93 protein-coding genes and 2 tRNA genes (1 of these 95 running past the window's edge) are annotated in these 115,343 nt (G+C 60.9%); 55 read left to right on the plus strand and 40 right to left on the minus strand.

The genetic code is table 11. From position 1 onward, the window contains the following. Window positions 1–1,955 (minus strand): Ig-like domain-containing protein (locus tag FJ936_RS27095; protein ID WP_210245829.1); only part of this gene is annotated, 1,955 nt, incomplete at its 3' end. A 323-nt stretch (window positions 1,956–2,278) separates the two neighbouring features. On the opposite strand from FJ936_RS27095, the gene FJ936_RS27100 reads away from it, so the two are divergent. After that, the gene (locus FJ936_RS27100; RefSeq protein WP_140793425.1) at window positions 2,279–3,232 is read left to right on the plus strand and encodes a transglutaminase-like cysteine peptidase; all 954 of its coding nucleotides are present in this window, start codon (window positions 2,279–2,281) and stop codon (window positions 3,230–3,232) included. A 132-nt stretch (window positions 3,233–3,364) separates the two neighbouring features. On the opposite strand, the gene FJ936_RS27105 is transcribed toward FJ936_RS27100, so the two are convergent. The 6 genes from FJ936_RS27105 to FJ936_RS27130 all read right to left on the minus strand — a co-directional run bounded on the left by FJ936_RS27105 (window position 3,365) and on the right by FJ936_RS27130 (window position 10,009). Next, window positions 3,365–4,006 (minus strand): ribbon-helix-helix domain-containing protein, encoded by a 642-nt coding sequence (locus tag FJ936_RS27105; RefSeq protein ID WP_140618714.1) that lies wholly within the window; start codon window positions 4,004–4,006, stop codon window positions 3,365–3,367. After that, window positions 3,996–5,285, minus strand: coding sequence for an HlyD family type I secretion periplasmic adaptor subunit (locus FJ936_RS27110; RefSeq protein ID WP_140718404.1), 1,290 nt, complete (start codon window positions 5,283–5,285; stop codon window positions 3,996–3,998). Before FJ936_RS27110 ends, FJ936_RS27105 begins: the two co-directional genes overlap by 11 nt. Window positions 5,286–5,335: 50 nt before the next feature. Further along, window positions 5,336–7,468 (minus strand): type I secretion system permease/ATPase, encoded by a 2,133-nt coding sequence (locus FJ936_RS27115; RefSeq protein ID WP_140793427.1) that lies wholly within the window; start codon window positions 7,466–7,468, stop codon window positions 5,336–5,338. A gap of 36 nt (window positions 7,469–7,504) precedes the next feature. Next, complete coding sequence (locus tag FJ936_RS27120; RefSeq protein ID WP_015318755.1) at window positions 7,505–8,953, minus strand: TolC family protein; 1,449 nt, start codon at window positions 8,951–8,953, stop codon at window positions 7,505–7,507. Between the two features lie 509 nt (window positions 8,954–9,462). Beyond that, window positions 9,463–9,537, minus strand: a tRNA-Gln gene (locus FJ936_RS27125). 127 nt (window positions 9,538–9,664) lie between these two features. Next, a complete protein-coding gene (locus tag FJ936_RS27130) occupies window positions 9,665–10,009 on the minus strand; it encodes a VOC family protein (protein ID WP_015318754.1) in 345 nt (114 codons plus the stop codon). Between the two features lie 223 nt (window positions 10,010–10,232). Here FJ936_RS27130 and ppdK point away from each other — a divergent pair, with 223 nt between their 5' ends. From ppdK to FJ936_RS27145, 4 genes are all read left to right on the plus strand, one after another. Continuing rightward, window positions 10,233–12,911 (plus strand): pyruvate, phosphate dikinase, encoded by a 2,679-nt coding sequence (gene ppdK, locus FJ936_RS27135; protein WP_140726501.1) that lies wholly within the window; start codon window positions 10,233–10,235, stop codon window positions 12,909–12,911. 70 nt (window positions 12,912–12,981) lie between these two features. Further along, on the plus strand, window positions 12,982–14,133 hold the full coding sequence (locus FJ936_RS27140) for a glycosyltransferase family 9 protein (protein WP_224526061.1): 1,152 nt from the start codon (window positions 12,982–12,984) through the stop codon (window positions 14,131–14,133). Continuing rightward, complete coding sequence (locus tag FJ936_RS30620; RefSeq protein ID WP_015318751.1) at window positions 14,117–14,266, plus strand: hypothetical protein; 150 nt, start codon at window positions 14,117–14,119, stop codon at window positions 14,264–14,266. Before FJ936_RS27140 ends, FJ936_RS30620 begins: the two co-directional genes overlap by 17 nt. A 25-nt stretch (window positions 14,267–14,291) precedes the next feature. Further along, on the plus strand, window positions 14,292–15,032 hold the full coding sequence (locus FJ936_RS27145; protein WP_140793429.1) for a polysaccharide deacetylase family protein: 741 nt from the start codon (window positions 14,292–14,294) through the stop codon (window positions 15,030–15,032). A gap of 53 nt (window positions 15,033–15,085) precedes the next feature. Here the strand turns inward: FJ936_RS27145 and FJ936_RS27150 are convergent, their stop codons facing one another. The 3 genes from FJ936_RS27150 to FJ936_RS27160 form a co-directional block, all read right to left on the minus strand. Continuing rightward, window positions 15,086–15,475 carry a DUF427 domain-containing protein gene (locus tag FJ936_RS27150; protein ID WP_015318749.1) on the minus strand — a complete coding sequence of 130 codons (390 nt, stop codon included), beginning with the start codon at window positions 15,473–15,475 and terminating at the stop codon, window positions 15,086–15,088. A gap of 128 nt (window positions 15,476–15,603) precedes the next feature. Then, complete coding sequence (locus FJ936_RS27155; RefSeq protein WP_015318748.1) at window positions 15,604–15,957, minus strand: hypothetical protein; 354 nt, start codon at window positions 15,955–15,957, stop codon at window positions 15,604–15,606. Window positions 15,958–16,127: 170 nt separating this feature from the next. Then, a complete protein-coding gene (locus FJ936_RS27160) occupies window positions 16,128–16,718 on the minus strand; it encodes a biotin transporter BioY (protein ID WP_140793432.1) in 591 nt (196 codons plus the stop codon). Window positions 16,719–16,833: 115 nt separating this feature from the next. Here FJ936_RS27160 and FJ936_RS27165 point away from each other — a divergent pair, with 115 nt between their 5' ends. Then, window positions 16,834–17,742 (plus strand): MBL fold metallo-hydrolase, encoded by a 909-nt coding sequence (locus FJ936_RS27165; RefSeq protein WP_140793434.1) that lies wholly within the window; start codon window positions 16,834–16,836, stop codon window positions 17,740–17,742. A gap of 62 nt (window positions 17,743–17,804) precedes the next feature. Here FJ936_RS27165 and FJ936_RS27170 read toward each other — a convergent pair whose 3' ends face one another. Beyond that, window positions 17,805–18,590, minus strand: coding sequence for a DUF1499 domain-containing protein (locus tag FJ936_RS27170; RefSeq protein WP_140618702.1), 786 nt, complete (start codon window positions 18,588–18,590; stop codon window positions 17,805–17,807). A 67-nt stretch (window positions 18,591–18,657) separates the two neighbouring features. Next, window positions 18,658–20,286 (minus strand): fatty-acid--CoA ligase, encoded by a 1,629-nt coding sequence (locus FJ936_RS27175; protein WP_140793436.1) that lies wholly within the window; start codon window positions 20,284–20,286, stop codon window positions 18,658–18,660. Window positions 20,287–20,824: 538 nt separating this feature from the next. On the opposite strand from FJ936_RS27175, the gene FJ936_RS27180 reads away from it, so the two are divergent. From FJ936_RS27180 to rfbD, 22 genes are all read left to right on the plus strand, one after another. Further along, window positions 20,825–22,102 carry a sugar transferase gene (locus FJ936_RS27180; protein WP_246680549.1) on the plus strand — a complete coding sequence of 426 codons (1,278 nt, stop codon included), beginning with the start codon at window positions 20,825–20,827 and terminating at the stop codon, window positions 22,100–22,102. Window positions 22,103–22,142: 40 nt separating this feature from the next. Next, window positions 22,143–23,417: a nucleotide sugar dehydrogenase gene (locus FJ936_RS27185; protein ID WP_140793441.1), complete on the plus strand. Its 1,275-nt coding sequence runs from the start codon at window positions 22,143–22,145 to the stop codon at window positions 23,415–23,417. Then, window positions 23,417–24,442: an NAD-dependent epimerase gene (locus FJ936_RS27190; RefSeq protein WP_141907190.1), complete on the plus strand. Its 1,026-nt coding sequence runs from the start codon at window positions 23,417–23,419 to the stop codon at window positions 24,440–24,442. The genes FJ936_RS27185 and FJ936_RS27190 overlap by 1 nt, the downstream gene beginning before the upstream one ends. A gap of 83 nt (window positions 24,443–24,525) precedes the next feature. Further along, window positions 24,526–25,221 (plus strand): methyltransferase domain-containing protein, encoded by a 696-nt coding sequence (locus tag FJ936_RS27195; RefSeq protein WP_181171112.1) that lies wholly within the window; start codon window positions 24,526–24,528, stop codon window positions 25,219–25,221. Between the two features lie 112 nt (window positions 25,222–25,333). Further along, window positions 25,334–26,503 (plus strand): glycosyltransferase, encoded by a 1,170-nt coding sequence (locus tag FJ936_RS27200; RefSeq protein ID WP_140788303.1) that lies wholly within the window; start codon window positions 25,334–25,336, stop codon window positions 26,501–26,503. Continuing rightward, window positions 26,394–27,635 (plus strand): glycosyltransferase, encoded by a 1,242-nt coding sequence (locus FJ936_RS27205; RefSeq protein ID WP_141907191.1) that lies wholly within the window; start codon window positions 26,394–26,396, stop codon window positions 27,633–27,635. The genes FJ936_RS27200 and FJ936_RS27205 overlap by 110 nt, the downstream gene beginning before the upstream one ends. Window positions 27,636–27,709: 74 nt before the next feature. Continuing rightward, window positions 27,710–28,522 (plus strand): class I SAM-dependent methyltransferase, encoded by an 813-nt coding sequence (locus tag FJ936_RS27210; protein ID WP_140663246.1) that lies wholly within the window; start codon window positions 27,710–27,712, stop codon window positions 28,520–28,522. Window positions 28,523–28,651: 129 nt separating this feature from the next. Then, on the plus strand, window positions 28,652–29,896 hold the full coding sequence (locus tag FJ936_RS27215; protein WP_140663245.1) for a hypothetical protein: 1,245 nt from the start codon (window positions 28,652–28,654) through the stop codon (window positions 29,894–29,896). Between the two features lie 4 nt (window positions 29,897–29,900). Continuing rightward, complete coding sequence (locus FJ936_RS27220; RefSeq protein ID WP_281405760.1) at window positions 29,901–31,235, plus strand: lipopolysaccharide biosynthesis protein; 1,335 nt, start codon at window positions 29,901–29,903, stop codon at window positions 31,233–31,235. A 176-nt stretch (window positions 31,236–31,411) separates the two neighbouring features. Next, entirely contained in the window at window positions 31,412–32,362 is a 951-nt protein-coding gene (locus FJ936_RS30625) for a glycosyltransferase family 4 protein (RefSeq protein ID WP_181763175.1), read from the plus strand. A 34-nt stretch (window positions 32,363–32,396) separates the two neighbouring features. After that, window positions 32,397–33,524: a glycosyltransferase family 4 protein gene (locus tag FJ936_RS27230; RefSeq protein ID WP_246680550.1), complete on the plus strand. Its 1,128-nt coding sequence runs from the start codon at window positions 32,397–32,399 to the stop codon at window positions 33,522–33,524. Between the two features lie 437 nt (window positions 33,525–33,961). Next, window positions 33,962–34,450 carry a hypothetical protein gene (locus tag FJ936_RS27235; RefSeq protein WP_015318732.1) on the plus strand — a complete coding sequence of 163 codons (489 nt, stop codon included), beginning with the start codon at window positions 33,962–33,964 and terminating at the stop codon, window positions 34,448–34,450. Window positions 34,451–34,646: 196 nt separating this feature from the next. Beyond that, window positions 34,647–35,081 (plus strand): hypothetical protein, encoded by a 435-nt coding sequence (locus FJ936_RS27240; RefSeq protein WP_210245831.1) that lies wholly within the window; start codon window positions 34,647–34,649, stop codon window positions 35,079–35,081. A gap of 121 nt (window positions 35,082–35,202) precedes the next feature. Then, window positions 35,203–36,015, plus strand: a complete 813-nt coding sequence (locus FJ936_RS27245; RefSeq protein ID WP_141907196.1) for a CpsB/CapC family capsule biosynthesis tyrosine phosphatase — start codon at window positions 35,203–35,205, stop codon at window positions 36,013–36,015. Then, complete coding sequence (locus FJ936_RS27250) at window positions 36,012–36,785, plus strand: polysaccharide biosynthesis/export family protein (protein ID WP_140618675.1); 774 nt, start codon at window positions 36,012–36,014, stop codon at window positions 36,783–36,785. Before FJ936_RS27245 ends, FJ936_RS27250 begins: the two co-directional genes overlap by 4 nt. A 45-nt stretch (window positions 36,786–36,830) precedes the next feature. Beyond that, window positions 36,831–39,209, plus strand: a complete 2,379-nt coding sequence (locus FJ936_RS27255) for a polysaccharide biosynthesis tyrosine autokinase (RefSeq protein ID WP_141907197.1) — start codon at window positions 36,831–36,833, stop codon at window positions 39,207–39,209. After that, window positions 39,097–40,356: a hypothetical protein gene (locus tag FJ936_RS27260; protein WP_246680551.1), complete on the plus strand. Its 1,260-nt coding sequence runs from the start codon at window positions 39,097–39,099 to the stop codon at window positions 40,354–40,356. The genes FJ936_RS27255 and FJ936_RS27260 overlap by 113 nt, the downstream gene beginning before the upstream one ends. Further along, window positions 40,353–41,693: an O-antigen ligase family protein gene (locus FJ936_RS27265; RefSeq protein ID WP_141907198.1), complete on the plus strand. Its 1,341-nt coding sequence runs from the start codon at window positions 40,353–40,355 to the stop codon at window positions 41,691–41,693. The genes FJ936_RS27260 and FJ936_RS27265 overlap by 4 nt, the downstream gene beginning before the upstream one ends. Window positions 41,694–41,845: 152 nt before the next feature. Beyond that, window positions 41,846–42,727, plus strand: a complete 882-nt coding sequence (rfbA, locus tag FJ936_RS27270; RefSeq protein ID WP_141907199.1) for a glucose-1-phosphate thymidylyltransferase RfbA — start codon at window positions 41,846–41,848, stop codon at window positions 42,725–42,727. Beyond that, window positions 42,728–43,282 carry a dTDP-4-dehydrorhamnose 3,5-epimerase gene (gene rfbC, locus FJ936_RS27275; protein ID WP_015318724.1) on the plus strand — a complete coding sequence of 185 codons (555 nt, stop codon included), beginning with the start codon at window positions 42,728–42,730 and terminating at the stop codon, window positions 43,280–43,282. 25 nt (window positions 43,283–43,307) lie between these two features. Then, window positions 43,308–44,378 carry a dTDP-glucose 4,6-dehydratase gene (gene rfbB / locus FJ936_RS27280; protein WP_140663236.1) on the plus strand — a complete coding sequence of 357 codons (1,071 nt, stop codon included), beginning with the start codon at window positions 43,308–43,310 and terminating at the stop codon, window positions 44,376–44,378. Continuing rightward, on the plus strand, window positions 44,375–45,280 hold the full coding sequence (gene rfbD, locus FJ936_RS27285; RefSeq protein WP_141907200.1) for a dTDP-4-dehydrorhamnose reductase: 906 nt from the start codon (window positions 44,375–44,377) through the stop codon (window positions 45,278–45,280). Before rfbB ends, rfbD begins: the two co-directional genes overlap by 4 nt. 54 nt (window positions 45,281–45,334) lie before the next feature. Here the strand turns inward: rfbD and FJ936_RS27290 are convergent, their stop codons facing one another. Next, the gene (locus tag FJ936_RS27290) at window positions 45,335–46,453 is read right to left on the minus strand and encodes a glycosyltransferase (protein WP_141907201.1); all 1,119 of its coding nucleotides are present in this window, start codon (window positions 46,451–46,453) and stop codon (window positions 45,335–45,337) included. Continuing rightward, window positions 46,450–47,601 (minus strand): glycosyltransferase family 1 protein, encoded by a 1,152-nt coding sequence (locus FJ936_RS27295; protein WP_348643175.1) that lies wholly within the window; start codon window positions 47,599–47,601, stop codon window positions 46,450–46,452. The genes FJ936_RS27290 and FJ936_RS27295 overlap by 4 nt, the downstream gene beginning before the upstream one ends. A 145-nt stretch (window positions 47,602–47,746) precedes the next feature. On the opposite strand from FJ936_RS27295, the gene FJ936_RS27300 reads away from it, so the two are divergent. The 4 genes from FJ936_RS27300 to FJ936_RS27315 all read left to right on the plus strand — a co-directional run bounded on the left by FJ936_RS27300 (window position 47,747) and on the right by FJ936_RS27315 (window position 51,264). Further along, on the plus strand, window positions 47,747–48,793 hold the full coding sequence (locus FJ936_RS27300; RefSeq protein ID WP_246680553.1) for a glycosyltransferase family 2 protein: 1,047 nt from the start codon (window positions 47,747–47,749) through the stop codon (window positions 48,791–48,793). A 4-nt stretch (window positions 48,794–48,797) separates the two neighbouring features. Then, window positions 48,798–49,439, plus strand: a complete 642-nt coding sequence (locus tag FJ936_RS27305; protein ID WP_015318718.1) for a class I SAM-dependent methyltransferase — start codon at window positions 48,798–48,800, stop codon at window positions 49,437–49,439. Beyond that, complete coding sequence (locus FJ936_RS27310) at window positions 49,400–50,311, plus strand: hypothetical protein (protein ID WP_224598172.1); 912 nt, start codon at window positions 49,400–49,402, stop codon at window positions 50,309–50,311. The genes FJ936_RS27305 and FJ936_RS27310 overlap by 40 nt, the downstream gene beginning before the upstream one ends. 179 nt (window positions 50,312–50,490) lie before the next feature. Then, the gene (locus FJ936_RS27315) at window positions 50,491–51,264 is read left to right on the plus strand and encodes an FkbM family methyltransferase (RefSeq protein WP_140717778.1); all 774 of its coding nucleotides are present in this window, start codon (window positions 50,491–50,493) and stop codon (window positions 51,262–51,264) included. 148 nt (window positions 51,265–51,412) lie between these two features. Here FJ936_RS27315 and FJ936_RS27320 read toward each other — a convergent pair whose 3' ends face one another. From FJ936_RS27320 to FJ936_RS27360, 9 genes are all read right to left on the minus strand, one after another. Continuing rightward, window positions 51,413–53,146 (minus strand): hypothetical protein, encoded by a 1,734-nt coding sequence (locus tag FJ936_RS27320; protein WP_141907202.1) that lies wholly within the window; start codon window positions 53,144–53,146, stop codon window positions 51,413–51,415. A 250-nt stretch (window positions 53,147–53,396) separates the two neighbouring features. After that, window positions 53,397–56,267, minus strand: coding sequence for a glycosyltransferase family 1 protein (locus tag FJ936_RS27325; RefSeq protein ID WP_141907203.1), 2,871 nt, complete (start codon window positions 56,265–56,267; stop codon window positions 53,397–53,399). Between the two features lie 2 nt (window positions 56,268–56,269). Then, window positions 56,270–57,793: a methyltransferase domain-containing protein gene (locus FJ936_RS27330; protein ID WP_141907204.1), complete on the minus strand. Its 1,524-nt coding sequence runs from the start codon at window positions 57,791–57,793 to the stop codon at window positions 56,270–56,272. After that, window positions 57,790–59,016 carry an ABC transporter ATP-binding protein gene (locus FJ936_RS27335; RefSeq protein ID WP_015318712.1) on the minus strand — a complete coding sequence of 409 codons (1,227 nt, stop codon included), beginning with the start codon at window positions 59,014–59,016 and terminating at the stop codon, window positions 57,790–57,792. Before FJ936_RS27335 ends, FJ936_RS27330 begins: the two co-directional genes overlap by 4 nt. Window positions 59,017–59,018: 2 nt before the next feature. Next, the gene (locus FJ936_RS27340; RefSeq protein ID WP_015318711.1) at window positions 59,019–59,804 is read right to left on the minus strand and encodes an ABC transporter permease; all 786 of its coding nucleotides are present in this window, start codon (window positions 59,802–59,804) and stop codon (window positions 59,019–59,021) included. 32 nt (window positions 59,805–59,836) lie between these two features. After that, on the minus strand, window positions 59,837–60,859 hold the full coding sequence (locus FJ936_RS27345) for a GDP-mannose 4,6-dehydratase (RefSeq protein WP_246680554.1): 1,023 nt from the start codon (window positions 60,857–60,859) through the stop codon (window positions 59,837–59,839). Further along, window positions 60,819–61,805, minus strand: coding sequence for a GDP-mannose 4,6-dehydratase (gene gmd / locus FJ936_RS27350; protein WP_141907205.1), 987 nt, complete (start codon window positions 61,803–61,805; stop codon window positions 60,819–60,821). Before gmd ends, FJ936_RS27345 begins: the two co-directional genes overlap by 41 nt. A 57-nt stretch (window positions 61,806–61,862) precedes the next feature. Further along, a complete protein-coding gene (locus FJ936_RS27355; RefSeq protein WP_140663223.1) occupies window positions 61,863–63,278 on the minus strand; it encodes a mannose-1-phosphate guanylyltransferase/mannose-6-phosphate isomerase in 1,416 nt (471 codons plus the stop codon). After that, window positions 63,278–64,708, minus strand: a complete 1,431-nt coding sequence (locus FJ936_RS27360) for a phosphomannomutase (protein WP_141907206.1) — start codon at window positions 64,706–64,708, stop codon at window positions 63,278–63,280. Before FJ936_RS27360 ends, FJ936_RS27355 begins: the two co-directional genes overlap by 1 nt. A 462-nt stretch (window positions 64,709–65,170) precedes the next feature. Here FJ936_RS27360 and FJ936_RS27365 point away from each other — a divergent pair, with 462 nt between their 5' ends. The 3 genes from FJ936_RS27365 (at window position 65,171) to FJ936_RS27375 (ending at window position 68,127) form a co-directional block, all read left to right on the plus strand. Next, window positions 65,171–67,159, plus strand: a complete 1,989-nt coding sequence (locus tag FJ936_RS27365) for a nucleoside-diphosphate sugar epimerase/dehydratase (RefSeq protein WP_181763176.1) — start codon at window positions 65,171–65,173, stop codon at window positions 67,157–67,159. Window positions 67,160–67,181: 22 nt separating this feature from the next. Next, window positions 67,182–67,469 (plus strand): hypothetical protein, encoded by a 288-nt coding sequence (locus FJ936_RS27370; protein ID WP_023771497.1) that lies wholly within the window; start codon window positions 67,182–67,184, stop codon window positions 67,467–67,469. 118 nt (window positions 67,470–67,587) lie between these two features. Continuing rightward, window positions 67,588–68,127 (plus strand): sugar transferase, encoded by a 540-nt coding sequence (locus FJ936_RS27375; RefSeq protein WP_140663220.1) that lies wholly within the window; start codon window positions 67,588–67,590, stop codon window positions 68,125–68,127. Between the two features lie 42 nt (window positions 68,128–68,169). Here FJ936_RS27375 and FJ936_RS27380 read toward each other — a convergent pair whose 3' ends face one another. Both FJ936_RS27380 and FJ936_RS27385 read right to left on the minus strand, forming a co-directional pair. Further along, complete coding sequence (locus FJ936_RS27380; protein ID WP_141907207.1) at window positions 68,170–69,117, minus strand: NAD-dependent epimerase/dehydratase family protein; 948 nt, start codon at window positions 69,115–69,117, stop codon at window positions 68,170–68,172. A gap of 17 nt (window positions 69,118–69,134) precedes the next feature. Continuing rightward, complete coding sequence (locus tag FJ936_RS27385; protein ID WP_141907208.1) at window positions 69,135–70,502, minus strand: O-antigen ligase; 1,368 nt, start codon at window positions 70,500–70,502, stop codon at window positions 69,135–69,137. Between the two features lie 469 nt (window positions 70,503–70,971). Here FJ936_RS27385 and cysD point away from each other — a divergent pair, with 469 nt between their 5' ends. From cysD to FJ936_RS27405, 4 genes are read left to right on the plus strand one after another with little or no spacing between them, the layout of a single operon-like run. Beyond that, complete coding sequence (gene cysD, locus FJ936_RS27390; protein WP_141907209.1) at window positions 70,972–71,877, plus strand: sulfate adenylyltransferase subunit CysD; 906 nt, start codon at window positions 70,972–70,974, stop codon at window positions 71,875–71,877. Window positions 71,878–71,879: 2 nt separating this feature from the next. Continuing rightward, window positions 71,880–73,817, plus strand: a complete 1,938-nt coding sequence (cysN, locus tag FJ936_RS27395) for a sulfate adenylyltransferase subunit CysN (RefSeq protein WP_181763177.1) — start codon at window positions 71,880–71,882, stop codon at window positions 73,815–73,817. Window positions 73,818–73,827: 10 nt separating this feature from the next. Further along, complete coding sequence (gene cysQ, locus FJ936_RS27400; protein ID WP_181763179.1) at window positions 73,828–74,631, plus strand: 3'(2'),5'-bisphosphate nucleotidase CysQ; 804 nt, start codon at window positions 73,828–73,830, stop codon at window positions 74,629–74,631. A gap of 53 nt (window positions 74,632–74,684) precedes the next feature. After that, window positions 74,685–75,947, plus strand: a complete 1,263-nt coding sequence (locus FJ936_RS27405; RefSeq protein ID WP_141907212.1) for an O-antigen ligase family protein — start codon at window positions 74,685–74,687, stop codon at window positions 75,945–75,947. 75 nt (window positions 75,948–76,022) lie between these two features. Here the strand turns inward: FJ936_RS27405 and FJ936_RS27410 are convergent, their stop codons facing one another. From FJ936_RS27410 to FJ936_RS27425, 4 genes are all read right to left on the minus strand, one after another. Continuing rightward, the gene (locus FJ936_RS27410; RefSeq protein WP_141907213.1) at window positions 76,023–77,165 is read right to left on the minus strand and encodes a DegT/DnrJ/EryC1/StrS aminotransferase family protein; all 1,143 of its coding nucleotides are present in this window, start codon (window positions 77,163–77,165) and stop codon (window positions 76,023–76,025) included. Between the two features lie 230 nt (window positions 77,166–77,395). Continuing rightward, a complete protein-coding gene (locus FJ936_RS27415; protein WP_141907214.1) occupies window positions 77,396–78,319 on the minus strand; it encodes a carbohydrate kinase in 924 nt (307 codons plus the stop codon). Further along, window positions 78,316–78,762, minus strand: a complete 447-nt coding sequence (locus tag FJ936_RS27420) for an RbsD/FucU domain-containing protein (RefSeq protein ID WP_015318696.1) — start codon at window positions 78,760–78,762, stop codon at window positions 78,316–78,318. Before FJ936_RS27420 ends, FJ936_RS27415 begins: the two co-directional genes overlap by 4 nt. A 1-nt stretch (window position 78,763) precedes the next feature. Beyond that, a complete protein-coding gene (locus tag FJ936_RS27425; RefSeq protein WP_140878458.1) occupies window positions 78,764–79,990 on the minus strand; it encodes an ROK family transcriptional regulator in 1,227 nt (408 codons plus the stop codon). A gap of 229 nt (window positions 79,991–80,219) precedes the next feature. Here FJ936_RS27425 and FJ936_RS27430 point away from each other — a divergent pair, with 229 nt between their 5' ends. From FJ936_RS27430 to FJ936_RS27475, 10 genes are all read left to right on the plus strand, one after another. Then, complete coding sequence (locus tag FJ936_RS27430; RefSeq protein WP_023771510.1) at window positions 80,220–81,236, plus strand: sugar ABC transporter substrate-binding protein; 1,017 nt, start codon at window positions 80,220–80,222, stop codon at window positions 81,234–81,236. A 159-nt stretch (window positions 81,237–81,395) separates the two neighbouring features. Beyond that, a complete protein-coding gene (locus FJ936_RS27435; RefSeq protein ID WP_015318693.1) occupies window positions 81,396–82,457 on the plus strand; it encodes an ABC transporter permease in 1,062 nt (353 codons plus the stop codon). Further along, a complete protein-coding gene (locus FJ936_RS27440) occupies window positions 82,454–83,236 on the plus strand; it encodes an ATP-binding cassette domain-containing protein (RefSeq protein WP_015318692.1) in 783 nt (260 codons plus the stop codon). Before FJ936_RS27435 ends, FJ936_RS27440 begins: the two co-directional genes overlap by 4 nt. Window positions 83,237–83,369: 133 nt before the next feature. Beyond that, window positions 83,370–85,832 (plus strand): glycogen/starch/alpha-glucan phosphorylase, encoded by a 2,463-nt coding sequence (locus FJ936_RS27445; protein ID WP_015318691.1) that lies wholly within the window; start codon window positions 83,370–83,372, stop codon window positions 85,830–85,832. 71 nt (window positions 85,833–85,903) lie between these two features. Next, on the plus strand, window positions 85,904–88,117 hold the full coding sequence (gene glgB, locus FJ936_RS27450) for a 1,4-alpha-glucan branching protein GlgB (RefSeq protein ID WP_015318690.1): 2,214 nt from the start codon (window positions 85,904–85,906) through the stop codon (window positions 88,115–88,117). 51 nt (window positions 88,118–88,168) lie between these two features. Continuing rightward, the gene (gene glgC, locus FJ936_RS27455; protein ID WP_015318689.1) at window positions 88,169–89,434 is read left to right on the plus strand and encodes a glucose-1-phosphate adenylyltransferase; all 1,266 of its coding nucleotides are present in this window, start codon (window positions 88,169–88,171) and stop codon (window positions 89,432–89,434) included. 101 nt (window positions 89,435–89,535) lie between these two features. Beyond that, a complete protein-coding gene (glgA, locus tag FJ936_RS27460) occupies window positions 89,536–90,981 on the plus strand; it encodes a glycogen synthase GlgA (protein ID WP_141907215.1) in 1,446 nt (481 codons plus the stop codon). A 3-nt stretch (window positions 90,982–90,984) separates the two neighbouring features. Then, a complete protein-coding gene (locus FJ936_RS27465; RefSeq protein WP_141907216.1) occupies window positions 90,985–92,613 on the plus strand; it encodes an alpha-D-glucose phosphate-specific phosphoglucomutase in 1,629 nt (542 codons plus the stop codon). Between the two features lie 16 nt (window positions 92,614–92,629). Next, entirely contained in the window at window positions 92,630–94,627 is a 1,998-nt protein-coding gene (glgX, locus tag FJ936_RS27470; RefSeq protein ID WP_141907217.1) for a glycogen debranching protein GlgX, read from the plus strand. Then, window positions 94,627–96,261, plus strand: a complete 1,635-nt coding sequence (locus FJ936_RS27475; RefSeq protein WP_141907218.1) for an alpha-glucosidase family protein — start codon at window positions 94,627–94,629, stop codon at window positions 96,259–96,261. The genes glgX and FJ936_RS27475 overlap by 1 nt, the downstream gene beginning before the upstream one ends. Window positions 96,262–96,289: 28 nt before the next feature. On the opposite strand, the gene FJ936_RS27480 is transcribed toward FJ936_RS27475, so the two are convergent. Together FJ936_RS27480 and FJ936_RS27485 are read right to left on the minus strand one after the other, a co-directional pair. Next, complete coding sequence (locus FJ936_RS27480) at window positions 96,290–98,044, minus strand: TadG family pilus assembly protein (protein ID WP_140823819.1); 1,755 nt, start codon at window positions 98,042–98,044, stop codon at window positions 96,290–96,292. Next, on the minus strand, window positions 98,045–98,491 hold the full coding sequence (locus tag FJ936_RS27485) for a TadE/TadG family type IV pilus assembly protein (protein WP_140618623.1): 447 nt from the start codon (window positions 98,489–98,491) through the stop codon (window positions 98,045–98,047). A gap of 282 nt (window positions 98,492–98,773) precedes the next feature. On the opposite strand from FJ936_RS27485, the gene FJ936_RS27490 reads away from it, so the two are divergent. The 4 genes from FJ936_RS27490 to FJ936_RS27505 all read left to right on the plus strand — a co-directional run bounded on the left by FJ936_RS27490 (window position 98,774) and on the right by FJ936_RS27505 (window position 104,207). Continuing rightward, window positions 98,774–100,366 (plus strand): peptide ABC transporter substrate-binding protein, encoded by a 1,593-nt coding sequence (locus tag FJ936_RS27490; RefSeq protein ID WP_015318682.1) that lies wholly within the window; start codon window positions 98,774–98,776, stop codon window positions 100,364–100,366. 166 nt (window positions 100,367–100,532) lie between these two features. Further along, window positions 100,533–101,456 carry an ABC transporter permease subunit gene (locus FJ936_RS27495; RefSeq protein ID WP_141907219.1) on the plus strand — a complete coding sequence of 308 codons (924 nt, stop codon included), beginning with the start codon at window positions 100,533–100,535 and terminating at the stop codon, window positions 101,454–101,456. Further along, on the plus strand, window positions 101,449–102,570 hold the full coding sequence (locus tag FJ936_RS27500; protein WP_140717821.1) for an ABC transporter permease subunit: 1,122 nt from the start codon (window positions 101,449–101,451) through the stop codon (window positions 102,568–102,570). Before FJ936_RS27495 ends, FJ936_RS27500 begins: the two co-directional genes overlap by 8 nt. A gap of 17 nt (window positions 102,571–102,587) precedes the next feature. Beyond that, window positions 102,588–104,207, plus strand: coding sequence for an ABC transporter ATP-binding protein (locus FJ936_RS27505; RefSeq protein WP_140618618.1), 1,620 nt, complete (start codon window positions 102,588–102,590; stop codon window positions 104,205–104,207). Window positions 104,208–104,246: 39 nt separating this feature from the next. On the opposite strand, the gene FJ936_RS27510 is transcribed toward FJ936_RS27505, so the two are convergent. The 5 genes from FJ936_RS27510 to FJ936_RS27530 all read right to left on the minus strand — a co-directional run bounded on the left by FJ936_RS27510 (window position 104,247) and on the right by FJ936_RS27530 (window position 106,996). Beyond that, window positions 104,247–104,471 (minus strand): hypothetical protein, encoded by a 225-nt coding sequence (locus FJ936_RS27510; protein WP_246680555.1) that lies wholly within the window; start codon window positions 104,469–104,471, stop codon window positions 104,247–104,249. A 256-nt stretch (window positions 104,472–104,727) separates the two neighbouring features. Then, window positions 104,728–105,165: a hypothetical protein gene (locus FJ936_RS27515; protein ID WP_140717825.1), complete on the minus strand. Its 438-nt coding sequence runs from the start codon at window positions 105,163–105,165 to the stop codon at window positions 104,728–104,730. Window positions 105,166–105,167: 2 nt separating this feature from the next. Next, window positions 105,168–105,395: a hypothetical protein gene (locus tag FJ936_RS27520; protein ID WP_318011560.1), complete on the minus strand. Its 228-nt coding sequence runs from the start codon at window positions 105,393–105,395 to the stop codon at window positions 105,168–105,170. A 600-nt stretch (window positions 105,396–105,995) separates the two neighbouring features. Further along, window positions 105,996–106,280, minus strand: coding sequence for a hypothetical protein (locus FJ936_RS27525; RefSeq protein ID WP_140618613.1), 285 nt, complete (start codon window positions 106,278–106,280; stop codon window positions 105,996–105,998). 639 nt (window positions 106,281–106,919) lie between these two features. Continuing rightward, window positions 106,920–106,996, minus strand: a tRNA-Pro gene (locus FJ936_RS27530). A 199-nt stretch (window positions 106,997–107,195) separates the two neighbouring features. On the opposite strand from FJ936_RS27530, the gene FJ936_RS27535 reads away from it, so the two are divergent. Together FJ936_RS27535 and FJ936_RS27540 are read left to right on the plus strand one after the other, a co-directional pair. Continuing rightward, window positions 107,196–108,716: a phosphomannomutase/phosphoglucomutase gene (locus FJ936_RS27535; RefSeq protein WP_141907221.1), complete on the plus strand. Its 1,521-nt coding sequence runs from the start codon at window positions 107,196–107,198 to the stop codon at window positions 108,714–108,716. A 10-nt stretch (window positions 108,717–108,726) separates the two neighbouring features. Beyond that, window positions 108,727–110,961 (plus strand): mannose-1-phosphate guanylyltransferase/mannose-6-phosphate isomerase, encoded by a 2,235-nt coding sequence (locus tag FJ936_RS27540; RefSeq protein WP_141907222.1) that lies wholly within the window; start codon window positions 108,727–108,729, stop codon window positions 110,959–110,961. Between the two features lie 6 nt (window positions 110,962–110,967). Here the strand turns inward: FJ936_RS27540 and betB are convergent, their stop codons facing one another. The 4 genes from betB to betC form a co-directional block, all read right to left on the minus strand. After that, window positions 110,968–112,431, minus strand: coding sequence for a betaine-aldehyde dehydrogenase (gene betB, locus FJ936_RS27545; protein WP_140726631.1), 1,464 nt, complete (start codon window positions 112,429–112,431; stop codon window positions 110,968–110,970). Window positions 112,432–112,512: 81 nt separating this feature from the next. Further along, window positions 112,513–114,165 carry a choline dehydrogenase gene (gene betA / locus FJ936_RS27550; protein WP_140618605.1) on the minus strand — a complete coding sequence of 551 codons (1,653 nt, stop codon included), beginning with the start codon at window positions 114,163–114,165 and terminating at the stop codon, window positions 112,513–112,515. Further along, window positions 114,158–115,162, minus strand: a complete 1,005-nt coding sequence (locus tag FJ936_RS27555) for a threonine/serine dehydratase (RefSeq protein WP_181763178.1) — start codon at window positions 115,160–115,162, stop codon at window positions 114,158–114,160. Before FJ936_RS27555 ends, betA begins: the two co-directional genes overlap by 8 nt. After that, window positions 115,159–115,343: the 3' end of a choline-sulfatase gene (gene betC, locus FJ936_RS27560; protein WP_141907224.1), read on the minus strand. It continues 1,345 nt past the right edge of the window; 185 of the gene's 1,530 nt are visible here — the last part of the coding sequence; the start codon falls outside the window, past its right edge; its stop codon occupies window positions 115,159–115,161. Before betC ends, FJ936_RS27555 begins: the two co-directional genes overlap by 4 nt.

Below are 115,343 nucleotides of genomic sequence, written 5' to 3' on the forward strand. Positions count from 1 at the left end.
GGCGGCGTGTTGGCCGCCCCGGCGCCGTCCTCGACGACCGTGTAAGGACCGTCATTGACCGCAGCCGGCACGTCGTCAGTAACATTAACCTGAACCGCCGCGCTCGCCTGGCTACCGTCCGTATCGGTGGCGACCACGTTGATGCCGGTCACGTTGATGACGTTCTGTCCGCCCGCGTCGGGATGCGGGAAGTTGTCGAGCAGCGTCACATTGACTGTCGCCGAGCCGTTACCTCCCGCCAGGATCGGCAGGGACGATGCGACGAGGTCGATCTGGATGGCTTCGATGCCGTTGATGGAACCGATAATCTGAGTCGGGCCGGCCAGCGTCCAGACGATGTCGGCGCCTGCAACTCCGTTGACGTCCGCCGTGATCCCGGCAACCGACGTGAACGTCAGCCCGGTGATGTTGTCGGAACCGGCGTGAAACGTCACGGTCCCGCTGCTGTCCTCGACGTTGGTCGCGGCCGCGCTGCCGGTCGCATTGGCGGTGCCGAGCCCTGCCTCGTCCACCGAAATGATGGCGTTCGAGACCACCGACGGGCCTTCCCCATCGCCTATGGTGATATTGAGCGTCGTCTGCGAGGTGTCGCCGTCGCCGTCCTTCAGCGTGTAGGTGAAGGTGTCGGTCACCGGAGAGGCGTTGTTGATGTTGGAGTTGGCTACATAGCTATAAGTGCCGTCCGGGTTCAGCGTCAGCGTGCCGTACTGGCCGACGACATGGAAGTCGCCGCCTACCACCGTCGTTGCCCCGGCGCCCGTAACTCCGCTCACCGAGGCGCCGTCCGCGCCCTTGGTGTCGCCGCCGGCAGCATTGCCGTCGCTACCAAGCCCGGTGATCACGTTGCCATTCGCTGTGCCGCCTTCCGTGGTAATGTCGGTGTCGGCAACCGCCGTCGGCACGTCGTCGATGATGGCAACGGTGAAGGTCGTGCTCGCCGTATCGCCGTCGACATCCGTGACGGTGATGCTGAAATTGTCCGGAACCGTATCGTTGGCGTCGTATCCGGTCGTGTTAACGGGATGCGTCACCGACTGGGTGACAGTGTAGTCATACTGGATGGCACCGGTGCCAGGATCGAACGACAGGATCGTGATGTAGCCGAACTGCCCTGAAATTTGCTGGCCGACGCCGGTCACGGTGGTGCCGTTGATGACGATCGAGCCGATGCCATCGGGTGCGTCGATGCTGATCGTCCCGACGCCGGAAGTTTCGGAGTTGGTCGGTGCCTCGCTGCCCGGCGATTGTTGCGCGCCGCCATCGAGTCCGGTTTCGCTGGCCGCCTGATCAGGGTTGGTCAGCGACATGGCCACGACGGAGACGCCTCTGTCGACCAAAGAGGGAAACAGCTCATGCCGCTCGAGCTGCCCAAACTGCAAAGCCGTCGGCGGCAGGAGCGCCGATAGTCCGAAGCCGTCGCCGATCCCGCCGGCAGGCTGTTCGAAATTGCCGCCGGCGCTCGAGGTCGTGCTGCCACCGGCCGATATCGAGCCGTCCGCGCCAAAGGCGACATCGACATGGCTCGCTTCCAGCGCTGCGATCAAGGCCACGCGCGGCACTTCGACGTCGCCGATGATGAAGGTCGGCACATGCAGGGCACCGTCCTTGATGACGATGACCGAGCCGTCCGCCTGCTCGAGCACGAGGTTGTGGCCGTCGACCTTGATGTTGTCGATCGAGACATTGGCGGGAAGTTTGACGACGTTGCTTGCGTCCGCGACGTATTCGTGCGGGGCGTTTGCCGCTGGCGGAGCTGCCGCCGGCGCGCCGCCACCGACATCGACCGGCACAGGCTCGGCCGCGGCCGGCGCTGTTTGGACCGGTGCCGCCGCTTGCTCGGCCGGCGCGGCTTGCGCCACCACCTGGGTCGGCGCTGTCAGGTCGTGATGATCGCTGGAGACGGAATGCTCGTCCCACGAGTTCGAAAGATTGTCCAGTTCAATACTGTTCGCCATAGCTTAAACCCCTCCGGTATTTCCCGGATAGAGACAGGCGGCGGCTTGACTTTGCAACGGTCCGTCAATGCATTCTATATATTTGGATATGCCTTCGATGACTTTTTTTACGCTTGGTAAACTGTGAACATATAATCAGTTATATGTTGCCTGGAAGGCATAGCGCTTCGCCACCGGCGGCGCGGAAAACTTGGTAAATATAAGTATAAATACATGTAAAATTTTACTAAAATCAGCAAAGTGAATTCGTGGGAAACTTATCCATCTTCCTTTCCAGTAATTTGAGACAAAATTGGTAGCGTCCACAGTCAAAGGTGGGCGTCATGAAAAAACAAAAGAATGCTCCGGGGAAGTGCAAGCTCAAGCTGCTTCTGCTGGCGGTGGGGATAGCCGGCTCGGCGCAGCCAGCCCTTGCCGGGCCCGTCATCAGGAATTTCATGCCCGAAGCAGCACTGCTTGGAGTGGTCCAGGCGCCGCCTGGCCTCGGCGGCATTTCGCTGCAGAGATACCAGCCCTGGCAGCCGGCCACCCCCTACCGGATCAGCCTTGTCCTGAACGGATATGGTCCCTTTTCCGCTCAAGACGGGTCCAGCGCCTCGATGGCGCGAGAGGGCAGGGGTATCGACCCGATGCCGACGGCGTCGATCATTCCGGGCGTTTTCGGGTCGGTTGCGCTGTCCATGCGCAATTTTCCCGTTTCGGCGCGCTGGGCACCTGTCTACCAGGCCATAACCGATTGCACCGCGGGCAGCCCCTGTGATCACGAGAGCCCGGCCTTCGCGGCCATGGTCTCGGCCGCCCAAGGCAAGGGGTTCGTCGAAAAACTGTCGTTCATCGACAGCGGCATCAACCACCTGATCGCCTATAAGAAGGACAGCGTCGTTTACGGCAAGCTTGACTATTGGGCGAAGCCTTCGGAGATCCTCGCCAATCGTGCCGGCGACTGCGAGGACTTCGCCATTCTCAAGATGACCGCGTTGCTGAGGGCCGGCATTCCGGCACGCAGCATGTCGCTCGTCGTTCTCCAGGACCGCAAGCGGGGCTTCTTCCACGCCGTGCTTTCGGTCAGCACCGCAAGCGGCGCTTATATTCTCGACAGTCTCAACGATACGGTGCTCAAGGACAGCGCCCTTCCGAATTATCAGCCACTGTACTCGTTCAGCACCGACCGGGCGTGGATCCACGGGTCCAAGTCGGGGGACGCCCAGATGGCCGATGTCAAGGGCGGTTTCGCAACCGTCGCCCCTGGCGAAGGCCTCCAGGCGGAAGTCAAGTAAGGGCCCGCGCGCCGGCTTTCTTGTCCTGGTTGAATGGCGGAACAATTCCTGGAAAAGTCTATTGTTGGTTTTCCGGCGGAATCGCGTCAGCAGATAGGGCGGTTCGGCGTTTGCGTGAAACGATGAACGGCGCTAGCCGTTGAAGACGAAAGCCATCAGCAATTCCAGGTCCAGCACCGGCGCCCGCACCACGTTCAATTGGCCCCGGTAACGGCGTTCGCCGGCTCCAATCACAAATCCGCTCGCAACGGCAACATCGCCATTGGTGTCGAGGCGGGCGAATATATCGGCTACGTTGAGATCCAGCGCCAGCTTCAGGTCCTGGCGCGTGTCTTCGTCGAATGCCGCCGGCAATTGTCGTTTGACCAATTGCTGGAACGGCGCATTGAAGGTCACGATCTTCTTCGTCGAGGCCAAGGCGAAGGCCGGCGACGGGCAGGCAAGCAGAATGGCGTTTATCGTCCTGATCGATGCAAGCCTGCGCAAATTCAGGTTCTCGCGCCCCAACTCGCGTATGCAGGCCACCCGGATTGCCGAGGTCAAGTTTCCTTTCTCCGCGTGACCTTCGGCGATCTCGTCGACCAGCATGCCGATCGTGCATTTGCGGCTCTCAGCCATCTGTTTCAGCGAAACCCAGAAAGCCCGTTCCAGCCGAATGCCGCGCCGGATACCGCCGCGCGCCACGACGCGGAACTCAAGTTCGAAGTCTTCTGTCGGGAGTGGCAGAAGCAAGTGGTCGCTCCGGGTCGCGGGAGAGGTGGCGCTAGCGCTCACTCATTGCCTCCTGGCGGGCTTTGTTGATCGGCTTCAGCAGGTAGCTCAGGATCGTCTTGCGACCGGTCTTGATATCCACGGAACAGATCATGCCGGGGATGATCGAATATGCCTTTCCGTCTCGCTCCAGTGTCGATCTATCGGTTGAAACACGCACCTGATAGTAGGGCTCGCCCGTCTTCTGATCGACCAGGCTGTCGGCGGTAATGTTTGAAACCTTGCCTTCGATGCCGCCAAAGATCGAGAAATCATAAGCCGTGACTTTGATCAAGGCATCCTGATCTGGGCGGATAAACGCGACATCGCGGGGCGAAACACGTGCTTCGACCAGCAATGTCTCGGAAGTGGGCACGATGCCGGCCACGACAGTACCCGGCTGGACGAAGGCGCCGACGGTGTTCAGTTCCATCGTGTTGACGATGCCGTCCACCGGCGAGCGGATATCCGTTCGCGCGACCTTGTCGGTCGCGCCGCGAATGGTTTCGTCCACCACTGAAAGATCGGCCAAGGCCTGCGTCAGGTCATCGAGCGCTTCCTGCTTCAACTGCAGCCCGAGTTCCTCGACCTGGAGCTGCGCCTCGGTGATCGCCGACTTGCCCTTCTTTATCGTCTCGCCGGCCAGGTTCAATTGGCCGTTGAGTTCGGTCTGTTCCTGCTCGACCTTGAGCTGCTCGGTCCTTGCCATCAGACCTTTCTTGACCATCGCCTCGACCAGCTTCGCCTGCTGGTCGCTCACAGCCAGGTTTTTTGTCAGGCGGTCGAGATTGGCGTTCGCCTCGTCCAGTTCTTTTTCGCGCTGGTCGAGTCGCGACTTGAGCACCGACAGCTTGTTGTCGAAGTTTTCGCGCCGGGCAACGAGGAGATTTTGTTCGTTGTCACAGATTTCCGGCGCCACGGATTGGATGTCCTGCGGACAGGGAAACGATCCGGTGATGCTGCCGCTCTGTTCGTATTTGAGCCTGGCGATACGTGTTTGCAGGGCCCGCGCCTTGGCTTGCTGTTCGCCGAGGCTGGATGTGTTCAAAGTATTGTCGAGACGGATAATAAGGTCGTTCTTCCTGACGACCTGCCCCACCTTCACGGCGATTTCCTGAACGACGCCCGGCTCGCTGGCTTGAATGACCTGGGTCTTGGAGGCCGGTATGACCTTGCCGTCGCCACGCGCGATCTCGTCGACCTCGGCGAAGGACGACCAAGCGACAAAGGCGACGAAGAGCGCCCCTATGATGAATATGGACGCCGTCGCGAAAAGCGGCGGGCGGTCTTCCCTGGCAAGCATTTCCCACGCCCCGTTATCATATCGGTTTCAGCCCGATATAATTTGTTCATTCAGGAATTCGTTCTCTGCAGCGCCTGAATGACTTGTTCTTTTGGCCCGTCGGCAACTATCTTTCCTTGTTCGATAACAATGAGGCGATCAGCCAATTCGAGCATGCTGAAGCGATGCGTCGAGACGATCAGCGTCGTGTTGTGGTCGAAAGCGGTCTTGAGTTGCTTTATCAGTTGCCGTTCCGACGCCAGATCCATCGAGCCGGACGGTTCATCCAGAAAGACGATCTTCGGCTTGGTCAAAAGCAGCCGGGCGATCGCCACCGTCTGTCTCTGCCCGCCGGAAAGATTGGTGCCCCGTTCACCGACGTTCATGTCGTAGCCACGCGGGTGGCGAGACACGAACTCGTCGACGCCGGCGGCTTTCGCGGCTTCGATGATCTGCTCGTCGGTCGCCTCCGGAGATGCCATCAGCAGGTTCTCCTTGATGGTGCCCGAAAACAGATCGCCGGCTTGCGCGACGATGCCGACGGCGGCGCGCACCTCTGACGGGTGATACTGGCGGATGTCGATGCCATCCAGCAGCAATTCGCCGGAGCTTGGCAGAAAAAGCCTGCCGATCAGGCGTCCCATCGTCGTCTTGCCCGATCCGATGCGGCCGATGATGCCGATGCGCTCTCCCGGCTTCACCGAAAAGTTCAGGCCGGACAGAACCTCGTTTTCCGATCCGGGGTAGACAAAGCCGACATTCTTGAACGTCATCGCGCCATTGCGAATCGGGCGATTGACGAAGCCCACAGTATCCGGCCGGTCCTCCGGCTGTGCCATGATGGAATTCACCATTCTCAAGGAGAGCATGGCCTGGCGAAATCTCGACAAGGTGATCGCGATCTGGCCGAGCGGAGCCACGGCCCGGCTCGCCAGCATCACCGTTCCGATGATGGCTCCTGTCGAAACATGCCCTTCCGAAAAGGCGTAGGCTCCAGCCACGACCAGGGCGACCGTCACAAGCTGCTGGATGGCCTGGGTGATGTTGCCGGCCGCCGCCGAGAGCTGCTTGATCTTCTCGGAAGTGTTGGCCGCATTCTTCGAATGCTCGCCCCACTTCCTCAGCAAATAGGCTTCGGCTCGCAGCGACTTGATCGTTTCCAGCGTGGAGATGGACTCGACCAGCAGAGCCTGGCGCTGGGAGGCTTCATTCATGGAGGCTGCGACCCGTTTGCCGATGCGGCGTTGCGTGACCAGGCCAACGACCACCGACGCCACAAATGCGAGGGCCGGGATGACGACCAGCCAGCCGCCGATCGCATAGATGACGAGCAGGAAGATGAAGACGAAAGCCGTATCGATGAACACGCTGATCGTGTTGGAGGTGAAAAATTCCCTGACGAACTCATATTGGGTGACGCGGTTGGCATATTCGCCTGTCGAGCCCGGGCGCGCGGACAGGGATGAATTCAGCACCTTCTCGAACAGCAGATACGATATCCGCAAGTCCGCCTTGCGCCCGGCATAGTCGATGAGCGAGGCTCGGGCCGTTTTCAAAAGCAGATCGAAGAGAATGACGGCGCCAATGCCGATCGCCAGCACCCAAAGCGTCGATATCGCCTTGTTCGGCAATATGCGGTCATAGACATTCATGGTGAAGATCGGCGAGGCGATGGCCAAAAGATTGATGAAGATCGCCGACAGCACGACCTTGGAATAGGTGCGCCAGAAAGCGCCCATCGTCCCCGTCAGCCAATGGCGCCGCTCGATCTGCTGCGCCGACCCGACCTTCATGCCCTCGGTGGCGTTGGCATAGGTGATCGAGAAGGATACACCGCCACTGATGTAACTTGCGGCCAGCTCGGATTTGCCGATAGTCGTGCGCCCGTCTTCCTGCGGGGCCGTAAGATACCCGTCGCCGTCGATTTCCGCCAGCAGGGCGACCGGCAACTGACTGACACGGAAGAGAATTGCCGGAAGATCGACACGACCGCGCAGGAAGTCGCGATGGTTGAATTCCTGGGTCTCGAGACCGATGCGCTCGGCAAGATGCCGGATCTCGGTGACCTCGATGCGCGTGTCCGAAATCGGCACTCCGGCAAACAGCACGGTCTCGGCGCTCGGCCTGCCGAGATAGGCAGCCACCGCCGAAAAGCAGGCCTTGAACGCCTCCTTGGGCGACAGAATATGTGGCTGCTGATTCACGACCCGCCCGCCAGAACCCTCAACACTCCTTACGGCTCACTTCTTCCTGACAGGGGCGAGGATATCGAAGGGCAGGTCGTTCTTCTGTTCCGACGGGGTCCGTGCATAGGTTTCGGTGTCCGGGATCTCCGGAACCGCGAATTCATCCTTGGCGTAGGCCGCGGCCTGCTTCGGCGGCTGGATGTCCATCGTTTTCAGCAACTGCCCGGTTGCCGCCAGAAGTCGGTATTGGGCAAAGAGGGATGCGTAGGACGCGGTGTCCGCCAGCGTTGCTGTGTTGAACCGCGTATTCTGCGCATCCAGCACATCGAGCAGCGAGCGCTGTCCGACCTTGAACTGCTCGCGATAAGAGGCAACCAGCTTCTCGTTGGAAGCGGCTTGCAGCTTCAGGGTCTTTGCCAGGTCGGCTTGCCGGAAGCGGCGATCCCACGACGTGCGAACGGCTTCTTCGATCTCCCGCAGAACCTGATGCAGCCCAAGCCGCTGTTCGCTGGCGCGGCGGATCTGCTCCTGCTCATTCGCTTTGTCGATGCCGCCCCGATACAGGTTCCACCGCAGCACCACCCGTGCCTGCAGATCGGAGGTGTCTCCATTGTCGCCGTCAATGTCGTATCCGGCCCGGGCAACGCCTTCGGCGACGACCGACGGGCCGTATTTCGCCCGAGCGGCGTCAACCTGCGAGCCCGCGGCGGCGATATCGCTATTGGCCATGTGGACGCGCGGGTTGTTCTCCCGCGCAATGCCCAGCGCGTCGTCCAGGGACCTTGGCAGTGCAGAGGAAACGTCGCCTGGCCGCGATGCATTGGTCAGCGGTTTCCCGACGGTCTTGAAGAAACGTATTCTCGAGGCCTCGAGTTCCTCGGAAGCCTCCTGCATGCGGGCCTTGGCCGCAAACAAGCGCTCCTCGGCCTGTTGCCGGTCGGCTTCGTTCAATCCGCCGCCTGCTATGCCTTCCCTGATGTCGTGGAGAATCGCTTGGTGAAAGCCCAGATTCTTCTTTGCCTCGGCCACGATCGAGGCCTGAAGCATGTATTCCAGGTAATCCTGGACGACAGACAGCCCGATGAACTCAGATCGCTCCAGCACGCGGAATGAGGCGCCATCCACTCGCGAGGCTTGACGGTTGAGTTCGGCTCGCCTTGCGCCACTATCATAAAGCGTTTGCGAAACCGTCAGATCGGTCTCCGCGGGATAAAGCGCATCGTGCTCGATGGAGAGCGCGCGGCGGGAGGAGTTGTCCAGGCGGCGAGCACCAGCGGATGCCTCCAGGTCGACGCTTGGAAGATAGAGCCCTTTTGCTTGCCGCAGTTCGAACTCGATGGCCTCGCGGTTTTCGATGGCCTGGCCGATTTCCGGGTTGGATTCCACCGCGACCGCCATGGCTTCCTTGAGTGTCAGCGCATGCGCGCCCCAGCAGCTCAGCATGGTAGCCGTCATCAAGAGACCAACGCCCATGACCTTGGTCGACAGACCTGTCGTCTTCATTTTCCCACCCACGTTTCCCCGCGCTTTTTAAGAGCGCCCCAGCCGGGCTTGGCGCCTGACCTTGCCACTATCTTGCAAATTAACGTGCGCGTTTCATTATTAAGCTGTGACTAAATCATAGAATTTAGGCAGACGGTCAAAAAATGTAGCAAAAATAGCACACATTTGGGACGCCGGCGGGATCAAATGCCGGCATCGAAACTTGAAGCCCCGAGACAAGATATTGAAGATGGGCAACAGCAAGCCTGTTCTGGCATATGCCGATGAGTACGCATGTCCGCAAACAAAGTTGCTCTCGCGGAGGCAATAAGGCGCCTTCAACAGCTCGGGTGCAGAAGGATTTGGTCCGGCCCACCCAGATTGACGACATGTTCTGGTCGCGCCCGCTGTGGTTTGCGAGATCGCTGACGCACTGCCGAGCGTGACACTTCTTGGTTAAGTCTAGGCTGCAGAGTGTTTGGATCAGGGCTTATTCGGTGCGCGCTTCGGCCTCGAATGGAGTCTGCGCTTGGCTGGGGCGCCAGGATTCGAACCTGGGAATGTCGGTACCAAAAACCGATGCCTTACCACTTGGCGACGCCCCAATAGCCGTCAGAGTCGCTGTGCGGCGCGTTATTAGCAGAGCAGCCGAAAAGCACAATGCTTATGAACGACCGCGAAGACGCTCGGCTGACCAGCGGTGCAATCGGCGCTTGGTGATCCACAAGCGGACTAGTGGGACCACACAGCCAGCTCGTTGCCGGCTGGATCGACGAAGTGGAAGCGTCGGCCGCCGGGGAATGAGAATATCCGCCTGACGATCGTTCCGCCGGCGCTTTCGACGGCGCGAAGGGTTTCCTCCAGATTGTCGCTGTAAAGCACGGGCAACGGCTTGGCCGGTGCTTCCGCGGCATCGGCCTGAAAGCCGCCATCCAGGCCCTCGGCGAAGGCCGAATAGGTCGGCCCATAATCTGTGAAAGACCAAGCGAAGGCGGCGCTGTAGAAGGCCTTCAACCGATCCAGCGTGCCGCCGGTCGCCGGCATTTCCAGATAGTCCAGTTTTCCAGGCTGTTTCATGACGCACCTCTTGTTCCCTTTATGTTCTAGACGTCGAGCCGTGAGGTGGCAAGTCTTTTTGCCACAGGCCCAGGCGGAGTTTTTTCTTAATCGATTGTAGCGGCCGAACGGCTTGCCGACGCCTTGCCTTTCGCACTGCAGCATCATATCGCTCCAAAGTCGGGCACGGATGGAACTTTGCGTTTCGCCAATCTTTCCAATCTCCTGCAACCGGAGAGCAAGCATGACCAAATGGGTTTTCACCTTTGGCGATGGTGCGGCGGAAGGCCGTGCCAGCGACAAGAATCTGCTGGGCGGAAAGGGCGCCAACCTGGCCGAGATGTGCAGCCTGGGGCTGCCAGTGCCGCCGGGCTTTACGATCACCACCGAGGTCTGCAATGCCTATTATGCCAACGGTCGCACCCACCCGGCGGGATTGGAGGCTGATGTCGCAGTCGCCCTCGACCATATCGGCCGGCTGACTGGCCGCCGGTTCGGCGACCCGTCGAAGCTGCTCCTGGTTTCGGTGCGTTCCGGCGCCCGGGCGTCGATGCCCGGCATGATGGACACCGTGCTCAATCTCGGATTGAACGACGAGACAGTCGAGGCGCTGGCCGCCGATTCCGGCGATGCGCGCTTTGCCTATGACAGCTACCGCCGTTTCATCCAGATGTATTCCGATGTCGTCATGGGCCTCGATCACGAGGTGTTCGAGGAAATCCTGGAAGACCAGAAAGCCAGCCTCGGCCACGAGCTCGATACCGAACTGACGGCGATCGAATGGCAAGGCGTCATCGCGCTCTACAAGGCCAAGGTCGAGGAGGAACTCGGCAGGCCGTTCCCGCAGGATCCGCACGAGCAACTCTGGGGCGCGATCGGCGCGGTGTTTTCAAGCTGGATGAACAACCGGGCCATCACCTACCGGCGTCTGCACGATATCCCGGAAAGCTGGGGCACGGCGGTCAATGTCCAGGCCATGGTGTTTGGCAATATGGGCGAGACCTCGGCCACCGGCGTTGCCTTCACCCGCAACCCCTCGACCGGTGAAAAAATGCTTTATGGAGAGTTCCTGGTGAATGCGCAGGGCGAGGATGTCGTCGCCGGCATCCGCACGCCGCAGAACATTACCGAGGCGGCGCGCATCGCGGCCGGTTCCGACAAGCCTTCGCTGCAGAAGCTGATGCCGGATGCCTTCCAGTCCTTCGTCACCATCTCCGACAGCCTGGAAAAGCACTACCGCGACATGCAGGATCTCGAATTCACCATCGAGCGCGGTAAATTGTGGATGCTGCAGACCCGGTCCGGCAAGCGGACCGCCAAGGCGGCGCTCAGGATCGCGGTTGAAATGGCAAGGGACGGCCTGATCACGAAGCAAGAAGCCGTCGCACGCATCGATCCGGCTTCTCTTGACCAATTGCTCCACCCGACCATCGACCCGAAGGCCGCACGAGACATCATCGGCGTCGGGCTGCCGGCGTCTCCGGGGGCTGCCACCGGCGAGATCGTCTTTTCTTCCGGCGATGCCGAGGATCTGAAGACGCAGGGGCGCAAGGCGATCCTGGTGCGTATCGAGACCAGTCCGGAAGATATCCATGGCATGCATGCGGCCGAAGGCATCCTGACCACGCGCGGCGGCATGACCAGCCACGCCGCGGTCGTCGCGCGCGGCATGGGCAAGCCTTGCGTGTCCGGAGCCGGCTCGCTGCGCGTCGACTACAAGGCAGGCACGCTGGTCTCGATGGGGCAGACCTTCCGCAAGGGCGACATCATCACCATCGACGGCGGCAACGGCCAGGTGCTCAAGGGCGCCGTGGCGATGCTGCAGCCGGAATTGTCCGGCGATTTCGCCGCCATCATGGAATGGGCGGACGCGGTACGCCGCATGAAGGTGCGCACCAATGCCGAAACGCCGCTCGATGCCCGCATGGCGCGCTCCTTCGGCGCCGAGGGCATCGGGCTATGCCGCACCGAGCACATGTTCTTCGACGGCGCCCGCATCGTCGCCATGCGCGAGATGATCCTGGCCGACACCGAGAAGGACCGCCGCGCGGCGCTGGCCAAGCTTCTGCCCATGCAGCGCTCGGATTTCCTGGAGCTGTTCGAGATCATGGCCGGCCTGCCGGTGACGATCCGCCTGCTCGATCCGCCGCTGCACGAATTCCTGCCCAAGACCGAAGCGGAAGTCGCCGAAGTCGCGGCCGCCATGAACGTGTCGGCAGACAAGCTCAGGCAGCGCACCGAGGCCCTGCACGAATTCAACCCGATGCTAGGCCATCGCGGCTGCCGGCTCGCCGTCTCCTACCCCGAGATCGCCGAGATGCAGGCGCGCGCCATTTTCGAGGCGGCGGTCGAGGCCGGCAAGAAAGCCGGCGCGCTGGTCGTCCCCGAGATCATGGTGCCGCTGGTCGGTCTGGCGAAGGAACTCGATTTTGTGAAGGCACGCATCGACGCCGTCGCCAAGAGCGTCATGGACGAGAGCGGCGTCAACATCGATTACCTGACAGGGACCATGATTGAGCTTCCCCGCGCGGCGATCCGCGCCCATGTCATTGCCGAGTCGGCCGAGTTCTTCTCCTTCGGCACCAACGACCTCACCCAGACCACCTTCGGCATCTCGCGCGACGATGCCGCCTCCTTCCTGGAGACGTATCGCCAGAAAGGCATCATCGAGCAGGATCCGTTCGTTTCGCTCGACATCGAGGGCGTCGGCGAACTGGTGCGCATGGCAGCGCAGAAGGGCAGGGCGACGCGACCCGACATCAAGCTCGGCATCTGCGGCGAACATGGCGGCGATCCCTCGTCGATCCGCTTCTGCGAGGAGGTCGGGCTCGACTACGTCTCCTGCTCGCCCTACCGCGTGCCGATCGCCAGACTGGCAGCGGCGCAGGCTGCAGTGCAGACAACGACCACGGGGCGTGGATAGACCGGTCCGAGCTTACGGTTTTGTATGAAAACTCACGCGAACGTGCTAGAGGTATCGCGCAATCTCGCCATTGTTTCTGACCAATTTCGTGATGATCGCCAAACGTCTCCGGAAACATATGTTGCAGATTTCACCCGCTCCGTTCCGCTCGATCCTGATCATTCAAACGAAGTTCATAGGCGATATCGTCCTCGCTTCGACCCTCGCCAGGAACCTTCGGCTCGAATTCCCCGGTGCCAGGATCGTGTTCCTCTGCGAAGCGCACTTGGAGAGCTTCGTGATTGCGCATGGCATCGCTTCGGAGGTGGTTCCGTTCAGGCGGGCTCGCGCGCGGGGCACCCCGCTGGAGCGCGGAAAAGAGCTCTACGCAACGGTGAAGGCGCTGCGCGGCTTCTGCTTCGATTTGACGATCGACCTGACCGATTCGAAGACCTCTCGGCTTATCAGCGGCTTGGTCAACGCAAAGACGCGCGTCGGCTACAATCCCCCGGAAAGGCCGCTGAAGCTGCTGGAGCGGCAGCCCGCCAATGTGTTTGCCAAACCATTCGGGTTTGGCGGCCAGCATTTTGTTTATCGCTATCTCTCCCCTCTTGAAGCGCTCGGCATTGATCTGCGGGTGACGGTACCGAGCCTCCAGCCGCCGCCATTCGAGGCCGCGAAAGCCTTGGCGCTTCTGGGCACGCACCACATCCGTCCGAACGCCTTCGTCGCTGTCCACGCAGGCGCGAGTTTCAAGGGCCGGCAGTGGCAGCCGGAACGGTTTGCCGAGGCGATTGATCAGATTGCGGCCGAAACCGGACTGGGCATCGTCCTGGTGGGAGGGCCGGGCGAAGGTGAAACCGCCGCGCGGATCGTTGCCGAGACGGCGACGCCGGTGGTGGACCTGGTCGGAGCGCTGTCGCTCGAGACCCTACTGGCCGTCCTGGAACAGGCTCGGCTGTTTGTGGGCAATGAAAGCGGGCCGATGCATATGGCCGCTGCCGCCGGCACCCCGGTTGTCGGCCTTTTCGGCCTGACGCATCCGTCACGCTGGGGACCTGTCGGCGTGCCCAGCATCGCGCTTCGGCCGTCAATGCCATGTGACTGCGTGGCCAAGGATTTGTGTCGCCGAACCGATCCCAGCAAGGCGTGCTGCGTTTGGCGCCTGGAGGTGAAGCCGGTTGTCGAAGCGGCGCGCGAAATTCTCGCGCGCACCGAGCTGAAAAATGAACGCGCTGTCTGAGGGCGATGGAACGGCAAGACTGTCGCTGAACGGCTCGTCGACCAAGTGGGAGGTCAAATTGCCGCGCCAGGCGTTTTTCTGCTATCCCTCGTCCGATTTCCGCCTTCATGCGGGTCTTGGGATGTCGGCTTGAAACCGCCGGTCGGGAACTTGGTTCGATGCATTTGCCGCAAAAACATCTCTGCATGATCGCCATGTCGGTGGCGCTGATATCCAGCGCCCATGCCACGCCGCTGGTCGAACCCACGCTGCACATCAAGCCGGCTGCAAGCGGAACCGGTCGCGTTGCACTCACGCTCGATGCCTGCGGCGGCAAGACCGACACGCGCATTCTCTCGGCGTTGGTGGACAACAAGATACCGGCTACCATTTTCGTCACCGGCGTCTGGCTGAAGCGCAACGCCGAGGCCGTCGCGATCATGCGGGCGCATCCCGACCTGTTCGAGCTGGAAAATCACGGTGGCCGGCATATCCCGGCGGTCGACACGCCACAGAAGATCTATGGCATACGCAGCGCCGGCAGCCCGGAAGCAGTCCTTGCCGAAGTCGAGTCGGGGGCCGCGGCTCTGGCCACGACCGGCGAACCGGCGCCGAAATGGTTCCGTGGCGCAACAGCCGAATACAGTCCCTCGGCCATTGCGATGATCCGCAAGCTCGGCTTCAAGATTGCCGGCTTCTCGATCAATGGCGACGGTGGCTCGCTGCTCGGCGCCAAGGAAACGGCCAGGCGCATCGCCGCCGCCAAGGACGGTGATGTCATCATCTCCCACATCAATCAGCCGACCCATGCCGCCGGCGAGGGCGTGGTTCAGGGCCTGCTGGCGCTCAAGGACAAGGGCATGACCTTCGTGCGCCTCGACGATGCCGACGGAACGGGTAATCACGGCACCACCGACTAAGGGCCGGCATCACCTGAATATCAATGCCCCTGAGTGTCTTCAAGCCGAAGCGTTCAGTCCGGCTTGGCCTCGATGCTGACCTTGCTGGCGTAGAACGCGCCGTGGTCGCGGATGTCGGTCATCTCGTCGAAGGGCTGCCGATAGGCCCACATCGCGTCCTTGCCCGCTTCGCCCGCCGGCAGCACGCTCCAATAGCTGGCATCACCCTTGTAGGGGCAGTGCGTCGCGTGATCCGTTCGGCTGAGCTTGTCAAAATCGATGTCGGCGAACGGAATGTAGAAGGCGGCGGGGTAGGGGGCCTCCGTCAGCACTTTCGCCTTGGCGGAAGAAGCGATGACCGTACTGCCGGCGCGGATTGTGACGGTGCCGGAATAGGGCTCTATCGTAATGATCTTGTCGGGATTGCGCTGGAAGCCGGGTGCCGGGTTGGCGATCTTGTCCATGCTGGTTCTCCTTGCCCCGACCTTAGGTGTGGTGGGCGACCGGATAGAACAAGGCCCGTGGTCACAAACAAGCAGACACCAAGCGCCCGTGCGTGGCGCAAGACTGGCCTTGGCGTGGCAGCGGAAAATCAGGCAGCGGTTTTGAAGGCGTCCATCAGCCCGGCATAGGCGGCCGCGATGCCCGCCACCGGGTTGCTGCTTCTCGAGATCGTCTCGACCTTCAGCGCCCCTCCGACGGTTGGCAAGGTGAGCAGAAGGAACTGGCGATTGCCGCCATCACCGACGGATGCCGCCGCGACGTGCTGGCCTTCGCCTTCGTTCTGGACGCACATCTTGAACAGCAGTGTGCCGCCGACCGCTTCGAGCGCGCCGCCGACAACTTCGACGAACTCGTCTTCGGAAACGGTCTTTTCGTCCGGCACCAGATCGGCCAGGCTTTCGGCAAGCGTACTCTCGAGAACCTTATCGTCGAGCGCGTCCATGCGAACCTCTTTCAGTCGCCAATCGCACCCCTTTGCCCGTTAACGAAGCTTAACACCGACGATGGCCGGATTATGGCACTTTTTGCTGTTGGTCCGATCACGAGGAGTTTGCGCCGATGGAATCTATTTGAAGCTCCTGCCATTCGATCGGCGGCAGGGACCCCCAAATTTCAGGAGCGCTTCAGCAACGACCAGACGGCCGGCACGAGGCTGGCCGCGAGCGCGACCTTGATGAGATCGCCGACGATGAACGGCACGACGCCGAACTGCCAGGATTTTTCCGGACCGATGAGCAGCGCCAGCCAGGCAAAACCCATCGCCATCATCACCCCTTCGGCAACCAGCATGGCGTTGAAAAGCTTGATCGGATGACGGTCCCAGCCGCGGTCGGCGGCCCAGCCGACAATCGCCGCCATGACCACGAAGCCGGCGAGATAGCCGCCGGTCGAGCCGAGCATGTAGGCAATGCCGATGCCTTTTTCCGGCGTGCCCTGGAAGACCGGGAAGCCCATGGCGCCTTCCGCCATGTAGAGCAGCAGGGTGGCGACGCCGAGCCGCATGCCGAAGGCGGCGGCGATCAGCAGGACGGCAAGCGTCTGCATCGAGAGGTCGACAGGCCCGAGCATCACCTTGGTCTTGGCCGAAAGAGTCAGGAGCAGCGTCCCGGCGATCGCCAGCAAAAACTGCGTTGCAAGTCGCGCGGCACCTTCCTGCGGCAAGGCCAGGAAAACAAGCGGGCGCGTCGTCGTTGCGGTTGTCATGGTCTTCCCCAATTCAATCTTGCCGCGAACCAGAAATCGCGGTCTTGCATTTTCCTATATTGGCTTGCGTGCTATGCGGCAATCTGTTTTGCCGTTCCGGGAACAAAGCGCCGACATGGCTCTCAAATTCGATATCAGCTTCGACCCTGCTTACGGCCGAGGTGTAAGGGTGGCCCCCGACGTGCAACGCGTCACGGCCCCTAATCCCAGTCCCTTCACTTTCCACGGCACCAACAGCTACGTCGTGGGCCACGATACGCTGGCGGTGATCGATCCGGGGCCCGATGACGAAGCGCATCTTCAGACCTTGCTCGACGTGATAGCGGGCCGGCCGGTGAGCCACATTTTCGTCAGCCACACGCATCGCGACCATTCTCCGCTGGCGGCCCGGTTGAAGGAGCGCACCGGCGCCCAAGTGCTGGCGGAGGGACCGCACCGGCCGGCGAGGCCCTTGCACATTGGCGAAACCAATGCGCTCGACGCCAGCGCCGACACCGCTTTCATTCCCGACATCGCCTTGCCGGACGGCGAGCTGGTCAGCGGCGACGGCTGGGCGATCCGGACCGTCCTGACGCCCGGCCATACCGCCAACCATGCGGCATTCGCGCTGGAAGGCACCGGCATCCTGTTTTCAGCCGATCACGTCATGGGCTGGGCAACCTCGATCGTCGCGCCGCCGGACGGGGCAATGGCCGACTACATGGCATCGCTGGACCGCCTGATCGAGCGCGGTGACCGGCTGCTGCTGCCTGGCCATGGGGGACCGGTGACGGCGCCGCGCGCTTTCATGCGCGGGCTGAAGACCCATCGCAAGATGCGCGAACGAGCCATATTGGAACGGATCAGGGCCGGCGACAGGACAATCCCCGACATGGTCAAGGCGATCTACAGGGATACCGATCCCCGGCTGCACGGCGCCGCCGGCCTGTCGGTGCTTGCCCATCTGGAGGACCTGGTGGCGCGCGGCGTGGTGGCGACGGACGCCGCTCCCGCCATAGATGGCATTTTCACGCCTGGCCGATAGCCCTGCCGCCGCCCACCCGTTCACCAATCATCGTCGCGGCGCGCGATTTGCTCGAAAAATGGCTATTGTGCCGGCGCCGCGCCGATCTGGCCGGCGACTTCCTGATCGAGCTCCGTGAGGAATTCAGTGATGCGCGCGGCATTGTCGCCAAGGTCATGGCGGCCGTAACGCGAGGCGGAGCGCATGTCGACGATGACCGTGTCGCCGTCATCCGTGACGCGAATGGCGACGTCGGCGGGAAGGCCAAGAACGAAACTCGAGGCGACGGCGGTGATTGTCACCTCCGTCTGTCCGGCGAGTTCGGGATAAGGCTCCGAAAGGTCCCAGCCGCGCCGGTCGAGCACAGTTTCAACGGCATTGACGACGGTCTCGAACGGCAGGTCGTAGCTGCGTGCGGTGACCAATGGATAGCTGTCCGTCTGCAACGTCTGCTCACCCGGCGTCGACGGGGACACTGCGTTCATGTCCTTGGTCCGGTCGCTGACATCGAGCGCGGGCGGTTCATCGAAATCGGTCGAAATGTCCCGCAGCGGCGGATAGATCGTCGCCCAGTAGGCGGCAACGCCGTACGGGGTGAGCACCAGCAGCGCCAGCAAGGCGCCGACGGTGAGATCACGGCCACCACGGTCACCGAAATTCCACAGCCTCGCAAAGGCCAGGCCGGCAAACAGCAGCGCCAGCGCCGCCAGCAGGGCAGCAATGCCCAGTACCCACAGGAAGACCGGCGTTTGGACGAGGCCGAGCCTATGGCCGACAAAGTTCGTCAGCAAAAGCACCGCCGAAAAGGCGCCCGTGCCCCGCGACCAGCCGGCAGCTTTCGACGTTTGCCGTTCGGGAATGCTAACCATTATTCTCTGCGCTGCCCCAACCCGGATGGAGGTTTAGTGCCTTTTTGCGGAAACACGCAACATCCTCTCAATCGGTCGGCAAGCGATAGTCCCTGAACTGCTGACGCAAGGTGATCTTCTGGATCTTGCCTGTGGCGGTATGCGGTATCTCACCGACGAAAGCGACGTCGTCCGGCATCCACCATTTGGCCACCTTGCCCTCCATGAAATCGAGAATCCCGGCCTTGGTCGGTTCCTTGCCCGGCTTGGCAACGACGACCAGCAGGGGCCGCTCGCCCCATTTCGAATGCTTGACGCCGATGGCCGCGGCTTCCGCCACATCGGGATGGCCAACGGCCAGATTCTCCAGGTCGATGGTCGAAATCCATTCGCCGCCGGACTTGATGACGTCCTTGGCACGGTCGGTGATCTGCATGTAGCCGCCGGCATCGATATGGGCGACGTCTCCAGTGTCGAACCAGCCGTCCACGTCGAACTGCTCCGCGCCCGCGCCGCCATAATAGGCGCGGGCGACGGCCGGGCCGCGCACCTTCAGCCGGCCGAACGTTTTGCCGTCCCAAGGCTGCGGATTGTTCTCGTCGTCGGTCACCTTCATTTCGACGCCGAAGGGCGGGTAACCCTGCTTGCTCTGGACGTCGAGCCGAGCCTCGCCTTCGAGCCCGGCATAGTCCGGCTTCAAGGTGCACAGCGTGCCGAGCGGCGACATTTCGGTCATGCCCCAGGCATGGATGACCTGGACACCGTAATCGTCCTGGAATTTCGTCATGATCGCGCGCGGGCACGACGAGCCGCCGATCACGACCTTGCCCAGATGGGGAAGCGTCTTGCCAGTCTCCTCCAGATATTGCAGCAGCATCATCCACACGGTCGGCACGGCGGCGCTGAACGTCACCTTTTCCTGATCGAGCAATTCATAGATCGAGGCGCCGTCCATCTTGCAGCCTGGCATGACCAGCTTGGCGCCGATCATCGGGCCGCTCTGGCCAAGACCCCAGGCATTGGCGTGGAACATCGGCACCACCGGCAGAATCGTGTCGCGCGACGACAGGCCCATGGCGTCGGGCATGGCCGCGATCATGGCGTGCAGCACGTTCGAGCGATGACTGTAGACGACCCCCTTGGGATCGCCCGTCGTGCCCGACGTGTAGCACATGCCGGCGGCGGTGCCTTCGTCGAAGCTCCTCCAGGCGAAATCGCCATCGACCTCTCCGAGCCACTCCTCATAGGCGACGGTGTTGGGCAGGGTCGTTTGCGGCATGTGCGCCTTGTCGGTGAGCACGATCACTTTCTTCAGCGATTTGACGGCACCCGCGATCTTCTCGAGCAACGGGATGAAGGTGAGGTCGACGAAGACGGCCTTGTCCTCGGCGTGGTTCATGATCCAGACGATCTGTTCGGGAAACAGGCGCGGATTGAGGGTGTGGTAGATAGCACCGATGCCCATGATGCCGTACCAGGCCTCGATGTGGCGGGCGGTGTTCCAGGCCAGGGTGGCGATGCGGTCGCCCAAGGCAAAACCGTCGCGCTCCAGGCGCTGGGCGACCTTGAGGGAACGACGATGAAGGTCGGCATAGGTGGTGCGCACGATCGGCCCCTCGATCGAACGCGACACGATCTCCCGCGCACCATGCTGCCGCTCGGCGTTGTCGATCAGCTTGTGGCACAGCAGCGGCCATTCCTGCATCAGTCCCAGCATACCGGGTTCCTCCATCACGCTTTTCACGGTGCGCTTTTGATCGCATTGTGAAGCGAACCGGGGAATTGTCCAGCGTCCACAAGCGCAGCGGGCGAAAGTCGGAGTTCGAACCTGTATCGGCAAACGGTTGAATCCGGATGGCTTTTTGATTTCGCTTGGCTGCATCGGGCCCGGACCGGCCATCGATGGCGATCTGGCCAGGCGGTTGGCCGATTTGGCATGGGCGCTTGGTCGGCACCAAAGACATCACCTCTATATATCGGCTGAGGGTTCGGCAGGTTTCTCAAGGATTGGAGAATAAGCCGGGACATTAGCCGCGGCTTTTAAATTGCAATGCAGCAATGCTGCCGATCAGAACTTCTGCCAACTATTCCCGCTAAATAGATGCTTGCTGGTGAGGTCGCACTGGCGTAGCTCTTGATCTTCGACTGAGTCGAATCGCCAATGGTGAGGGGTCCGGTTCGCTTTGCGAAGGAACGGCCTGCCAAGTGTAGTGGCGATTGCCGACACGGGCACCTTTCGGGGGAAGGGGAAGAAGTTGAATGTCGCAACATCAACGATTGTCGGAAGCCGGCACTTCCTGTTCAGAATTCGTTTTCAACTCATCGGCGGACTGACATTCGCGATCATCGCGCCAGCACTGATCCGGATAGCATCCTATCCGGACGCGATCTATTCGGCCAATCTGCAGATAACGGTCGCGGCTGCCATCATTGCGCATGTTACCGGCTTTCTTGCCTATCGCCGCATTGGCAATTTTCCGGGCGTGGCCGCGGCCAGCTACATCCTGCCGACATTCGTCCTGTCCTACGGTCTTGTTTTCTTGACGATTTTCTTTGTCCGCTTCGAGTATAGCCGGTTTCAGGCCGCCGCCAGCTTCACGCAGTCCACGCTCTGGTATTTCGGCCTGAGCCTCATGACCCGGCGTCTTGAGCCGTACCGGCTGGCCGTCATTCCCGGCGGCAATGTCGAGCGCCTCAGGGCCCTGCCGGGCGTGCACTGGTTCTGGCTCAAGTCGCCCGGCACCGTTATCGAAAGAGTTAACGGCGTGGTTGTCGATTTGCGTGCGGACCTCGGCGCCGAATGGGAGCGCTACATCGCCGACCGGGCGCTGTCGGGCACGCCCGTCTATCACGTCAAGCAGGTCAGCGAATCGTTGACCGGTCGTGTCGAGATCGAACATCTGTCGGAGAACACGCTCGGCTCGCTCAATCCGAACCAGGCTTATCTCAAGATCAAGCAGGCCATCGACTGGACCTCCGCGCTTGTCCTTGTCGTGGTTCTTTGTCCCGTTCTGCTGCTGGTCGCCCTATCGATCCGGCTGGACTCAGAAGGCCCCGTGCTGTTTCGCCAACCCCGCATGGGCTACCGGGGCAGGATCTGCACCGTCTACAAATTTCGTTCGATGAGGCAGCAGACCGGCTCCGGCAGCGACAAGGACAAGGCGATCACCAAACGGGATGACGATCGCATCACGCGGGTCGGGAGCTTCCTGCGCAAGTTCAGGATCGACGAGCTGCCGCAGGCCATCAACATCCTGCGCGGTGAGATGAGCTGGATCGGGCCACGGCCGGAAGCTGTCGTGCTGTCGCAATGGTATGAGGCGGAATTGCCGTTCTACCGGTACCGGCACATCGTCAGGCCGGGCGTGAGCGGGTGGGCACAAGTAAATCAGGGCCATGTCGCGGCGGTCGGCGATGTCATGGAAAAATTGCACTATGATTTTTACTACATAAAGAACTTCTCACCTTGGTTGGACGTACTGATCGTTCTCAGGACCATAAAAACGATGTTCACCGGTTTTGGTGCGCGATAGCCAAATCAGGGCCTGAATCCGATCGCACGTGCAGGGAGCAATGGATCTCGCCTCAAGGAAAATAGCTGTCATCGGACTTGGCTATGTCGGTCTGCCGCTGGCTGTGGCCTTCGGGGCGACCAGGGATGTGATCGGCTTCGACATCAACCCGTCGCGCGTGGAGGCACTGAAGCGCGGCGAGGACCATACGTTAGAAGCCAGCGAGGAGGAAATCGCCGCCGCCAGAGGGCTGAAGTTCACCAGCGAGAAAGCCGATCTGCACGACTGCGGAATTTTCATCGTTACCGTGCCCACGCCGATCGACCGGGCCAACAGGCCGGACCTGAAGCCTCTCGTCATGGCGTCGACGACGGTCGGCGAGGTCATATCCCCGGGCGCGGTGGTGATCTTTGAATCCACCGTCTATCCCGGCTGCACGCAGGAAGTCTGCGCACCGCTGATCGAGAAACATTCCGGGCTGCGTTACAACAGCGATTTCTTCCTCGGCTACAGTCCAGAGCGCATCAACCCCGGCGATCGCGAGCACCGGCTGCAGACGATCGTCAAGGTCACCAGCGGTTCCACGCCAGAGGCGGCGGAGGCCATCGACGCGCTCTATGCCTCGATCGTGCCGGCGGGTACGCATCGTGCCTCCAGCATTGCCGTGGCCGAGGCCGCCAAGATCATCGAGAACACGCAGCGCGACTTGAACATCGCCCTGATGAACGAGCTGTCGCTGATCTTCGGCAAGCTGGGCATCGACACGTCGGAGGTGCTGGAGGCGGCCGGCACCAAATGGAATTTCCTGCGCTTCACGCCGGGCCTCGTCGGCGGGCACTGCATCGGCGTCGATCCTTATTATCTCACCCACAAGGCCCAGGAACTCGGCTATCATCCCGAGGTGATTCTCGCTGGCCGCCGCATCAATGACGGCATGGGTCAGCATGCGGCGGACCAGACGGCCCGCCTGATGATGCGCAAGGGCATACCTGTCGTTGGCAGCCGGATTCTGGTCATGGGTGCGGCCTTCAAGGAAAACTGTCCGGACTTGAGGAATTCCAAGGTCGTCGACGTCGTCGCGCAACTGAGGCAGTACAATGCCGGCATCGATATCTGGGACCCTTGGGTCGACGCGCAGGAATGCGCACGCGCTTTCGGCACGGCGAGCGTGAAGGAGATGCCCGCCGCGCGCTATGACGGCGTCATCGTCGCTGTCGGACACGCGCAGTTCCGCAGCTTGGGCGTTGCGGGGCTGAAGTCGCTTTGCAAGGACCCCAGTGTAATCTACGACATCAAGGGGCTGTTCCCTAGGGACGTTACGGACGGGCGCTTCTGATGAAGGTATTGGTCACCGGCGCTGCCGGCTTCATAGGCTATCATGTCGCCAGGCGGCTCCTGGAGCGCGGTGACGAGGTTGTCGGCATCGACAGCATCAACGATTACTACGACCCGCAAATCAAGCAGGCGCGGCTGCGGCTGCTGGACGAGGCGAGCCGCAAGACCAATGCCGGCTATCATTTCATCCACGGCGATCTCGCCGACAGGGGCGTGGTCGACGGCTGCTTTGCCGACCATGCCTTCGACCGGGTGATCCATCTCGCCGCCCAGGCCGGCGTGCGCTACAGCCTGGAAAACCCGCGCGCCTATGTCGAGAGCAACATTATCGCCTACACCAACATGCTCGAGGCCTGCCGCGGCAGCCGTGTCGGGCACCTGACCTATGCCAGCACCTCGAGCGTCTACGGCGCCAACACCGACATGCCGTTTTCCGAGCATCGGCCGGCCGACCATCCGCTGCAGTTCTACGCCGCCACCAAGCGTGCCAACGAACTGATGGCGCACAGCTACAGCCACCTGTTTGGCCTGCCGACCACGGGGCTGCGCTTCTTCACCGTGTACGGTCCCTGGGGCCGCCCTGACATGGCGCTGTTCCTGTTCACCAGGAACATCCTGGCCGGTGAGCCGATCAAGCTGTTCAACAACGGCAACCACACGCGCGACTTCACCTATGTCGAGGACATCGCCGAGGGCGTGATCCGTACCAGCGACAGCCCCGCCGCGGCCAACCCGGCCTGGGATTCCGGCCGTCCGGATCCGGCGACCAGCAGCGCGCCCTGGCGCATCTTCAACATCGGCAACAACAACCCGGTGAAGCTGACCGCCTATGTCGAGGCGCTGGAAAACGCGCTCGGCCGCAAGGCGGTGATCGAGCTGCTGCCGCTGCAGGCCGGCGACGTGCCCGACACCTTCGCCGACACTTCGGCGCTGCAGGCGGCGGTCGGCTATCGCCCCCGCACCTCCGTCACCGAGGGGGTGGGGCGGTTCGTCGAGTGGTACCAGGATTATTTTGGGCGGGGATAGCGCGAACCGATAAGGAGGCAGTGTCGTTGCTGAGGGGGTTTGTACGCGCGAACGTGGCGGTCTCTGAATATCTTGACAGGGCCTTGCCGCCACGCCTTCGCGCGGACGGCAATAGCACGTTTGCGACCGAAATCGCGCCGGCGCTGCTGTCTCCGGACACATTGGTCTACGATCTGGGTGGAGGCGCAAGACCGCTCGTCAGCCTGCCGCAGAAGCGGTGCCTCGGGCTCGTCGTGGTCGGGCTTGATCTCGCCGCCGAGGAACTGTCCAAGGCCCCCGATGGACTCTATGACGAGCAGATCGAGGCGGACCTTACCGTGTTCAAGGGAAGGCAGGACGCTGATCTGGTCATATGCCAGGCGACCCTGGAACATGTTCGCGATGGAGAGGGCGCGCTTCGCGGCATCGCCAGTTGCGTCAAGCCGGGCGGTTTGGTTGCCATTTTCTCGCCGTCACGCAATGCCGTTTTCGCCAGGTTGAACCTGATTTTGCCAGAGAGGATCAAGCGGCGGCTGCTGTTTGCCATCTATCCCGACAAAGGCAGGGGTCATGACGGATTTCCGGCTTTCTATGACAAATGCCTGCCAAGCGAGGTGGAAAGGATCGCGGAGCAAAATGGGTTGGAGCTTGTCCAGCGGCGCCTGTTCTGGAGAAGTTCATACTTCTATTCCTTCGTGCCGGCTTTCCTCGCCTGGCGCCTCTGGCTTGGCATCACCGCTCTCTTGCTCGGCAAGGATGCGGCGGAGACCTATGCCTATGTCTTTCGGCGAAAACAGTGATCCGTCGAAGATATTCTCCGCCGGTCCTGGCCCGTTTCCGGTTGCGCCTGCTTTCCGACGGGAGAGCTAGAGCCGAACGAGGCGGTATGGCGGCGACCGGGCTTCGAACCGGATGAAGCGAACGAGGAAAGATAGAAAGTCGCCGGGCGGTCCGGATGCCCGGATCGCCGTCTTCATCCCCTCGCTGCGGGCAGGTGGCACCGAGCGCGCGATGCTTACCCTGGCCCGGGAATTCGATCGGCGCGGGCTGGTGACGGATCTGGTACTTGGATGTGCGATAGGTGAATATCTTCCCTTGGTTCCCGACACGATAAGGATAGTGGATCTGCAGGCGTCTCGCATGCTGTTTTCCCTGTCCGGCCTTATTCGCTACGTCAAGGCGGAGCAGCCGCGGGTGATGCTGGCGGCGCTGCCTCACGCGAACATCCTGGCAATAGTGTCGTCCTTCCTGTCACGGCAAGGGGTGCGTACGGTCATATCCGAGAGAAGCAACCTGTCCAGGACCCTTGCGGATACGAAACTGATCCGTGAGAGATTTCTGCCGTTCCTCATGCGAATGACATACGGTTATGCCGACAGGATAATAGCCGTCTCACATGGCGTTGCGGACGATCTGATCAGGCGCATCGGGCTCGACCCGAATTCTGTCGAAGTGATCCACAACCCGTTGGATATAGAACACATTCAGGCACAGGCCAGCGCGCCCATCGATCATCCGTTCGCGGACGAGGACGGCAGGTCCCTGCTGGTCGCCGTCGGTCGCCTCGATTTCGCAAAGGACCATGCCACTCTGATTAGCAGCTTTTCACAGGTCGTAAGGAAACGACCCGTCAAACTGGCGATTGTGGGGGAAGGGCCGCTGCGCGCGTCGCTGCAGACGATGATCGATGAACTGGAGTTGCGTTCCTCGGTCGCCCTGGTCGGCTTTTCGAAAAATCCGTATCCGTGGATGCACCGCGCCGCGCTGTTTCTCCATTCGTCGCGAAGGGAGGGCTTTCCCAATACGATTATCGAAGCCATGGCCTGCGGAGCCAGGGTGGTGAGCACGAATTGCGAAAGCGGCCCAGCGGAAATCCTGGAGGACGGCAAGTGGGGGCGGCTTGTCGCGGTGGGCGACGTGCAAGCCTTCGCGGCCGCGATATTGGCCGGCCTCGATGACATCAGCCCACCCGATGTCAGACGTCGAGCCCAAGATTTCAGTGTCGAAAAAGTGGCTGACGCGTATCTGCTCGCGATGGGTATGGGCTTGGCGAGCGCCACCCGAAAGGAGCTCCCGGATTAAAGTCCTGCATGTCATCACCGGGCTGCACAATGGCGGTGCTGAGGCGGCTTTGTTCCGTCTCTGCATGGCCGAGCACACTCATTCGCACGCAGTGGTCTCGCTTTCCGACGAAGGAAAATATGGCCCGCTGCTTCGGGAGGCGGGGGTGCCCCTGACCTGTCTGTCGATGCCGAAGGGAAGGCTAAGCCTCGGCGGGCTCGCGGCATTTCGGCGTGTCTTGTCAGCCCATCCGCCTGATATCGTCCAGTGCTGGATGTACCACGCAAATCTGGTTGGAGGCGTCCTGTCTCGGCTTGCGGGTATCCGGCTGGTGGTTTGGGGAATGCACAATTCCGGTCTGGATCCGCTTGTCGCCCCCTTGGCCACGCGGATGGCGGACCGGGCCTGCGCGCTCATATCCCGGGTGGTCCCGACCCAGATCGTGAGCTGTTCGCAACAGGCGTCACGGCGCCATATCAGTGCGGGTTACTCGGCTTCTAACTGGACGATAATTCCGAACGGTTATGATCTGGCTGTCTTCGAGCCGGATGAGAGGGCGCGCAGTCGGCTGCGCCGGGCCTGGTCGATAGATGAAGGCCAATTCGTCATCGGAAGCGTCGCCCGCTGGCATCCCGACAAGGATCACAGGAATCTCGCCGCTGCCTTGGCCAAGCTGTCGGCGCGTGCCGAGTTTCCTTTCAAGTGTATTCTCGCCGGCCCCGGAATCTCTCCTGAAAATACCGACCTTGCCGGACTGCTGGACCGTTACGGCGTTCGCGACAAGGTGATGCTGCTTGGTCCGAGCGACAGTGTCGCTGCTCTCATGAGTGCGTTTGACATCCATGTCCTTGCCTCGAGGCGCGAGGCATTCCCTAACGTCGTCGCCGAAGCCATGGCGTGCGGTACGCCTTGCGTAGCGACGGATGTCGGCGATATCGGCATGATTGTCGGCAACACCGGATGTGTTGTTCCGAGCCAGGATCCCGACGCGCTTTCTCGCGCCATTACAAACATGGCGCTGGAAAACCGTGACTCGCCATCCTGGGAGACAAGACAGCAGGCATGCCGCAACCGCGTCGCGTCCGATTTTTCAGTTGAGCGGATGGCAAGGGCATACAGCGCGCTATGGGAGAGATTGTCTGCCAAGGGCTAGCGCACGGAAAACGACCAGGAACAGACAACTATATGTTAAGCTCGCGAGTCATCAGGCAGACGGTGGGGATTGTCATGTTGGAAACCGACAAGCTGTTCGCGGGCTCAATTCCGGAAAACTACGACCGCTACATGGTGCCTTTGATCTTTGAGCCGTTCGCTGCGGATATCGCGCGGCGAGCAGCGGCCCTATCGCCCGGCGCGGTCCTGGAAATCGCCGCGGGCACCGGGGTCGTCACCCGCGCATTGGCGCCAAGACTGTCGCCCGACGCAAGCTATGTCGTGACCGACCTAAACCAGCCGATGCTCGACTACGCTGCTTCGCGACAAACTCCTGATAGCCGCATCGAGTGGCGCCAAGCGGATGCGATGGCGCTGCCATTTGAAGATGCGGCCTTCGATCTTGTCTGTTGTCAGTTCGGTGCGATGTTCTTTCCGAACCGCACGTCTGCTTATCGCGAAGCCAGGCGGGTCCTGAAGCCCGGCGGACGGTTTTTGTTCAATGTATGGGATCGCATCGAGGAGAATGTGTTCGCCGATGACGTGACCAACGCTCTGGCACGGATCTTTCCCGACGATCCCCCGCGCTTCTTGGCACGCACGCCGCACGGCTATCACGACAAGGTGCTGATCCGTCGCGACCTGGAGGATGCAGGCTTCTCTCGAGTGGTGATCGAGACGAGAGCCGAACAGAGCCGCGCATCCTCGCCACGCCTTCCGGCCGTTGCCTACTGTCAAGGCACTGTTCTTCGCACCGAAATCGAGGCCAGGGAAGCTGGAAAACTGGACGCTGCAACCGATTACGCGGCATCCGCCATCGCAGACCGACACGGCAGCGGTGAAGTCGCCGCCAAAATTCAGGCCCATGTAATCATGGCCGAGGTCTAGGTGTCGGCAGGCCCGTTCCGCACGACATGTCGCCCGCCGTACCGCACTCGGATGGCATTCGGAGGGCCGCAGACACCAGCCGGATTTGTGAGCCGCCGGGCGTGAGGATATTGGGAGCTAGGCAATAGGGTGAAGGCGCGGGACGTCAGAAGAGATTACCTGGTTTCACCCTTTGCGCTTACGCCGCAAATGCTTTTGCTTATATCGAGCCTACTTTATTTTGTTCCATTTCTTGCCGGCGGCTTTCAGTACGTTGACGTTGGCGGAAGGAAGTATGATTTTACATATGATTTGGGCACGGGGTATGCCATCGCCGTTTCCATGGTTTGCATCGCCGCGGCGATGGTTGGCTTCGTTCCGAGACGCCAGAGTTTCGAAATTGAGGGAGATAGCCAAGGAGAGTCGTTGATAATAATCGCGATGATCATTATTTTCGGCGGAATTTCGATTGCGAACCCGGCACTTTTCTCCGCGTCTAAGGCGGATGTTTTATCGTCAACTGGTCGGTTTCAGTATATATTTTACAATGCCTGTATCATCGGCGTGGTCTTTGGGGCTCTGGCCGGGTGGAGGAAATCCAAGCTTGTTATGGCCCTGAGCTGCCTAGGATTAATTTTAACGCTCTATATTGGGCATAGATCCTCGGTTGCGATAACTATCCTATCTTTACTGTATTTAAGATACAGGAATGTTCCGTTGATGATGATAAGAAAACGGTATGTTATCGGCGGATTTTCAGCATTCTTTTTTTTGGCGGTGTACAAGTCTGTCTACTCCGCGGTGAAGGCGGGGAATTTCGAGCTTGTCGGCCAAAAAATAAAATTCGACCAGTTGTCAGATTCCACCCTTGTCGGGTTGGAGCAGTTCGTGACATTGGCTCATTTGGACCTTATCGTAAAATATAACTACACCTTGCCTTGTTCCAATCTCTGGTTGGTGCCACTTTCTTTCATTCCATTTTCGGATGCGGTCTTCGGCAAGGATGGCTGTACTTACAACGAGCAGGTCCAGCCGCTGCTTTTTCCGGGCTACAGTGGCGGTGTGGCGGCAAATATCTGGGCGGAGTTCTATGCAAATTTCGGATACGCCGGATTTCCGCTGCTCGTCATTATTCTTTCCCTGGTCTGTGTCGCCATCGAAGCAATAATCCGCAACGTGCGCAGCGCGACGCTCAAGTCTGGTCTGATCGTGGCGATCATCCACCTCACATTCTACATCCAGCGCAAGGAACTGCTCGGCGCGTTCATCTCCGCCAAGCGGGTCATCCTTGTGTCGCTTTTCATATTCGGGCTGGTGTATGTCCATCGAAAGTGCTTCCCGCAAGCGCCTGCGATGGAAGCGGGAGTGCGGGGCCTGCGCCGGGACCATGGCTGAGGACATGACGGCGATAGCCAAACCTTCTGGATGGATACGCGCGCGCAGGGTCGCTCGGGACGTCACCATGACCACATCCTCAAGTGGAGTGGCGGCTTTGTGTTCCGTCATCGCGTTGGCGCTCAATGCACGCTCGCTCGGCCCCGGAGATTTTGGCACCCTCGCCGTAATCCAGGCCTATGTCACGTTCATCTCCGGCCTCGCTACGTTTGAGAGTTGGCAGCCTGTCATCAGGCTGTCCGCCAGGTCCCGCTCGCGCCTTGGCCGGGCAGCTTCATGCGGGATCGCGCTCGACGTTTCAGCGGCCGTTGTCGCCACTGCGGTGGCGGTTGGTGGGGTCCTGCTGTTTGGGGAGTCGATCGGCGTATCCCACCAGGATCGGCTTCTGGCGCTGATCTATAGTCTCACCTTGCTGGCCAGCCTCGCGGGCACTCCCAAAGGCGTGCTTCGCCTGAATGGGCGGTACGACGTCATTGCCGGCAATCAACTCGCCCAGGGGGCTGCCGTGGTTGTTGCCTCGCTCGTCCTTTGGGCCATCGAAGCGCCTCTGATCGCCTATGTGGCTGTGTTGGCGGCGATCGGTGCGCTCTACAATCTGGCGCTGTTCGTCCGGCTGCTTGTCTATGCTCGGCGCGAGAACATCAAACTATTCAATCCGCTTCGTTCCCATTCCAGGCGGCGTTTCTTTTGGACATTCCTTGTCATGGCCACTGGGACCAGTGTGCTGTCGACCCTGGTGAGTGCTAGACGACATGTAGCCTTGTTCCTTGTTGCCGGTCTTTTAGGAGATGTTGCCGCCGGCGCCTATTCCGTGGCGTCGCGTCTGGCGACGATGATGTCCCGGCTGACTGGGCCCTTGAACCAGGTGATCTTTCCTGAACTCGCGAGACTGTCCAACGAAGAATCTCCGTCCCGCCTAAACAGGCTGAACGCCCGCATCACGATGGTCTCGGCATGTGTCGCCGCGGGCATGGCGGCGGGCGGTGTCGTGCTGCAAGAATTCATCGTGGTTCTGGCCGCCGGTTCGGCCTATGCCGATGCCTCGCTGCTTTTCGCTATCTTGTTCGCGGCCGAGTGTCTCGGCCTGGCCGGAATGCATTTCAATCCTTTGATCCAGGTTCTGGCCGGAACAAAACCGCTTCTCAAGATCATGGCGTCGGCATTCATCGTCTACCTGCCGCTTTCGTTCGTCCTGTCGGGGTGGATCGGAATTCCGGGCATCGCCTGGGCCGGTCTGATCGCATCGGCGCTGGTCTACACGGCAATGATGGTGGTTTCGCAATTATTGCTGAAAAAGCAGATCCGAATCACGGAAAATATCCCAGGTCTGACAGTTTGAGATACTTGTTTTGCCTACCAAGATACCACACCAATGTTGTGCCTTGGGTGCGCATACTGACCTCGGCCGGGCATCATGTTGCAATCGACGTCGTCGAAACAGGGGCAACGGAGAATTACACACTTGTTTCTCCCAATGTAGTGGCACCATCGGCGCTGTCACGAAGAGTTATGCACATGGGTCCGAGCGATATCCCAAACTCGCCCTTTTCCTTTCCCGGTCTTGTTTCCTACTGGAGACATCTTCGGGTCGAGAATCCCGATGTGGTGATCGTGCGCGGCGTGACGCGATGGTTCTGCAGGGTCGCCGCGTTGTGTGCGATTTTGCAAGGCCGCAAGCTGGTTATCTACGATCAGGAGAATGTCAGGCCTCAGGCATGGAGCGGCACATGGATCCGCAGAGCTGTCTTTCGGCAACTCGGGATTGCGCACTTCACGTCACGGCTCCCGTCGAATCCTGGCTCCGTCGGTGCGGGAGGCGCCATGGCCCTGCCATTCGGAAATCCCTTCGAGCCGATCCGGATCGGAGCGCTGCGAGGCAGGCCGTTGCATTCGCCGCCCCGAATCCTAATGGTGGCAAAATACCGGGAGCGAAAGGGGCACAGTTTGCTTCTGAGGGCACTGGCGGTGATCTCGGCGTCCACACCATTCTCCATAACGTTGTGCGGCGAGGAGGCGACGCATTCCGACGCGGCTTTTTGTGAGGCCTTGCGGCAAGAGGCCCAAGCGCTTGGACTGGCGGACAGACTTCGGTTTCAAAACAACATAGCTCATGACAGGATGATCTCGATCTATGCCAGCCATGATCTCTTGATATTGCCCTCGCGTACGGAACCTTCCGCGGTATCTCCCGTCGAGGCCGCCTGGGCGGGATGTGCCGTATTGATGTCGCGCGACAGCGGCACGAGGCATTACCTCCCTCCGGGGTCCGGGTTCGACTTTGACCCAGACGACCCGCAAGACATCGCTCGCGCGGTTGCCGGGCTTATTGCCCGGCCCGAGGACCTGCGGCTTGCAAGGGATGCATGTTTCATGCGCATTTCTTCAGTTGCCGATGATGACGTGATCTTGCGGTTGTTCGAGACTTTTGGGACTGGAACCGTGCGGACGCGCGCGTCGATGAGCTGAAGGACATCCGGAGGGGCGGGGAGTGGGGTCCGAGGTGGGAAGGAAGATTGTCATCTCGATCAACACGTCCTGGAATGTGGTCAATTTCCGCAAGGGCCTGATCGAGGCGTTGCGGCGGCGCGGCTATGATGTCGTCGTCGTCGCGCCGAGGGACGAGTATTCATCCTTGATCCCAGGGATGGGTTGCCGCCACGTCGACATCGAAATCGACAATTCCGGCACCTCGCCTGTTCGCGACCTTGCGCTTCTGTGGCGCTACTGGCTTATCCTGCGCCGCGAGAAGCCGCTGGCGTTCGTAGGCTTCACCATCAAGCCCAACGTGTTCGGCTCGATGGCTGCAAACCTGAATGGCATTCCGGTCATAAACAATGTTTCGGGGCTCGGCACTGTCTTCGTCCGGGGCGGCCTTCTCCAGGGAATCGCCAAAGCCCTTTATCGCCTGGCGCTGGCCCGTTCGAAGGTGGTCTTCTTTCAGAACGACGACGACCGGATGCTGTTCGTCGGCGCGCGCATCGTGCGCAAGGAACGGACCGCGCTGCTGCCCGGCTCAGGCGTTGATCTCGCGCGCTTCTCGCCGTCGACGCGCCAGCGCGCGCCGTCCGGCGCCATCGTGTTTCTGCTGGTGGCCAGGCTGCTATGGGACAAGGGTGTCGGTGAGTTCATCGAAGCTGCCCGCCTCGTCCGTCGCCAAGCGCCTGCGGTGCGCTTCCAACTCCTTGGTTTTCTCGATGTCGAGAACCGAACCGCGGTCAGCCGCGCTGAAATCGAGCAATGGGTCGATGAGGGTTTGGTCGAGTATCTCGGTGCCACCGACGACGTTCGCCCTTTCCTGGGCGCTGCCGATTGCGTCGTCCTGCCTTCCTACAGGGAGGGTACGCCACGCTCACTGCTCGAGGCGGCCGCGATGGGCAAACCTCTGATCGCCACGGACGTGCCCGGTTGCAAGGAGGTGGTGGACCATGCCGTCAACGGTTTCCTTTGCAAGGTCAGGGATGCCAGCGACCTGTCGGCACGGATGATCGATTTCGTGACGATGGACGGCCACTCCAGGGACGCGATGGGGAACGAGAGCCGGAAAAAGGTTGAACGGCAGTTTTCGGAAACGATCGTCGTCGAGAGCTACATGCATCAGATAGAGAAGCTTACGGCTGCCGCCACGTGATGAGCGGCCATCGCCTTCCGCTTCTCGGCCGTGAGCCGGCTGACACCGGATCTATTTCCGTCTTAGCGGCCGATCGCCGGGGCTTCATGAGCCGCTGCCAGTCCACGATTGTCCGACCAGGCGCAAGCTGCCGTGGCTGCATCGGTGATGGTGAACCACCTTCCCGTTCGCCAAGTCTGATCAGGAGCGCTCGCGCGCAGTCACGGGGCAAAGGATATCTCAATTGTTTTTCGGGTAATCTGAAATTCGCCGGCGATAATCAGAACTTTTCATGCGCTATTGCTAAAATGGTGAGCTCCCAAAGGCACGAGGCAAGTCAAAATTCTAGCGCCGGCGCGAAACAGGTTGGAATTGTGGCAAAAAACTGTTACGCGCTGATGTCATGAACTTTTGATTTGCAAGTTCCAAGGAGCGGCTTCGAGAGAAGGGCAAAACGAATGAATCTCATCGTCAGAACCGTGGTGGTTGGATTTGTTGTTTCCGTCGGTTTCGGTTCCGCTTCCGCATTTGCTCAGAAAGCATCTTGCAGTTGCGCGACTGCCTATCATGGTGCGTCAAATCCGGTTGGATCCATTGTTTCCGTCAATGGCGATGTGATGGTGTCGCAGGCCGCCGGCTACGGCCCGGCCAAGGCAGGAAATATGCTTGATTCCGGCAGTCGTGTGGTGGTCGGGGCCAAGGGGTCGGCGTCCGTGGCCGTTGGCGGCTGCAACCTGGATGTGCCGGCGAGTTCGAGCCTGGATGTCTCGCGCGTCGAGGGCAACATCTGCCTCAAGCTGGTTGGCTCCGAGCAGACCGCCGCCATCCAGCAGTCTGGCGGAGCGGTCGGCGGTTTCGGTCCGCCCGAGGGAATTTTTTCTGGTGCGCTTCTTGCGACCGGCGTGCTTGCGGCTACGCAGGACGACGACAGCGCTGTCAGCCGTTGAAGGCTGTGGCCCATTGCCGTGATTGGCCGCGGCGCGCCGATAGTGTCTTTAGATGGGTTCGTTAACTATATTGCATTAGTAGTTGTTGAAATAGTGTGGGCGATCCTGGCGGGGAATAGCTGGTTTCGATGGGGCGGAAATGACGGGTCGAGTTGGAGTTGTTATTGCTTTTGTAGCGCTCGCAGCGGGAAATGTTTTGTTTGCCGGGTCCGCGGCTTTCGCACAGGCAGCGCAGTGTTCCTGCCTTGCGGCCATACCGGTTTCGGGAAGTGTGGTCGGCCAGTTGACCAACGTCCACGGTGACGTGCGGATGTCACAGGCTGGCGGTTATACCGGTGTGAATGGCGAGGCGCCGGTCTATTCGGGCGCACGCATCATGACGGGGGCGCAGGCTTCGGCTTCCCTGGTTGTGGGCACCAATTGCGCGTTCGACGTTCCGGCGAATGTGACCGTCCAGATCGACCCTGCCGAGGGCGGTATGTGCGTGTCGTTCGATGCACCGCAAGCCGCTGTCGTGCCGGCCGGTTCCGAGCCCGGCGTTTTGCCGGTTCTCCTCGGTGCCGGTGCGATTGGCGGTGGCGCGGCCCTTCTTCTCGGCCTGCAGGATGACGATGACGCCGTCAGCCGCTAGTCGGTCCCCAGCCTGTTCTGCGTAAGCTTGTGAAATGCGTCATTCGCCGCCATGCGGGTGATGCGTTTGTATTTTGTCGAGGCAGCGGCGTCGCTTTGCCTCCATGCAGACAGAAACGCCAATGATTGACCTGCATTCCCATATTCTGCCTGGTCTCGACGATGGCTCTTCCAGTCTGGCTGAATCGCTCGAAATGGCGCGGCTGGCAGCGGCTGATGGGACAACGCATATGGTCTGCACCCCGCACGTCATGCCCGGCGTCTATGAGAACGGCACGACAAATATTGCCCGGGCAGTCGAGGCGCTGGTCAGGGAACTTGCTCGCGCCGGCATCCCGCTTGTCCTCTACGTCGGCGCCGACGTTCATGTTTCGCCTGATCTTCCCGACCGGCTGAAGCTCGGCAAAGTGCCGACGTTGAACGGGTCGCGCTATTTCCTCTTCGAGCCACCGCATCACATCTTGCCACCGCGGCTCGAGGATCTCGCTTCCCGCCTCGTTGGCGCCGGCTATATTCCGATCCTGACCCATCCTGAACGGTTGACCTGGATCAAATCGAACTATGGCGTAGTCGAGCGATTGAACGCATTGGGCTGCCTTATCCAGCTCACGGCGGATTCGGTCGTAGGAGCCTTTGGCCGGACCGCTCTCTACTACTCGGAAAAGCTGCTCGACGAAGGCAGGGTGGACATCATCGCATCCGATGCGCACGGCCTGTCGAGGCGTCGGCCGGGGCTTTCCCAGGCGGTGGTCGCCATCGCAAATCGGTGCGGCGAAGATGAAGCCTACAATATGGCGGTGAAACGCCCGGGCGCGATATTGCAGAATCAGCTGCTCGCGCCCATTGGAAAAGTGAGCACCAAGAAATTGTATGCCGGCAGCGCGAGCCGTTTCGGCGGATTGGGTCGGCTGTTCAAGAGCGGGTCTCTGGGATGAACATTTTCGATCTTGCCAGAAACAATGCAGGTATGCCGACGCTGGCCGCGTTGCTTGCACTCTCTGCTTGCGCGAGCTCTTCTTCGACATCATCGACGGCCTCCGTCGAAGCGTTGCAACCGACATCGTCTTCGACGGCCCTTGCCGGCGGTGGTGCGCTGCAGGTGGTGAAAGACCTGCCAGCGCCGCAAAACACGCAAAATGGCAGCGAGCAGCCGCTGTCAGCCAACGACGTGCTCGAAGTCAGCGTCTTCCAGGTCGATAATTTGAACAGGACCGTTCAGGTCGATGCCAGCGGCCAGATTTCCCTTCCGCTCATTGGCGCGATGACCGCGGCCGGCAAGACCGTTCGTCAGCTCGAGAAGGAAATCGAGACCGCGTACGGCGCAAAATATCTGCAATCGCCCGACGTGACGATTTTCGTGAAGGAATCGGTAGGCCAGCGCATTACGGTCGACGGCGAAGTCAACAGGGCAGGCATCTATCCGGTGTCCAGCAGCGCTTCCCTGCTGGATGCGATCGCGCTCGCCGGAGGATTCAATGCTGTCGGCGACGCCGGCAAGGTCTTCGTCTATCGCAATTTTGGCCAGAGCAGGCTGGTCGCCAACTACAATGTCGAGGAAATTCGCGCAGGCAAGAATCGCAACCCGCGCATCTACGGCGGCGACGTGATCGTCGTTTTCGCTTCGAAGTCGAAAATCGCGATGAACAATCTCAAGGACGCGTTGGGTCTCGCCTCGAGCGCGGCCCGCATTGCGGTCATTCCATAAGACAGGCACGGCCGGCCCACGGACAAACCAGGATGACTTTGCGCCATGCTCGATCGCAACAGGCAGCCCCAAATTGCCGGTCCCGGACATGGCCAAGCCCTGTCCGCGGATCTTTATTACGATGGGGCGCAGAATTATAGCCCGTATGGCCGTGACTATGCCGCCCAGGACGAGGGCTTCAATCCGCTCCGTTTGCTGTTCTATGTCATCCAGTATCGCTGGCTGATCGTCATGATGGCCGTGGCGGGCCTCGTCGCCGGTGTCATTGTGACGATGATGCAGACACCCAAATATCAAGCGACGACGCAGCTGGAGGTTCTGGTCCCTTCGGCAAAGGTCTTCCAGGACATTGAGGTGGTTTCCGAAAACAGTGACGTCCGGGCGTTTCTGACCGCCCGGGAGAAATTGAAGAGCAGGGCCTTGGCGCAGCGCGTGGTCTTTCAACTGGGCCTAGCCGAAAAGCCGGACTTCCTGTTTCCGACTCCGAGTTTTTCAATCGGCAACATCTTCTACCGCGCCTTCGGAATTTCCAAATCGCCCTCGATCCAGGAAAAGACGCCCGAAGAGCGGGAAGGCATGGCGATCAAGCGCGTCCTCGATGACCTCACGGTCAATCTGGTGACGAACACCAGCCTGCTGTCGATCACCTTCGTCGACCAGAAGCCGAAATATGCGAGCGATGTCGCCAATCAGGTCGCCCAGAGCTTCATCGATCAACGTCTCGACCAGACCAGCGAGACGTCGGATCTGGCAAGGCAGTTCATTCAGGAGCAGGTCCTGCAGGTCAAACAGAAGCTGCAGAAGTCCGAGGAGGAACTGGTCGCCTATGCCAAGGATGCCGGCATTACCATCACCGGCGGCGACAAATCGCTGATCGGGTCAAACATCGAGGCCCTCAACACGGCACTCGCGACCGCAATCCAGGAGCGTCTCGATGCCGGGCGGATGGTGGATCAGGTGGACAAGGGGCGTGGCGCCAGTCTCGGTCCGGTTCTGGAGAGCGAAGGACTGCAGAAGCTCAGTGAAAAGCTCGCGGACCTCACAAGCCAATACCAGCAGAAATTAGGCATCCTGAAACCTGGCTTTCCAGAAATGCAGCAGTTGCAGTCGCAGATCAAGGAACTGCAGCGGCTCTACAACAATGGCGTGCTGGCGATAACCGACTCGCTACGGTTGAAATTTCAGGAAGCGCAGAACAAGGAAGCCGACCTCAAGGCCAAGCTCACGGAGCTGGAAAAGCAGCAGATCGTCTTCAACGACAAGAACATCAAATACACCATCCTCAAGCGCGAGGTCGATTCCAACCGGTCGCAGTATGACGGCCTGATCGCCAAGCTGAACGAAGTCGGCGTGAGTTCTGAGCTCAAGACGCAAAGCGCTGCCGTTGTCGATTTCGCGACCCGGCCCTTGAGCCCTGATTCTCCTCGCCTCAGCATCAATCTTGCAATAGCCCTGGCGCTGTTCATGGCCTTGAGTGCGTCGATCATCTACATCGTCGAATTGCTCAACAACACCTTCACAAATCCGGAGCAGATCGAAAAAGAACTCGGATTGGCCATGCTCGGCATCTTGCCGCTCGTCGATGACCGGGAACTCATAGCCAGCATAGCCGATCAGAAGTCGGGGCTTTCGGAGGCCTATCGTTCGTTGCGGACGTCGCTGCAATTCTCAGGAGCGGAAGGGGCGCCGCGTTCGCTGCTGGTGACCAGCTCCGAACCGTCGGAGGGTAAATCGACCACATCGTTCAAGCTTGGCCAGGATTTTGCCGCTCTCGGCGCAAAGGTTCTGCTTGTCGACGGTGATTTGCGCAAACCCAATCTGCATCGGCTGTTCGGCCTCGACAACGCGATCGGCTTGAGCAATCTCCTGACAAACACCGTTCGCAAGGAAGATCTGGCCGGTATCTTCAGAGCGACGAAATATCCCAATGTGACTGTTCTGACATCGGGGACGATACCGCCGAACCCGGCGGACCTGCTCTCTTCGCCCAAAATGGCGCTGATCATCACCAATCTCGGCAAGCGCTTCGATCTGGTCATCATCGATGCGCCGCCCGTCGTTGGCCTTTCGGATGCGCCGATCCTCGGCCGGCTTGCCGAAGGCACGCTGATGGTGATTTCCACCAACCAGGTAACCCGCAAATCCGCCAAAACGGCTCTGAAGCGTCTACGAGCAGCCGGAGCGAATGTCATCGGGGCAGCGATGTCGAAATTCCAGGTGAACAAGTTCGACTACAACTACGCCTACAAATACATGAATTCCCAGTATTACGAATACGGCACGAATACTCCGAAAATCGAGGGCAAAGTCGATGGTGGAGCAGGCCAGCCCGCGCATGCAAAGTCTCCTGCGTTCAGGCGTTTGGTTCGTCGCCTCCGTTCTGGTGTTGATGGCTTCGTCGACCGGGCTAAGTCGTCTTCTTGAGACGGGAACGCCAAGCGTCTCTCTCGCGCTGGATCCGTTGAACGTAGATGCTTTGATAGGCGAGATCGCCGGCGAACTGAACCAGACGAACGACGGTGCCGATCTCGACGGGTTGGCCGCAAAGGCCCGGAATGCGCTTCGCTTCAACGTCGCGGATGCACGCCTCTATAGCCTGATCGGTGAGATCAAGTATCGCCAGGGCGAGAAGGACCAGGCGTTCGAACTCTTTGATCGGGCTCGAATGCTGTCCAAGACCGAAATACACGCATTGCAGAGATCCATCGATCGCTCCGTCGAGACGGGCAACCTGGTAAGGGCTGTAGCCGAGATCGATATCTTGCTGCGTCGGTGGCCTGATCAATTTTCAACCGTGGCCGCCGGTTGGCCGGCCATTCTCGCCAATCCCGAAGGGTACGGGGCCGTGCTCGCCGCCATCCGGGCGGAGGCGCCATGGCGGGGCAAGCTTTTTTCGACCCTTGGCCAGAACCCCCAGGGTTTGGCAGCCGCAAACCAACTGTTGCTCGATCTCGCGGGGTCCCCGACGTCTCCAACGTCCAACGAATTGTCGGCCGTGATCGATGGCTACATCAAGCAAAGGCAATATGACCCGGCCTATCGGCTGTTTCTCTTCAGCCTGTCCGACGAGGAACGGAAACTGGGCGGCTACATTTTCAACGGCGGCTTCGAACCGGTCCACAGCGGCAAACCATTCGACTGGGTGATACACGACCGGTCGGGTATGGAGATCACCTTCGCCGGATCGCGGGATGCAGGTGAAAGCGACCGCGGAGCGACGATTCGATTTCTGAACACGCCCGTCAAGAACGCGGCGCTTCAGCAATTTATCGAACTTCCTCCTGGCTCCTACAGGATTTCCCTGAACGCTTCGGCCACGAATCTCAAACTGCCGAAGGATTTGTTCTGGTCTCTCAGATGCGTCGCTCCCTCACATGAGATCGCGCGCTTCAACATACCGGAAGGCACCTTCAACAGGCGAAGCCTGAGCCTGGACTTCACGGTTGGGCCGGCGGCGTGCCCGATGCAGTTGCTGAGACTGGAAACGGCCGCGATCGCACAGAGTTGGCGGTTTCGGTATGTCGGGACGTTGGTCATGCACAAATTGAGCATCGAAAGAGTATCGTCGTGAGAGAACGGTCGCGACAGCCCACGCAGTGGGATAAATATCTGCTTGGCTCGGTGCTCTTTCTATCGATGCTGATTGGTGGCGGCACCGCGAGCGGTCTGTACACCGAGACGCTGATCGAGATTGCGGCGGTCATCTGCGCCGCGGCGATCCTCTCGAGGCCGTCGGAACAGGCAATTCCCCGCGCCGTGTTGTGGTTGCTTGCTCTTGTGGTTGCGGTGTTCTGTTTTCAGGTCGTGCCGCTGCCCGCGACCCTGCTCGAGGGGGTACGGCCCGCGGTGCTGCTTGCGGATCCATGGCTGGATGGCGAAAGCCGGTTGCGCTTCGTCAGCGTCGGAGTGGGGCGCACCATCGAGTGCATGCTCTATTTTGTCGCGGCCGCGGCGTTCTTCCTCGCCGTCCTGCGCCTGCGCGCCGAGCAGGTCCACGGTCTTCTGCCGTTCTTTTTCATGGGGGTGATCTGCAATGGCCTGGCGGCGGCGATCCAGTATTCGCTCTCCGATACCGTCGCCATCGAGGGACTGCTGCCGTTTACCATCAATGCGGGTCTCTTTGCCAACCAGAACCACTTCTCGGCCTTGCTCTTCGTCTCGATCCCCTTCGTGGTTTATTATGGCTTGTTCCGCGGCCACCTTCTGTCAGGAGCGCTCGGCCTGGTAACCCTCCTGCTGCTGCTTCTGGCCGCCGGTTCGCGGGCCGGCATTTTGATCGGGCTGGCGATCACCGCCATCTCCGTTGTCTTCCTGTCCGCGCGCTCGAGGGTTGGTGGTTATGGCATCCTCGCGGTTTTCATCGGTCTTTCGATCTACACGATTGGCGCGTGGGCAAAGATCGATGCCAAAGTGGTCGACCCGGCCTTCGGACGAGCCGAATTCGCACGGACCACGATTGAGGGAATTGAACAGAATTGGACCACCGGTGTCGGATTTGGCGCTTTTCAGAAGGTTTACCAGATCCATGAAAAAGGCAGCATGATCTTCAAGTCTTATGTCAATCATGCGCACAACGATTATCTGGAATTGGCGCTAGAGGGCGGTTTGCCGGCTATCCTGCTGATGGTTGCCTATGCGGTGCTGCTGTCCGCATCGTCAGCTAGAATTCGCGGAGAACCGTTGCAGAAGGCGGCCTTTCTGTCGCTGGCTTTTCTGCTCGTTCATTCCCTCGTCGATTATCCCTTGCGAACCGCCGCCCTTGCGATGACGTTTGCCTGTTTGAACGGTATTGTCTTTCACCGCGGTTTTGCCGATCGGCTCGACCAGAGGGATGAACCGGGCAAGGCCAGCCGCCGTGACGAGGACAATCTGCTTGTCCCGGCCAAGGCATCGGCCTTGCCAAGGTAGAACCAGGTGGGTTCGGCCGAAGCGGGAGGCGCCGGTAGACCGGTATCGAACCCAGCCGATGCGTTTGTTGCTTGCCGCGATTGACAAGCCAATGCATGAAACCTAAGCACAGGCCCTGAGGGGAGGGACTTAGGCATGGCAAGGAGAGCTTCTTGAAAGGGATCATCCTTGCTGGAGGCAGCGGAACGCGTCTTTATCCGTTGACCTTGGCAGTCTCTAAGCAAATACTCCCAATATACGACAAGCCCATGATCTATTATCCGCTGAGCGTTTTGATGCTCGCCGGAATCCGCGAGATTTTGGTCATTTCCACGCCACGGGATCTGCCGGTTTTCCGCGATCTGCTAGGCAACGGATCGGAATTTGGGCTTGAGCTGACCTATGCCGAGCAGCCGCATCCCAATGGTCTGGCGGAAGCCTTCATCATCGGCCGTGATTTCATTGGTGCGGATAGCGTATCGATGATCCTGGGCGACAACATTTATTTTGGCGATGGGTTGTCGAAGCTTTGCCGCACGGCGGCATCGCGTGAAAGCGGCGCTTCGGTGTTCGCCTATCATGTCGAGGATCCCGAGCGCTATGGCGTGGTGTCTTTCGACAAGGCGACCGGAACCGCGCTGACGATCGAGGAAAAGCCACAAAAGCCGAAGTCCAACTGGGCCGTCACGGGTCTCTATTTCTACGACAACGATGTTGTTGAAATCGCCTCGACGATCCGGCCCTCGGCGAGAGGCGAGCTCGAAATCACGGCGGTCAACAATGCCTATCTCGAGCGTGGCCAGTTGCAGGTGCATCGGCTGGGACGCGGTTATGCCTGGCTCGACACAGGCACCCATGACAGCCTGGATGACGCTTCTTCGTTCGTGCGCACAATCGAACGCCGCCAAGGCATCAAGGTTGCCTGTCCGGAGGAAATCGCCTTCGAACAAGGGTGGCTGAGCGCTGACGAGGTGTTGCAGCGTGCAACTCGCCTGGGAAGGAACGAATACGCCGCCTATCTACGCCGACGTGTCGTCGAGCTGTCGGAGGGCTAAATGCTCGAGGTGAGATCCCTTGGCATCGAAGGTCTGCTGGAAATCATTCCCAAACGCCATGGGGACGCGCGCGGTTTCTTCATGGAAACCTACAATGCCGAGCGTTTTTCGCAGGCCGGCATCGACCTGGTTTTCGTGCAGGACAACCACTCCTATTCCGCCGCCGCGGGCGTGCTGCGCGGGCTCCATTACCAGCTAGCGCCGCGTGCCCAGGACAAGCTGCTGCGGGTGATCCGCGGCAGCATTCTCGATGTCGCCGTCGACATCCGCCGGGCCTCGAAGACCTTCGGAAAATGGGTCCCCCTCGAAGTGTCGGCGCAAAAAGGCAACCAGATCCTGGTGCCCAGGGGCTTCGCGCACGGCTTCGTCACGCTCGTGCCCGACACCGAGGTGCTGTACAAGGTGACCGACACCTATTCGCCCGAGCACGACCGGTCGATCCGTTTCGACGATCCTGCCATCGATATCGAGTGGCCGTCGCTGGCCGGCGGCTTCCAGCTTTCGGACAAGGACCTCAAGGCGCCGCTGCTCGCCGTCGCCGAGGTATTCGCCTGATGGGTGTTTGCGGGAGGACTGCGGTATGAATTTTCTGGTGACGGGCGGTGCCGGCTTCATCGGCTCGGCGGTGTGCCGGCATTTGTGCGCCAACCCGGCCTACCGGGTGACCAATCTCGACAAGCTGACCTATGCGGGCAACCTGGCCTCGCTGCGGCCGATCGAGAACGCCCATAATTACAGCTTCGCCCAGGCCGACATCTGTGACGAGAGGGCGGTGCTCGACCTTCTGCGCCGGCACGACATCGACATCGTCATGAACCTGGCCGCCGAGAGCCATGTCGACCGCTCGATCGACGGACCGGGCGCCTTCATCGAGACCAACATCGTCGGCACCTACAAGATCCTCAACGCCGCGCTGGAATACTGGCGTGGCCTGTCCGACGACAGGAAAAGCCGCTTCCGCTTCCATCACGTCTCCACCGACGAGGTGTTCGGCGACCTGCCTTTCGACAGCGGCATGTTCGTCGAGGAGACGCCCTACGCGCCGTCCTCGCCCTATTCCGCCTCGAAGGCGGCCTCGGACCATCTGGTGCGCGCCTGGCACGAGACCTACGGCCTGCCGGCCGTGCTTTCCAACTGTTCGAACAATTACGGCCCCTATCATTTTCCCGAGAAGCTGATCCCGCTCGTCATCCTCAACGCGCTCGACGAAAAGCCGCTGCCGGTCTATGGCGCCGGCGCCAATGTGCGCGACTGGCTGTTCGTCGAGGATCACGCGCGCGCCCTGGAACTCGTCGCCACGAAAGGGCAGCCGGGCGAGAGCTACAATGTCGGCGGCAATTCGGAACGCACCAACCTTGCCGTCGTCGAGACGATCTGCGACCTGCTCGACACCAGGCGTCCGCGCGCCGGCGGCAGGCGCTATCGCGAGCTGATCTCCTTCGTCACCGACCGTCCCGGCCACGACCGCCGCTACGCCATCGACGCCACCAAGATAAGCCGCGAGCTCGGCTGGACGCCCAGGGAGAATTTCGACAGCGGCCTTGCCAGGACCGTGGACTGGTTCCTCGACAACGAATGGTGGTGGGGGCCGATCCGCGAACAGCGCTATGCCGGCGAAAGACTGGGCGAAGCCCGCAAGGTGGGCGCGTGAGGCTGCTTGTCACCGGACGCGACGGCCAGGTCGCGGCAAGCCTGCTCGCGGCCGGCCAGGCGCGCGCGGGCGTGGAGGTCGTCGCCATCGGTCGCCCGGAGCTTGACCTGGCACGGCCCGACACCATCATCGACGCCATCGCGGGTGCCAAGCCTGATATCGTCGTATCCGCTGCCGCCTACACCGCCGTCGACCAGGCCGAGGACGAGCCCGATCTGGCCTTTGCGGTCAACGCGACCGGTGCCGGCAAGGTGGCGGAGGCCGCGGCGAGGCTGGGCGTGCCGGTCATCCATCTTTCGACCGACTATGTCTTCGATGGAACCAAGGCCGATGCCTATATCGAAACCGACCCGACGGCGCCGCTCGGTGTCTACGGCGCCTCCAAGCTAGCCGGCGAGCAGGCGATGGCATCAGCCAATCCGCGCCACCTGATCCTGCGCACCGCCTGGGTCTACAGTCCGTTTGGCAAGAATTTCGTGAAAACCATGCTGCGGCTCGCCGCCGACCGCGATGAGATTTCGGTGGTATCAGATCAATGGGGAAATCCCACATCCGCGCTTGATGTCGCCGACGCGATCCTGCATGCGGCCACCATGCTGCATGGCGACAAGAGCTTCGCCGCGTTCGGCACCTGTCATCTGGCCGGCAGTGGCGAGACCAACTGGAGCGGCTTCGCCCGTCATATCCTCGACACAAGCCTGAAGTTTGGTGGTCCCTGGGCGCGGGTAGGGGATATCACGACGATGGACTACCCAACCAAGGCGCGCCGCCCCGCCAACTCTCGGCTATCGAGCGCGAAATTCGGCGCGTCATTCGGATGGACGGCGCCGGACTGGCAGAAGTCGGCCCGAGAAGTGGTCCATCGTCTCGTAAGCGGGGGCTCCAATGGTCCCTATGCATGACCAAGCAGCGGCCGGTGGAGGCATTCACTGGTTGCCGCGGCGCAAAGCCGCCTTTCAGCGGCGGCGATCATCGAGCTGGCGGTAGAGATCGGCATAGGCCTTTCCCATCCTGTCGGCTGTAAAGAGCCTGGTATAGCGATCACGGGCAGCTCGCCCCCAATTCGCTGCTTCGGCGGGCGAATCGACGATCTGGTTGATGGCTTCGGCAAGGCGTGCCGGATCTGAAGGCGGAACGACTAGCCCCGTCTCGCCGGCTTTGTTCACATAACTTGTTCCCGTTCCAATTTCGCACGAAATCATCGGTTTGCCGCACATGGCAGCCTCCACCAGTGAAAGCCCGTAGGCTTCCGACCTCTGGTTAGACGGAAAAACGAAGCCGAGGCAGTTGCGCAGCAGAGCCATCTTATGCTGCTCCGTGACCTCGCCGAGAAACATCACATTGTTGCGGCGCAACGTCTTGGCCTGAAGCTTGAGGCTCTCCTCGATAGGCCCTGACCCGGCAATAACGATCTTGCACCTGACCTTGTCGGCTGCCTCAATCAGCACGTCCAGGCCCTTGTAATAGCGCAAGACGCCGACGAATAGCGCGAAAGGCTCCGCCACAGCCGCTTGGCACCAGCTGTTGTCGGCTTCGGTCGGCGTGGGATAAGCCGTTTCATCTATGCCGATGGGAATGATCGTCGATTTGCCCTCCAAGGCTCTGAGAACGGGGCTCGATTTCAAATAGTCCGGAGACGTCGCAACGATAGCGTCGACGTCCTTCAGGAAGCGCAGCATCAGCGGTCGATAAAGAGGCAGGATGAGTTTCTGTTTGACGATATCGGAATGATAGGTGACGACCGTCGGTTTGCCGTGACGGGCGTGAAAATGCACGATGTCCATGAACGGCCATGGAAAATGGTAATGTATCAGGTCGGCATTTTTGGCGAGCGCTCTGAATTCCCGAAAGACCTCGCGTGAAAAACCGGTCGATGCCAGCTCGAAATCCAGTTTCGCCTTGCGGGCCATATGCCCATCGAAAGCCCGTGTGTTCTCGCCAGGGATTCGGCTCAACGAAAGCACTTCGGTTTCGATGCCGTGGCGCGCCGTGCTTTGCGCGATGGCATGGATCGTCCGCTCCACGCCGCCAAACGTATCCGGCCAGTATGTCTTGAAGAAGTGCAGGACTTTCAAACGCGGGTCTTCCGTCTTTGCTCGATGGCCTGCTGAAAAATTTGCAGCATGCCCTTGGCGTGGTTCTCCCAGGTGAAGCGCCCGGCATTTTTCTTCGCATCCGCAGCGATCCCGTTCCGGAATTCCACATAGGTACAGAGGCGGTGGAATGCAGCGGCGATTGCCGCAGGATCTTCCGGGTCGACGAGCACGGCATTGCTTCCCGCCACTTCAGGCATTGACGAGGTGTTCGACGTCAGCACCGGTTTGCCGAAAGACTGTGCCTCGACGATCGGAAAGCCAAACCCCTCGTAAAGCGATGGCATCGCCAGAAAGAGGCAATTCGCATAGAGCGTGGCGAGCGTCGCGTCATCGACGAAGCCGGTAAACTTGATATTCGTCTCAAGTGCGCTGTCGCGCACGTCGCCGGCCAGGCTCGTCTGCTTCCAGCCCGTGCCGCCGACGATAACCAGGTCGCAGCGCGACCGGGCGCTCTGCGGCAGGAGGCCATAGGCCTTAACCAGGTTGCCGAGGTTCTTTCGCGGCTCAAGCGTGCCGACGAAAAGCGCGTAGGGCTTGGTGATGCCGAGGGGCGCCAAACTCGAAAAATCGCTCGGAGCCGGCAACGCGGTCGTGCCGGGTGCGACCGTCTTGATTGGCGATTTCAGCCAGGGAAACTCGGCGGTCAAGGCGGCGGCCGTTGCTGTCGAATCCGCGACCACGACATCAGCGGTTTTCAGCGCGGGCTTCATCATCAAGCGGTCGCCCAGCCAGGTCCGGGTCCGCATGGTCTGTGCGGCGTACAGCCAGACGAGGTCATGAATCGTGACCACCCTTCCGATGCGCCTGTCCAGGATGAAGGGCAGGCGATGGGACGGCCCCCACAAGACATCCACCCGATCGCGCAAGGCCCAGGAGGGCAGGACTGCCTGTCCCCAGAACACCCTCGCGTAGGGACCATTGAAGTTGGCGACCTGGACGGAAACGCCAGGCGGAATATCATAACTCGCATTGATCTTGCTCGGCGCATAGACAAACACATCGGCGCCGAGCGCCACCAGCGCTTTGACCGAATTGTGCACGAACCTGCCAATTCCATCGGTGGCTGATCCGAGATTCCTGCCGTCGATCCCTATTTTCAATCGTCTCTCCGGAAGCGAATTAGGCAAAGAATGCCGGACATTTTTGCGGCGATAGCAGGACAACGCTGCGAGGGATGATCATGCGGCAGATCATTATGAAGCAACGCTAATATACATTTCGCAGGTTCCGTGGTTCGAAATGGGAAATACGGTTTTCCCGAGGAAAAATCATTTGCGCCTCCGCCCGATGGTGGTAGACGCACGGAGTGTCAGGATCCAATTCGAGAGTACGCCGCTGCCAAAGCTGATTATCCAGATTCCTTGCTATAACGAAGCCGAGACGCTTGCGACAGCGCTGAGTGATCTGCCGCGGACCGTCACCGGGTTTGACAGCGTCGAATGGCTGGTCATCGATGACGGCAGCAGCGACGAGACGGTGAGGGTCGCCGAGGAAAACGGCGTAAACCACATTGTGCGTCATACCAGCAACCGCGGTCTCGCCTATGCCTTCATGACCGGCATCGAAGCTTGCCTCGCGCGCGGCGCCGACGTGATTGTCAACACCGATGCGGACAACCAGTATCGCGCCGCCGACATTCCGGCGATCACCAGGCCGGTGCTGGAGGGGCGTGCGGATATGGTCGTGGGCGCGCGGCCGATATCGGAGATAGAGCACTTCTCCCCGGTGAAGAAGCTTCTGCAGAAGTTGGGCAGCTGGGTCGTGCGGGTGACCAGCGGCACTGATGTGCGGGATGCCCCGAGCGGCTTTCGCGCGATCTCGAAAAACGCGGCCCAGCGCCTGATCGTGTTCAACAGCTATACCTATACGCTGGAAACCATCATCCAGGCCGGGCGCAAGAACATGCGCGTGGTCTCGGTTCCGATCCGAGTCAATGGTGATTTGCGGCCGTCAAGGTTGGTGAAGAGCATTCCTTCCTATCTGAAGCGCTCCATCTTCACGATCATACGTATCTTCGTCATTTACCAGCCGGCTCGGTTTTTCGGCTGGATCGCGGCTATCCTCTTCAGCCTTGGTTTTTTGCTCGGCCTGCGCTTCCTTTATTTCTATTTGACCGAAGGGGTTAGCGGCCATATTCAGTCGGTGGTCCTGGCGGGCGTGCTGATGACGATGGGTTTCCAGTCCCTTCTCGTCGCCTTTCTGGCCGACGTGATCGCCGCCAACCGCAAGCTTCTCGAAGACATTCGTTATACGCAGCGTTCCACGCAGGGAGAGAATGGCAACTACGCCGAAGCCCGCTTCAGCAGGAAAGCAGGATAGGAAGATGAAGGTAGCTGGCGGGCAGGCGGAAGACGGTATCGTCATAGGCAACACCTATGACAAATATGGCACGCGCAACCCGATCGCCCGCCGGATGGTGCAAGGTTTCGAAGCGGCATTGTCCAGCTTGGTGACTAAGGTGAGGCCCGCTACTATTCACGAAGTCGGATGCGGAGAAGGCTATTGGGTCATGCGCTGGCTGGAGCAGGGTATCGACGCGCGAGGCACCGATTTCTCTGCCCAAGTCATCGGAATGGCAAAGGAGAACGCGCGCGGAAAGGATATTGACCACCGGCGTTTCGCTGTCCGCAGTATTTATGAGGTGGCCCCTGAACCAGACAGCGCCGATCTCATCGTATGTTGCGAAGTAATGGAGCATCTCGAGGAGCCGCGGAAGGCATTGCAAGCGCTGGAGCGTATCGTCAGGTCGGACCTGATCCTCAGCGTACCCCGGGAGCCGATCTGGCGTGTCCTGAACTTGGCGCGCGGGAAATACATCTCGGCCTTGGGCAACACGCCCGGCCATCTGCAGCACTGGTCGCAGCGCGGCATCGTCGCGCTGGCTTCAGAGTTTTTCGATGTGGTCGAGGTTCTGTCTCCGCTGCCATGGACCATGATGCACTGCAAGCCGAAGAAAAGGCATTGATCGTGGCGCTTGGCCCTCGTGCCAAGACCTGGCTCAATCGCATTGGAGCCTTCCTGGGGTTGGCCGGTGTTGTTTTCGTAGGGATCAGACTTCAGGGGTACACCGGCGAGATCGATTTTCGCCGCATGGGAGCAGCCAGCTACACCGCCATTATAGCCTTGGCCGGCGTCTATGGAGTGTCGAACCTGCTGCTTGCTCTCGGCTGGCGACATCTTCTGCACCATCTTGGTGCTCCCGTCTCGCGGCCTTGGGCGATTCGCACCTATGCCATTTCGCAACTCGCCAAATATGTTCCCGGCAATATCTTTCAATTTGCAGGACGGCAGGCGATCGGCGTGGCGGCCGGCATCGGCAACGGACCGCTCGTCAAGTCGACCGCTTATGAAGTGGCGGCCCTCATTGTCGGCGGACTTCTCTTTTCGCCGCTTGTGTTGCCGCTGATGGCGGTCGGAGCTTCCGACTGGTTCGGTTGGATTTCCTTTGCCGCGCTAGTGGCTGTCGCGCTGTGTTCAACCGCTTTCCTTGGTACAGATTTGGGTGTGGCTGCTCTTCTCTACCTCGCATTTCTGGCGTTTTCCGGTCTGGTTTTTGCGGGGGCCTATCAGCTTGCTGGCGGCTCGGGCGAATTCGCCCTCTATCCGGCAATAGCCGGCGCCTATGTGCTGGCTTGGCTCGCTGGACTTGTGACCCCCGGCGCGCCGGCCGGTATCGGCGTCAGGGAAGCCGTTCTGCTCTTCCTGCTCGGCGGGCTAAGCGCTGGCCCCGTCATCCTTCTGGCGGTGGTGATCGGGCGGACGATCACGGTTCTGGGGGATCTTCTTCTTTTCGTTGGCGGGCAGATTGCTGATTGGTTTTTATCGGATAACCAATGACTGACGATGGAGGCATCTGGAATCACCGATCGATAGGCTCGAATGGTTGTCGGTAGAGGGGATCGTCGGGTACAGGTGGCGCCGGCATAGGAGGAGCGGCGTCGACGGTTCAAGCCTGTAAAAAGGGAACGCCTATATTTTCTCTACTGGAGTCGGCGCAAAGCAATCGGAGAGAGTTAATGCATAGTAGGAAAGTCGAGTTTGGTGGGAAAAACATCATCCTCTGTGGGCGAGAAGGTGACAGCTACTTTGACCATGCAGAACCTGACGAACCGTTCGCATTTGCAATGCGTGCTCTTCCCAATAATGCCATCGTTCTAGACATCGGGTCAAATATCGGGATGACAGCGGTTATCGCCGCGAGATCTGGTGCTGCAAAGGTCTATGCTTTTGAGCCAGACCCGAATGTTTTTCCACTCCTGCTAGATACGATCAAGGTCAATGCAGCTTTAGTAGATGCTCATAATATTGCGTTAGGAGCAAGAGAAGGATCACTATTCTTCTTCTCCAACCCTGATTCGGCATCTGCCAGCCATCTCGTCACGGAAGACACACTTGGACATTCGTCGACAGGAACTGTTCAGATGTCGACACTTGATGCGTTCGTGGGGATCCATTGTATCGAGAAGGTCGACTTCATCAAGATCGACGTGGAAGGCTTCGAGATAGACGTTCTGCGGGGCGGAAGAGAAACGATAGAGCGCCTGAAGCCCTCGTTGCTCGTCGAGTTTAATGCCTTCACGATGGTCGGCTTCCGTGACATTAATCCCCGCGACCTGCTGCGGCTATTGCGAGAGACGTTCCCATATGTTTATCGTTTTAAAGATGGGCAGCCGCTATTGATCGACAGCGACCACGCTGCGCTTACTTTCATTCACGATAATCTGGTGTCCGCGGGATGCGTAGACGACCTCTACTGCTCTTTTACGCTGAATACCGATGGCGCGATCTAGATTAAGCTATGGTCCTTATGCTATCATGCCACATCCGATCGCCAGGCGGTAAGTTTTTTCGAAAGCGAGAGATTGAAACGGTACAAGCGCCCGGCAAAGCGCGGTTTCGTGAGGGAGTTTGCGTTCTTGGTTTTAGGCAATCAGACGACTAGCGAAGCCGGATGATCACATAATCTTCAGTGCGCGCCACGAGCAGGGCTGGGTTTGTCTCCAGCGCTTCGGCAAGTTCCAGTGCTGCTGCTTTGTTGTCCTGCGGAACCGGCCAGTTGTTGACGGGTGCGGTATTGTCGATGAACGACAGAGCGACCGCATCCACGTCACCAGAGGTCAGCATCGTCGTAATCGGAATAACATAGTCCACGCTTAGCGGCTTCCGCATTGGTATCGCACGGATGCTGTCGGGCCAATTAGCCACTGCGGCTCCGAGGTTTTTGTCACCGCCTATGTTGAAAGACTGGATACCAATTGTTGGCGCGAGATAGGTCACGAAGAAATCGTTGCCCCACGGCAGAAACAGCGTCTTTTCATTTGGACGGAATGATGGACGAACCTTCTCAGCGAACTCTGCCAGTAGAAGGTGCATGTCTCGCTGGTTTGAATGTCCACCGATCCGGCTCGAATATGGCATATGTAGAGCGATCACCGCGACGCCGAGGGGAAGCGCACACCCTGTCAGGCTGCGCCTTCCGGCCATTGATGCAACAAATGCCGCCCACATCCCGAGCATGCCCAGAACAACCCAACGATAGCTTGCCCGCATGGCCATAAAGCCCGGCACGTAAGTTGACAGAAACCCCGTTCCGGTCGGGATCGGCGCGAAGTCTTCCGACATAACCGGTCCAGCGACGCCGGAAGGCCGCATCGCATAGAATTTGAATGAGGGGCCGAGCGACAGATAAAGGCCGACGAGCCCGATTAGAAAGAACGCCCAGACTGCACGGCGGTCGCCCTTCCTCGACGCAACAGCGATGACACTAAGTATGATGACCAGAAGGGCAAATGGTGTGGTGAATACAGAAGGATCGCCGAAGTAATCATCCCACGCTCGTGATTCGGAAAGCCCCAGCGTGTCCGGTATCCACAGTAGGCCGCTGGGCGGCACCAGCAAGAACTCAATATTAGCGCCCCAGCCACGAAAGAAGTCTAGATCGAAGCCCTCAGTGCCGGAGGAGCCAGTGAACTGGTTGTACAGCAGATAGGCAGCACCGTAGCCAACCGCCAACATCGTCAGTCGGCGAGCAAGGACCTCTTTTGGCTCGCCTGTTACAGCGCCCGCAAACCAAAGGCAACCCGCCACCATTGCGGAGATCACGAAGGTATAGCCATCCATGAACGCGGCAATCGTTGTCGCTGCCGTGAATGCACCGAAATCATAGAGCGTCGGAGGCCCACGCCAAGCGATGGGCCAGGCGAAGGAGACGTAGAACGGTACCAAGGACATTCCCAGGCCCAACATCGAATATCCTTGGTGCATCCATATGACCGGGATTGTCATCCAGACAATTGCGCTCGTGATTGCGAACAGATGCCCAACTCCGATCTGACGGCTAAGACGAAAGGTGCCCCAATACGCCGCCACTAGCCAGATCGCGAAGGAAGTCGAATATGCGTCGCCATCGCTCAGGCCGATTGCCAAAAATGGCACCATAGTGAGGACTGCTGGGAGTCCAAAAGCGATAGCCGCCGGGGCCGGGCCACCGATGCCGTGCGCAAAAATGCTAAGGTCGTTTGTGATTGCTTTCGCGAAACCGATAGCCCAAATCGATTGCCCGTAACTTGGAACCATCGCGCCGGGGATCGCCCCGTGCAGCAATAGAACGAGCGCCAAACCAGGCAAGGCAGCAATTGCTACGATAATGCGAAATAATCGGCTCTTCGACATGCGCTCCACTCTCAAGTTAGGAGCCGCTATAGCCGATGTCAGAGAATGCACCCAATGGTTTTTCTGCTCTCCGCACTGGCTTTCCCCGCCGGCTATTCGAAGAGCAATTCAAACTGTCTGTCCAGTTTGCAACCGAATGGCGCAACCACAACGGAAACCCGTAGGAACTCCGCCTAATTGAAGCTCAATCGAGACGAACAGACGTTAGCTATGGATCGCTGGCATTTAGTCTGGAACGAGCGTTCAAGTACTATAGAGGCACGCGTAGTGGGCTACCGAACCAACTGATGCCCTCCTGAACCAATTCGATGTCGATGAACGCGCCGCCCCCGCGCTCTTTCAATGAGGCCGGTATGTTGAGGGCCATATAGTGCGTATCACCCGGCACCAAGACAAACGGGATATAAGCGCGCGCGTTGTCATACTGGAAGCGCTCGCCCGCAATGCCGACCGCAAAATAGCCCAGCGCAATTCCCAGGCGTCTGTCGGTCGGGCCGAAGCTCGACCACACTGTCCCGGATAGATTGGTCACACTGACGACGATCTTCAATGCGGCGCCGTCATCGGTCCTGTAAGGGCCTTCCACAAGTTCGAGGCGATGGGCGCGTTGCTCATCCCCGAGGGCGTCCGTCATCCGTGTGTCGCCAAGGTCTATCGGCGGTGCGAAAGGCCTGGGGGACTGTGGCTCATAGATCTTGTACCATTTCTGTCCTACGACGACGTCTTCCAATTGTACGGCGCTTTCGGCCCAGGTCGGCCATGGCGTCTCTCGGGGCTTGGCAGGTGTGCCCTTCAGGAAGCCCTTGACCTCCATGGCTAGCGCGGCAGGTGAGCCGACCTCGAAGAAATGCGCTGCGGCCGCGCCCTTGCCCACCTCACGGAACACCGGAATGTCACTGGCAAGCACCGGCTTGCCGAAATGGCCCGCCTCGACGACGGGCAAGCCGAAACCTTCGGCAAAGGAGGCCGCGATCAGGGCGTCGCACCCCCTGTAAAGAGCGCCAAGGTCGTTGTCGCTGACCTTTTCGCGCAAATGCAGACGCTTGCCAAATTCCGCATGATGCCGAATGCGCTCGGCAAGATGCGAGATGCCCCAGCCGATCTTTCCGACGATGACGAGCTCTGCGTCGACGCCTTCGGCCCACAATGCCTCGAACGCTTCGAGCGCGACTCGGTGGCCCTTGCGCGGCTCCAGCGTTCCGACCATCAGGAAGCAAGGACGGCCCACGTCGCTTCGCTGAATTGGCTTCGGTGGAGACTCCATTGTCGCGAAATCTGCACCAAGCTGCCAGTAGCCGACCTTCATTCGGCGCGGAAACCGGATGCCTGCGAGCAAATCCAGCAATTCGTCGGCGACTGCGCGCGAGATGCAGATAATGCCGGTGGAATAAATGAGCGCGGTTTGAAACCACGCGCTGAAAATAGGTGGCATGCCTTCATGGCAAAAGGCTGCCGAACGCAAGGGAACCATATCGTAGAGGCAGGATATGACGTCGCCGCCTTTGAGCAAGACCGGGCGGAGAAACGCCGGATGGAGGGTATGGAAAGGCCAGGAACTGTCGAGCATCAACACGGTATCGCCGGCCTGTGGCCGGAGCCGGTTTGACTGCTGTTTCGAAGGCGGGCGCCCGGCCCATTCTCTTGCAAAGTACCAGCCGGTATTATCGTCGCAGAACGAGATGTACTTGCCCTCGTCTTTTGACCCGCTCGGGAACATACTTTCGCAGATCCGCCGAACGACCCGTTGAATGCCGGTCCTGTGGTCGTCTATCAGTGTTGCACTGGCGTCGACCAGCAGCCGCGGCCTTGTGGGCTCGGGCTCGGCGAGAGCCATCAAGGTCGAGACGTCTTCCTCTTCATTTCTCTTGATAGTGCCGAGCGCTTCGACAAGTTCGATCTGCGGCGCAGCCATGCGGCGGTCGAGTCCGTGCAGACCCTTAACGACATGATCTGCGACGTTTCTCCAGCTGAACGTATCGATTCTATTCTGCGCGAGTTCCTTGAGCTTTTTTGAGTCGAGTTTGCCCGCTGCTACTGTTTCAATTTTCTGAGCAAGGTCTAGAGGTGACGTCGGGTCAAAGAGCAAGGCGTCATCTCCGACAACCTCGGGAACCGCGCCCGCTCTGGCCGCGATTGCAGGCGTTCCGCAGGCGATTGCCTCAAGCGCCGTTAGGCCGAAGCCCTCCATGAACGAGGGCTGAACCAGTGCAACCGCCCCTTTATAGAGGCGGACCAGCGTTCTGTCATCGACCGCGCCTGTGAATACGATCTGATCAGCCGACAAACCATGAGATTGCCAGATGTTGGAGTATTCACCTTCTTCGTCGGAGTTAATCTCTCCGGCTAGAATAAATTTCAAAGAATTTTGCAGCGGTTTAGGAATGCTTTGAAAAGCTTTTGGTATTATCTCAAGATTCTTTCGCCAATCCAAGCCGCCAACATATAGAACGTATTTACAGTCGTAAAAATTTTCATCTGTTCCGCCGTTTACAAGCTCAACAAAGCTTTCAGCTATGCCGGTGCCAATGCATAGCTCTTTTTCCGACCCAGAGAAATGTCGAAATTCCCGGGAGGAGAAATCTGAAATGGTGAACACTAGGTCAAAATTCTTATAGCTGGAAAGACGCCGATCGTAATACTCCCGTTGACGAGGGTCGCGAATGTATTTGTCAGGAAACCTGAACGGGATAGCGTCATAAAACATGGCTGCCGTCCTGACCGTCGCCAATGAGCCACCGAGATACGGAACCGCGGGGTCGACGGCGCCTTCGAAGGGACTCGCGGACAGGGCAATGTCTGGACTGAGTTGGTTGACGTGATGGACGAGAGCCATTTCGCTACGGCTGCGCCATGTCGTGTGTCCGTAGTCGGCTTCGCCCCCTTCGACTTTCCCGTGCCAGACGTGAATGCGGTGCGATGGCACGATACCCGAAAGCAGCGATCGAGCGGCAATTGTCGCTTCAGGCATCGCAGCATTAAGCGAGACGAGCAGCTCTATGCCGCTCTCGTGGGTCGAAAGGGCGCGGAGCAAGTCCAATACGTATCGTCCAATTCCACGTTTTCGGCTATGCGTCTGCAGACACTGGCCGTCGACCCAGAGTCTCAATGGCTGCGATGTCATGTCTATTTTCCAGCCCTGAGGCGTCTACGCCACGCATCAAGCACGGCGGGGTCCGGATCAAGCTTCCAGCCTGTGTCGATTGGGACCAAACCGCTGCTTGACCGTGCGAAACCCAGAAGCCGGCGTTCGAGGAGCGGAGCGAACCGTATCAAGCGTTGAACAAATACCGAAGCTCGAGGTCTTCGGCGCAACCATAGCAGGCCATGCTGCATCAGGAGCTTGGCATTTACCTTTGGAATCCGCGCTACAGCGCTTGCCCCCCCGATAAGTCCGCGCATTGGCGCTGTAATTCTCCAAGACGTCGAATTCTGAAAGGCGTCGACCAGAACAGCCAACGGTTGAACCTGTTCGGCCAGTTTCGTAACGCTTTCATTCAGTCGGGCAATTTCGGCATCCCGCTCGGCCACCTGCCTCGAGGTTGCAGCCTCCATGTTCGCCATGAGTTTTTGGAGGCGTGCAATTTCAGCATCTCGCTCTTCGATGGCAGCTTGTCTGCCTGTCAATTGCTCCGTGCTTACAGCGTCCGTCTCCGCCATCTGTTGCTGGAGACGGGCGATTTCGGCATCGCGGGCGGCCACAGCCCTGTCCTTAATGACGTCCCGCAGTTGCTTGCCGATAGAAGCTACCGTGTCCGTGAGTGCTTTGTTTCCAGCCTGCATCAACTCCGACTGGGCGGCGAGGTTCTCGGTCAATTGTTGAAACTGAAGCGCGTTGGACGACGTGGCTCCTCCGTCCGAGCTGTTGACGATCTCTTCGTCAGCGGAATGAAGCCATCCTTTTATTTTTGCCATATCCGTGGGCACTTGCTGCGACGCGGCCTGCACAAACGCTGCAAGTGATCCGGTTTTCCCCTCGGATTGCATGCCCTGCTTTCTTGCCAGGCAGGCATAGTCGCGCCCTACCTCGAACATCAGATGAATGCTGCGCTCGATCGGCCCTGCCTTGATCATGGGACTGCCGTTCAGCCTCAGGATCGCGATTTCGGGGAAGCCGACCTGCTCCACCAGGAACTCGAGCAGGCTCGGGGGCAGGGGACTTTTATGGGTCGGATCAAGATAGAAGGTGTGCGTGCCGACGGAAATATTCTCCGGATTCGGGGTTTCCAGGATAAGCAGGCCATCTTCGGCCAGCACTCTGCGGCACTCGTTCAAGAGTTCGATCAGATAATCGGTAGGCACGTGCTCGACCATGTGGAAGGCTGAAATGACGGCCGCAGTCTCATCCGGTTGCTCTCGCAGATATTCGATCGCATCCCGAAGCTCGATTCTCAGTCCACGTTCGATGGCTTCCTGCGCCATGCCTCCGTTCAGATCCACGCCGACGGCTTCCAGCCCGGCCTCGGTGAGTATCTCAAGCCATTCGCCACGTCCACAGCCAAGATCGATCGCAAGAGTCGGCCCTTCAGGTTGCCTCGGCACCTGCGCCAACAGGGGTTGATAGATCTCAAGTCGGCCCTTGACGAGTTCCCTTGACCCACGAAAGCGGTCCTCGAAGGCCTTGTACAGATCGTCAAAATTTTTTTTCATCGGACGATTTCGAAAGCGTGCTCAAGGCGGCTCGTCCCGACAAAGAAGGGGCTGTCTGAACTGATGACGTCAAAAACCTCGACGTTCTCTATCCAGTCGAAATTGTTGTCGATGTGGACGTCTCCCGTATGCAGCGCGACCGATAGACCATATGAGCCCTGGCCAAGGGAGCAGGCAAGGCGCAGTCGGCATTCGAGCTTGTCTCCAGCCGCAATGTTCGAAAGCACCTGACCAGTGTGCCAGGTGTTGGTTCCCCACACTATATGACCGGCGCGATCCCTCAGCATGAAGCCGATGACAAGCTCCGGAATATCCTCTTTCGCAACAATCCGCGTTCGAACCGTCATGCTCTGTCCTGAAACGGCGATCTTTACCTGGGCACCGGTTTCGCCGTCCAACAACGCCACGGATTCTACCGCGGCTGCCTTGGTCCCGCTTCTGCTGTAGAGCCAATCATCCTTTTCCCGCCGCTGCTCCACCGTCAGCTTCGCATTCTCCTTGGTTGCTATCAGGGCATTATAGTAATCGATCACCTCGTCGGGCGCCCCGTCCTTCAGCACATGTCCCTTGTCCAGCAGGATCACCCTGTCACACAATGCCCTCACGTCGGCCAGGGCGTGAGTGACGAGAATGATCGATGTGCCCGCCGCCTTGAAGCTGCGTATCCGATCAAAGCTCTTGTGTTGGAAATAACTGTCGCCAACCGAGAGCACCTCGTCGACGATCAGCACCTCCGGCCGCTCGGCGGTGGCAAGCGCGAACGCCAGCCGTGCCTGCATCCCGCTCGAATAGGTTCGGACCGGCTGGTCGAAGAACTCGCCTATCTCGGCGAAGTCCTCGATATGCGGCATGAGTTCGGCCAGACGCCCGTGCGAGAGACCCATCAGCCCGCCGGCATGGAAGGCATTCTGGCGCCCGGTGAATTCGGGATTGAAGCCGAGCCCGAGTTCCAGGATGGCGCTTATGCGGCCTGAGACACTCGCCGCACCCTCGGTTGGCCGCACGGTGCCGGTGATTAGCTTCAAAAGCGTGCTCTTGCCGGCGCCGTTCTGCCCGATCAGCCCAAGGGCTTCTCCCGGGGACAGGGAAAAGGAGATGTCCCTGACCGGCCAGAATTCCTCCGTCGGGGTAACTGGCGCTCCGAACCAGCCGGCAAACCTCTCGAGGTTGCTGGCATAGTTCGCATAGCGTTTCGACAAATGACTTACGGAGAGCACGGTCATGGTTACAGCACGTCGATGAGTTCAGGGCTTGCACGGCGAAAGAAAATCATCGCGAAGACCATGCTGAGCAGCCCCAGAATGGCCGGCATGATGAGGCTTTCGGGGCTGGGCCAGCGGTTGAACAGCAACGCATCCTGGTACAATGCAACCAAGGGAGCCATCGGGTTGAGGCTGAGCACGAAGCTGTATTGTTCCGGCAGGACGTTGGCTGGATAGACAATCGGCGTCAGCCAGTACCAGAGCTGTAGCACGATCGTCATGACCTGCGCGATATCGCGAATGAAAACGTTCATCACCCCGAGGATGACACCGAGACCGAATCCGATTGCGGAAATCAGGATGATCCCGACCGGCAGCAGGATCAATGCGCGGCCTGGCATGTGGCCGAGGAAGATGAAGATCACGAAGATGGCGACAAGCAGCAGCAGGTGGTTGATTAGCGCCGTGCCGCCGACGATCACAGGCAGGCACAGGCGCGGAAACGCGATCTTCTTCATGACCGGTGCTTGCTCGATGAAGACGGTCATGCTGCGCGTAAGGATCTCGCTGAACAGCGTCCACGCGGCCATGCCGGACAGAAGGTAGATCGGGTAGGCCGCGGGGCTGTCCGTGTCCGGAAGCCGTGCCTTGAGCACTTCCGAAAGCACGATGGAGAAGATGATCGCCTGCGCAAGCGGGTGAAGGATGAACCACAGGCCGCCCAGGCGCGACCGCACGAAACGCCCCTTCAAGTCGCCTCTGATGGAGGAAATGATGAAATGGCGGTAGTGCCATAAGCTTCGCAGCATGTGATGGACCCTTTGCGCGCTGCGTCTTGCCGTCAGCGGGCGTTACATAGCCGGTGCCAATATCCGAAAACGTCGGCAATTGTCTGTTCGAACAGCACCAAAGGCGTCCAATTCAGCTTATTGTGTGCTTTTGCCGCATCACCGCACATGACGGGAATGTCATTGGGGCGGAATTTGGCCGGGTCGGTACGCACCTCGATGTTGATGCCCGACTGCGCTATGAGCATGTCCAGTATATGCTGGATCCTCCGCGGTCGTCCTGATGCGATGTTATAGACATGGTCGGGCCCGGCATCCAGCTCCAGAAGCGCCGCACTCGCATAAGCGCGCACCACGTCGCGAACATCGAGGAAGTCGCGCTCGGCTTCGAGATTTCCGACGTGAATGACGGGCTCGCTTTTTCCCGACACGATCTCGGCAATCTGCCGCGCGAAGGCGGAAACCACATAGGCGTCCGACTGACCAGGGCCGGTATGGTTGAACGGGCGAAAGCGCACCGCGCGCAGGCCGTCATAGGCCATTTGCCCGATCATCAAGTCCGCAGCCGCCTTGGTGGCGCCGTAGACCGTCATCGGTTGAAGCGGCACGGTTTCCGTCACTGGGCCGGCCACGCTCGCAAACGAAGCCCCATAGGCTTCCGAACTGCCAATGTAGACGAACCGGGCCTTCGGCGCGTGGCGCATCACCGATTCGGCAAGGTTCATCGTTCCCGTGAAGTTGACGTTCCAGGCATGGCGCGGCGCGTTGCGGGCATCGGAAGGTGCTGCAACCGCGGCCAAATGAATGAGCGAGGTGGGCTGGACCTCCCGCACGGCGGTGTCGACCGCATCCCGGTCCAGCAGGTCGATGGCATTTCGCTGGCCTTCGCCATGGCCAAACGCGAACACCTCGCAGGAACTGTGTTCCCGTTCCAGGAGGCGCAACAGCGCAGAGCCGACAAATCCGCTTGCCCCGGTAATCAGGATACGATGCTTCAAATTACCGACCATGAGGCAAAAACGGTTCCCATCCAGCTTAACGTCTGGCTGGGTTCGCGTGGCGTTCGAGATCCGCATCCACCATTTCGCGGATCATCTCTTCCAGCGAGATCGTCGCCTCCCAGCCCAGCTTCGCCTTTGCCTTGGCTGGATTGCCGAGCAGGATTTCGACTTCCGCCGGCCTGAACAAGTCGGGGTCGATGACAAGGTGATCGTCAACATTGAGCCCGACGTGCTCGAATGCAATCCGGCACATGTCGCGCACAGTCGTCGTCCTGCCTGTCGCGATCACGTAATCATCCGGCTGGGCCTGCTGCACCATCAGCCACATCGCGCGGACATAGTCCTTGGAATGACCCCAATCACGCTTGGCGTCGATGTTCCCGAGCCGCAATTCCTTTGCCATGCCCTTCTTGATGCGCGCGACCGCGTCAGTGACTTTGCGGGTGACGAACTCAATGCCGCGAAGCGGGGATTCATGATTAAACAGGATGCCGCTCGAGGCATGCAAACCGAAACTTTCACGATAATTGATCGTAATCCAATGGCCATAAAGTTTCGCCACCGCATATGGAGAGCGTGGGTGGAAAGGTGTCGTCTCGGATTGCATCGGTTCCTGGATAAGGCCGTACATCTCCGAGGACGATGCCTGATAGAAACGGGCTTCAGGCGATTCGAGGCGGATGGCCTCAAGCACATTGGTCACGCCTATGCCGGTCACGTTGCCGGTCAGGATCGGCTGCTGCCACGACGATTTGACGAAGGATTGAGCGGCAAGATTATAGACCTCATCCGGCTTCACGTCGCGCATCGTTCTAGCCAGACCAGACAAATCCGTCAGGTTTCCGTCCACGATCCGAACATCTTTTTCAATGCCAAGCCACTTCAGGCGCGTGGTGTTCACATCGGCGGTGCTTGAACGCCGCGCAAGTCCGTGAACCTCATATCCTTTGGCAAGCAGGAGTTCCGCCAGATAGGCGCCGTCCTGCCCGGTAATGCCGGTAATCAAGGCTTTCTTTGTCATCAATGTTCTCGGTTCTATCTAGTGGTTGCTCGCCAAGCACAGCGAGCCAACCGGTTGTCAGGCGCGGCCGTATACGTCGTCGAAGCGCACGATGTCATCCTCGCCGAGATAATCGCCGCTTTGTACTTCAATGATCACCAGGTCGATTCTTCCCGGGTTTTCCAGCCGATGTTTGTGGCCGCAGGGGATGTAAGTCGATTCGTTGGTCGCCAGAAACAGCTCCTGGTCGCCATTGACTATTTTCGCGGAGCCGCTGACCACGACCCAGTGCTCGGAACGATGGTAGTGCATTTGCAGGCTCAAACGTCTACCGGGCTTCACCTCGATGCGTTTGATCTTGAAGCGCTCGCCTTCCTCCAGAACCGTATAGGTACCCCACGGGCGGTGCACCGTGCTGTGAAGCAGGTGCGCTTCATGTCCAGAAGCCTTGAGGTCGTCAAACAGCTTCTTGACGTCCTGAACACGGTCGCGGGATGCGACAAGCAACGCATCCGGGGAATCCACGATCACCAGGTCGCTGACGCCGACCGTGCCGATAACGCGCTTATCGGAGCTCACATAGCTACCGGTTGTGTCGATCATGTGAACATCGCCGCGTATCCTGTTCCCGCTTGCATCGGGAGCGATCAGGTCGGCCATTGCGTTCCACGACCCGATGTCGTTCCAATCCATGTCGCAGGGAACCACGGCAAGATTGTTTGTCTTCTCCATGACCGCGTGGTCAAGCGAGACTCGCGGGGCGGAGCCAAAGTGCTCGGGCGCGAGTTCGATCTTGGCAAAGCCTTCGCCTTGACTGAAGTGGCCGTTCTCATAGCTGTCGGAGACAGCCTGGATCACCGCGGGACAATGCAAAGCCATTTCGTCGAGCATGGTTTGTGCGCTGAAGCAGAAGATGCCGCCGTTCCAGAAGAAGCGCTTGGATGCGACATAGGCCTTGGCCGTCTCGAGATCAGGTTTTTCAACGAAACGGACGACTTTCTCACCATCCGCTTCGATATAACCGAATGCAGTGTCCGGTCTGGTCGGGCTGATGCCCAATGTGGCGATCCGCCCCAGCTGGGCGTGTTCGATGGCCCGGCCCATCACGGCCAAAAAAGCAGGCAGGTTGCCAATCATGTGATCCGCCGGGAAGACACACAGAATCGCTTCAGGACCCTGCGTTGCCTTGGCATGGATAGCGGCCGCCGCCACCGCGGCGGCCGTATCGCGGCCTTCCGGTTCGAGCAGAAATGTGCGCGGCAACATCACGGAATCCAGTTCGTCGAAATCGTCTTTCGTCAGGAACAGGTGTTCTCCGGACGTTACCACGACGAGTTCCACGACATGCTTTATCGAAGCTGCGCGCAACACTGTGTGTTGGATAAGAGAATGTCCGTCAGCCACTTTGAGGAAAGGTTTGGGGTGCGATTGCCTGGAGGCGGGCCACAGTCGCGATCCGGCTCCACCGCTGATGATGACGGGAACCACTTTCATTAAACGACCTCTGTTTCGTTTGTGGATGTGATTGCCCGCGCTCTTTTGAGCGTCAGCGCCACGATCGCTGTCGCTCTGCTTGGGTCCATAGCCTCTGAATAACAGCGAAGCTCCGGCGCGTTGCCGGACGGCCGCAGATGGATGATCTCGCCGGTTTCCATTTTTGTCCTTAGCCCGTCAGTCTCGTCGACGTCGGCAACGGTCCCGAACGGCGCCAGAAATCGCTGCAGTGCATCCCGGTCCGCAAGCCGGCGCATCAAGCTGCGGGAACTCTCCACCGGAAAATTTTCGAGACGTTCGCTTGCGCAGGCGGGAAGATTCCACAGTTCGCGCAAACGCGACAGGGATTTTCCTGTCGACGCGACCATACCGAGAACGGCGAGGATGGGGAGCAGGGAATCTCGTGTCGGCAATGCCGTCAACGTTTTTCCGTGAATTGAACAGTCCGACCCCAGGAGAACGCCACCATTGGCCTCAAAGCCAATGACGATTTTTTCGGGATGATAGGAGGCTTCCATGGCTTCGACGACAAATGGAGATCCCACCTTTGTTCTCAGAACCGTAAAACCGAAGGCTTCCGAAATGCCTGAATTGGAGGTCACCGGCGACACTACGATATCAGCCCGCAAGAACAAGGCCGTGGCGAGGCCGATCAGGTCGCCACGAAACAGATCGCCATTCTCGTCGGCGATAAGTGGTCGATCGGCATCGGCGTCGGCCGACACGATGGCGTCGAGCTTGAAGTCTCGAGCCCAACCCTTGAACTTTGCAATTGTGGTCGGGTCAACGGCTTCGGTGTCGACAGGTACGAAGGTATCGGATTTCCCGACAGGTATCACATGGGCGCCAAAAGATTGGAGAACCTTCACGAGAAGGTCCGCCGCGACCGAACTGTGCTGATAGACGCCGAGCCTCATGCCTGAAAGGGATCCAGGCTCCAGGATGTCGTCAGCGCGCGCGCGATAGGCGGTAATCGCCTGGTCATGATGTCCTGGCAAAGCCGTTCCTATTGCCGGCGGGGCGTTATAAGCGTCTGACCTTTCCGCGGCATAGCGTGCTATAGCGGCTTCATCGGCCTTGCTGATCTCACCCTGCGGGTTATAGAATTTGATGCCATTGCGGTCAGCGGGTATATGCGAACCGGTCACCATAAGCGCCGCTGCGCCATGCTGCCGAGCATACAACGCCAAAGCTGGTGTTGGAATGGCACCGCAATCGATCGGTTGAAATCCACCAACCACCAAGGCAGCCATGCAGTTGGCTGCAATGGTCGGGCTACTATCGCGCAAGTCGCGACCTATGAACACCTTGGCCTTCGGCTGGAGCCCGCCTGCTGCTAGGCGCCAAGCGAAGGCTTCAGTATAAAGTCCACTCGGTTTGCCGACCAGTTCCGAAGCCAAGCCTCGAAGGCCACTCGATCCAAATTTCATTACTTCACTTTGGCTAGTGTGGGGGAAGGCCGTCATATTGCAGTGCGCCCATCTGTCAACCGGAAATCGTTTGGCCAGCCGTCCAGTGTTCCTCGGGCTCTCCAAATAGTGCGTCGGTAATGGCTTGGGCGAGACTTCGTGAGTAGTTGACCAGAAAGGCGGCGTCAAATCCGCCGAAATTTCCAATCTTTCGGCCGGTCTTGTAATCCACCTGAGTCGCGCGACAGTGTTTATAAGCGGAAGCTACTTTTCCAGTCGCTGTTACATGATATCTTCATCAACGCGCTCGTTCATGAGACGCCGGTGAAAAAATCCCTGGCGATGGCTTCAAGTCCACGCTATGCGATAAAGGCGGCGGGGGCCGAGAAATTTGCGCTAACATAGGTGGCCGGTGGCGAATGGTATTCGACCTGGCGCGGCATTGGTGTTGAAGTTCTCACGTCCGGAGTTCAGTACTGCCCAATGGTATCCTATATAGAAGCTGTGTTCGGGCTCAGGCCTCAGATGCGGCGCGCCTTCATCATGGTCCAGGACGTGGTCATGGTCCTGGTCGCCGTGGCGCTCAGCCTCGTCCTGTCGCGGTCGGATCTTTCCTTTGGGGCGCTCTCCACGGAGGGCCTTGTCACCTGGGCCGGCATCGTGGTCATCAGCCATCTGCTGTTCAGATATTGCGGCCTCTACACCACGGTCTGGCGCTTCGCTTCGACGCCTGATTTCTTCAACATCCTGAAGAGCTGCGCGATACTGACATTCGTCCTCTACGCCGTTTCGCTGTTCGTGCGTTCCTTTCAGCCTGTCGCGGGGCTCAACGAGCGCCAGTTCATCGTCTTCCTGCTCGTCTCCTTCACCGTCATCTCGGCGCCCCGGCTGTTCTACCGCTTCCTGCGTGACGGCGCGAGCTGGGGTGTTCTCAGCGGCAAGGCCGACACGGCGCGCACCAAGCAGGCCCTGTTCGTCGGCCGGCTCGGCGAGGCCGACCTGATCATTCGTTTCACGCGCACGGCGCAACCCCCCGAGCATACTATAGCCGGCATCATGGCCACCGAGCATGGCGCACCGCTCGGCACGCGCATTCAAGGGGTCCCGGTGGTGGCGACCCGGCCGCGCCTGATCGATGTCCTGGAGGACTATGCGAGCGGCACCAAAAGCCTCGATCTGCTGATCTTCGGCAGCGGCGCCGAGCATGAGATCGAGGAATATTCGGAGCTGGTCCGCGTCGCGCGTCACGGCGACATTGCGGTCGTGCAGTTCGCTGGCCTTTCGCAGCTGGGCCAGGAGGGAAAGCTCGTTCTCGATGCCGTCGAGATGGAAACGATCCTGCGCCGCCCGACTGTGCCATCCGACATCGAGCGCATCGGCGCCTTCGTCGGCGGCAAGCGCGTCCTGGTCACGGGAGGCGCCGGCTCCATCGGGCGAATGCTGGTCAAGCGGTCGCTGGAGCTTGGAGCCGAGGCCGTGCTGGTCGCCGACAATTCCGAATTCGGCATCTTCCAGTTGAGCCAGTATATCGACGAGAAGCATCATGATCGCCTCAAGGTCCGCATCGTCGATGTCGCGGACCGGCGCCAGATGACGCGCGTGGTCACGGAATTCAAACCTGACATCATCTTCCATGCAGCGGCGTTGAAGCATGTTCCGCTGCTGGAGGAGAATTGGGAATCGGCCATCCAGACCAACGTCTTCGGCACGCTTGTCTGCGCCGAGGTCGCCGCCAAATGCGGAGTGGCGCAATTCGTAATGGTCTCGAGCGACAAGGCCGTCGATCCGACCTCCGTGCTCGGCATGACCAAGCGGGCCGCCGAACAGATCGTCAGCGCCCTGCACGGCACGCCGGCCGGCGAACCGGGCGGGCGTCGCGCCTCCACCAAGTTCATCGCCGTGCGCTTCGGCAACGTCTTCGGCAGCAATGGCTCGGTGGCGACCATATTCCAGGCGCAGATCGAGGCCGGCGGGCCGGTCACCATAACCGACCGGCGCATGACGCGCTATTTCATGACTGTCGCCGAAGCCGTCGATCTCGTCATCATGTCGGCGGCCGATGCCGCCTCGCGGCCGGCCGGCCAGGATTACGCCGTCTACATGCTCGACATGGGCAAGCCCGTGCCGATCGTCGAAGTGGCCGAGACGATGATCCGCATGGCGGGAAAAAGCCCCTATACGGACATTCCAATCCGCTTCACAGGCATCCGCCCGGGCGAAAAGCTCCACGAGACCCTGCACGGCGAGGACGAGGAACTGGTGGAACTCAGCATTGCCAAGATCTTCGGCCTGAGCACCGATGTCGCGCAGTGGTCGGATGTCCAGACAGCACTTGCGGCGCTTCAGCAGGAGATGAAGAGCCAGGACAAGGCAGCCGCGCTTGCCGCGCTTGCCGGTCTTGACCGCGCCAAGAAGGCGAGGGGGGTCACGCCTCAAGAGGTGATCCCGAAAACGGCTGGGCAGGCGACTTAGGCTGTGCAGAAAACAATCTTGAGTGCTTGATCTGGTCGGCGCCAATGCATCTTGGCAGGCGCGGATCTCGCGGCTGGGTCGCCTGTTCAAGGGCCAGTTCGCGGACTGGACCGATCTCAATCTTGCCGGCCTTGCCGTCAATCGCGATCTCCTTACGAAGGATGCGGTGGCGTGCCTCGACCTGTTCGCGAACGGTCGGCGAGGTTCCCTTTTCCAACGCCTGGGCGCCCTGCGCAAAAGCGGCGTCTATCGACAGACTTTTGCCGGCACCCTTGGGCTCTATCTCGCCTTTGTCCTAGGCCGTATCTGAGATCGCGGATCGCGTGGCGCGCTTGGTTGGGAAGGCGACCTCGTGCTACGCCGGCCGGGTTGACGGGCATCGCTCGCGGTTATCGCGTAGAGCCCTGGCAGGGAGCCCTATCGGCCACATGAAGACAGCCAAGAAAATCTTCGATCTCGCCGGTGCGGCTGTGCTGCTGGTGGCAACCTCTCCCATTCTATTGCTGGCCATTGTTGCCGTCCGAGTATCCTCGCCCGGTCCGGTGATTTTTTCACAAACGCGGATTGGCCGCGAAGGTGTGCTTTTTCGCTGCCACAAGTTGCGGACGATGTACCAGGGAACGCCATCGTTGCCCTCGCATGAAACCCCGGTGAGCGCCGTGACATCGGTTGGAAGGGGCTTGCGGAAATTCAAGCTCGACGAGTTGCCGCAGCTGTGGAATGTCCTGCGCGGCGAAATGAGCCTGGTCGGGCCGCGTCCTTGCCTGCCGACCCAGACGGAACTGATCGAATGCCGCAGGCGGCTGGGCGTTCTGCAGGCTTTGCCCGGGATGACAGGCTTGGCCCAGATCAGGGGCATCGACATGTCGAACCCGCAACTTCTGGCCGAAACCGATGCCACCTATCTCAGGACCGCGTCGTTCTGGCTCGACCTTCGGATCCTGTTTGGAACACTTTATCGCGGCTGAGCAGCCCCGCTCCAGAAGCGGAAACCTGTCTTTGGGCCGGCATCAAACAGGACGTCGGGGGTTTCGGAGCCGCGCTATTTCGGTCAGCCGCTCCAGCGTGCTGGCTTCCGGCGCCCAGCCTTCCGAGGCAAGCAGCGACGGGTCGCATATCTGCGTCGCCGTCAGGCTGTCCCAGAACATCCGCTTGCCAAGCAGTGTGGCGGCTGTCCGCATTGGTCCAGCCGGCACGGTCATCAGGCGCGTCGGCCTCCCCAAGCCGCGGCGAAAGGCACCGATGACGGCAGCGACGGACACCGGCGGCTCGTCGCTGGCGAGATAGGTCGGATGAAGTGGCTCGGAATGGCAAAGCAGATGCCACACCGCCCGTGCCGCGGATTGCGATGACAGCAGCGAACGGTTCGCCGTCAATGCGCCTGTCGGCATCGGCAGAGCCGTATCGGCGAGCCGCATTAGCGTCGCCAGGTTTCCTTTCATGCCGATCCCGTAGACTGAAGGCAGCCGCAATATGGCCGCGTCGGCACGGCCATGCGAGGCATAGGCGCCCAACACGGCAATTTCTGCTTCGCGTTTCGAGCGCCCGTAGGCGTCTTGCGGGTCCGGGATCGTGTTTTCGTCGATCGTTGCGCTGGCACGCGCGCCGATCACGGCCCGGATCGAGGAAAGATGGATGAACCGTCCGCTTGCCTGCGTGGCGGCGGCATGCGCCAGACGTGCGCTCAATTGCGCATTGGCTGCCCGAAAATCAGCTTCGGCGGCATTGCCCTGATCATTGTTCAGACCCGCGCAATGGACGACATCCGTAACATCCCTGGTCAGCGCCAGGAAAGCCTCGGCAGGTGCATCGTACCCCGGCATCTGCATCGTGTCGGGTCCAGCATCAAGTCTCTCCGGCTGGCGGGAGGCAAGGCGAAGTTCGACACCGGCCTCACGAAGCCGATGGACCACCTGGCGGCCGATGAAACCCGTCGCGCCCGTAACCAGGACTTTCATTGTCTTGCCCGGACCGGCTATCGGGCGGCTGGCGGAGGTGCCAGGTCTGATGGAATGGCTTCCGTCACCAGTGGAACGGTTTGGCTTTTCGGTGGTGACGTCGCCTGGGCTCCCACCACTGGTGGAAGGGCTTGCCTTTCCACCAACGCGGCCTGGCGGCCACAGGCAAGATATGTTCCCGACACCAGGAAGACCATAAAGACCGAGTCAAGAATGTCATGGCCGATCAGGATGCCCGTCATGCCGGCAGTCAGGTAGGTGATCACGACGGCGACGATCATGGTGGCGCCGAACCGTTCGATCGGATCGGTGCTGTCACGGAGGACCAGGGCTGCATTTCTGACGGCAGCCACAAAGATCGCCGCCAGCGTCACCGCACCCAAGATTCCCGCTTGTACCAAGGCGGTCAGGAAGCCGTTGTGGAAATGACTGAAACCTGCATCCATCCCGAACTGATCCTGAAAGCCCTGCTTGATCAAGAGCCGGGTGGCACCCACCCCATGTCCAAACAATGGCATCTCATGAAATGCCTTCAGGCCGATATCCCAAAGCGCGACGCGTAGTCCCAAAGCAGTCGTGTGGTCACCATGGGCCGCCAGCGCATCCCAGTCGGAGTGCAGAAATGCGACGCGCCCCGCTATCGTCTGGAACCCGAAAAACGCGATAGCGACCGCAATCGCGGCCAGCAGCAAAAGCACGCGAACGGCATCTCTCCCTCTTAGCTTCTGCTGGTTGATCAACAGAACGGCGACACCGACAATCAGCAGTGCCAGCCAGACGATGCGCGTACCGGAGTAGATGATGGCGATCGTTCCGCCGAGTGCGGCGCAGGCGAGGGCGATCCTGTATTTCTCTATACCGGATAGGGCAGCGGCCACGCAGATCACCACCGCAAGGCAGAGGACCTCAGCAAAAACGATCGCATTCCCCGCCCCACCCTCGGCGCGCATACCAAGTCGATATTGCTGATAAACCGCCAGCAGCAGCGCTCCGAAACAAGCCGCCATGCTGGCCAACACAATGATGCGGACGAGCGTTGTTTTTTGCGTAGTGCTCCAGGTCGAATAGGAAATGGGAAAAAACAGAAAGGTGATCAGCGGGACAAGATGCCGTGCGTCCTTGACGATCGCGTGGTTGACGATGGACGCCAGGACATTGCTTGCGCAATAGGCGTAGATCGCGATCGTTAGCGCCATCATCGCCCGGTCGACATTGAAGTGCCTTCTCTTCAAGACGATTAACAGGACGGACCATAGTCCGCCGCCATTGAACACGAAGCTGACCGCCGATCCCAGGACCGGGGGAGAAAAGAAGCAGAGAATGGAGAAGTAGACATTGATCCGCGAAGGCGTGATTTGCTGTCTTATGAATGAAAGCCGGTTCAATTTTCGGACCCGCTATTCTCGAGAAAATTTATGCGGCACATCGTGTTCGGTGAAACCCAACATGCTCACCTCGAAATTGCCCATTGATAGTGCATCTTGCCCTTTCTAAGCGTATAGCGGCTGGGCCGCTGTTTCGATAGTACGCCGTGATCGATTGCCGCTGAAACTCCCGGTCGGCACCGGTTGACCCTGCAGCATCCCCGGCCTTCTCACAGGCAATATTTTTCCAGCCTTTTCACGGCTGGAAGCTCTCCAAGCAGAAATTTCCGGGTTTTGTCGCAACCGTGGAAAATTCATTCCCGAACGAATGGCTGTCGGGCTCGTCTTGCATTGTTCTGGGCCGCGACGATCTGCTAGAACGCCCGCACGAAACACTTGTCCAGAAGCGAAGCTTTGAACCGGGCGCAAAAGGCTCGATGATTTGACGCAGGATCTTTTGTTGCAAGGCATGAGAGAACGCTCACGGTCCATGATACCAGCGCTTACGCATCTGCAGCGGCTTGAAGCCGAGTCCATTCACATATTCCGCGAGGTCGCGGCAGCCTTCACCAAGCCGGTCATGCTCTATTCCGTCGGCAAGGATTCGTCGGTGCTGATGCATCTGGCGATGAAGGCGTTCTATCCGGCCAAGCCGCCATTCCCGTTTCTTCACGTCGACACCACCTGGAAATTTCGCGAGATGATCGCATTTCGCGATCAGATGGCGAAGAAGCTGGGTTTCGATCTTCTGGTTCATGTCAACGAAGATGGCGCGCGCGACAACATCAATCCGTTCGATCACGGCTCGAACACCCACACTCATGTGATGAAAACCGTGGCGCTGCGCCAGGCGCTCGACAAATACGGCTTCGACGCTGCCTTTGGCGGCGCCCGCCGCGACGAGGAAAAGTCGCGCGCCAAGGAGCGCATCTTCTCTTTCCGCAATGCCCAGCATGTGTGGGATCCGAAGAACCAGCGGCCCGAAATGTGGAAGATATTCAACACACGTATCGCGCAGGGTGAATCGATCCGCGTCTTCCCGCTGTCGAACTGGACCGAGCTCGACATCTGGCAGTACATTCTGCAGGAAAACATCCCGATCGTGCCGCTCTATTTCGCCAAGCGGCGGCCGGTTGTCGAACGTGATGGCATGCTGATCCTCAAGGATGATGATCGCATGAAGCTACTGCCCGGCGAGGTCGTGGAGGACAGGTTGGTGCGATTCCGTACGCTTGGCTGTTATCCGCTGACCGGCGCCATCGAATCCGACGCCGACACACTTGAAGCCATCGTTGGCGAGATGCTGACGGCACGCACCTCCGAACGGCAGGGTCGGTTGATCGACCGCGATGAAGCCGGTTCGATGGAAAAGAAGAAGCGCGAGGGGTATTTCTGACCATGCGCCACATCATGGCAAAGAGCCTCGCTCCAACGGACGGCGTCCGCGATTATCTGGCCGCGCAGGAGAAGAAGTCGCTGCTGCGCTTCCTGACCTGCGGTTCGGTGGATGATGGCAAGTCGACGTTGATCGGACGCCTGCTCTCCGACACCAAGCAGATTTTCGAGGACCAGCTCGCCGCGCTTGAACGCGATTCGCGCAAGCATGGCACGACGGGCGACGACGTCGACTTCGCGCTGTTGGTCGACGGCCTCGAGGCGGAGCGCGAGCAAGGCATTACCATCGACGTCGCCTACCGCTTCTTTGCCACGCCGAAGCGCAAGTTCATCGTCGCCGACACGCCCGGCCACGAGCAATATACCCGCAACATGGCGACAGGCGCTTCGACCGCCGACTTGGCGATCGTGCTGATCGATGCCCGGCAGGGGGTGCTGCGCCAGACGCGGCGCCATTCGATCATCGCCTCGCTGCTCGGCATCCGCCACATCGTGCTGGCGGTCAACAAGATCGATCTCGTCGGCTTTGATCAGGTGGTCTTCAACAGGATCGTCGAGGACTACCGGCAGTTCTCACGCGATCTCGGCTTCCAGGCCATCGCGCCGATCCCGATGTCGGCCCGCTACGGCGACAATGTCAGCGGCCGCTCCGAAAACACGCATTGGTATTCCGGCCCGACATTGATCGAGCATCTCGAAACCGTCTCCGTCGACGAAGCCACGGCCGAGCTGCCGTTCCGCTTTCCGGTTCAGTACGTCAATCGCCCCAATCTCGATTTTCGCGGTTTTGCCGGCACCATCGCGTCCGGTATGATTGCGCAAGGCGACGAGGTCGTGGTCGCCAAGTCGGGCAAGTCCTCGCATGTCAAACGCATCGTCGCCTATGGCGGCGATCTCAAACAGGCGGTGGCCGGCCAGGCCATCACGCTCGTTCTCGACGACGAGGTCGAGGTTTCCAGGGGCAACATGCTGGTTTCGCCGTCCGCACGGCCGCAGGTCGCCGACCAGTTCGCCGCCAACATCGTCTGGTTCGACGAGAACGCGCTGCTGCCGGGCCGTTCCTATATCCTGCGCACCGAGACCGACCAGACCAGCGCCACCGTCACCGACTTGAAGTACCGCATCAATGTCAACGACTTTGCGCATGAGGCGGCCAAGTCGCTTGAAATGAATGAAGTCGGTATCTGCAACATTTCGACCCGGGCGCCGATCGCCTTCGATCCGTTTGGCGAGAACCGTACCACTGGCGCCTTTATCCTGATCGATCGCATCAGCAACGCCACGGTTGGCGCAGGCATGATCGTACACTCGCTGCGCCGCGCCGAAAACATCCATTGGCAATCGCTCGATGTCGGCAAGCGCGTGCGTGCCGACATGAAGAACCAGCGGCCCGCCGTGTTCTGGTTCACGGGGCTTTCGGGCTCCGGCAAGTCGACCATCGCCAACCTGTTCGAGAAGAAGCTTTTCGCCACTGGGCGTCATACCTACATTCTCGATGGCGACAATGTCCGCCACGGTCTCAACCGCGACCTTGGATTCACCGATGCCGATCGCGTCGAGAACATTCGCCGCGTCGCCGAAGTTGCCAAGCTGATGGCCGACGCCGGGCTGATCGTCATTGTCTCCTTCATTTCCCCGTTCAGCGCCGAGCGGCGGATGGCCAGGGAATTGATGGCCGATGGCGAGTTCATCGAGGTGTTTGTCGATACGCCTTTCGAGGAATGCGCCAGGCGTGATCCGAAGGGCCTCTATGCCCGCGCGCTGAATGGCGAGATCAAGAATTTCACCGGTGTCGATTCGCCTTACGAAGCACCGGAGAAACCGGAGATCCATCTAGAGACGCTCGGCAGATCGGCTGAAGAGATGGTAGATGCCCTGGAACACTGGCTGAACGAGCGTGACATTGCCGAAGACCAATATGACAATGGCGGCGGTATCTGACGACACGTCGATGCTTGAAATCTTCGAGCGGCTGGCGCTAGCGGCCGGGCGCGAGGTGATGCGCGTATTCCACGCCGGGTGCGCGGTCGACCGCAAGTCGGACGCCTCGCCGGTCACCGAGGCGGACCGCGAGAGCGAGAAGATCATTCTTGCAGGCCTGCGCGCCGCATTCCCCGATATTCCCTGCGTGGCCGAGGAGGAAGCGGCGGCCGGCGTCATGCCGGGCGAACTCGGCGAGACCTTCTTCCTCATTGATCCGCTTGATGGCACCAAGGAATTCGTCAACCGGCGCACCGACTTCACCGTCAACATCGCGCTTGTCCGCCATGGTGTGCCGGAAGTCGGCGTTGTCTTCGCACCCTGCAGCGGCCGGTTTTTTTCCGGGCGACCGGGCAGGGCGGAAGCCCTCGAAGTCGATGGCGACTACCAGATCGTTTCCCGCCGGCCGATTTCGGTGAGAACGGCCGCGACGCCGCTGGCCGTGGTTGCCAGCCGCTCGCACAACACGCCGGAAACCGAAGCCTATATTCGCGACCTTGGTGCCGCCGAGATCGTCTCGGTCGGTTCGTCACTGAAATTCTGCCTCCTCGCCAATGCCGAGGCGGATGTTTATCCGCGGTTCGGTCGCACCATGGAATGGGACACCGCTGCGGGTGACGCGGTGCTGCGTGCCGCCGGCGGCACGACGCGGACGCTGGACGGCAAGCCCTTGACCTATGGCAAGCGCAACCAGGCCGATGACGCGGACTTCGCCAATCCGCATTTCATCGCCAGCGGCGAGGCTGCAATCCAGGGACGTATCGAACCTAGGTGAAAAGCCCTCGTCGATGGCCTATCCTTTGTCGACGTCCCTGAGTCGGTAAGTGAATGTCCTTGTTTCAGAAATGCCATGCCGTCATTTTGGGCGGCTTTCCCGCATGGACCAGCAATAGTGATGAAATAGTCTTCAGGATGTTGCTGGGCCTCTACGCCCTCTCTCCCGCCCTTTTCGCCTTCGTCGAAATGTCCCCAACGGTCTTAACGCTTGTCGGGGCACTCATGGGCGCTCTCGCCCTTTTGACGAAGCGTGCGCGTTTTGGCAGAGGCACGACAGGCCTCGCAATTGTTCTCGCTCTCTTGTCAGGCTTTATCCTTTCGAGCGCCCTGTGGTCGGTCGATGCGAGCCGCTCTCTCACGGCGGCGAGGGACGTGTTTGGCTACTCGATCGCCGCTATCCTGCTGTTTCAGGGCATCCTCGCGCTTGCGAGCGCTCAACGCGAGCGGCTCGCGTGGGTGTCATTGGCCGGCCTGTTGATCGGCGTCGTATCGGTGATGGGCTGGGAACTGTATTTTGCGTTTCTGACCGAAGATCCACGCTTTGTGGAGAACGTTTTCACCCTCCACAAGATCACGGTTTACGGAGCTTTTTTTGCCGTCATATTTCTTGCCCAGCCGAGGCTGGTCTGGAAAGGGCTTGCGGCTCTCTTTGCCGTTCTGACATTGCTCTACGGCCAATCGACCGGCGTCAATCTGGCGATTGTCCTCGTGGCGGTGATGTTTGTCATGCCCGCGAAATACCGCCAGCAAGTTTTGGTTGGATTTTTCGCCATCTATTTGTCTCTTGCCCTGATTGCCCCCTTCGTCGTCGCGCCGCTGTTCGCCTACCTCAAAACAACGGGATGGCTGGTTTTCTATCCAGGAACCTTCGCAGCGCGGCTTGATCTATGGCAGATGATTTCGCCCCGCATCGCGGACCAGCCGATCCTCGGCCATGGCGCCAATACGATGAGAAACGCGGCCGGGGTGGTCGTGAGTCCGACATATTATGCGCAGGCGGATCTCCCAAGCGCACATAATATCGTATTCGATTTGTGGTACGAACTGGGAGCGCTGGGCATCATGGTGTATGGGATGCTCCTGGCGGCGATCATAAGAATGATCGGCGGTTTGAGCGGCCCCTGCCATTTCATAGCCAGTTGCTACCTGATGATAGCTGTCGTCGAACTCTCGGTCGACCATCGGATCTGGTTGTCATGGGTGCTGGGCACTTTGGTCTTCGCCGCGGGGATCTGCATAGTGCAGTGCCGTTCCATGACCCGATCGGGGATGGAAGACGGGATCACAAGACACGTGGCGGCCTTCTCAAAATAACGGGCGAAGCGCACGGCCTGCGCCGTCGTCGCCCTATGCCAAGGAGGTGTCGGTCGGATATCCCGTGCCCGACGCCTATTCGGCCGCGGCCTGCGCCGAGTTCGAGCCGATATAATTGCGGATCGTTTCGATGATCTGGTCCTGGTCTGCCTCGCTGAGATAGGGGTGCATCGGCAGGCACAGGATGCGTTTCGGCAGGTCCTCCGAAACGGCAAGACCGGTCGGCGTGCGCGGGTAGTCGCGATAGGCGATCTGCTCATGCAGCGGCTTGACGTAGTAGATGACGGACGGAATGCCCTTTTCGCTCAAATGCGCCTTAAGCCCGTCGCGTTTCGGCGTTTCGATCGCGTATTGCGCCCAGGCCGAGCGGCTGCCACCCAGGTTGCGGGATGCGGTGACGGCGTCACCGAGGCCTTCAGCGTAGCGTTGGGCCACCACCTGCCGCGCCACCATCTCTTCCTCGAGGATGGCGAGCTTCTCGAGCAGGATCGCCGCCTGCAGCGTGTCGAGCCGTGAATTGATGCCGACGCGGATGTTGTCGTACTGCGTCTCGCCCTTGCCGTGGAAGGCGAAGGATCTGAGCGCGTCGGCCAGCGCGTCATCATTGGTGAACATCGCACCGCCGTCGCCATAGCAGCCGAGCGGCTTGGCCGGATAGAAGCTGGTCGAGCCGACATGGCCGAACGCGCCGCACATCCTGCCTTCGAGCGAGCCCCCCATGGACTGGGCTGCGTCCTCGATCACCAATAAGCCTTCGCGATTGGCAATAGTCATGAGCGCCTCATAGTCGGCGGCAAGACCGAACAGGTCGACAGGGATGATCGCCTTCGGCTTCAGTCGACCTTCCTTCTTGACGGCCGCGATCGCCGCCTCGAGGCTGGCGATGTCGATGTTGTAGGTTGTCGGATCGACATCGACGAAAACCGGCTCGGCCTTGGCCAGCGCCACCACTTCCGCCGTGGCGGCGAAGGTGAAGCTCGGCACGAACACCGCGTCACCCGGGCCGATGCCGGTGGCGAACAGCGGCAAAAGCAGTGCATCGGTGCCGTTGGCGCAGGCAATCACATGCTTGACGCCGACATAGGCGGCGAGCTTCTTCTCGAATTCGGCGACCTGCGGGCCAAGGATGTAGCGGCCATCCTCGACCACGTGGTCGATCGCGGCTTTCAGCCGGTCGCGGATTCGTTCGCGCTGCGCGCCAAGATCGATGAATTGCATGTCGGCCTCAATACCCTGCCAATAACCGGCCCGCTGGTACCAGACTTGGCGCGGCTGAAAAAGCCGGCTGCGGATCGGGGACTTGGTGCAAGTGTCGCAGCCCGTTACCACGTTTTGCCGGCATATTGTCCCACAAAGCCGGGAATCCGGGCTTGGCGGTGCAATTCAGCCCATTCTTATCGAGGTTTTCCGGCGCCTGGAAACATAAAGTGATCGCGCTGGAGAGCCGATCAGCCGATCTCGTGCCGCCAGGGGGGATTGGCGCCGGCTCGTGACACTGTCACTGCCGCCGCCTTGGCGCCGAGCGCCAATGCTTTGCGGATGGCGTCTTCGGACAGGCTGGAAATCGCCGCCTTCGTCAACAGGCCTTGCTCATGCAGGGAGGCAAGGATGCCGGCGTTGAACGTGTCTCCGGCGCCGACGGTGTCCACCACCTTCACTGTCTCCGGCATGACGGTGACACGATGCTGTTTGCTGTAGCCAACGGCACCCTCGCTGCCATGCGTGACGACGATCAGCTTCGGGCCGCGGTCGAGCCAATTGCGCACGACATCCTCGTGCGAGCCGGCTTCGCCGAACCACTGGAGGTCTTCGTCCGACAGTTTGACGATGTCGGCTATCGCCATCATCTCCCGGATGCGCCTGAGGTGCTTGGCCTTGTCGGGAATGAAGTTCGGCCGGATGTTGGGATCGAGCATCATCACGCGGGTCTCATGCTCGCGCTGCATGAATTCCTCATAGGCCGACCCAGCCGGCTCCGAGATCAGGCTGATGGCGCCGAACAGCATCGCCTCGATCTCGCTGCCGAGTTGCGGCAGGTCTTCGATGGTCAGCATGCGCCCGGCCGTGTTCTCGTCATAGAAGGTGTAGGTCGCCTGGCCATTGTTCAGCCGCACGAAGGCTAGGGTCGTCGGTCGGGGCGAGGTGTGCGCGTAGGTGGAACTGACCTTGCTCGCCCCCAACGCGTCCCTGAACTGACCGCCGAACAGGTCCGACGACAGGCCCGAGAAAAAGCCGGCCGGCGCGCCCAAGCGGCCGAGCGCGATCGCTGTGTTGAAGACAGCGCCGCCGACATAGGGGGCAAAAGCCGGCTCATTCTCCGTAGTGGTGCGCGGCAGCATGTCGATCAGGGCTTCGCCGCAGCAGAGGATCATGGCTTCTCGGTCTCCGGCGGATAGATCACGCCCTTGCGGATGATGATATTGGCGTAAAGCCGCGGCTCGCTTGTCGCGACGATGGCATGCGCCGATTTGACCCGTGCATAGAAGTCGGCGCCGGCCAGTGCAACCACCTTGCGGCCAGGCGCGCGTTTGGCGCAGATCGCCTCCATTTCACGATGGACGGGGTCGGCAAGCGACGGATCGCCTTTCACCGAGGCGCGAAACAGCGCCTCCGGCACGACATCGTCGACCGGAAGCAGCGTCAGTATCGCGTCGAGTACGGGCATGAGGGCGTGGCCATCGGTCCTGATGAGGCGCCTTGCCTGCTCCTGTGCCGGATAGTTCCCGTCGACCACGGCAATCTCGTCACCATGGCCCATGGCGCGCAACGTCGCCAGAAGCTCTGGACCAAGCAGCGCCGGAATCCCGATCAGCATTTCACGCGCCCCTGGAGATCGTCGTCGAACCGATCAGGAAGCGTTCGGAAAGCGGCAGGCTGGCGCCGCCGAGCGCCCGGGCATGGATACCCACGCTTCCCTCGCGGACGGCCGGAAGTTTCAGCCCTTCGCCGTCGATCGCGCCGATTGCCGTCACGACCGCCTCGACCAGCCTCTGGCGCACGGCCTTCGGCATCCAGCCGTCGATCACCGCGGCTTCGAAATCGATGACCGAGGATGCTGCCACGATGGCATAAGCGAGCGCCTGCGAGGCGCTGGCGATCCACTCGTCGAGCGCGGCGCCGATCTCCCCCCAATCCTCGGGTGAGGTCCACAGATACGAGGCCTCGACGCCACGCGCGTTGAGTGTTTTTTCGAGCATGGCGATCGAGGCCACGTCGATCAGCTGGGTCGGTTTTCCATCCAGCCCCGGCACAGGCATGGAGCCGAGCGCGCCGGCATTGCCGGTCGGCCCGCCAAACAGCCGGCCGTTGAGCACGATGCCGCCGCCGGCAAAGGCGCCGATATAGAAATAGACGAAATCCCGCGCCGCGCCTGTCTGGCCGAAGACCAGTTCGGCGCCGCAGGCGGAGGTGGCATCGTTCTGCAGATAAACCGGAAAATCGCATTGCGCCTGGATGTCGGTCCTGATGTCACGATGGCGCCATTCGTCCATCACGTCGCGCGGCGCGCCGGCGGTGTCGGCCCAGTTCCAGAGCTCGAACGGCATGGCGATGCCAAGTCCGGCGATGCGCTTGTCCTGTGCCGGCGTCAGCTCGCCGCGCATCGTCTTCATGCCTGACGTGACGAACTCGACCGTCTCGCGGGGGGCAGGGTAGCGGTAGGAATGCTGCAGCATCGCGCGCACCTGTCCGAGGAAATCGATCAGCACGAGTTCGGCGCTGCGGCGGCCGATCTTGAGGCCGATGAAGAAGGCGCCTTCGGGGTTGAGTGCCATGGGGATCGAGGGCTGGCCGATCTTGCCGCGCAACGGCGCCTGGCGCACGAGCAGGCTTTCTTCCTCCAGTTCGCGCATGATGACCGAAACCGTCTGCGCCGAAAGTCCGGTCATGCGGGCAATGTCGGACTTCGCCAGACTGCCGTGCTGGCGCACCAGCGAAAGCACCAGGCGCTCGTTGTGGTCGCGCATGCCACTCTGGTTGGTGCCGCGGTGAATGAGGCTCTCGTTCGCTTCGGGCGAACCATGCCTCGCAGTGGCCGTCTCCACCCTGTTCCTCCCGTCGTTTCCCCACAATGCTTTTGGGTCAGAATGAGTGAACGACGCAAGGGTGTCAATAATAAATAAGAGTGATTTAATTATTGACAGATGCGCTGGCGTGGTGTTCCTTGAGGGAGCATCCGCGCTGGGAGAAGTCGCCTGGATGCCGTGCGGGTGCCGGTTGGCCGGCATTCGAAAAATGTTCCACTGGGAGGAAATCGTGACCAATACAAAATTGTTGAAGTCCACCGTTTTCGCGGCGGCCGCGCTGGGTCTGATGGCGTTCGCTTCGTCTGCGTCCGCGGCCGGCGTCGGCGCCTGCCTGATCACCAAGACCGACACCAATCCGTTTTTCGTCAAGATGAAGGAGGGCGCGACCGCCAAGGCCAAGGAACTTGGCGTCGATCTCAAGACCTATGCGGGCAAGATCGACGGTGACAGCGAGAGCCAGGTGGCGGCGATCGAAAGCTGCATCGCCGACGGCGCCAAGGGCATTTTGATCACCGCGTCCGACACCAAGGGCATCGTGCCGACGGTGAAGAAGGCGCGCGATGCGGGCCTGCTGGTGATTGCGCTGGACACGCCGCTCGATCCGATCGACGCCGCCGACGCGACCTTCGCCACCGACAATCTGGAGGCCGGCAAGCTGATCGGCGCCTGGGCCGCCGCCACGCTCGGTGACAAGGCCAAGGACGCCAAGATCGGCTTCCTCGACCTGACGCCCTCGCAGCCGACCGTGGACGTTCTGCGCGACCAGGGCTTCATGATGGGCTACGGCATCGACGTGAAGGACCCCAACAAGATCGGCGATGAGACCGATCCGCGCATCGTTGGCCATGATGTGACGAACGGTAACGAGGAAGGCGGCCGCAAGGCGATGGAAAACCTTCTGCAGAAGGACAACACCATCACCGTCATCCACACCATCAATGAGCCGGCCGCGGTCGGTGCCTACCAGGCGCTCAAGGCTGTCGGCCTCGAAAGCCAGGTGCTGATCGTCTCGGTCGACGGCGGTTGCCCCGGCGTGAAGTCGGTCGCCGAAGGCGTCATCGGCGCCACCTCGCAGCAATATCCGCTGCAGATGGCCGCACTTGGCATCGAGGCGATCGCCGCTTTCGCCAAGGACGGCACCAAGCCGAAGCCGACCGAGGGCAAGAACTTCTTCGACACCGGCGTCAACCTCGTCACCGACAAGCCGGCGACGGGCGTCAAGTCCATCGACACCAAGGAAGGCCTCGCCAAGTGCTGGGGCTGATACTGGCCTGACCGGCAACGGAACCGATGCGACCGGGGGGACTTGATCCCCGGTCGCATCGGGTGGACGATGCATCACTGTAAACGCGAATAATCCCGGCGACAGACCGGAAGGCGTGGACGGCGTCAGCGTGTGGCTGAAGCCCTACGGGGAGGAAACATGGCTCAAGCTCAGGAATTCGAGAAGGTTCTCTCGGCCAGCGATACAAGTGTAGCCGCTTTTGACGAGCACAAATCAGCCGTCAAGCGCATCCAGCATTTTCTGCATTCGACGCCGGCGGCGGTGCCGCTGATCGTGCTGCTTCTGTCGATCGTCATCTTCGGCATCACGATCGGCGGGCGGTTCTTCTCGTCCTACACGCTGACACTGATCCTGCAGCAGATCGCCATCGTCGGCATTCTCGGCGCCGCGCAGACACTGGTCATCCTGACCGCCGGCATCGACCTGTCGATCGGGGTGATCATGGTGATTTCGGCCGTGATCATGGGCAATTGCGCGGTCAGCTACGGCATGCCGAGCGTGCTCGCCGTGGCGATCGGGCTTGCCGCCGGTGCGGCTTGCGGGCTGCTGAACGGGCTGCTGGTCGCCTATATGAAGCTGCCGCCCTTCATCGTGACGCTTGGCACCTGGAACATCGTCATGGCCACGAACTTCATCTATTCGGCCAATGAGACGATCCGCGACACCGACGTCGACAACCAGGCACCGCTGCTGCACCTGTTTGCCCTGAGCTTTAAGGTCGGCACGGCGGTGCTGACGCTCGGCGTCATCGCCACGGTCGTGCTCGTGCTGGTTCTTTGGTACGTGCTCAACCACACCGCATGGGGCCGTCATGTCTACGCCGTCGGCGACGACCAGGAGGCGGCGAAGCTGTCGGGTATCCAGACCAAGAAGGTGCTGATGACGGTTTACACCCTTGCCGGGCTGATCGCCGCTTTCGCGGCCTGGGTCTCCATCGGCCGCAACGGCTCGATCTCGCCGTCCGCCGCTGTTACCGACTACAATCTGCAGGCGATCACCGCGACTGTGATCGGCGGTATTTCTCTCTTCGGCGGCCGCGGCTCCATCCTCGGCACGCTGTTCGGCGCAATGATCGTCGGCGTCGTCTCGATGGGCCTCAACATGCTCGGCGCCGATCCGCAATGGAAAGTGCTGCTCACCGGCGTGCTGATCATCGGCGCCGTCGCCATCGACCAATGGATCAGAAAGGTTTCGGCATGACCCAGGAACCCATCCTCACCGCGCGCGGTCTGGTCAAGCGCTATGGCCGCGTCACCGCTCTCGACAATGCCGATTTCGACCTTTACCCCGGCGAAATCCTTGCCGTCATCGGCGACAACGGCGCCGGCAAGTCGTCACTCATCAAGGCGATTTCCGGCGCGGCCGTGCCGGACGAAGGCGAAATCCGGCTTGAAGGCAAACCCGTCTCCTTCAAGTCGCCGATGGAAGCCCGTGAAGCCGGCATCGAAACCGTCTACCAGAACCTGGCCTTGTCGCCGGCGCTTTCGATCGCCGACAACATGTTCCTCGGCCGCGAGATCCGCAAACCCGGCTTCGTCGGTCAGTGGCTTCGCATGCTGGACCGTCCGGCAATGGAAAAGCGTGCCCGCGACAAGCTCACCGAACTCGGCTTGATGACCATCCAGAACATCAGCCAGGCGGTGGAGACCCTGTCGGGCGGCCAACGCCAGGGCGTGGCGGTGGCCCGGGCCGCCGCCTTCGGGTCGAAGATGGTCATCATGGACGAGCCGACGGCGGCGCTCGGCGTCAAGGAGAGCCGCCGCGTGCTTGAACTGATCCTCGACGTGAAGAAGCGCGGCCTGCCGATCGTGCTCATCTCGCACAACATGCCGCACGTCTTCGAGGTGGCGGACCGTATCCACATCCACCGTCTGGGCCGTCGACTGTGCGTCATCGACCCCAAGCAATATACGATGTCCGACGCCGTTGCCTTCATGACCGGGGCAAAAACACCCCCGGAGGCGGCATTGGCGGCCTGACTGCCAACTTGCCGCAGGGTAAGTAGATGACGGCGTTCTCTAAATCGATTGAAAAGATGTTGCAATGCACTAGGGTGGGCTGGGAGAAACGGTGAAAGCCGGTATGATCAGGCCAAACCGAACGAGAGGCGATATGACATCCGCCATGACGATCGAAGCACCCGCTCTCGACAATCCCGATCCCAAGACGCTTGCTGAAGAAGTCTTGATGTCCCTGAAGTACCGGGTCGGCAAGGACACCACCGTCGCGACCCAGTACGACTGGCTGACCGCCACGATCAAGGTCGTGCGCGACCGCGTCGTCGACCATTGGATGCAGGCGACCAAGGAAGCCTACGACCAACAGGAAAAGCGCGTTTATTACCTGTCGCTCGAATTCCTGATTGGGCGTCTGATGCGCGACGCCTTTTCCAACCTCGGCCTGATGGAGAACATGCGTGAGGCGCTGTCGTCGCTCGGCGTCGATCTCGACCTGATCGCCGCGCTGGAACCGGACGCGGCCCTCGGCAATGGCGGCCTTGGCCGGCTCGCCGCCTGCTTCATGGAAAGCATGGCCACCGTCGACATCCCCGCGCATGGCTACGGCATCCGCTATGCCAACGGCATGTTCCGCCAGGAAATCCACGATGGCTGGCAGGTCGAGTTGCCCGAGACCTGGCTTGACCACGGCAACCCCTGGGAATTCGAGCGGCGCGAGCGCTCCTTCGAAGTCGGTTTCGGTGGTTCGGTCGAATCGATCACCTCGAAGGACGGCCGCCTCGAACGCCACGTCTGGAAGCCGAGGGAGCATGTGCTTGCGGTCGCCTATGACACGCCCGTGGCTGGCTGGCGGGCCAAGCGCGTCAACACGCTGCGCCTTTGGTCCGGCATGCCGATCGACCCGATCCGGCTCGACAAGTTCAACGCCGGCGACCACATCGGGGCGCTGGCCGAAAGCAACAAGGCCGATGCACTGTCGCGGGTGCTCTATCCAGCCGATTCCCACATGGCCGGCCAGGAACTCAGGCTTCGCCAGGAATACTTCTTCTCCACCGCTTCGCTGCAGGACATCCTGCAGCGCCATCTCAGCCAATATGGCGATCTCAAGTCTCTGCCCGACAAGGCGGCGATCCACCTCAACGACACCCATCCGGCGATCGCCGTGCCCGAGCTGATGCGGCTCTTGATGGATGTCCATGGCATGGATTTCGATCTCGCCTGGGATGTCACCAAGCGCACCTTCGGCTACACCAACCACACGCTGTTGCCAGAGGCACTGGAAAGCTGGCCCGTGCCGCTGTTCGAGAGGCTTTTGCCCCGCCACATGCAGATCGTCTACGCCATCAACGCGCAGGTACTGCTCGAAGCCCGCGCCACCGATCAGTTCTCGGACGAGCAGATCAGCCGTATCTCGCTTATCCAGGAAAATGGCGACCGCCGGGTGCGCATGGGCAATTTGGCCTTTGTCGGCTCGCATTCGATCAACGGCGTGTCGGCGCTGCACACCGAGTTGATGAAGGAGACGGTCTTCGCCGACCTCCACAAACTTTATCCCGATCGCATCAACAACAAGACCAACGGCATCACGCCGCGGCGCTGGCTCATCCAGTGCAATCCAGGCCTCACCGCGCTTGCCCGCGAGGCGATCGGCGACCGCTTCATGGATGACATCGAAGCGATCAAAGGGCTCGATCCCTTAGCCGACGACACCGCCTTTCGCGAAAAATTCGCCGCGGTGAAACGCCAGAACAAGGTGAGGCTTGCCAATCTGGTCGCCGATCGCCTTGGCATCAAGCTCGACCCTTCGGCGCTCTTCGACATTCAGGTCAAGCGTATCCACGAATACAAGCGCCAGCTGCTCAACATCCTCGAAGCGATCGCGCTCTATGACCAGATCCGTTCGCATCCCGAACGCGACTGGATGCCACGCGTGAAATTCTTCGGCGGCAAGGCCGCGCCCAGCTACCATAACGCCAAGCTGATCATCAAACTGGCCAACGACGTCGCCAGGGTGATCAACAGCGACCCTTCGGTGCGCGGCCTGCTGAAGGTCGTGTTCGTGCCGAACTACAATGTCAGCCTGGCCGAGGTGCTGATGCCAGCCGCCGATCTTTCCGAGCAGATCTCGACCGCCGGCATGGAAGCCTCCGGCACGGGCAACATGAAGTTCGCGCTGAACGGCGCGCTGACCATCGGCACGCTCGACGGCGCCAATGTCGAGATCAAAGAGCATGTCGGCGACGACAACATCTTCATCTTCGGCCTCACCACCGAAGAAGTCGCCGAGCGGCGCAACAATGGCTACAATCCGCGCGGCGTGATCGAGGCATCCCCTGAACTGGCGCAGGCGGTTGCGGCCGTTTCATCGGGCGTCTTCTCGCCCGATGATCCCAATCGCTACCGCGACCTCATCAATGGCCTCTATGACAGCGACTGGTTCATGGTCGCGGCGGATTTCGACGCCTATGCCGCCTGCCAGCGCGAGGTGGACGCTGTCTGGCGCAACAGCCCGGACTGGTACGCGCGCGCCATCCGCAACGTCGCGCGCGTCGGCTGGTTCTCCTCCGATCGCACGATCCGTCAATATGCGAAAGAAATCTGGAACGTACCCGTCTGATATGATTGCATAAGGCCACGAACGATGGCCGCAAAAACAAACACTTGGTGCCCGGGGAGGGCGACCGCCTGATGAGGAAGCCGCGCGCGACCGCTGCGACAAGCGGGCCGGACGGACTGGCGCCAGCCAGCGATGTCGAGGCGATTGTCGCCGGTACGCACGGCAATCCCTTTGCGGTTCTCGGTGTCCAGGAGGCCGGCAAGAGCCTGTTCGCACGCTGCTTCGTTCCGCACGCGCAGTCGGTTACGGCCTACACCCTGACCGGCGTCGAGGTCGGCGAATTGACCAGGCGCGACGAGGCCGGTTTCTTCGAAGGCAAGCTGTCGATCAAGAAGCGCCAGCCGCTGCGCTACCACGCCCGCAATGCCGGCGGCGACTGGTGGCTGACCGACCCCTATTCGTTCGGTCCGGTACTCGGGCCGATGGACGATTACTACATCGCCGAGGGTTCGCATCTCAGGCTGTTCGACAAGCTTGGCGCGCATGTCATCGAGCACGAAGGCGCGTCCGGCGTGCATTTCGCCGTATGGGCCCCAAATGCCAGGCGCGTTTCGGTGGTCGGTGACTTCAACGACTGGGACGGCCGCCAGCATACGATGCGCGACCGTCGCGACACCGGCATCTGGGAGCTGTTCATTCCCGATATCGGTGCCGGCCGGCCCTATAAATATGAAATCATCGGTCCCGATGGCGTGAGGTTGCCGCTGAAAGCCGATCCGTTCGCCTTCAAATCAGAACTGCGCCCGGCCACCGCCTCGGTGACCGCGATGCCGCCGGCGCATGCATGGGGTGACGAGGCGCATCGCAATTTCTGGCGCAACGCCGACCCTCGCCGCGAGGCCATCTCGATCTACGAGGTCCACGCCGGGTCCTGGCAGCTTGGCGATGACGGCTCCTTCCTGTCATGGGATGAACTGGCCGACCGGCTGATCCCCTATGTGATCGAGACCGGTTTCACCCATATTGAATTCCTGCCGATCTCCGAGCATCCCTATGACCCCTCCTGGGGTTACCAGACAACCGGCCTCTACGCGCCATCGGCCCGCTTCGGCGATCCGGACGGCTTTGCCCGCTTTGTCGACGGCGCCCACCGTGCCGGCGTCGGCGTCATCCTCGACTGGGTGCCGGCGCATTTTCCTGTCGACGAGCACGGTCTGGTCCATTTCGACGGCACCGCGCTCTACGAGCATGCCGACCCACGCAAGGGCTTCCATCCGGACTGGAACACCGCGATCTACAATTTCGGCCGCCGCGAGGTGGTGTCGTTCCTGGTCAACAACGCGCTGTTCTGGGCCGAAAAATACCATGTCGACGGTCTTCGCGTCGACGCGGTCGCCTCGATGCTCTACCTCGACTATTCGCGCAAGGCCGGCGAGTGGATCCCCAATGAGAAGGGTGGGCGCGAAAACCTCGAGGCGGTCAGCTTCCTGCAGAAGATGAACAAGGAGGTGTACGGCCACCATCCAGGCGTCATGACCATCGCCGAGGAATCGACCTCATGGCCAAAGGTCTCGGCGCCTGTCCATGAAGGCGGGCTGGGCTTCGGCTTCAAATGGAACATGGGCTTCATGCACGACACGCTGGAGTATTTTTCCAAGGAGCCGATTTTCCGCAAGCATCACCACAACGAGCTGACCTTCGGCCTGACCTACGCCTTCTCGGAGAATTTCGTGCTGCCGCTCTCGCATGACGAGGTCGTGCACGGCAAAGGCACGCTGCTGGGCAAGATGGCCGGCGACGACTGGCAGAAATTCGCGACCTTGCGTGCCTATTACGGCTTCATGTGGGGTTATCCCGGCAAGAAGCTGCTGTTCATGGGCCAGGAATTCGCGCAGCGCCGCGAATGGAGCGAAGCGCGCGCGCTTGATTGGGACCTGCTCGATTTCCGCCCGCATCGCGGGGTCTGGCAGACGGTGCGCGACCTCAACTATCTCTATCGTTCACGCCCGGCCCTGCATGGCCGCGACTGCGAGCCGGAAGGGTTTTCCTGGCTGATCGTCGACGACAGCCAGAATTCGGTTTTCGCCTGGGTGCGCAGCGCTCCCGGCGGCGATCCGGTCGCCGTCATCTCCAATTTCACACCGGTGCCGCGCGACAATTATCGTGTGCCGCTGCCGAAGGCCGGCAAGTGGCGCGAGATCATCAACACCGACGCTTCCGAATATGGCGGTTCCGGCATGGGCAATGGCGGCATGGTCGAGGCAAGGGCGGAGGGCAAGGGCATCTCGGCAACGATGCTCCTGCCTCCGCTGTCGACGATCATGCTTGAACTCGCTGCCGACTGAACTCGTTAAGGCTGGTTAGCGCATCGATACGAGTAACTTGGGAGGGTATAAATGGCAGACTTGAAGAGAACCCAGCCGCTGGCCCGCGACGCCATGGCCTACGTGTTGGCCGGCGGGCGCGGCAGCCGCCTCAAGGAACTGACCGACCGGCGCGCCAAGCCCGCGGTCTATTTCGGCGGCAAGACGCGCATCATCGATTTCGCGCTCTCCAATGCGCTCAACTCCGGCATCCGCCGCCTCGGCGTCGCCACCCAATACAAGGCGCATTCGCTGATCCGCCACCTGCAGCGCGGCTGGAACTTCCTGCGGCCCGAACGAAACGAGAGTTTTGACATCCTGCCGGCCAGCCAGCGTGTGTCGGAAACGCAGTGGTATGAGGGCACGGCGGACGCCGTCTACCAGAACATCGATATCATCGAGGCCTATGGCCCGGAATACATGGTAATCCTGGCCGGCGATCACATCTACAAGATGGATTACGAGATGATGCTGCGCCAGCATGTCGATGCCGGCGCCGATGTCACAGTCGGCTGCCTCGAAGTGCCGCGCATGGAGGCGACCGGCTTCGGCGTCATGCATGTCGATGCCAAGGACAACATCATCGCCTTCGTCGAAAAGCCGGCCGACCCGCCCGGCATTCCGGGTAACCCGGAATTCGCCTTGGCCTCGATGGGCATCTACGTCTTCAAGACCAAGTTCCTGATGGAGCAACTGCGCCGCGACGCCGCCGAGCCGGGCTCCAGCCGCGACTTCGGCAAGGACATCATCCCCTATATCGTCACGCACGGTAAGGCGATCGCGCACCGCTTCACCAAGTCCTGCGTGCGTTCGACCGCCGAGAACGAGGCCTACTGGCGCGATGTCGGCACGGTCGACGCTTATTGGGAGGCCAACATCGACCTGACCGACGTGACGCCGGAACTCGACCTCTACGACCGCGATTGGCCGATCTGGACCTATGCCGAACTGAAGCCGCCGGCAAAGTTCGTGCATGACGAGGACGGCAGGCGCGGTTCCGCCATTTCGTCGCTGGTCTCGGGCGACTGCATCGTCTCGGGCGCTTCGCTGAAGAAAAGCCTGATCTTCACCGGCGCGCGCATCAATTCCTATTCGACGCTGGAAGAGGTTGTCATGCTGCCCGACGTTCATGTCGGCCGGAACGCAAAGTTGAAGCGCGTCGTCATCGACCACGGCGTAAGGATACCCGAAGGGCTGGTGGTCGGCGAGGATCCCGTCCTCGACGCCAAGCGCTTCCGGGTTTCGGAAAAGGGTATCTGCCTGATCACACAGGACATGATCAACAAGTTGTCAACCTGAACAGGTGATCAACAAGCTGTCACTTAGGGTGTTTTGTGCATGTCGTGGTCCAAACCGCACACGGTTTGGGCGGCATGGATGGGAAGCGGATCGTTAAGCGCATGCAGGTTCTGTCGGTCACGCCCGAAATCTTCCCGCTGATCAAGACAGGCGGGCTTGCCGACGTGACCGGGGCGCTGCCCATCGCGCTCGCGGCCAAGGGCGTGGCCATGCGTACGCTCGTTCCGGGCTTTCCCGTGGTGATGGGCGCCTTCAAGAAAAAGAAGGCCGTCTATCAGTATCCCCTACTGCAAGGCGGCAAGGCGTCGGTCCATGCCGTCCAGGTCGCCGGGCTCGATTTGTTCGTGCTCGATGCGCCGCATCTGTTCGACCGCCCCGGCGGCCCCTATGGCAACGCCTCGGGCGCGGACTGGCCGGACAATTGGCGGCGCTTCGCGGCGCTGAGCCAGGCCGGCGCCGATATCGCCGGGGGCGCCATCTCGGGCTACCTCCCCGACATCGTCCATGCCCATGACTGGCAGTCGGCGATGACGCTGGCCTATATGCGCTATGGCACGGCGGTCGGCACGCCATCGATGATGACCGTCCACAATCTCGCCTTCCAGGGCCAGTTCGGGGCCGGCATCTTCGGCGAGCTCGGCCTGCCGGCCGCGGCGATGGCGCTTGACGGCGTCGAATATTATGGCGGCGTCGGCTTCCTCAAGGCTGGCCTGCAGGCCGCCTGGGCGATCACCACGGTGAGCCCGACCTATGCGCAGGAGATACGTTCGCCGGAATTCGGCATGGGCCTCGACGGCCTTATCAACATGCGTTCCAGCGATCTCCATGGCATCGTCAACGGCATCGACACCGCCATCTGGGATCCGGCAACCGACAAGCATCTGGTATCTACCTATACGGCCGAAACGTTGAAGGCCCGCGCGCCGAACAGGGCCGCGGTCGAGGACCGTTTCGGCCTCGACCGCGACGGCAGTCCGATTGTCTGCGTCGTCAGCCGCCTGACCTGGCAGAAGGGCATGGACATATTGGCGACGGTGGTCGACGGCATCGTCGCGACAGGCGCAAGGCTGGCCATCCTCGGCTCGGGCGACGCCGGCCTCGAAGGCGCGCTGCTGGCCGCGGCCGCACGCCATCGTGGCCGCATCGGCGTGGTCGTCGGCTATGACGAGGGGCTGTCGCACACCATGCAGGGCGGCTGCGACGCCATCGTCATCCCGTCGCGCTTCGAGCCTTGCGGGCTGACGCAGCTTTACGGCCTGCGCTATGGCTGCGTGCCGGTCGTCGCCCGCACCGGCGGCCTGGCGGACACCATCATCGATGCCAATGAAGCAGCGTTTGCCGCCGGCGTGGCGACCGGCTTCCAGTTTGCCCCCAACAATGGCGGCGCGCTGCTGCACGCGATCCGACGCCTGGCCGACGCCCACGCCAGTCCCGCAATCTTCGAAACCATCCAGCGCCAGGGCATGAAGACCGATGTGTCGTGGGATCGAAGCGCCGAAAAATACGTCGAACTCTATCGCCTGCTGCTTTCGAAAAGGGTTGCCTGAAGCATGATACGCACCGTTTCCACCAAGCCCTATTCCGACCAGAAGCCCGGCACGTCGGGCCTGCGCAAGAAGGTGCCAGTGTTCCAGCAGGAGCACTATGCCGAGAACTTCATCCAGTCGATTTTCGATGCACTCGACGGGTTCAAGGGCAAGACCCTGGTGATCGGCGGCGACGGCCGTTTCTATAACCGGGAGGTCATCCAGAAGGCCATTGCCATGGCGGCCGCCAATGGCTTCGGCAAGGTGATGGTCGGGCAGGGCGGCATCCTGTCGACGCCCGCGGCCTCGCATGTCATCCGCAAATACAAGACCTTCGGCGGCATCATCCTCTCGGCCAGCCACAATCCCGGCGGCCCGCACGAGGACTTCGGCATCAAGTACAATGCCGGCAATGGTGGCCCGGCGCCGGAAAAGCTGACTGACGCCATCTTTGCCAAGACCAAGACGATTTCGAGCTTCAAGATCGCCGACATCGACCCGATTGACATCGATACGGTCGCGACAGTCAAGGCTGCCGGCATGACCGTCGAGATCATCGATCCGGTTACCGACTATGCCGAGTTGATGGAGAGCCTGTTCGATTTCGATGCGCTGCGCAAACTGTTCAAGTCGGGCTTCCGCATGCGCTTCGACGCCATGCATGCGGTGACCGGGCCCTACGCCAAGGAAATCCTCGAACACCGCCTCGGCGCACCGAACGGCACCTGCCGCAATTTCAAGCCGCTGCCCGATTTCGGCGGTCATCACCCGGACCCCAACCTGGTCCATGCCAAGCACCTTTATGATGAGATGATGGGACCGGACGCGCCCGATTTCGGCGCCGCCTCCGATGGCGATGGAGACCGCAACCTGATCATCGGCAAGGGCATTTTCGTCACCCCTTCGGATTCGGTCGCCATGCTCGCCGCCAATGCCCGCCTGGCGCCGGGCTACAAGGACGGGCTGAAAGGCATCGCCCGTTCGATGCCGACCAGCGGCGCGGCCGACCGCGTCGCTCACAAGCTAGGTGTCGGGATTTACGAGACGCCGACCGGCTGGAAGTTCTTCGGCAATCTGCTCGACGCCGGCATGGCGACGATCTGCGGTGAGGAAAGTGCCGGCACCGGCTCAAACCATGTCCGCGAAAAGGACGGTCTGTGGGCGGTCCTCTTGTGGCTCAACATCCTCGCCGCCCGTGGCGAAAGCTGCAAGCAGATCGTCACCGAGCATTGGGAGACCTATGGCCGCAACTACTACTCGCGCCATGATTACGAGGAGGTTGAGAGCGACCGCGCCAATGCGCTGGTCGACGAACTCAGGGCCAAGCTCGGCTCGCTACCGGGCACCAGCGTGCGCGGCCTGAAGATCGCCAATGCCGATGATTTCGCCTACCACGACCCGGTCGACGGCTCGACCAGCGAGCACCAGGGCATAAGGGTGCTGTTCGAAGGCGGCTCGCGCGTGGTCTTTCGGCTTTCGGGCACCGGTACGTCTGGCGCGACCTTGCGCGTCTATATCGAGCGCTACGAGCCGGACAAGTCGAGGCACGACCTCGACACGCAGGAGGCGCTCGCCGACCTGATTTCGGCGGCCGACGACATTGCCGGGATCAAGAGCCACACCGGGCGCAACAAGCCGAGCGTCATTACTTGAGGGCGGTGGAGCGCTCTTGACCCAGCTCGGCCCCACCATCACCAGCGAAGGCATCCGCTTCGCCGCATGGTCCTCGTCGGCAAGACGGCTCTGGGTTTCGATCTTTGACGAGCAGGGAAACCGCGAACTCGATCGTCTCGAGCTGGCGTCGGAAGGCAACGGCGTCCATTCACTCTTTGTCTCCGGCCTGGCCGCGGGCGCGCGCTATGGCCTGCGCGCCGATGGCGACTATGCGCCCGAGCGGGGGCTGTGGTTCGACCCCGACAAGTTGCTCACCGATCCCTACGCCGTCGAAATCGACCGGGCCTACGCCTATCACTGGCGGCTCGCCGCGCGGCGCAATGAGGGCGCCGACACCGCGTCGCTGATGCCCAAGGCCGTGACCAAGGCCTCGCCCACGGCTCCACCGATCCTGCCGCCCCTGTTTCGCCCGGGCGGCCTGATCTACGAACTGAACGTCCGCGCTTTCACCAAGCTGCATCCGGATGTACCGCAAGAAAAGCGCGGCACGATCGCCGCTCTTGCCCATCCGGCCATCATCGAGCATCTGCAAAGGCTCGGCGTCTCCGCCGTGGAACTGATGCCGATCACGGCCTCCATCGACGAGCGGCATCTGCCGCCGCTCGGCCTGAGCAACGCCTGGGGCTACAATCCCGTCACCTTCATGGCGCTCGACCCGCGCCTCGCGCCCGGCGGCCTGACGGAATTGCAGGACACGGTCGCCGCGTTGCGCCGGGCCGGCATCGGCACCATTCTCGACCTGGTCTTCAACCACACCGGCGAAAGCGACAGGCTGGGGCCGACGCTCTCGCTGCGCGGCCTCGACAATAAGGCCTACTATCGGCACCGGCCGGATGGCGGGCTGGTCAATGACACGGGCACCGGCAACACGATCGCTTGCGACCATCCGGTGATGCGGGAAATGGTGCTCGACACACTTCGTCACTTCGTTCGCCAGGCCGGTGTCGACGGCTTCCGTTTCGATCTGGCCCCGGTGCTGGGCCGGGTCGATGGTGCCTTCGATCCGGAAGCGCCGCTGCTCCAGGCCATCACCCATGATCCGGTGCTTTACGACCGCGTGCTGATCGCCGAGCCTTGGGACATCGGGGCAAACGGCTATCAACTCGGCAATTTCCGGCCGCCTTTCCTTGAGTGGAACGACCGCTATCGCGACGATGTCAGACGCTTCTGGCGCGGCGATGCCGGCATGGTCGGTGCTCTCGCAACGCGCCTTGCTGGTTCGTCCGACGTGTTTAACAGGGCAGGGGAGCCGGCAAGCCACGGCGTGAATTTTATCGCCGCCCATGACGGCATGACGCTGGCTGACATCGTCGCCTATGAGCGCAAGCACAACGCGGCCAATGGCGAGCAGGACCGCGACGGCCATAACGAGAACCTGTCCTGGAACAATGGCGTCGAAGGCGAGACGGACGACACGGCGATCGTCAAGGCACGTTTCGACGACCAGCGCGCTCTGCTCGCCACGCTGTTCGCCTCGCACGGCACCATCATGCTGACCGCGGGCGATGAATTCGGTCGCACCCAGAAGGGCAACAACAACGCCTACGCACAAGACAACCCCACCACCTGGCTTGACTGGGCAGGCCGCGATCAGAAGCTGGAGCGTTACGCATTCGTACTCGCGGCACTTCGCCAGGCGGTGCCCGCATTGTCGGACACGCGTTTCCTGACCGGAGAACCGATTGCGGCATCAGGCGTTCCCGACGTCGCTTGGCTGACCGAGACCGGTGAGCTGCTCGACGCGACCGACTGGAACGATACCAGCCGGCATCGCCTCGTCATGCTGCTTGGCGGCGAGGAAGGCAGGCTTGCCGTTCTGATCAATGGCGACCGCCGCCAATGCGTCTTCACCTTGCCGGCGCGGGAAGGTTTTCGATGGCATCCGGCGATCGAAACGCACGTGACTGACCTTGCGCGCCCGCTGCCGGGGCGCAGCGTCAATTTCATGATCGAGAGCCGAACCAGAAACGGCGGCGTCAGGAAGGGTTCGTGATGACCGGTGAGAGTTTGGGGCAGGGAGCCGAATGGTGGCGCGGCTGCGTCATCTACCAGGTCTATCCGCGCTCTTTTCAGGACACGACCGGTGATGGCAGCGGCGATCTCGGCGGCATTACGTCAAGGCTCGCTTATATCGCCTCGCTCGGCGTCGACGCTGTCTGGCTGTCGCCCTTCTTCAAGTCGCCGATGGCCGACATGGGCTATGATGTATCGGATTATCGCGACGTCGACCCGATGTTCGGCACATTGGCCGATTTTGATGCGCTGGTCGCCGAAGCCCACCGGCTCGGCCTGAAGATCATCATCGACCAGGTGCTGTCGCATTCATCCGACAAGCATGAATGGTTCATCGAAAGCCGGGCCAGCCGCGATAATGCCAAGGCCGACTGGTACGTCTGGGCCGATGCGAAGCCCGACGGCGGCGCGCCCAACAACTGGCTGTCGGTCTTCGGGGGGCCGTCCTGGGAATGGGACGCGACCCGCCGCCAATATTACATGCATAATTTCCTTGCCTCGCAGCCAGACCTCAATTTCCACAACCCGGAAGTCCAGGATGCGTTGCTTGACACGGTGCGGTTCTGGCTCGATCGCGGTGTCGACGGCTTCCGGCTCGACACGGTCAATTACTATGTCCACGACCGCTGGCTGCGCGGCAATCCGCCCTTGGCCTCGAGCGTCGCCGGCACCAACACGGAGACCAACACCTACCTCTATCAGGAGCATCTGTTCGACAAGACCCAGCCCGAAAACCTGGCATTCCTGCGGCGCTTCCGCGCGTTGCTCGACGAATATGGTGACCGCGCCGCCGTCGGCGAAATCGGCGACGAGGGCCGCTCGCTGCAGACGCTCGCCGCCTACACCTCCGGCGGCGACAAGCTTCAGATGAGCTACACTTTCGACCTGCTGGGTTCGCAGTTTTCGGCGGCGCATGTGCGTGGCTGCGTCGAGGCCTTCGAAAGCGCGGTGGCCGACGGCTGGGTTTGCTGGGCGTTTTCCAACCATGACGTGGTGCGCCATGTCAGCCGCTGGATGCGGCCTGGTGGCGATCCCGATCTTGTGGCCAAATTCTCAATCATGCTGCTCGCCTGCTTGCGCGGCTCGATCTGCCTCTATCAGGGCGAGGAACTCGGCCTTGAAGAGGCGGAGCTTGCCTACGAGGATCTGCGCGATCCGGTCGGCATCCGCTTCTGGCCCGGCGTGAAGGGCAGGGATGGTTGCCGCACGCCGATGGTCTGGGAGGCCGACGCCGACAATGCGGGCTTCTCCACTGCAAAACCCTGGCTGCCTGTGCCGGCAAGCCATCGCGCCCGCGCGGTCGATATGCAGATCGGCGACGAGCAATCGGTGCTGTCGGCCTACCGCTCGGCGCTTGCCTTGCGCAAACAGCATCCGGCGCTGGTCGGCGGCTCGATCCGCTTTCTCGATACCGAGGGCGACGTGCTCGCCTTCATCCGCGAAGGTGGCGGGGAGAGGTTGATCTGTGTCTTCAATTTCGCTGAGGAGCCGGCGACCTTGCCGTTGGTGGGTAATATCGGACCCGTCACGGCTATCTTCGGCGGGACCGCTTCTGTCGAGGAAAACACCCTCTCGCTGCCAACTCTCGGCTGCTTTCTCGGTCGGCTCGACTGATTGGCACTTCGGTTGTGGCTAGGCGGTCCTACTGAACGAGCACCGCCCGGCCGCAGGTCGCGCCGGTGACGCGCACGTCGGCCTGGCCGACACGCACACCAAGGGCTCCGAGCAAATTGTAAACCAACTCGTCGACCGGCGCCGCCACGCCGTTCAAGAGCGCAACCACTGCCGGCCGCACGGTGGAAAGCAAGGTATTCAGATTCAGCAGCGGCAAGCCCAGCAAATTGGTCGTCAGCGACAGATCAGTGATCAGGGAGGTCGTCAAAGACTGTGTCAGGTTTTGCGTGGAGACTGTCTTTATCGTTTTGGCGTCGATGTCGGCCTTGTTGAAGGTCAATGCGGTCGGCGCGTTGTTGGCCATTTCAAATGCCGCTGAGCCCGTCACTGAAAGTAGATTGATCAGAAGACTGACCTTTGCGATTTCAGTGTCGGAGAACGATTCCGGTTTGGTGAAATCGGCAAAGCCGGAGCTACTGCTGTCGGCCAAATGCGCTTCCACAACACCGGGGCGGGCAGAAACGGTGACCTTGATGCTGTCGGGACCCGTAGGACAGCTTATGTCGGTGAGTTTGGCTTCGGCGTAGGCGACTTCCACATGCAGTGGCAGGTTGACCGACACCAGAGTAATGCCCCCACCGACATTGCCGCCTGCGCCGCCGACTGTCGCGGCTACTTTGATGCGCGTCTGGGCGGTCCGCACGACAGTGCCGATACCATCGATCGCCAGCCAGGGCGAGGACTGCATCGGCTCGCCGATGGCGATGCTGAGTTTGGTGGAGAGCAGCCCCGGGATGGTGGCGCCGAGATCGATCGCGGCCTGGTTGGTACCGTTGGCGAGCACGGCGGCTGCCGTCAGCATGCCCATGGCGCTTGCGTCTACCCCAAGCCCGGACGGCTGTTGGCCGAGGCCCAGGCTGCCGACCGAACCAAGGTCGACAAGGCTGCTGAGCGGGATCTTGACGGTGCTGGTCGATTTGGAGGCGATGGTCTGCAGGGCGACCTTGGCCGTATTGCCGAGGCCGGGAACATTGGCCATGGCGGTAGCGATCTGGCCGACCGTCGCCTTCGATGCCAGAACGTCGGAATAGGTACCGGCCGTGATGTTCAGTTGCGTGGCGAGCGCACTGATGAAGGAAAGCACGCTCACATCCGCCGAGATCAGCCCGTTGTAGTCCATGACGCTGAGCGAGATGTTGCCGCCGAGAAGTCCGCTCAAAAGTGCGTTGAGGATGCCGCCATTGACGCTGAGCAACCGCGATCCGACCGAGAACGTCGCCAGCGGCGTCATGCTGGCCGTGGCCTGGGTGCCGATGACGGGAGTGGGGATCAGCGAACTTGCGAAATAGCGGTTCGGAATCTTTGCCAAAGTGACGCGGACGGCATTGTAAGGCGTCACACCCGCCTGGAAGCGCTGGCTGACATTGGCGGTCGATGAGGCATATCGGCCCTGCGTGACCGTCACCACCGTTTTGCCGGTGGCCGGGGCAATGGTCTGGCCCGAAGCTTGAACGACGACGCCCGGCATGCCGTTGTCGGTCAGTGTGGTGACGACCGCGGTGTTGACGTTGTTGATGTTCGAGGCGGCGGTAATCGCCGCCAGGTCGACCATCGCCTGCGCTTCCCGGCGCTCGGTATAGATGGAGGCTTCGTCAATGGCCACCGCTGCCAGCGCCAATGCAACCGGCGCGCTCAATGCGGTCATGACGGCGAAGTTCGCCTTCCTGTCTCCCATCATCGACCGTGCAAGCCGACCCATACCCTTGCCCGCCCGCCGCAGCATTCAGATACCCCCGACCCTGATCGTTGACTGACGCTTGATGGTCGTCCCTGGCATGGCTATGCCGGGGAACAGGTTCCAGATCGGCAGGTTGCGGGCATCGTAGGAGATGGACACCACGAACTGGCTTCCGTCGGCGATGCTGTCGTTGGCCTGGTAGGTCAGTTTGCTGGCGTCCACGAAGGGGTAGCCGCCGGCATTGTTGGTGAGATAGCTGGCCACGAGCGTCTGCCGCTCGGTCTGGTTCACCCCAGCGATGGCTGTTCGGGCAGCGTCGGCTGCAATTTGTTGGATCGAATTGGCGGCGCCAAAATAGATGCCGTATGCAACCATTCCGAGTAGAAGAAGAATGAAAAGCGGTGACAGCAAAGCGAACTCGACGGCTGAAGTTCCCGAGTTGTCTGATCGGAAACGGCGACTTCGGGCCTCGAAAATGGGGTGGTGAACCATGGCACCAGCATGCCCAAATTCGCATGCAGAAAGCGAAAACTCTGGGTGCAACCAAAGGGTGCGGTCGATTGAAAACGAATCTCTAATTTAGCCGTTGCTTTCTCGACAATGGGGATTGACTTAGGGTCAATCAGTACTCGGTTGAAAAGAGCTTACCTCCTGTCTAGTCTCCTGCCACCAGCCGCCGGAGGGAACCGGGGGCGCGCTCAAAGGAGCCAGTCATCGGCTTCGGGGCGTCAACACTTAAGGCGCGCCGATGGCAGCGCCGACAGGGAGAACTTCATGCTGAAAAACATGCTGAAGGCGACGGTATTCGCCACCACCATGGCCGTAACCGCCGGCGCATTCTACACGCCGGCTTTCGCGGAGAGTGTCTATAACAGGGGCACCGCCGCTGAATCGGAGTCGGTCGATCCGCACAAGACCTCGACGGTCTATGAAGCCAATGTGCTGCGTGACCTGTTCCAGGGATTGGTCATGCAGGACCAGAAGGCGAACCTCATTCCGGGCGCGGCCGAAAGCTGGACGGTATCGGATGACGGCACCGTCTACACCTTCAAGCTGCGCAAGGACGGCATGTGGTCTGACGGCAGCCCGGTGACGGCGGAGGACTTCGTCTATGCCTTCCACAGGCTGGAAGATCCGGCGACCGGCGCCGAATACGCCTCGATGCTGTATCCGGTTAAGGGCGCGGAGGATGTCAACACCAAGAAGGGCAAGCCCGAGGACATGGGTGTCAAGGCGATCGACGCCGGCACCCTTGAGGTGACGCTGAAGGCGCCGACGCCGTACTTCCTGGAGATGCTGACCCATCAGGCGACCTATCCGGTCAGCAAGGCCTCGATTGAAAAGCTTGGCGCCGACTGGATCAAGCCCGGCAATCTGGTTTCGAACGGCGCCTATACGCTGGCCGAATGGGTTCCCAACGATCACATGAAACTGGTCAAGAATCCCAAATTCTGGGACGCCGCGACCGTCAAGTTCGACGTGGTCAACTACATTCCGACCGAGGATCGTTCGTCGGCGATGAAGCGCTTCGAGGCCGGCGAACTCGACAGCTATGACGATCTGCCGACCGAACAGCTCGCCGACCTCAAGACCAAGTTCGGCGACCAGATCCATGTCGGGCCGTATCTCGGCACCTACTATTATGCCATCAAGACCGACAAGGCGCCGTGGAACAACCCCGAACTGCGTAACGCCATCTCGATGGCGATCGACCGTGATTTCATCGCCGAGAAGGTCTGGCAGAATTCGATGCTGCCCGGCTATTCGATGGTGCCCCCCGGCATCGAGGGCTATACGCCCGCAATGGCCAAATACGCCGACATGCCGCAGATCGACCGCGAGGACGCGGCCAAGAAGATCCTCGAGAAGCTTGGCTACACCCCCGAACATCCGCTGAAGATGGAAATCCGCTACAACACCTCGGAAAACCACAAGAACACGGCAGTGGCGATCCAGGAACAATTGAAGCCGCTTGGCGTCGACGTCACGCTGCTCAACACCGACACCAAGACCCACTACTCCTTCCTCGAGCAGAAGGGCGACTATGACGTGGCGCGTGCCGCCTGGATTGCCGACTATAAGGATCCAGAGACCTTCCTCGGTATCACGCGCAAGGCCAGCGGCAACAACTATTCCAACTACAACAGCCCGCAATACGAAGCGGCAATGGACAAGGCGGCGGCCGCGGGCGGCAAGCCCGAAGAGCGCATGAAGGACCTCTCCGCGGCCGAGCGCATCCTCATCGACGACGTCGGCCAGATCCCGCTTCTCTACTACAGCTACCACGACATCGTTTCCTCGAAGCTGCATGGCTTCGTCGACAATGTGATGGACGTGCATCCGTCGCGCTTCGTCAGCAAGGACTGATCCCTGGCCAAGCCGCCGCGCTCTAAAGAGCGCGGCGGTGCTGGTTTGCCGTCGCATCGGCCCGGGAAGCGGGAAATCGATTTTCGGAACATCCGGTGCGAAGATTTGAAGGCTGGAGCGCAATCGTCCGAGTGGAAGGGCGTGCTCTGGATCAAGTGGGGCACCGATGCTGCGATACGTATTCCGGCGGCTTTTGACCGCCATCCCGACGCTGTTCGTCATCGTGACGATGGCGTTCTTCCTGATGCGCGTCGCGCCAGGCGGTCCATTCAACCAGGAGCGGGGGCTGAGCCCAGAGATCAAGGCCAACTTGGAAGCCCAGTTCGGCCTCAACGATCCGCTCTGGCTGCAATATGTCCATTATCTCGGCAATCTGCTGCGCGGCAATTTCGGCCCGAGCTACAACATGCCGGATTTCACCGTCACCGAACTGTTTGCCAAGGGCCTGCCCATTTCCGTGCAGCTCGGAGCCTCGGCGCTGATCCTGGCGCTGCTGCTCGGCAGCGTGCTCGGCACCATCGCCGCGCTCAACCAGAACAAGCTTGGCGACTATACGGTGATTGCCCTGGCGACCGCCGGCAGCACCATCCCGACCTTCGTCATCGCGCCGGTGATCCAGCTTGTCTTCGGGCTGACCTGGAGGCTGCTGCCGATCGGCGGCTGGGGTGACGGCGCCTTCATCAACAAGGTCGGCCCGGTGCTGACACTTGCCTTGCCGCAAATCGCCATCGTTGCCCGCCTGATGCGCGGCTCGATGATCGAATCGCTGCGATCCCATCATATCCGAACGGCGCGCGCGCTCGGCCTTTCCGACTGGTCGGTGGTGGTCAAGCACGCGTTGCGCAGCGCCATCCTGCCGATCGTCTCCTTCACCGGCCCGGCGGCGGCGGCACTGCTGACCGGCTCGGTCATCGTCGAGACGATCTTCTCCATTCCCGGCGTCGGCCGCTATTTCGTCGATGCCGCGCTCAACCGCGATTATACGCTGGTGATGGGAACGGTGGTGGTGATCGCCATTTTTACCATCGTCTTCAACCTGATCGTCGACGTCATGTACGCGGTCGTCGACCCGAGGGTGCGCTATGACTGACATCGCAGCCACGGCCCCCGCAATCGTTGGTCGCTCGCTTTGGGGCGATGCCTGGGCGCGCCTCAAGGCCAATCGCGCCGCCATGTTCAGCCTCTACTACCTCGTTCTGATTGGGATCATCAGCGTCTTTGGCCCGTGGTTCGTGCCGCATCAATACACGACCATCTACGCCGACTATGTGCGCATGCCGCCAAGCCTCTCAGCCTATCCGAAACCCGACATGATCGAGACGGCACTTACCGAAGCGATCAAGCGCATGCGAGTCGACATCAAGGAGTGGCATCAGGAGGGGAGCCAGGTCTTCGTGACGGTCAAGTCGACCAAGCCGATCGACGACCGCAACATCCGCTACCTCGACCGGTCCGATGCCTTCGACGACACCAAGATCGAAAACAAGTCGCCCGACGGCCTCGAAGTGACGATGAGCGCATCGGTCAAGCAGCAGTATTTCCTGTTCGGCACCGACAATACCGGCCGCGATCTTCTCTCCCGCACGCTGATGGCCGGGCGCATATCGCTGGCCATCGGTCTGCTGGCCGGTGTCGTGGCGGTGGTGATCGGCGTGATCTATGGCGCCGCCGCCGGCTTTTCCGGCGGCAAGGTCGATGAAGTGATGATGCGCATAGTCGACGTGCTCTATTCCTTGCCGTTCATCTTCTTCGTCATCATGCTGGTGGTGTTCTTCGGCCGCAACTTCGTGCTGATGTTCCTGGCGGTCGGTGCCGTGCTGTGGCTCGACATGGCGCGCATCGTGCGCGGCCAGGCGCTGTCGATTCGCCGGCAGGAATATGTCCAGGCGGCGGAAGCCATGGGCATTGGCCAGCGTGGCATCCTGATCCGCCATGTGATCCCGAACTTGCTTGGCCCGGTGGTGATCTACATGACGCTGCTGGTGCCGCAGGTCATCATCCTGGAGAGCTTCCTGTCGTTCCTCGGGCTTGGCATCCAGGAGCCGATGACCAGCTGGGGCGTGCTGATCTCGGTCGGCGCCAAGAACATCGGCACCGCCAACTGGCTGCTCCTGTTTCCCGCCTTTTTTCTGGTCTCGACGCTGTTCGCCTTGAATTTCGTCGGCGACGGCCTGCGCGACGCGCTCGACCCACGGGATCGATAAAGATGGGGACCGCTGAAATGGCTGCTTCCGAAACGATCCTCAGCGTCAAGGACCTTCGCGTCCGCTTCCGCACGCTCGACGGTGCGGTCGAAGCGGTCAAGGGCATCAACATCCACGTCAACGCGGGCGAAACGGTTGCCGTGGTCGGCGAGTCCGGCTCCGGCAAGAGCCAGACGATGATGGCGGCGATGAGCCTGCTGGCCTCCAATGGCGAAGCGTCGGGCCATGTCGACTATCGCGGCCGCAACCTGCTGACCCTGAGCAAGTCCGAGCTGAACAAGGTCCGCGGCCGCAAGATCAGCATGATCTTCCAGGAGCCGATGACTTCGCTCGATCCGCTCTATTCGATCGGCAACCAGCTGATCGAGCCGATCCGCCGCCATCGGGGCCTGAGCGCTGCCGCAGCGCATGAAGAGGCGCTCAAGCTGCTGCGGCTCGTGCATATTCCCGATCCGGAGCGACGGATGAAATCCTATCCGCACGAAATGTCCGGCGGCCAACGCCAGCGCGTGATGATCGCGATGGCGCTCGCCAATGACCCCGACATCCTGATCGCCGACGAGCCGACGACGGCGCTTGACGTCACCATCCAGGCGCAGATCCTGATGCTTTTGGCCGAACTGCAGCGCAAACTCGGCATGGCGATCGTCTTCATCACCCATGACCTCGGTATCGTCCGGCGCTTTGCCGACCGTGTCTATGTCATGCGCCAGGGCGAGGTGGTCGAGGAAGGCGAGGCGGAAGCCATTTTTGCCAATCCGCGGCACGCCTACACCAAAATGCTGCTGGCGGCCGAGCCGACGGGAACCAAGGCGCCGCCGCCAGCCGATGCGCCGGTGGTGCTCGAAGGTAGGAATGTCGAAGTCACATTCAGGATCGGCGGTGGGTTTCTGGCCGGCGAACCGCTGATGCTGCGGGCCGTCGATCACATCTCGATCCGGCTGCAGCGCAACCAGACCATCGGCATTGTCGGCGAATCCGGCTCGGGCAAGTCGACGCTCGGCCGCGCCTTGCTGCGGTTGCTGCCGAGCGATGGGCTCATTCGGTTCGGCGATCGCGATATCTCCACTGCCGACCGGCAGCAGATGCGGCCACTGCGGCGCCAGATGCAACTTGTCTTCCAGGATCCGTTCGGCTCGCTGTCGCCGCGCATGACCGTCGGTCAGGTCGTCACCGAGGGGCTGCTGGTGCATGAGCCCAACCTTTCAGGAAAGCAGCGCGACCAGCGCGCGGTTGAGGCCCTGCGCGAGGTCGGCCTCGACCCCAATGCCCGCAACCGCTACCCGCACGAATTTTCCGGCGGACAACGGCAGCGCATCGCCATTGCCCGCGCCATGATTCTGAAGCCGAAGATGGTCGTGCTGGACGAGCCGACATCGGCGCTTGACCGCTCGGTGCAGAAACAGATCGTCGAACTGCTGCGCAAGCTGCAGGCCGACCACGAACTGTCCTACCTCTTCATCAGCCACGATCTGTCGGTCGTGCGCGCCATGGCCGACTACATCATCGTCATGAAGCAAGGCAAGATCGTCGAAGAGGGGCCGACGGAAGAGATCTTCAGCAATCCACGGGCGCCTTATACGCAGACGCTGATGAACGCCGCGATCGACGTCACACGGTTTCGACTGAGCGCGTAAGGCGCCGGCAGGGGCAATTGTCGTGGCGTCGTCTGTCGCTCAGCTCGCGCACTTGCGTGCGCGCACAGCGACAATGGCATCCTGCTGTCGCTTCAGCCGGTCGATCCTGGCCGTTTCACGGTTGGCGACCGCGGTCTTGACGCGCGATCCGCCCAGCAGCCAGCGCGGCACGCTGGTGTTGGCGACCTTGCCGCGGGTGATCGCCGTCTGCGAGATGTCGCGCGCGCTGCTTCCCAGCGCACTGTTGAGGTCGCTACAGCTCATTCTCTCGTATTTGGCCGGATCGGCCGTCCTGCCGATCGATGAGCATCCGGCAGCCATGAAGGCCGCAGCCAGAAGAGCGGGTGCCGACCTTGTCCTTGAAATCAAACTCATGCGCGCGTCCGGCCCGGCCGTTTATGCCGCCTCCCTGATCTTCATCGATCAACCTAACGCTGATAGCCAATTCGTCAAAGTTTCACCGGCCGGCCAGTGCTCGCGTTCTGCACTGGCTATCGGCCAATTATCGCTGTCGGAATTTTTACGCTGCTTGGGCGGCCAATTCGGTCATGGAGTCACAACCGCCGAGCATCATCTGGGCAATGTCGGTCGCATTGTCGTCGACATGCGCCGTCACCAGCACAATCCCCCCGCCAATACTTGGCCGCTCGGGTCTTCTGGCGGCCGCGACAATGGCTTCGAGCAATCCGCCAAGGCCGCCGCAGAACACGCTGGCCAAGGCTATAGCCGATAGGCCGGTCGGGAAAAGGTTGATGTCGTAAACAGCAACGGCGCCGAGGCACGCCAACAGCCCGGCGGCAGCGCCCAGCATGACACCCGGAGACCTCAGGACATCGATTTCGTCACGGTAGGGCCCGATAATGGCGACCTGTACGCGCGGAACCCCGGCCGCCAACAGGTCGCCGGCAATCCGCGCCGCTTCGGCATGGGATTCGAAAAGCTTACTGATTGTTGGCATGGTTACTCGGACATCGCGTCCGTCAGCGTGTCGGTAACGAAGGATGCGGCGATCAGATCGTCGCCGTCGATGCGGCCTCGCCCGCCTTCAATCACGGCCGCTACCTTTTGGAAGGTCTTCATTTCACCCTCGGTGATCTGAGCGTGTTGCATTCTGGTTTTGAGGCTATCTATGCGCATCCCCAACACATGGGATGTTACAGTCTCATGGTTCGACATGGTGGTGCTCATCCGTTCCCGCTTCGCTTGGTTTTCCCGCGCCCGATCTCGAACTTGGGCCGAGCGGAAACGTTCCCAGGGCAGGGCTTCGGTCGGGCGGAGGTCGGACCTAAGTCTGGGCCTGGAACGCATTGGTCTTGCCAAGCGGGCCGGCCGGAACAGTCGCTCTTCGTCACCGTTGTCTGCTGCAAATACCGGAGGAATTTGATGGAGAAGAGTGTTGGTCAGGCGCGCTGGTTGCTCGCACCGATTTTCGCGGTTGCCATCACCTTCATGGTGGCTGGAATAGTCCTCAGCTAGTCTCTTGGCACATTGGCGCAGCCCAGTTCTTTCCTAGGCCGATAGGCTTCGTCCGTCGCATGCAAGTGTGAGCGAGCATGGATCTGGCGAACCCTGAAGTCTTGGCCAGGCCAGCTCAATGACCTGGTCAACCAGCAGAATTCCCACGCTTCCGAGCGGTATGGAAGATTCGAAGTTGAAACGATCGCTTCGCATGGTTGCATTTCAGCCGCGGGCGAGAACTCGAAGCTATTCGCATGAAACGCGCGCGCAGCGTGCTGGGCAAAGTCACCTGGTGGCCGGGCTCGCGAGAGCCCGGCCCCTAGTCGGGCATCAGTAACCGCCGTTTTCCATTACCACCGGATGATGGTGACGGTGGTGGGTGGAAACGGAGCCGGTGACGACGACTGCATTCCGATCGTGATGCCGGCGGCCATGGTCATAGAATGCCACCGTCCCGTGGTGTCGGTGATGCAGGCGCTGGCCTTCCTCATTGATGATCCTGACGTTGTGGTGGTGCCGATGGTGGGTCCTGATGACGACGTCGGCCTCGGCTGCCGAAGCCAAAGCGGGCAATCCCATTGAAAGCGCCAAAGCGCACATGATCATTGTTTTCATTGCAAGTTCTCCAACTGCTTTGATTAGCCCTTCGTTGGTTACAACTGCTGCTGATCCCTTTGGTTCCGGTTCCCGGGGGACAGCCGCACGCAAGCGAAGGGCTGGCTATCGCGTCGCCACGATTGGCAAAGAGGAGGCTTGCTTCCGGCCATCTGCGCAGGCGGCGGCAAACGTCACCCGCGTTCTGTCACTGCCAGGGAGGAACGCTCTGCCGCAATTGTTAAGACAGTTCGCCCACCTGTCGCCAGATCCCCGTCAGGCGACGGAACATTAGGCCGGCCTAACAGTTCTTCCCGCAGCGGACATCACGGTTTGGTGTTCGCTGAAGATCAGCAGGCAAAGGCTGATCGGCCCGCGTCCTCCGCAGAGGCGCGGGCTTCACCAGGCAACAGGAGTGAGATTATGAACAACATCATTTGGCTTGTGGGAGCGGTGGTCGTCGTCATAGCGGTATTGAGCTTTTTCGGCCTCCGTTAAACGCCTGCATATGGGGGTAGGGACTTCGTGGCCCATGCCCCCAAAGAGGAACGAATCACGTGTCCGTTCCCTAGGAACAGGCATCATCTTGGACAAGGCTCTATCTCTGGTGAATCTCGGGTGGAGCGCTAAAGTCGGGATGCGCTAACACATTGTTTTTTCTGGTCGGAGTGGCAGGATTTGAACCTGCGACCCCCTCGTCCCGAACGAGGTGCGCTACCAGGCTGCGCTACACTCCGTGACCAGATCGCGGGCTTATAGCCGCCACACATCGTTCCTGCAAGCGGCAATGGCAGCCCTTCTGTCGCATTTCGTCCGCTTTCTGCGGGCATTGCCGGAAGGCCCGAATTTCCGTCCGGGATAAACGCGGCTTAAAGCCTTGTGTGCTAAGCCGCTGCCTTGATGGATCGTATTTCTGCCGCTTGGAGCCCTGCCGTCTTGCCCCTAAATATTGTCGGCGAAGCGTGGCCAAACAGCTTCGAATTCGAAACCGCGGCGCTGATCAAGGCATCCGGTTTTCGTGAATATGATGCGCGCTGGTGGTTCGGCCATCCCGGTTCGGCAGTGCCGCCTGAACTCAATCTGATCGGCGTCCAGGCGCTTGGCATGGGGCTCGGCACGCTGATCCGGCGGCTCGGCGCCGGGCCTGACATCGTCACCGGGCATGATTTCAGATCCTATTCGCTCGGCATCAAGCTGGCGTTGGTTTCCGGGCTGATGGTGGCCGGCGCACGGGTGAAGGATATCGGTCTGGCGCTGTCGCCGATGGCCTATTTCGCGCAGTTCGCGCTGGAGACGCAGTCGGTGGCCATGGTCACCGCATCGCACAACGAGAATGGCTGGACCGGCGTCAAGATGGGAGCGGCGCGGCCGCTGACCTTCGGCCCCGAGGAGATGAGCGCGCTGAAGGCGATCGTGCTGGCCGCCGATTTCGACCTTACCGGCGGCGGCTCCTATGATTTCGTCGACAATTTTCGCGCCACCTATCTCCACGATGTGACAAGGGACAAGCGCATCACACGAAAGCTGAAAGTGGTCGCCGCCTGCGGCAACGGCACTGCTGGCGCCTTTGCTCCGGAAGCCCTGCAGCGCATCGGCTGCGAAGTGATCCCGCTCGATGTCGAGCTTGATCATACGTTTCCAAACTACAACCCCAATCCGGAAGACATGCAGATGCTGCATGCAATCCGGGACAAGGTGCTGGAGACCGGCGCCGATGTCGGGTTGGGATTCGATGGCGACGGCGACCGCTGCGGTGTCGTCGACAATGAAGGCAACGAGATCTTTGCCGACAAGGTCGGCGTCATGCTTGCGCGGGATATTTCGCGGCTCCATCCGGGTTCGACCTTCGTCGTCGACGTCAAGTCGACCGGACTGTTCAACACCGACGCGGTGCTGCGCGCCAATGGCGCCGTTACCGACTATTGGAAGACCGGCCATTCCTACATCAAGCGCCGGGTTGCCGAACTCGGCGCGGTCGCCGGCTTCGAAAAATCAGGCCACTTCTTCTTCAACCCCCCGATCGGGCGCGGCTATGACGACGGACTGGTCACGGCAATCGCCATCTGTCAGATGCTGGACCGTAACCCCGCCAGTTCGATGGCCGATCTCTACGGGGCACTGCCACTGACCTTCGGCACGCCCACAATGTCCCCGCACTGCGCGGACGATGTGAAGTACGGCGTGGTCGAGCGGGTGGTCTCCGATTTTCAGGCGATGAAGCGGGACGGCTCCAGTTTCGCCGGCCAGAAGATCGTCGACGTTGTCACCGTCAATGGCGTGCGCGTCGTTGCCGAGGACGGTACCTGGGGTCTGGTGCGCGCTTCATCGAACAAGCCGGAACTGGTCGTGGTCGTCGAAAGTCCGGTCTCGTCCGAGCGTCGCCAGCAGATGTTCGATGCCGTCGATGCTGTGCTGCGCCGCAGTCCGGAAGTCGGCGCTTACAACCAGACTTTTTGACAGGGCATCCATGGGCCAGCGCATCGTCAGTTTTGTCATGAGCGGCGGCGTCGGCTCTCGGCTGTGGCCGCTGTCACGCGAGGACAATCCCAAGCAGTTCCACGACCTGTCGGGCGACGGTTCCATGCTCGCCAAGACCTTGCGCCGCCTGACGGCGAGACCGGCTGGCGAGACGCCGATCTTCCTGATCGCTTCGGAGCGTCATGCCGATCGTGTCCATGCCGACTTGGCCGGTCTCGATCTTGCCGGCGGCGGCCCGCTGTTCGAGCCGGCGGGACGCAACACGGCCGCCGCCGTCGCACTGGCGACCCTGCGCACGCTGTCGGAATTCGGCGACAGCCTGGTTCTGGTGGTGCCCTCGGACCATGAAATAGCGACGGCAGGGCAATTCTGGCAAAGTATCGAGGCGGGATCGCAGGCGGCGCGCGCCGGCCGTCTCGTGGTGTTCGGCATCAAACCGACCCAGCCGGAAACCGGTTACGGCTATATCGAGGTATCGGCCGAGAAGGGCGGGGTGTTCGACGTTTCGCGCTTTGTCGAGAAGCCCGACCTTGCGACGGCCAACGACTATCTCAAGGCGGGAAATTTCTACTGGAACACCGGCATCTTCCTGTTTCGGGCCGGTGCCATGCGCGACGCCTTCAAGACATTCCAGCCCGACATTTGGCACGCCACCGAAGCGGCCTACGAGGCGGCCACGACGGACCTGTCCGGCCTCTATATGCCGCTGGAACTTTACGCGGCGATCCCGTCGAACTCGATCGACTATGCCATCATGGAGCGGGCAAAAAAAATAGCCATGGTGCCGGCCGGCTTCCGCTGGAACGATCTCGGCTCCTGGCAATCGCTCCTCGATGTCGGTCCCGCCGACGACCGGGGCAACGTCGTTGTCGGCGATGTCGTCGCCATAGATTGCGAGAATTCCTATATCCGCAGCGACGGCCGGCTGCTGTCGGCGATCGGCATGAAGGACGTTGCCATTGTCTCGACGGCGGATGCCACTTTCGTTGCCCCGGTGAGCCACAGCCAGCACGTCAAGAAGATCGTCGAACAACTCGAAAAATCGGGACGGCTGGAAACCAGGTTCACGCCGGCGCATGACCGCGTCATCGAAAGTGGCGCCTGGCGGCGGCGCGTTCATCACTGGCTGTTCCAGGAGACCTTGCCGTTGTGGTCGACATCAGGCGTCGACGAGCGCCACGGTGGCTTCCACGAGGCGCTGGGTTTCGACGCCAAGCCGCTCGTCAAGCCCAAGCGCATGCGCACCCAGGCCAGGCAGGTCTATGCCTTCGCGGTTGCCAAGGAGCGCGGTTGGACCGGGCCGGCCGACCGGCTGATCGCGCATGGCATCGACTTCATGGCGGGGCAGGGCCGCACCGAACGGGGCGGTTGGGTGCGCACGCTGAATGTCGATGGCTCCGTCGTCGATCCCGTCGAGGACGCCTACGATCATTCCTGCATCCTGCTGGCGCTGGCGCATGCGCATATGTCGGGCAATGCCGATGCCTTGCGGCTCGGCCAAGAGACCTTCACCTTCCTCGATGCGCATCTGGAGGACAGCCGCATGACCGGCTTCCTCGACACCTCGGACGGGGCGGGCGAGCGACGCTCCAACCCCCACATGCATCTGCTCGAAGCTTTCCTGGCTTGGCACCAGGCAACCGGTGAGCGTGCGCATCTGCGTCGCGCGGCGCGCATCATCGACCTCTTCCGCAGCCATTTCTTCGACGCCGAGAGCTGGACGCTCGGCGAGTATTTCGATGCAGAATGGAAACCGGTACCGGGAGAGAAGGGGGCCTGGACCGAACCTGGCCATCACTTCGAATGGGCCTCGCTGCTGGTCGATTTCGCCGGCCGCAGCGGCCAGGCCGAACTGAGCGTCTTCGCCCGAAAACTCTACGCCTCGGCAATCGCCAATGGCCTCAACCGGGCCACTGGCCTTGCCTATGGTGCAGTCTCGCGGCAAGGACTGCCGCTCGACCTGATATCGCGCAGCTGGCCGCAGGCCGAGGCGCTCAAGGCGGCGATCGCCCTGGATGGCTCGGGCGGCCCCGATCTGAAGCCGGAGATCGAGGCGAGGGTCGGCCGGCTGTTCCGCTGGCACGTCGACCCGGCGCCGCTCGGCCTGTGGATCGATCGCATCGACGAGCGCGGCCGCTCGCTGGCATCTGACGTGCCGGCGAGCATCTTCTACCATCTGGTCTGTGCGCTGACGCAGTATCTGGATGGAACGGCGGAGAAGTAGGCGGGATCAATACGGACTGGCGACGTCCCCGGTCTCGACATAGATCGACTTCAGCTGCGAATAGAGCGCCAGCGCCGCCAGCGAATTCTCCCGCCCGATGCCGGACTGCTTGACGCCGCCGAAGGGGATTTCCACCGGGGTCAGATTGTACGCGTTGATCCAGCAGGTTCCGGCCTGCAACTCGGCGATGACGCGATGGGCGCGCGGCAGGTCGCGCGTGAAAACACCGGCGGCAAGACCGAACTCGGTGTCGTTGGCGCGGTCGATCACCTCGTCCTCGCTGTTGAATTTCAGAACGCTCATGACCGGGCCGAAAATCTCCTCGCGGGCGATCCGCATCGTGTCGGTGACAGCGGTGAATACGGCCGGCTCGACGAAGAAGCCGCCCTGGAAGCCCTGCAGCGACGGCACATTGCCGCCACAGGCCAGCGTCGCCCCATCCTGCTTGCCGGCCTCGATATAGCCGACGACCTTGTCTTGCTGTGCCTTGGAGACCAGCGGCCCCATCTGCGTTTCCGGGTCGAGCGGATCGCCGATGCGGATTTTCTTGGTCCGTTCGACCAGCCGCTCGACAAAGCGGTCGTGAATGCCGCTCTGGACGAAGACGCGCGTGCCGTTGGAACAGATCTGGCCGGTCGAATAGAAGTTGCCGAGCATGGCGCCGCCAATGGCATTTTCGAGATCGGCATCGTCGAAGACGATCAGCGGCGACTTACCGCCGAGTTCCATCGTCGCGTGCTTCATCCTGGAGCCCGCTAGCGACAGCACCTTGCGCCCGGTCGGCACCGAGCCGGTCACCGAGACCTTGGCCACCACATCATGGCCGACAAGGCCGGCGCCGACGTCGCCATAGCCTTGCACGACGTTGAACAGCCCGTCGGGCAGGCCGGCTTCCGAGTAGATCTCGGCCAGCGCCAGCGCCGAAAGCGGCGTGTTTTCCGATGGCTTGAACACCATGGCATTGCCCATGGCGAGTGCGGGTGCGGATTTCCAGCCGGCGATCTGGATCGGATAGTTCCATGCGCCGATGCCGACGCAGACGCCGAGCGCCTCGCGGCGCGTATAGGCGAATGGCCCGCCGAGGTCGACCGCTTCGCCGTTGAAGACAGCGACCGCGCCGGCGAAATATTCAAGGCAGTCCGCGGCGGAAGGTGCATCCGCCACCAGTGTCTCCTGGATCGCCTTCCCGGTGTCGAGCGTCTCGATGCGGGCAAGATCGGCGTTGCGGGCGCGCAAAATGTCGGCGGCTCGGCGCAGGATTCGGCCGCGCTCGACCGGTTTAAGACGCGCCCAGGCCGGCTGTGCGGCGCGGGCGGCCTCGACCGCCAGTTCCAGCACGTTCGGCGTCGCCGATCGCAGCATGGCGATGGTCTCGCCCGTGGCAGGATAGATCACCGGCAGCGGCGCGCCGCCTTCGTCCTCGATATAGCGTCCGTTGACATAGTGCGAAGCCGTGGGCTGGGCGCGCATGGGAGGTCTCCAATCGTTGTGCCCAAGGCGGCTATTGGGCGGGCGCCTGTCGGGCAGCTCACTCTATCGGCGGATCATGGCCTATCTGTCGGAAGCCTGCCAGCGCGGATTGATCCATGGTTCCTGGTTGGACGGCGCGAGCGGCGTGCGGCCAAGGATGTGATCGGACGCTTTTTCGCCGGTCATGATCGATGGCGCGTTGAGGTTGCCGTTGGTGACCCGCGGGAAGATCGAGGAGTCGGCGACCCGCAATCCGTCGACGCCGATGACCCGGCATTCCGGATCGACCACGCTCGATTGATCATCGACGCGGCCCATTCGGCAGGTGCCGCAGGGGTGGTAGGCGCTTTCGGCATGGTCGCGAATGAACAAGTCGAGATCGTCGTCCGACTGGACATGGCTGCCCGGCGAGAGTTCCTGTCCGCGATAGGCATCGAAGGCCGACTGGCCGAAGATCTCGCGGGTCAGGCGGATGCAGTGGCGGAACTCCGCCCAGTCGTCCGGATGCGACATGTAGTTGAAGCGGATGACCGGCTTCGCTTTCGGATCCGGCGAGCGCAGCGTCACCGAGCCGCGCGACTTCGAGCGCATCGGTCCGACATGCGCCTGGAAGCCGTGCGACTTCGCCGCCGCCTTGCCGTCGTAACGCACCGCCGCCGGGATGAAGTGGTACTGGATGTCGGGATAGTCGACGCCTGCCTGCGAGCGCACGAAGGCGGCCGCCTCGAAATGATTGGTGGCGCCAAGGCCCGATTTGAAGAACAGCCACTGCGCCCCGATCATCGCCTTGGAGAACGGGTTCAGCACTGAATTCAGCGTGATCGGTTTGGTCGATTCCTGCTGGATGTAGAGCTCCAGATGGTCCTGCAGGTTGCCGCCGACGCCAGGCCGGTCGGCCACGACGGCAATGCCGTTTTCGTGCAAATGCCCGGCCGGGCCGATACCGGACAGCATCAGGATCTTCGGCGAGTTGATCGACGACGCCGCGACGATTACTTCACGTCGCGCCTTAACGACCTGAATCTGTTTGTGAGCTTCGATCTCGACGCCGATGGCGCGTTGATTCTCGATGATCACCCGGCGCGCAAAGCCTTTGACCAGTCTGACGTTTTTGCGCCGGAGCGCCGGCTTCAGATAGGCTGATGCCGCCGACCAGCGGCGGCCGCCCAGAATGGTCTGCTCCATCGGGCCGAAGCCTTCCTGCTTGGCGCCATTGTAGTCGTCGGTCAGTTCAAACCCTGCCTGGCGGCCCGCTTCGACGAAGGCGCCATAGAGCGGATTGCGCCGGGAGCCGCGCTGCACATGCAGCGGGCCGCCGTGCCCGCGCCAGCCATCCTCGCCGCCATCTGAATCCTCCATGCGTTTGAAGTAGGGCAGCACGTCGGCGAAGCCCCAGCCGGCCGCGCCCTGTTCGGCCCAATGGTCGAAGTCGCGGGCGTGGCCGCGCACATAGACCATGCCGTTGATCGAGGACGAGCCGCCGATCACCTTGCCGCGCGGCGTCGCCAGCACGCGGCCACCCAGATGCGGTTCCGGTTCACTGGCGAATCCCCAGTCGTAGAGGCTCATGTTGAGCGGTATCGACAGCGCCGAAGGCATCTGGATCAGCGGCCCGATATCAGTGCCGCCGAATTCGATGACGATGACCGAATGCTTGCCGTCTTCCGACAAGCGATAGGCCATGGCCGAGCCGGCGGAGCCGGAGCCGATGATAACGAAATCCGCTTCAAGCATGGTTCATATGCGCCATAAAATCGGCGAGCGAAACGTTGCCGCCGGTAGCCACCACCAGGACGGTTTTTCCCGCCACATCCACCTTGCCACCGAGCAATGCCGCCAGCGACGCCGCACCTGACGGTTCGAGCACCAGCTTCATCCGCTCGAAAGCGATCCGCATCGCGCGCCGCACCGACTGATCGTCGACCGTGATGCCGCGCACGCCAGCGGTCTTGACCGCGGCGAACGGCGCGTCGCCGGGCCGGCGCGACATCAGTCCGTCGCAGATCGATTTCGGACCGATCGGCATGGTCTCGATGCTGCCATGCGCCAGTGAAGAGCCCATGCCGTCGAACCCTTCAGGCTCTACGCCGATGATCTCGGTCGCCGGCGACAGATAGTGGAAGGCGAGCGAAACGCCGCCGATCAGCCCACCGCCGCCGACCGAGCAGAACAAGAGATCGGCGCTGGCATCCTTACCCGACAGCTGGTCGAGCGCTTCGAGGCCGGCACCCGCCTGACCGGCGACGATCTCGGGATCGTCGAATGGATGCAGGAGCGCTAGCCCTTCTGTTTCAGCGATTTCGCGCGCCTTGGCCGCCGCGACCTCTTCACGCGCGCGATCGCCATGGTCGGTCAGCACGACGCGCGCGCCATAACCCGCGGTAGCATCGCGCTTGGCGGCCGGCGCGTCGATCGGCATGACGATGGTCACGGGAATGCCGAGCGCCTGGCCGGCCGCGGCCAGCCCTTGCGCGAAATTGCCCGAGGAATAGGCGACGACGCCCTTCTTCGCCTCGTCGGGCGAAAGTCGCTTCAGCCGCCAGTAAGCGCCGCGAACCTTGAAGGATCCGGCCCATTGCAGCGATTCCGGCTTGATGAAGACCCGGGCCGCGCCGGTTTCCCTTGCGAGCGCCGCCGATTCCAGCAGCGGCGTGACCTGTGTCGCCCGTGACGTTACCGCATAGGCCTGCCTGAGATGGTCGAGAGTGGGAACGAGAAGGTCTGCCATCATTCGCCTCGCGGATACCTTTTGCTCTCTTCGAGATTGTCGAGGTTCATGTGATTGCGCATGTACCGCTCTGACGCCTTCTGCAACGGCTGGAAATCCCAGGGGTAATAGGCGCCGTTGCGCAGCGCCGGATAGACGACCCAGCGGCGTGCCTGGTTTTCGCGCACGGCGGCATCGAAGCCGG

The organism is Mesorhizobium sp. B2-4-13, from assembly GCF_006658535.1.
GTDB classification, from domain to species: domain Bacteria; phylum Pseudomonadota; class Alphaproteobacteria; order Rhizobiales; family Rhizobiaceae; genus Mesorhizobium; species Mesorhizobium australicum.

Coding starts and splice junctions, on each gene's coding strand:
- FJ936_RS27320 (WP_141907202.1), bottom strand. CDS start 53,146: ATGTCGAAGAGCCGATTATTTCGCATTATCGTAGCAATTGCTGCCTTG.
- ppdK (WP_140726501.1), top strand. CDS start 10,233: ATGACCAAATGGGTTTTCACCTTTGGCGATGGTGCGGCGGAAGGCCGT.
- FJ936_RS27335 (WP_015318712.1), bottom strand. CDS start 59,016: ATGACCGTGCTCTCCGTAAGTCATTTGTCGAAACGCTATGCGAACTAT.
- FJ936_RS27355 (WP_140663223.1), bottom strand. CDS start 63,278: ATGAAAGTGGTTCCCGTCATCATCAGCGGTGGAGCCGGATCGCGACTG.
- FJ936_RS27405 (WP_141907212.1), top strand. CDS start 74,685: ATGTCCTTGTTTCAGAAATGCCATGCCGTCATTTTGGGCGGCTTTCCC.
- FJ936_RS27120 (WP_015318755.1), bottom strand. CDS start 8,953: ATGAAGACGACAGGTCTGTCGACCAAGGTCATGGGCGTTGGTCTCTTG.
- FJ936_RS27505 (WP_140618618.1), top strand. CDS start 102,588: ATGGCTGCTTCCGAAACGATCCTCAGCGTCAAGGACCTTCGCGTCCGC.
- FJ936_RS27500 (WP_140717821.1), top strand. CDS start 101,449: ATGACTGACATCGCAGCCACGGCCCCCGCAATCGTTGGTCGCTCGCTT.
- FJ936_RS27495 (WP_141907219.1), top strand. CDS start 100,533: ATGCTGCGATACGTATTCCGGCGGCTTTTGACCGCCATCCCGACGCTG.
- FJ936_RS27440 (WP_015318692.1), top strand. CDS start 82,454: ATGACCCAGGAACCCATCCTCACCGCGCGCGGTCTGGTCAAGCGCTAT.
- glgB (WP_015318690.1), top strand. CDS start 85,904: ATGAGGAAGCCGCGCGCGACCGCTGCGACAAGCGGGCCGGACGGACTG.
- FJ936_RS27200 (WP_140788303.1), top strand. CDS start 25,334: ATGAAGCGAACGAGGAAAGATAGAAAGTCGCCGGGCGGTCCGGATGCC.
- FJ936_RS27410 (WP_141907213.1), bottom strand. CDS start 77,165: ATGCAATTCATCGATCTTGGCGCGCAGCGCGAACGAATCCGCGACCGG.
- FJ936_RS27190 (WP_141907190.1), top strand. CDS start 23,417: ATGAAGGTATTGGTCACCGGCGCTGCCGGCTTCATAGGCTATCATGTC.
- FJ936_RS27445 (WP_015318691.1), top strand. CDS start 83,370: ATGACATCCGCCATGACGATCGAAGCACCCGCTCTCGACAATCCCGAT.
- FJ936_RS27525 (WP_140618613.1), bottom strand. CDS start 106,280: ATGAAAACAATGATCATGTGCGCTTTGGCGCTTTCAATGGGATTGCCC.
- FJ936_RS27465 (WP_141907216.1), top strand. CDS start 90,985: ATGATACGCACCGTTTCCACCAAGCCCTATTCCGACCAGAAGCCCGGC.
- FJ936_RS27435 (WP_015318693.1), top strand. CDS start 81,396: ATGGCTCAAGCTCAGGAATTCGAGAAGGTTCTCTCGGCCAGCGATACA.
- cysQ (WP_181763179.1), top strand. CDS start 73,828: ATGCTTGAAATCTTCGAGCGGCTGGCGCTAGCGGCCGGGCGCGAGGTG.
- FJ936_RS27165 (WP_140793434.1), top strand. CDS start 16,834: ATGGCTCTCAAATTCGATATCAGCTTCGACCCTGCTTACGGCCGAGGT.
- FJ936_RS27170 (WP_140618702.1), bottom strand. CDS start 18,590: ATGGTTAGCATTCCCGAACGGCAAACGTCGAAAGCTGCCGGCTGGTCG.
- gmd (WP_141907205.1), bottom strand. CDS start 61,805: ATGACAAAGAAAGCCTTGATTACCGGCATTACCGGGCAGGACGGCGCC.
- FJ936_RS27480 (WP_140823819.1), bottom strand. CDS start 98,044: ATGCTGCGGCGGGCGGGCAAGGGTATGGGTCGGCTTGCACGGTCGATG.
- FJ936_RS27220 (WP_281405760.1), top strand. CDS start 29,901: ATGACGGCGATAGCCAAACCTTCTGGATGGATACGCGCGCGCAGGGTC.
- FJ936_RS27375 (WP_140663220.1), top strand. CDS start 67,588: ATGAAGACAGCCAAGAAAATCTTCGATCTCGCCGGTGCGGCTGTGCTG.
- FJ936_RS27255 (WP_141907197.1), top strand. CDS start 36,831: ATGCTCGATCGCAACAGGCAGCCCCAAATTGCCGGTCCCGGACATGGC.
- FJ936_RS30625 (WP_181763175.1), top strand. CDS start 31,412: ATGGGTCCGAGCGATATCCCAAACTCGCCCTTTTCCTTTCCCGGTCTT.
- FJ936_RS27360 (WP_141907206.1), bottom strand. CDS start 64,708: ATGAAATTTGGATCGAGTGGCCTTCGAGGCTTGGCTTCGGAACTGGTC.
- glgC (WP_015318689.1), top strand. CDS start 88,169: ATGGCAGACTTGAAGAGAACCCAGCCGCTGGCCCGCGACGCCATGGCC.
- FJ936_RS27345 (WP_246680554.1), bottom strand. CDS start 60,859: ATGCGGATCTCGAACGCCACGCGAACCCAGCCAGACGTTAAGCTGGAT.
- FJ936_RS27555 (WP_181763178.1), bottom strand. CDS start 115,162: ATGATGGCAGACCTTCTCGTTCCCACTCTCGACCATCTCAGGCAGGCC.
- FJ936_RS27380 (WP_141907207.1), bottom strand. CDS start 69,117: ATGAAAGTCCTGGTTACGGGCGCGACGGGTTTCATCGGCCGCCAGGTG.
- FJ936_RS27540 (WP_141907222.1), top strand. CDS start 108,727: ATGGGCCAGCGCATCGTCAGTTTTGTCATGAGCGGCGGCGTCGGCTCT.
- FJ936_RS27145 (WP_140793429.1), top strand. CDS start 14,292: ATGCATTTGCCGCAAAAACATCTCTGCATGATCGCCATGTCGGTGGCG.
- FJ936_RS27100 (WP_140793425.1), top strand. CDS start 2,279: ATGAAAAAACAAAAGAATGCTCCGGGGAAGTGCAAGCTCAAGCTGCTT.
- FJ936_RS27130 (WP_015318754.1), bottom strand. CDS start 10,009: ATGAAACAGCCTGGAAAACTGGACTATCTGGAAATGCCGGCGACCGGC.
- FJ936_RS27175 (WP_140793436.1), bottom strand. CDS start 20,286: ATGCTGGGACTGATGCAGGAATGGCCGCTGCTGTGCCACAAGCTGATC.
- FJ936_RS27160 (WP_140793432.1), bottom strand. CDS start 16,718: ATGACAACCGCAACGACGACGCGCCCGCTTGTTTTCCTGGCCTTGCCG.
- FJ936_RS30620 (WP_015318751.1), top strand. CDS start 14,117: ATGAACGCGCTGTCTGAGGGCGATGGAACGGCAAGACTGTCGCTGAAC.
- FJ936_RS27150 (WP_015318749.1), bottom strand. CDS start 15,475: ATGGACAAGATCGCCAACCCGGCACCCGGCTTCCAGCGCAATCCCGAC.
- FJ936_RS27485 (WP_140618623.1), bottom strand. CDS start 98,491: ATGGTTCACCACCCCATTTTCGAGGCCCGAAGTCGCCGTTTCCGATCA.
- FJ936_RS27250 (WP_140618675.1), top strand. CDS start 36,012: ATGAACATTTTCGATCTTGCCAGAAACAATGCAGGTATGCCGACGCTG.
- FJ936_RS27155 (WP_015318748.1), bottom strand. CDS start 15,957: ATGGACGCGCTCGACGATAAGGTTCTCGAGAGTACGCTTGCCGAAAGC.
- rfbC (WP_015318724.1), top strand. CDS start 42,728: ATGCTCGAGGTGAGATCCCTTGGCATCGAAGGTCTGCTGGAAATCATT.
- FJ936_RS27205 (WP_141907191.1), top strand. CDS start 26,394: ATGTCAGACGTCGAGCCCAAGATTTCAGTGTCGAAAAAGTGGCTGACG.
- cysN (WP_181763177.1), top strand. CDS start 71,880: ATGCGCCACATCATGGCAAAGAGCCTCGCTCCAACGGACGGCGTCCGC.
- FJ936_RS27415 (WP_141907214.1), bottom strand. CDS start 78,319: ATGATCCTCTGCTGCGGCGAAGCCCTGATCGACATGCTGCCGCGCACC.
- FJ936_RS27305 (WP_015318718.1), top strand. CDS start 48,798: ATGAAGGTAGCTGGCGGGCAGGCGGAAGACGGTATCGTCATAGGCAAC.
- glgA (WP_141907215.1), top strand. CDS start 89,536: ATGCAGGTTCTGTCGGTCACGCCCGAAATCTTCCCGCTGATCAAGACA.
- FJ936_RS27520 (WP_318011560.1), bottom strand. CDS start 105,395: ATGAGCACCACCATGTCGAACCATGAGACTGTAACATCCCATGTGTTG.
- betB (WP_140726631.1), bottom strand. CDS start 112,431: ATGCGCGCCCAGCCCACGGCTTCGCACTATGTCAACGGACGCTATATC.
- FJ936_RS27475 (WP_141907218.1), top strand. CDS start 94,627: ATGACCGGTGAGAGTTTGGGGCAGGGAGCCGAATGGTGGCGCGGCTGC.
- FJ936_RS27210 (WP_140663246.1), top strand. CDS start 27,710: ATGTTGGAAACCGACAAGCTGTTCGCGGGCTCAATTCCGGAAAACTAC.
- FJ936_RS27260 (WP_246680551.1), top strand. CDS start 39,097: ATGGTGGAGCAGGCCAGCCCGCGCATGCAAAGTCTCCTGCGTTCAGGC.
- FJ936_RS27325 (WP_141907203.1), bottom strand. CDS start 56,267: ATGACATCGCAGCCATTGAGACTCTGGGTCGACGGCCAGTGTCTGCAG.
- FJ936_RS27365 (WP_181763176.1), top strand. CDS start 65,171: ATGGTATCCTATATAGAAGCTGTGTTCGGGCTCAGGCCTCAGATGCGG.
- FJ936_RS27185 (WP_140793441.1), top strand. CDS start 22,143: ATGGATCTCGCCTCAAGGAAAATAGCTGTCATCGGACTTGGCTATGTC.
- FJ936_RS27310 (WP_224598172.1), top strand. CDS start 49,400: ATGGACCATGATGCACTGCAAGCCGAAGAAAAGGCATTGATCGTGGCG.
- FJ936_RS27490 (WP_015318682.1), top strand. CDS start 98,774: ATGCTGAAAAACATGCTGAAGGCGACGGTATTCGCCACCACCATGGCC.
- FJ936_RS27420 (WP_015318696.1), bottom strand. CDS start 78,762: ATGCTGATCGGGATTCCGGCGCTGCTTGGTCCAGAGCTTCTGGCGACG.
- rfbB (WP_140663236.1), top strand. CDS start 43,308: ATGAATTTTCTGGTGACGGGCGGTGCCGGCTTCATCGGCTCGGCGGTG.
- FJ936_RS27340 (WP_015318711.1), bottom strand. CDS start 59,804: ATGCTGCGAAGCTTATGGCACTACCGCCATTTCATCATTTCCTCCATC.
- FJ936_RS27330 (WP_141907204.1), bottom strand. CDS start 57,793: ATGAAAAAAAATTTTGACGATCTGTACAAGGCCTTCGAGGACCGCTTT.
- FJ936_RS27245 (WP_141907196.1), top strand. CDS start 35,203: ATGATTGACCTGCATTCCCATATTCTGCCTGGTCTCGACGATGGCTCT.
- FJ936_RS27510 (WP_246680555.1), bottom strand. CDS start 104,471: ATGAGCTGTAGCGACCTCAACAGTGCGCTGGGAAGCAGCGCGCGCGAC.
- FJ936_RS27110 (WP_140718404.1), bottom strand. CDS start 5,285: ATGCTTGCCAGGGAAGACCGCCCGCCGCTTTTCGCGACGGCGTCCATA.
- betA (WP_140618605.1), bottom strand. CDS start 114,165: ATGCTTGAAGCGGATTTCGTTATCATCGGCTCCGGCTCCGCCGGCTCG.
- FJ936_RS27315 (WP_140717778.1), top strand. CDS start 50,491: ATGCATAGTAGGAAAGTCGAGTTTGGTGGGAAAAACATCATCCTCTGT.
- FJ936_RS27515 (WP_140717825.1), bottom strand. CDS start 105,165: ATGCCAACAATCAGTAAGCTTTTCGAATCCCATGCCGAAGCGGCGCGG.
- FJ936_RS27235 (WP_015318732.1), top strand. CDS start 33,962: ATGAATCTCATCGTCAGAACCGTGGTGGTTGGATTTGTTGTTTCCGTC.
- cysD (WP_141907209.1), top strand. CDS start 70,972: ATGATACCAGCGCTTACGCATCTGCAGCGGCTTGAAGCCGAGTCCATT.